The organism is Nocardia sp. CNS-044 (assembly GCF_059570515.1).
Window position 1 is genome coordinate 344,622 of record NZ_JCANSX010000011.1, and the last position, 115,343, is coordinate 459,964.

Consider the following 115,343-nt stretch of genomic DNA (forward strand, 5'->3'; position numbering starts at 1 on the left):
TTCGTCGGCCTGATCGTCCCGCACCTGGTACGCATGATCGTCGGCCCCGGCCATCGCGTGCTGATTCCGCTCAGCGCCATCGTCGGCGCGGTGGTGCTGCTCGCCGCCGACGTCGCCGCCCGATCCCTCGTCGACAACGCCGACCTGCCCCTCGGCATGCTCACCTCCCTCATCGGCGGGCCGTTCTTCTTCTGGCTGCTTCGCCGCACCCGTGCCCGCGCGGGAGGCTGGGGATGAGCGCGGCCCGCACGCACCAGTGTCTCGATCATGCAGTCGATGCAATGCCGCACACCTCGCCAATCCAGGGGGGTCGTCGACCGCGTCCAGCAGTCGTTGCCCAGGAGCGACGGGTCGTCGCCCGGCACGCCGAATCATCTCGCGTGTCGCTCGGTCACACCGCGCGTACGCCCGGTGACGCGCTCGACCCGATGACGGAGGCCGCCGGTCAGTGCGGTGCTGCCGCACGCGGACGCACAAGGAACTCGCAGTACCAAGGCCGGGCGGTGACCACGTGAGCGGAATGCGGCAAGGGCTTGGCGCGATGCTCGGACGGACGCACGAGGAGCCGGTGCGGCCCGAGCGCGGCGCGGTGACCTTGCGAGCGCGCGGGCTGAGCGTGGACCGGCGAGGCGGAGCGAGCGGGCACGCGCGCCGAGTGCTCGAAGCCGTCGATTTCGAGGTCGCCGCTGGCGAGGTCGTCGCGCTGGTGGGACCGAACGGTGCCGGAAAGTCCACGCTGCTGGCCGCGTTGGCCGGTGAACTCACACCGAGCGAGGGCAGCGTCGAACTGGACGGTCGAGCCCTCGACCACTGGACTCCGCTGGACATGGCGCGCAGACGCGCGGTACTGCCGCAGAGCCACACCGTGGGCTTCCCGTTCACCGCGCGCGAGGTCGTCGCCATGGGGCGCGCGCCATGGGTGCGCACCGCACGCGGCGAACGCGACGACGAATTCATCGCCGCCGCGATGACATCGGCCGACGTCGGTCATCTGGCCGCGCGCTCGTTCCCGACGCTGTCCGGTGGCGAACGCGCGCGCGTCGCGCTGGCCCGCGTGCTGGCCCAGGACACCGCCACCTTGCTGCTCGACGAACCCACCGCCGCACTGGATCTCGGCCACCAGGAAGCGGTCCTGCGTTTGGCGGCCGAGCGGGCGACGGCGGGCGCGGCGGTCGTCGTCGTCCTGCACGACCTCGGCATCGCCGCCGCCTACGCCGACCGCGTCGCCGTGTTGGAGTCCGGCCGCATCGCCGCGGACGGCCCGCCGCGCGAGGTTCTCACCACCGAATTGCTGAGCCGCGTCTACCAGCATCCGGTGGAAGTCCTCGACCATCCGGTCACGGGCGCCCAACTGGTCCTGCCGGTCCGTCGCTGACCGCTCGCTCTCGCCGGCCTCCGTCAGACGACGGCCGATGCTGGCGTGCGGCCACGAAGTTGTGCCGGGTGTCGTCCGCCCCTACTCCCCGACCCGCACCTGCAATCCATCCTGCGTGACGAGCCTGACGGTCGCGTTCACACCCCACAGCACGAAGAACCCGATCCCGAGCACCGGCGTCACCGCGACGGCCCAGGCCACCGCTCCCCCGCCGAACCAGATCACCTCCAGCGCCACCCGCCACCACCCGGTGAGCGGGAACCGGGCGTTGGCCGCCGCGCCGAACAACGCCCACATGAGCACGAACAGCGCGGGCGCGAGCACACCGGCGGTCAACCGGGGCACCAGTCCGCCGGACAGCGTGAAACCCCAGAACGCCGCGCCCGCGATCACGCCCAGTTCCAGCAGGAACATCAGGAACAGATTCGCCCCGATCAACCCCCGTCGCATGCCCCTCATCTCCAGATCAGTTTCAGTACCGCGGGCGTGAGCAGCATCCGGATGACGGTCGCGTCGATGATCAACGCCGCGATCATGCCGTAGGCGATGTATTTCATCAGCACCAGATCGGAGAAGCCGAACGCGCCGGTCACCACGATGAGAATCGCGGCGGCCGAGGTGATCACGCCGCCGGTGTGGGCGATGCCGTAGCGGATAGCCTCCGGTGCGTCGGCTCCGGCCTCGCGCGCCTCGGCGACCCTGGACAGCAAGAAGACCTCGTAGTCGGTCGACAACCCGAACACCACCGTCACGATCAACGCCAGCACCGCGAACATCAACGGCCCCGGCGTGAACTGGAAGACCTCCGACCCGTGTCCTTCCACGAAGATCCAGGTGAGGATGCCCAGCGTCGAGACAAGGCTCAGCCCGCTCATCGCGACGGCCTTGAGCGCGAGCACCATCGAACGAAACGCCAGGTAGATGACCAGGAGCGCGGTGCAGATCAGGATCGCCAACAGCGTGGGCAAACCCTCGAGCAATCCGTTGATGCTGTCGCGTTCCAACGCGGGCACCCCGGCCACCATCACCTCGACACCCGGCGGTTCGGGTATGGCGCGCAGCGCGGCGATCACGGCGTCGGCCTCGCGTTTGTCGGTCAGCCCGGCGTTGAGGACGTTGACGCCGTCCTTGGTCGGCGCGGCCGGTTCGAAGCGCCCGGTCAGCCCGGGCACCTGGTTGGCTTCGTGGCGAATGTCGCCGAGCTGTTGCGAATTCGCCCCGACCACCACGAGTTTCAACGGTTCGGTGCGGAAGCTGGGAAACAGCCGGTCGAAGTCTTCTTGGGCGACGCGGGCCGGATTGTCCTCGGCCAGATAGCGTTCGCTGATCCCGCCGAACTCGATGTTGCGCAGCGGGATGCTCAGCGCCAGCAGTGCGAGCACGATCGGCACCGCCACTGCCCACGGCCGCCGCATGGCGAACAGCGCGAGCCGGGAGAAGAATCCGGCGTCGATCTGGGCCTCGGTCTTGGTGCGGGAGAAGCGCTTCCAGCCGAGGAAGTCGATGCGCCGACCGACGATGCTCAACGCGGCGGGCAGCGCCGTCACCGAGAGCAGCGCGGCGAGCAGCACCGAGCTGATGCCGCCGTAGGGCACCGAGCGCAGCACGCCGTTGGGGAAGATGAACAGCGCGGCGAGGCTGATCGCGATGATCGCCGCCGAGAACAGCACCGTGCGTCCCGCGGTGGCCACGGTGCGAGCGGTCGCCTCCTCCACGCTGCGCCCTGCGGCGAGTTCCTCACGGAAGCGGGTGACGGTGAACAGACCGTAGTCGATGGCGAGGCCGAGGCTGACCAGCGTCATCACCGCGTTGGCGAAGACGTTGACCTCGATGTGGTCGGTGAGCACGCGCAACATGCCCTGCGTGCCCATGATCGTCATCCCGCCGATGATCACCGGCAGCACCGCGCCGATCACGCCGCCGAACACGAAGTACAGCATGATCGCCACGATCGGCAGCGCTATCAGCTCCGCGCGCTGGATGTCGTTCTGCATCCCGGTGTTGATGCCCTCGACGATCGGCTGCAACCCGGCCAGTTGCACCGTGGTTCCGCCGGGGCCGCCGCCCGCGTCGCCCGCGCCGAGCGAGTCCTTGATCGCGAGATAGTTCTCGACGGTCGCGGTGCCCTCGCCGCGCAGCCCGACGCTGGCGAAGGCGTGTTTCTTCGTCGGGTCGCTGGCGCTGGCCGTGAACGGGCTGTCCCAATAGCTGTCGATCTTCAGTATCCGGTCCGGATAGCGTTCGAGCAGGCCGCGCAGCTGGGCGGTGACCGCGGCGCGCACCTCCGGTGAGTCGACGGTGCTGCCCTCGGGGACGGTGTAGACCAGGATCAGGTCGCTGTCGGTGTCACGGCCGAAGGTCGCGTCGGCGAGTTCGGAAGCGGCCACCGATTCGCTGCTCTCGTCGAACCACCCCTCCTGGCTGAGCCGGTCGATCAGGTCGCGGCCGTACCAGCCCGACAGCAGGACGGCCAGCGCGAACCCCGCGAGCACGAGATAGCGGTAGCGGTGGACGAACCGGCCCCACCCCAGGAAACCCGAATGCAGCATCGATGGGCCGAGCCGCTACCCGCACGCCGGGGTGCGGTAGTCGGCCGAGCGCAGGATGCCGCACAGGTCGGTGCGCGAGATCTTCCAGCGCCCGTCGAGATAGACGAAGTGCACCACCGTGGTGCGCACGGCGGTGCCGGTGCCGTCCTTGTCCAGGCGCATGGTGGCGGTCAGGGTGCCGTCGCGGTTGTCGAAGACGGGATCGGTGACGCCGTAGATGGCGCGCGGGTTGTCCTGCAGCGCCCGGTACATGTCCGGGATCGCGTCGCGGAAGGCGTCGCCGTCCTCGATCAGCGCGGTGCGCTCGGTGTCGGGCAGCGCAGGGTCGAGTGCCCGCTTGATCTGAGCGTCGAGTTCGGCGGCGGTCGGTATCGGCCGGTTGGCGATCGCGCTGGAGGTGGCGGCGGAGGAGGAGGACAGTTCGGCGATGGCCTTGGAGCGGGCCGCCTCGACCGAGGCCTCGTCCGGGCCCGAATCGCACGCGGCGACCGCGGCGAAAGCGACACCGGCGGCCAAGGTCAGCGCGATACGGGAGATTCGTGTGGAGTGCATCACTACCTACATACCATCGATGACGGAACTGATCCGTCCCAGCAGAGCGCGCACGGTCGTGACGTCCCGATCGGCGGCCGCCTCGACCGGGGCGGCGTCGGGGATCATGTCGCGCACCAGCGCGACCACACTGCGTTCGTCGTCCAGATCGACGTCGGTGACTCGTACTTCGGCGACCGCGACCACATCTTCCGGGCCGGGCACGTCGTTGCCCAGATCGGCGCGGTAGATCTCGAGCGTCAGGATCGAGCGCACCGTGCGGAACGCGTACGGCCTGCCGTCGGCGCTGGTGCCGAACCCGTGAGCAAACGGACCAACGGTTATGTCATCGATGGCAAATCCCGATGCATGGTCGGCTTTCAACCGGATCTCCCTGAGTCGGACACTGTTTGATTACACCGTAACCCCCATCACGGGTAATTCGGTGCTGCCGCCACCCCGGTCGGCGGTGGTGTTGCGCCATCATGGTCAGATGGTGACGTCGCGTTGATTCGTCGGTAGGAGGAGTTCGGTGGTGCGCCCTCGCGGCTCGGTCCCCTCAGCGCTGGTGGGCGTGGCGGTGCTCGCGCTGCTGGCCGGATGCTCCTCCGACAAGGGCGAACGCGACGTCCCGACCCGCGAACCCGCCACCGCGGCCGTCGCTCCCGCGCCGCAAGCCGCACCCGCGGGTGACGTGATCGGCATGAACGCCCCGCTTCGGGCCATGCTCGCCGACCCAGGCACCGGTCAGCTCGCGGCGCTCGACAAGAGCAGCGACGACACCACCGTGCTCTTCCTGATCGATCCGGCGACCGCGGGCCGACGGACCGTCACCCTGCCCGCGCACGGAACCAGCCTGTCCGCGGGCAAACCGGGGGAGGTCCTGGTCACCGCGACCGGCTGGATCTTCCGCGTCGACGTCGCCACCGGCGCGGTCACCGAGACACCCGTCGAGGGCGACCCGCGCTCGGTCCGGCAGCGCGAAGACGGCACGCTCGTCGTCGGCACCGCCGACGGCGCCGTGCGCACCCTCGGCCCCGGCGGCGAAGTTCTCGACACTGTCTCCGGCCTGGTCTCGGCCGACGTCGTCGCTCTCACCGCCGATCGCGTCGCGGTGCTCGACCGCCGCCAGACCTCCGTCACCGAGATCGACCCCGCCGAGGACCACCTCGGGCTCGCGCTGCGCGCGGGCGACGGCGCGACCAACATGATCTCCGACCACTTCGGCAGGGTGATCGTCACCGACACCGCGGGCGAGGAACTGCTCGTCTACACCACCGGACCACTCGTCCTGCGCCAGCGGTTCCCGGTAGGATCGTCGCCTTACGCGCTCGCCTATGATCGACGGTCCGACACCGTGTGGGTGACGTGCACCCAGAGCAACGAAGTCGTCGGCTTCGATCTGTCGACGGGTATACCGAAGGAAGTGGGACGCTATCCGACCGTCCGGCAGCCCGAATCGGTGACCGTGGACGAGCGCACCGGTGACCTTTTCGTCGGATCCGCCACCGGTGACGGTGTCCAGCGGATCCGCGCGGACCAGCTGAAGAGAGGGCAGTGATGGCGCCGAAAAGCTCCCGCGCAGCGTTACCGGCGAACTGGGAGACCAGCAGCGACGACTACGAATACGTCCCGCTGCGCTTACCGAAAGACGTGACCAGGGTGACCGCCTCGATGCGCCTGGCGATTCAGGCCGAATTCGGCGGATGGGAGCTCTCGCGCGTGCGCGCCTACACCGACGGCAGCCGCAAGGTGCTGCTGCGTCGTCGCAAGACCTCGCTACTACCCCAGCCCGAGCCGGGGATGTGAACCGGATGTACGCACTGCTGCTTCGCCTGATGTTCTTCGTTCCGCCGGAACGCATCCATCACCTGGCCTTCGCCGCCATGCGCGTCGCCGCCCGGTTCGCCCCGACCAGGCTGCTGCTGAAGCGGCTCGCCGTCGTCGAGGATCCGATCCTGCGCAACACCGTCTTCGGCGTTCAGTTCCGCGCGCCGCTCGGCTTGGCCGCCGGTTTCGACAAGAACGCCGAGGGCGCCGACATCTGGGGCCCGTTCGGCTGGGGCTTCGCCGAGATCGGCACCGTCACCGCGCAGGCTCAGCCGGGCAACCCCGCGCCGCGGCTGTTCCGGCTGCCCGCCGATCGCGCACTGATCAACCGGATGGGCTTCAACAACCACGGCGCCGCCCGCGCCGCCGACCAGCTGCGCGCCAAGGCCGCCACCGTCCCGATCGGCGCCAACATCGGCAAGACCAAGATCGTCGACCCGGCCGACGCCGCCGCCGACTACGCGACGAGCGCGGCCCTGCTCGGCCCGCTGGCCGACTTCGTCGTCGTCAACGTCAGCTCCCCCAATACGCCCGGTCTGCGCGACCTGCAGGCCGTCGAATCGCTGCGCCCGCTGCTGCGGGCCGTGCTGGACACGGTGCGCGTTCCGGTCCTGGTGAAAATCGCCCCCGACCTGTCCGACGACGACATCGACGCCGTCGCCGACCTCGCGCTCGAACTCGGTCTCGCGGGCATCGTCGCCACCAACACCACCATCCGCCGCGACGGGCTGCGCACCGACGCCGCCGAGGTCGCGGCCATGGGCGCGGGCGGCCTGTCCGGCGCCCCCGTCGCCGAACGCTCGCTCGAAGTGCTGCGCCGCCTGTATCGGCGGGTCGGCGATCGTTTGGTGCTGATCTCCGTCGGCGGCATCGAAACCCCCGATCAGGCCTTCCAGCGCATCCTCGCCGGCGCCAGCCTGCTGCAGGGTTACACCGGTTTCATCTACGGCGGCCCGTTCTGGACCCGCAAGATCCACCGCGGCCTCGCCGCGCGCCTGCGCGAGAACGGCTACACCTCGATCGCCGAGGCCGTCGGCGCGGAGAACGTCGCGCGAACCTGAATCCCGCCGCGTCCCTGCGGCGCGGTCATCCGTACACGCGGGGCGGTCCGCTCGTGCGCTGCGATACGCACCGCGCGCGCGGGCCGCTCGGCGGATCGCATGCGCCGACCGGGCCCGGCGCGGACTCGTCCGGCCGATCTCGCAGCCGGGCCACGATCCGCTTGTGCAGCAGGATGATCGCGTGGTCGAGCAGGATGCCGAGCCGGTCGGCGCGCTCGGCGGCATGGGCGTGCGCGATGCGGTCGTGCACCATGTCCGGGTCGCTGAGCAATTCGTCCAGCTCCATGCCCGCGAACGCCTGCTCGCGGGAGAGAACGCGACCCGGCAACCAGCTCAGCCGCCAGGCGTCGGCGCCGTCGCGGTAGGCCGATTCGGGCGTCAGGTCGCTGATCATGGTCCACTCGGTGGTTTGAATGGTCATGGCTGCCTCCGGTGACTACAGCCCGAGCAGAATCTGCTCCAGGGAAATTCCGAGTTTTCCGGCGTAGTGCACCGCCCGCGAGTGAGCGATCCGATCGTGCCGGTAGGTCTGGGTGCTGACGATCTCGGCGAGATCCATCCCCGCCAGTGCCTGTTCGCGGGTGAGCAGGCGGTCGGGCAGCCTCGGCCGCCAGACGTGGTCCGATGATCGGCGACGCGTCGCGCCGATTCGTTGGTGCGATCGCTGGTCGTCGACCGATCGGTGGTGTAGGCGGCTGCGAATGCCTCGTGTCGGACATCCGGAGGTCGAAGGGGGTCACCGAAGAGTTTCATCACCAAGGCCCTCCCGAGTCCGCTGGTGGGGACGAGCAATCGCCCAAAATCAGTGTGGCATTTGCCTTTTGTCCGGTCAATTGCCGGAGTATCTTGGGGATTGCCGGTCTTATTGCCCGCTAAACACCCATATCGGGGCAATCTCCGCACAAGCACAACGAATTGGCAACGACGCGATGGAGGGCGGACTCGCCGATGGCTCCGCAGAATCCCCGCACGATCGCGATTCGCGACATCCTGACCCGCTTGTGCACCTACTACGGGCTGCGCCCGGAACGCTTGGGCCACACCGAGATCGACGTCACCAGCCTGCTCGAGCTGCCGATCGTCCGTCAGCACGCGCAGCGCACCGGGCGGCCCGCGAGCGAGTCCCTGCTGCCGGTCGTGCGCGACACGGCGCGGCGGTTGCCGCCGACCGATCGTCTGATCGCCGATTCGTCGTTGGCTCTCGGACTTTTTCGTGACAACCCCCCTGCCGGAATCGATCTGGCCCGTCTCTACGCCGACAAGCTCGGCCCGCGCCGCGACTATCTCGTCGAGCACTGGCTGGGCCTGCACCGAGCGCTCGGCGTCGACCGTGTTCCCGAAGCGCCGACGGTCAAACGGCTGCGGACCTCGTCGGAGGGCGACACCTTCACCGCCCTGGCCGAGCTGCTCACCGCCGACACGGGCTACGCCATTCCCAAGGCGATGCCGAGCGGCAAGATCCTTGTCTCGCTCCCTGATTCGGTGCGCCGGCCCAAGTCGGTGACGGTGGTCGGCGACGCCGTCATCGACCATCTCTATCGTGTCGACGGGTTTCCGACCGCCGACCGAACGGCCAACGGCAGCTTCTTCCGGCCCCCCGGTGGCAAGGGCCTCAATCGCGCGGTGGCGGCCGCGCGCCTCGGTTTGGACGTCGCGCTGGTCTCCGCGGTCGGCGACGACGAGGACGGCGCGGAGATCCTGGACTTCCTGACCAAGGAGAACGTTCGCTGCGATCTGGTGAAGACCGTCGAGGGCGGCCGGTCCCCGGTCACGGCCGTGATCATGAACGACAGCGGCGAGACGATTCTGATCGGGTGCAAGGACGACAGGGTCAAGCTCGAGGTGGCGGATCTGCACACCGGAGCCGTGCACGCGGCGATGGCGAGTTCGGAGGTCGTGCTGCTGACCCTCGAGCACCCCAAAGGCATCGCCGAACAGGTGCTCGCGATGGTGCGCGGTATGCGGCCCAGACCGAAGGTGATCCTCTGTCCGTCGCCGAGTCCGGCTGTGCCGCAGGACCTTTACCCGTATCTCGACATCGTGGACTACCTGGTCGGATCGCCTTCGGAATTGAACGCGATGCTACCGGTCGTCACGACCGCGTCCACCGCCAAAAGCGCACAGATCCTGCGCGGGCTCGGAGTTCGCACGGTCTGCGCGATCGAGAAATTCAGCTGTTCGGTGTTTTCGGAGCCCTTGGAACTCGAGGTCGGACACTTCGAAGGGGCGTTGAAGAAATCACCCGGCGCCGCCGCCGCGTTCTCGGCCGCGTTGGCATGCCGTCTGATCGAAACCGACGGTGAGCTGGCCGCGAAAGACTTCGTCTGGGCCACGGCGGCGATGATTCCCACCCAGCAGCTCGGCGCGGTGCCGCGCGCGATGCCGGACCGGGACCGAATCGACGATGTGGTCCGGCAGGGCAGCGGATCGTGACCAGGGCGGCGCGGCCGAAATTAACGCAAAAGACCTGGTAGTAACATGTGTGTTCGCTTCGCGCGGGGTACAGTCTCGAGGTCATCTCGGATGTGCGGCAGCGGCCGCACCTGTTGAGTCGGAGGAGCGGTTGACGACGGTTGCGTCGGATCTTGCCGAAGCCGGTCATCGGTTCACGCGCAAGGGGCGTGACACTCGCGTTCGCGTGATCGAGTTACCCGATCGCGGCGACGGAGGCGGCCACATTCTCGTCTTCGGGGACATCACCGACGGTTGTCTGGTCCGGGTGCATTCGCGATGCCTCTACGGCGAGGCACTGCGGTCGGACGACTGCGACTGCGGCCCGGAACTGGACAAGTCCCTCGACATGATCCAGGACGCCGGGTCCGGGGTCTTGGTCTATCTCGAGCAGGAAGGCCGCGGCGCCGGTCTGCTCGCCAAGGCGCGCGGATACCTGGAGAGCGAACAGTCCGGCGCGGACACCTTCACCAGCTACGAGAAGCTGGGCTATCCGCCGGACGCGCGCTCCTACGAGCAGGCGGCCCGCGCGCTGGTCGACGTGCTGAACCTGCGCAGCGTCCAGCTGCTGACCAACAATCCGGTCAAGATGCACGCGCTGCGCGAAGCCGGTCTCACGGTGCAGGTGGTGCCGCTGGTGACCGAGGCGTTGAGTCAACGCGCCATCGACTACCTCGACGCCAAACGCCGCAGGCGCAGGCACTGGATTCCCAACGGCGAATCGCCGTGGTCGGCCGAGCAGACCATACTGCCCCGGTCGGAGGCCGCCGAGCCCCCACGCGAAAGCGCGCCGCCCGTTCTGGTCTAGCCACTGCTGCGACGCCCGGCCTGCGGCTACCATAGATGGATTGCGCGACTGGGGATTCCGCAGTTCGCCGGCCCGCTGCAGCGTGCATCGGAGGGGCATGGACCAAGCGGCATTCCATCTCCGCGAGACCGGGCATCGTCTGACTCGCAAGGGACGCGAACTCCGCGTTCGAGTCATGGCGATACCCGGCGCCGAGGACGGCGGGCACGCCATGATCTTCGGTCCGATCGCCGATGCCTGCCTGGTGCGCATCCATTCGCGCTGCCTCTACGGCGACGCGCTGCGCTCCGACGATTGCGATTGCGGGCCCGAACTCGATCTGTCGATGGACATGATCCAGAACGCCGGATGCGGGGTGCTCGTCTATCTCGAACAGGAGGGCCGCGGCGCCGGATTGGTCGACAAGGCGCGGGGTTTGCGCACCAGCGAGGTGTTCGGGCTGGACACCTTCGACAGCTACGAACGGTTGGGGCTCTGCGCCGACACCCGCTCCTACGAGAACGCAGCCCGCGCGCTGCTGCACCTCGGTCTGCGTTCGGTGCGGCTGCTGACGAACAACCCGGACAAGGTGCGCGCGCTGACCGATCTCGGCATCGCGGTCACGGTGGTGCCGCTGGTGACTCGGCCGCGCAGCGAGCGCGCCCGCCGGTACCTGGAGGCCAAGCGACGAAGGCGCGGTCACACGATCCCGGACGAGAGCGCGTCGGCGCTCGGGCGAGCGGTGTGGCGGTCGCGATGGCGGTGGTTCATGCCGAGCTGCTGGTGGCGTCGACTTCTCGCGCTGTAAAGGCCGTCACTTTTGTCCAGGTCTGGCTACCATGAGTGAGCCACGCCACTCGTTGACCCCGCATCCGGCGAGAAGATGACCTAGAGTCTGGCGCAATGCGTCAGCGCTTGGCGCCGAGCGCATCGGGTCGGTTCACCGACAGGATCATCGGGAACAGGGAAAATGAGCACTACAGAAATCGGTTACGCGCACGAATCAGGCAAGACGGTCTACACCGTTCCCGAGGCGTTCCAGGAGACCATCAAGCTGCGGCCGGATCAGGTCGCGCTGCGCACCGTCGGCGGCACGACCGAGATCAGCTGGCGGGAGTACGGCAGACGGGTCGAGGCGATCGCGGCCGGACTCGCGGCATTGGGCGTCAGCCGCGGCGACACCGTCGGGATCATGCTCACCAACCGGCCCGAATTCAACCTCGTCGACACCGCCGCACTGCATCTGGGCGCGACGCCGTTCTCCATCTACAACACCAGCTCCGCCGAGCAGATCGCGCACCTGTTCACCAACGCCGAGAACAAGGTGGTGGTCACCGAACGCGTGTTCCTCGACGTGATCACCAGCGCGGGTGTCGAACTCGCGCACACGATCGTCGTGGACGGCCCGGCCACCGGCGCGACCACGCTGGCGGAGGTCGAGGCCAACCCGGCCGCCGACTTCGATTTCGCCGCCGCCTGGCAGGCCGTGGAGCCCGGCGACCTGGCCACCCTGATCTACACCTCGGGCACCACCGGCCCGTCCAAGGGCGTGGAGATCACCCACCGCAACGTTCTCGCCCAGATCATCGCGCTGGTCAACGGCGCGCTGCCGGTCGGCTTCGACGACCGGGCGATCTCCTACCTGCCCGCCGCGCATGTCGCCGACCGCATCTCCGGGCACGCCATCAGCCTGCTCACCGGCATCCTCATCACCTGCGTTCCGGATCCGCGCGAGATCGCCGCGGCGCTGCCCGACGCACGCCCGACCGTCTTCTTCGGCGTGCCGCGGGTGTGGCAGAAGATCAAGGCGGGCATCGACGGCAAGCTGGCCACCGAACCGAGCCCGGTCAAGAAGTCCTTGGCGGCCTGGGCCATCGGCACCGGCGTCGCCGCCGCGCGCGCCGATCTCGCGGGCAAGGGACGCGGTCCGGTGCTCGGGTTGCAGTACAAGATCGCCGACGCGCTCGTGCTCTCGAAGCTGCGCCACGCCCTGGGCTTGGACAACCTGAAGGTCGCCGCGTCCGGTGCGGCCGCCATCCCGCCGGAGACCCTCGAGTACTTCCTCGGTCTGGGTTTCACGGTCACCGAAGTGTGGGGAATGTCCGAGACTTCCGGCGTCGCCACCTTCACCGAGCTGGACAAGCCGCGCCCCGGTTCGGTCGGCCGCGCGGTGGACGGGCTCGAGCTGCGCCTCGGCGAGGACGGCGAGCTGCTGGTGCGCGGCCCGATCGTCACGCCGGGCTACCGCAAGCAGCCCGACAAGACCAAGGAGGCGCTCGACTCCGACGGCTGGCTGTCCACCGGCGACGTGGCGACCATCGACGCCGACGGCTACGTGCGGATCGTGGACCGCAAGAAAGAGCTCATCATCAACGAGGCGGGCAAGAACATCTCGCCCACCAACATCGAGAACGCGGTGAAGGCAGCGTCCTCGCTGGTGGGTCAGGTGGTCGCGATCGGCGAGGCCAAGCCCTACATCTCCGCGCTGATCGTGCTCGACCCCGACACGGCCGCCATCCGCGCCAAGGAAATCGGCGCGCCCGCCGAGGATCTCGCGGCGCTGGCCACCCGCAAGGAGATCGTCGACGAGGTGCTCGCCGCGGTCGAGGCCGGTAACCGCAAGCTCTCGCGCGTCGAGCAGATCAAGCGCTTCACCATCGTCGGCAAGCCGTGGGAGCCGGGCGGCGACGAGCTGACCCCGACCATGAAGCTCAAGCGCAACCCGATCGCGGCGAAGTACGCCGAGGAGATCGTGACGCTGTATGCCACCCCGCTGCCCGAGACGGTGGTCAACGTCTCCTGAGTCGTGCTGGAAGAACTGTGGCCCCGAGCGAAAAGCTCGGGGCCACGGTCGTTTTCGGGCGAGATTACTGCTCGTAGGTACCGATCAGGGTGGCGCGGGCCAGGGTGTGAGAGAACAGGTTGAAGCCGAGGAAGGCGGGCGACGCGTCGGCGGGGATGTCCAAGCTCTCCACGTCCACCGCGTGCACCACGACGAAGTAGCGGTGCGGGCCGTGGCCGGGCGGCGGTGCGGCGCCGACGAATCCGGCGAAGCCGCCGTCGTTGCGCAGGGTCACCGCCCCCGCGGGCAGCGAACCGCCCTCGCTGCCCGCGCCGCTCGCCAGCGAGGTGACCGAGACCGGGATGTCGGCCACGGCCCAGTGCCAGAAGCCCGAAGCAGTCGGGGCGTCGGGGTCGTAGACGGTGACGGCGAAACTCTTGGTCTCGGCCGGGAATCCGGACCAGGACAGCTGCGGGGAGACGTCCTTGCCTCCGGCGCCGAACACGCCGCTGACCTGATCGTTGCCGAGCGGGCTGCCGTCGGTGACGTCTTCGGAGGTGAGGGTGAAATCGGGGACCTGAGGTAATGCGTCGTACGGGTTGTAGGTCATGGTTCCTCTTTCGAAGCCGTGGTGTGCGGATCAGCTGTGCAACAGGAAGTGTTCCAGTACGCGGGTGCCGAACTCGAGAGCGTCCACCGGAACACGTTCGTCCACGCCGTGGAACAGGGCGCTGAAGTCCAGTTCCGGCGGCAGCCGCAGCGGTGCGAAACCGAAACAGCGAATCCCCAGGCGGGCGAACGCCTTCGCGTCGGTGCCGCCGGAGAGCATGTAGGGCACCGTGCGGCCCTGCGGGTCGTTGGCCAGGATCGCGTCGTTCATGGCGTCGACCAGGTGCCCGTCGAAGGTGGTCTCGTAGGAGTCGAGCTTGGTGATCCACTCGCGTTCGACATCGGGGCCGATCAGCTCGTCCACCTCGCGTTCGAAGGCGGCCTGGCGGCCCGGCACCACCCGGCAGTCCACCACCGCCTCCGCGGTCTGCGGAATGACGTTGGCCTTGTAACCGGCCTGCAGCATGGTGGGATTGGCGGTGTCGCGCAGGGTGGCGCCGATGATGCGGGAGATGGTGCCCAGCTTGGCGAGCTGGCCCTCGATGTCCGGGCTCTCCGGGTCGAAGGGGATGCCGGTCTCCTCCGACACCGCGGCGAGGAACTCGGCCACCGAATCCGAAAGCACCAGCGGGAAGGTGTGTTTGCCGAGCCTGGCCACCGCGTCGGCGAGGATGGTGACCGCGTTGTCCTCGTGCAGGAACGAGCCGTGCCCCGCGCGCGCCTTGGCGCGCAAACGCATCCAGCCCAGCCCCTTCTCGGCGGTCTCCACCAGGTAGAGCCTGCGTTCACCGCCGTCGCGGCGCGGCACCGTCAGCGAGAACCCGCCGACCTCCCCCACCGCCTCGGTGACACCGTCGAACAGGTCGGGGCGGTTGTCCACCAACCACTGCGAGCCCCACTTGCCGCCGTTCTCCTCGTCGGCCAGGAACGCGAAGACGATGTCGCGGGGCGGCACGGTGCCTTCGACCTTGAACTGGCGCGCCACCGCCAGCATCATGCCGACCATGTCCTTCATGTCGATGGCGCCGCGACCCCAGACGTAGCCGTCGCGCACCGCGCCGGAGAACGGGTGCACGCTCCAGTCCGACGCCTCGGCAGGCACCACGTCCAGGTGCCCGTGCATCAGCAGCGCGCCCCGGCTGGAATCGGCGCCTTTCAGTCGCGCGAAGACGTTGCCGCGGCAGGGCGCACCGGATTCCACGTATTCGGTGGTGTATCCGACCTGGTGCAATTGATCGGCCACCCACTGGGCGCATTCGCGCTCACCCTTCGTGGTGGCCAGATCACCCGTGTTCGAGGTGTCGAACCTGATCAGTCGACTGACCAGCTCGACGACCTCGTCCACCGCGCGAGATCTGCTGTTCGGACCGGAGCCTTCGCCGTTAACGGACACGTCCCCTTTCCTACCACTCGTCGCCGGTGCGGCGCTCCGCCACCGCGCCGCGAGTCCGCACGCGACGCGCCGTGGCGTGCGCGATCGCGGCGCCGTCCGTTAGCGATCAGCGTGCGGCAAACCCGGGCCCGCGGCCGAAACATGCTGTCGCGGCGGGCGGCACCGCGGCGGACGGCCGACAGGAACTGGTGGATCCGACCCACTACACTGCCGGAGACCTGGTCGACAGACTGTCAAGGTCGTTCGGGGGGCGTGCTCGGAGTTCCGCCGAAATCAGACCCGCGCTCGCCGAGCGTCGACGACAAGTGAGGAATTGATGACGTACCCCCCGCCCCAGCCCGGCTTCGACCCGTACAAGCAGTCCGACCCGTACGCGCAGCAGCAGCCGCAACCGGCGAGCGACCCCTACGCGCAGCAGCCCGGGTACCCGGCCGCGCCGGGGTATCCCGCGGCGCCGGGTTACCCTGCCGCGCCCGGCTACCCCGCGGCGCCGGGTTATCCGGCCGCGGGTGGCTACCCGCCCGCCCCGGGCTACCCGGCCGCTCCCGGTTACGGCCCCGGCTACAACCCGGGAACGCCGCCGGAGAACAACATGGTGTGGGCGATCCTGGCGACGGTGTTCTGCTGTCTTCCGTTCGGCATCGTCGCGATCATGAAGGCGGCCAACGTCAACAGCCTATGGGCGCAGGGGCAGGCCGCCGAGGCCTACCGTGCCGCCGAGGACGCCAAGAAGTGGACGATGATCTCGGCGGTGTGCGGCGTGATCGTGTTCGTGATCGCCCTCGTCGCCAACATCGCGCTCATCGGAGCCTCCGGGGTGTGAGCACGCCCGTCTCCGTCTCGCACCGGCTGGCCGCGCCCGTCGCGGTCGCCGGTGCGGGCGCACTGGTCTGCGCCGCCGTGCTGTGGGCCGAACCCAACACGCCCGGCGGTGTCATCCCGGTCTGCCCGTCCAAGGCGCTGTTCGGCATCAACTGTCCCGGCTGCGGCAGTTCCCGCATGCTGTACTCGCTGCTGCACGGCGATCTGCCCGCGGCGCTGCACTACAACGCTCTCGGCCTGCTCGCGTTGCTCGCGCTGGTCGGCACGTTCGTCTTCTGGACGCGCGACCGTGTCCGTGGCCGCGACTCGGTGCGCTGGTATCAGTACCGCAACGCCCCGCACGTCACCCTCGCTCTGGTACTCGGCTGGCTGGTGCTGCGCAACATCCCGTTCGCGCCCTTCACCGCTCTGCGCGTCTGAACTCAGGCGCGTGGTGTCGCCGTCATCGGGACCGGCCCGTCCGGCCCGCCGGTGAACGACAGCGCGCGCCGAATCGGTTCCTCGGTCGCCAGGTCCATATCCATCCGCTGCGCCAGAACCGCCAGCGACAGCACCATTTCCATCATCGCGAAGTTCTGCGCGATGCAGATGCGTTTGCCCGCGCTGAAGGCCAGCGATCCGTGCCTGCGTTCGGTGGTCAGGTTCTCCGGCAGGTGCCGCGAGGGGTCGAAGCGTTCAGGGTCGGCCCAGACCGACGCGTTGTGGTGCACACCGTGCAGGCTGATCACCACCGTCGTCCCCGGCTCGATCCGGTAGCCGGCCAGCACGTCCGGTCCCTTCGCCACCCGGGTCAGCCCGATGATCGGCGGATACAGTCGCATCGATTCGGCCAGGACGGCTTTGGTCCACACCAGCTCGTCCACGTCGGCGGCGGCGGGGGTGCGCTCGCCGAGTACGTCGCGCAGCTCCTCGTCCATCCTGGCGCGGGCCTCGGGATGCTCGGCGAGCAGCTTCCAGGTCCAGGTCAGCGCGGTCGCCGAGGTCTCCATCCCGGCGCCGATGAAGGTCATCAGCTCGTCGTGGATCTCGGTGTCGCTGTAGGCGTGGCCGGTTTCCGGATCGCGCGCTTCCATCAGCAGGCCGAGCAGATTGTCTTTGCGCGCGATGCGGCCGTCGCGGTGATCGGCGACGAGGGTGTCCACCGCCCGCTCGATGCGGCGCAGCTCGAGCATGATGTGCGGGGCGGTGAGCCAGGTCAGACAGCGCATGGCGCGGATGGGGACGCGTGAACCGGCGCGCCGCTCTTCGGGTGTCGTGCATCGGACGACGAACGTCGACAGCGCGCGCAACGGCCTGCTGATGTTGGTGGCGAAGCCGACGCCGAAGAACTTCAGCAGGTTCGTCAGCCGGATCTGGGAGATGGGGCCGGACAGGTCGGTGCCGAACATGGTGCGCGCCACGATGTCCAGGGTCAACCGGTTCATCTCGGCGCCGATGTCGACCGAGCCGTCCGCGGCGCAGACGCGCAGGATGCGGTCGGCGGCGTCGGTGGCCGCCTCGGTGATCGGTCCGGCGAACTGCTCGATGTTGCCGCGCGCGAAGATGGGCTGCACGAGGCGGCGGTTGCGCTGGTAGCGCCGGTCGTCCATATCGGTGACGAGGCCCTGGCCGAAGGTCACCGCCATCATGTCGTATTCCGCGCTCTTGCAATAGTTTTCCTGATTCGAGACCAGGATGCGGCGGGCCAGTTCGGGGTTGCGCACCACGGCGTAGCGCAGCATCGGCATGCGCGCGACGAGCACGTCGTCGGCGCCGGGCAGCTCCACGGTCAGGTAGTGCACCAGCGTCCGGTCGCGCCAGCGCGGGATCAGCGCGGCGGCGTAGCGCCAGGACTGCGCCCAGCCGACCTCGGTGCGATGCCAGCGCATGGGCGCGGGCTGCCAGCGCGGCGGGTGCAGGGTGGTGTCGCCTCGGTCGTCGGTGGGTTTCTCGGTTGCCGATGTCGTCATGCGGCAGTCCTCATCGTGTGTGAATGCGTATGCGCCGAAGGGTGTTCGGCCCGTGCGGGCTCGGTCGAAGAGTAGACGACGCGTCCGGCGCGCGACGGGTCCTCGCGGCCCGTCGAAAGTACCGGCTTGCGGGAACTTTTTTCCTCGATTACCGGCGGGTAGCTTTCCGTCGCGCGCTGCCGCCGATTGGTGTACGTTGCTGTTTGTAAATAGAAATTCCTGCTCGGGCAGGGGTTTTCACACAACCCGTCACGAAAGTTCCTGGTGCCTCAGACGTTCGACGACGTAGTGGTGCGAACCGCTACGAAACAGGATGTGCCCGAGCTGGTCTCGGTGCTGGATCGAGCCTTCGACGCCGACGATCCGTTCGGCGAGTACATGTTTCCCGACCTCGCGCAGCGTCGCCGCAACCAGCCTCGGCTGACCAGGGCGATGATCCGCCACCAATACCTGCCCGCGGGCGGGGCTCTGGTCGCGACCAGTGCGGGACGCATCGTCGGAGGCGGACTGTGGCAGACCCCGGACTACCGCTTCGGGCCGCTGCGCTACCTCGCCTCGATCCCGGAATTCGTGTGGGCCATGGGTTCCGGCGGCCCGCGCGCCTTGGCGATGGACGCCACGATCAGCAACCTGGCCAAGGGCCTACCGCACTTCTTCGGCGTGACCCTCGGCGTCGATCCCGCGCACCAGCGCGGCGGGGTCGGCCGGGCGGTGCTCGCCTACGCGATCGCGGAGATCGAACGGGTGGGCGCGCCGATGTTCGGGGTCTGCAAGGACGGCAATGTCGCCTACTACCGGGCGCTGGGGGCGCTGCGAGTGGGCCGGGTGCGGATCGGACGCACCGGTCCCCTCGTCAACGTGATGATGTGGCTGCCGAGCAGCCTCGCCGAGTGAAGGAGCACATTTCGTGACCGACATCGCGATCGTCGGCATCGGCTGCCGCTACGCCGGTGGCATCGACTCGCCGGACACGTTCTGGGATTTCGTGGTGGACAAGCGCGACGCGGTCACCGAGATCCCGGCCGACCGCTGGGACTACCGCCGCTACTACGACCCCGACCGCCGCGCGCCCGGCCGGATGTACACCAAGCGCGCCGCGTTCCTGACCACCGATCCGTGGGCGTTCGACCCCGACTTCTTCGGCATCTCCCCGCGCGAGGCCACGGCGATGGACCCGCAGCAGCGGCTGGTGCTCGAGGTCGCGTGGGAAGCGCTCGACGACGCGGGCATCGCGGGCCGCACCGGCGAGGCGCCGGTCGGGGTCTACCTGGGCGCGTTCACCCTCGACCAGCTCGCGGTCGGCTTCACCGGCGAGGCGGTGCCGCACATCGACATGCACTCCTCGGCGGGCGCGTCCTACACGATGCTGTCCAATCGAATCTCCTACACGCTCAACCTGAGTGGGCCGAGCGTCACCGTCGACACCGCGTGCTCCTCGTCGCTGGTCGCGCTGCATCTTGCCTGCCAGGCGCTGCGCGACGGCGACTGCCGCACCGCACTGGCGGGCGGGGTGAACCTGATGCTGCAACCGGGCACGTTCATCTCCATGTGCAAGGGCGGTTTCCTCGCCGAAGACGGACGAAGCAAGTCCTTCGGAGCCACCGCCGACGGATACGGGCGCGGTGAGGGCGCGGGCATGGTCGTGCTCAAGGCACTCGCCGATGCCGAAGCCGACGGCGACCGCGTCTACGCGGTGATCGAGGCGACCGGTTCCAACCAGGACGGCCGCACCACCGCCATCACCGTGCCCAACGCCGAGGCCCAAGAGGCGCTGGCGAAATCGGTGTGCGCGCGGGCGGGCATCGCACCGCACGAGGTGACCTACGTCGAGGCGCACGGCACCGGAACGCCGGTCGGCGACCCGCTGGAACTGCGCGCGATCGGGCGGGCCTACGGCGCCGTCGCGGGGCGCACCGCGCCGTTGGGTGTGGGATCGGTGAAAGCGACCCTCGGGCACACCGAGGCCGCCGCGGGCGTCGCGAGCGTCATCAAGGCGGCGCTGGCCATCTCCCGGCGCACGCTGCCGCCGCAGGGCTGGCTCGACGACGAACTCAATCCAGACCTCGCGCTCGACGAGCTGCGGTTGACGATTCAGACCGAGGCGCAGCCGGTCGGTCCCGAGGAGTGGATGACGGTGGCGGTCAACGGGTTCGGCTATGGCGGTACCAATGCCCATGCCATCTTGCGCGAGTACCGGCCTGCCCATGGGCGAGGGACCGCACCCGCGGCGTCCCTCGCGGCGCACGTGCCGGTCGACCGAGCGTCCACGTCGGTTGATCGAGCGCTCACCTTGGTCGGCCACACTCCGGCAGCGTTCGATACCGCTCCCGCGGCTGCGGCAACCGCCCCGCGCCACCGTGGCGTGCTGCCCATTTCGGCGCGCAACGAACAGGCAGTGCGCGAGCTCGCGGCCGCGTACGCCGAGCTGCTCGCCACCGGCGCTGATCCCGATCACGTGGCCGCAGCGGCCTGGACCAGGCGGCACCACCACCCGTTTCGGGTCGGTGTGCCGTTCGTCGATCCCGCCGAGTTGATCATCGACCTGCGCGGCTTCGCTGCGGGCGAGGGTCGCGCACCGGTGCGTGCCGTCGGAAACCCCTCCGTCGGACCGGTTTTCGTGTTCACCGGTATGGGTCCGCAGTGGTGGGGCATGGCGCGGGATCTGCTCGCCACCGACCCGGTCTTCGTGGCGGCGGCCGAACGTGTCGACACGGCGTTCACCGCCCTGGCCGGTTGGTCGATCCGCGCGGAACTGTCCCGTCCCGAGCACGAGTCCCGGGTGACCGCGACCGAGATCGCTCAGCCCGCGAACTTCCTCGTCCAGGTCGCGCTCTTCGAAACGCTTGCGGCGCTGGGCGCCCGGCCGTCGGCGGTGGTCGGGCACAGCGTCGGCGAGGTGTCGGCCGCCTACGTCACCGGCATGCTCTCGCTCACCGACGCGGTCGCAGTGGCCTATCACCGCGCCCGTCTCCAGGCCACGACCGCGGGCACCGGCGGCATGCTCGCGGTCGGCCTGCCCGCCGAGGAGGCGGCCGACCTGCTCGGCGCGGGCGTCGACATCGCCGCGATCAACAGCCCGACCGCCGTCACGCTCTCCGGCGCGATCGACCGGCTCGACGAGATCGCCGAAACACTCACCGAGCGCGGCATTTTCGCGAAGCGACTACAGGTCGAGGTCCCGTACCACAGCGCGCTGATGGATCCGATCCTCGACTCCCTGCGCGCCGCCCTCGCCGACCTGACCCCGCGACCCCCGTCGATCCCGCTCTACTCCACCGTGACCGGCGACCGGGTGACCGAGGCGGACTGGGACGCCGACTACTGGTGTGCGAACGTCCGTCGGCCGGTGCGCTTCGCCGCGGCGATTCGCGGCCTGATCACCGCGGGCGAACGCGTCTTCCTCGAAGTGGGCCCGCATCCCGTGCTGGCCGCCAACCTGCGCGAGCTGCTGCTGCACGCGGGCGAGAAAGGCGCCACCGTCGCGACGCTGCGGCGCAAGCAGGCCGACGCGGTCAGCGTGCGCGAGATGATCGCCGGGCTCTACACCGCGGGCGCCCTCGACATCCCCGCCTTGGTCGGCACGGCACCCGTCGCGCACCTGCCGCTCCCCCGCTACCCGTGGCAGCGCAAGCGCCTGCGCTCCGACCTGCCGGAATCGTCACAGCAGCGGTACGGCACTCCCGGCCTGTACACCATGCTCGGCGACCCTGGCTTGGACGACGAGCGGCACTGGACCGTCCCGATCGCCGCCGAGGTGCTGCCCTGGATCGATGATCACGTCGTCGACGGCTCCCGAATCCTGCCCGGCGCAGCGTATTTGGACGCGGCGTTGAGTGCGGCCGCCGTCGAGTACGGCGCGAGCGTCGAACACAGCATCGCCGCGGTGGAGCAGGTGCGGTTCATCGCGCCACTGCTCGTCGAACGCGGCGATGTTCCGGTGATGCAGTTGCGCGTGGAGGAGTCGACCCGCCGCTTCACCATCCGCTCCCGGACCGCGGTCGGGACGACGTGGACCGTGCACGCCACCGGCCGGCTGGTCGAGGGCGCGTTCGAACCGGGCAAGATCGCGGTCCCCGACACCGCCGCCATGACGCCCGTCGTGCCCGAGACTCTCTACGACGACCTGACCGCGACCGGCGTCGCCCACGGCCCGGCCTTCCGATTGGTGCGGGAAGCCTGGGTGGACGGCGACACCGTCGTCGCGACGCTGGACGCGAGCATCGCCGCGACCGCCGGGCATCTGGCGCACCCGTGCGTGCTGGACGCGGCCTGGCAGGTCGTCTCCCTCGGCGACGCGGGCGGGCCCGAACTGACGGGTGCGGTCATCCCCGTCGGCGCGGCCGCGGTGCGGATGTTCGCGCCGCTGCCCTCGCGCGCGGTGGTCGTCGCCCGGCTGACCGAACCGCTGCGCGCCGAGGTCGCGGTGCTGGACTCCGAGCACAACCTGGTGTTGCAGATCGTCGGCGCGAAGTTCCAGGCGGTGCCGTTCGGCGGCGGGCTGCGGCGCCGGCTCGAAGACCTCTACTACGAGGAACGCTGGACCCTGCGCGATCCGCTCGACCGCGCGGCGCTGCCGCAGGCCGCCACCGCGTACACCCTCGTCGTCCCGCTGTCCGGCGCCGCCCCCGCCCGCGTCGAACAGATCGCGCGTTCGACCAGCCGAGCCGAAATACTCTTCCCGGCAAACGATTTCGAACAAGCGCTGGCCGAGCGGCTGAGTGCCGCGCACGCCACCGAAGGCGTCGACCGCGTGCACGTCTGCGTGGTGGCCGGGACGAGCGCGGACCCGGTCGCCGACCTGTGGCTGTTGAGCAGGCTGGCGCTGATCGTGGAAGAAGTCGCCGACGAAATGCATCCCGAGCCGCTGCCGTTGACCGGAGACGGCTCCGTGCACGTGACTTTGGTGACCGAACGCGCCTTCACGCATCCAGAGGACACGGCCGTGCCCAATCCCGCCCACGCGGCCCTCGCGGGCGCGCGCCGGGTGTTGCTCAACGAGCAGCCACCGCTGCGTTGGCGTCTGGTCGACATCGAACCGGAGACCTCCGAAGCCGAGCTGCTCGCCGAACTGTCCGTTCCCGGCGCGTTCAGCGCCGACGGGTCCGACGAAGTGTTCCTGCGCAACGGATTACGGTGGCGCACCGTCGTGACGCGCGCGCTGCCCGACCGGCTCACCGCTCTCGACGATCCGGCGCCGCTGACCGATCCCGAGGCCAATTTCGTCCTCGACATCCCGCGCTCGCGCGTGCTGTCCCAGCTCGGCTGGCGCCGCGCCGCGCGCCGGGCCCCCGGTCCCGGTGAAGTCGAGGTGCGGATGGCCGCCATCGGACTGGGCTTCAAGGACCCGCTCAAGATTCTCGGCGTCCTGGGCGCGGACGACTTGGGTGAGACCCACTTCGGTGTCGCGCCGGGCATGGAGGGCGCGGGCACCGTGGTGCGGGTCGGCCCCGACGTGACCCGGTTGCGCGTCGGCGACCGCGTCGGGCTGGCCTCGGCGGGCATGATCGAACGCTTCCACGTCGCCAGTACCGAGGTCGTGGGACCCGCGGCGGAGAGCATTCGGCCGGAACTGTGCACCTCGACGGTCTCCTTCGTCACCGCCGAGTACTCGCTGCTCGATCTGGCGCGGCTGCGCGCCGGGGAGACGGTGCTGGTACACGGGGCGGCGGGCGGCGTCGGGGCTTGCGCGATCCAGGTCGCCAAGCGGCACGGCGCGCGAGTGATCGGCACCGCGAGCACCGACGAACGGCGCGCCTATGCGCTGGAGCAGGGCGCGGACGAGGTGGTGAACTCGCGGTCGCTGAACTTCGTCGACGACGTCCTCGGCCTCACCGACGGCCGCGGCGCCGACATCGTCATCAGCACCGCGCCGGGCGAGATCGTGCACCAGAACTTCAAGGCCGTCGCCGAATTCGGGCGCATCGTGGAGATCGGCAAGGCCGACATCTACTCCGGCGGCGTGCTGGACCTGCGCAACTTCGACAAGAACGTCGCGTACTTCTCCTTCGATCTGGACCGCATGCTGAAATTGCGCCGGGCCGAGGTGGTGGCCAGGGTGCAGGCGGTGAACGAGAGACTCGCCGACGGCACCTACCGTCCGCTGCCGTACCACAGTTTCGGCGTCGACGAGGTCGGGGCCGCGTTCGAGGAGGCCCTGCGCTCGACCCGCCTCGGGCGCATCGCCCTCGACCTCACCGGCGAAACACCGCCGGTACGACCGCAATCCGCCGACGTGCCCATCGATGCGGACGGCCGCTACCTGATCACCGGCGGCTTCGGCGCTTTCGGCCTGGCCACCGGCCGCTGGCTGGTCCGCCGCGGCGCGCGGCGCCTGGTGCTGATCGGCCGCGGCGGTGCGGGCACCGACACCGCCCGCGCGCACCTGGACACCTGGCGCGCCGAAGGGGTCGAGGTGCTCGTCGAGCGCGCCGACGTCACCGACGCCGATGCGATGCGCGAGGTCGTGGCGCGCGTCCACACCGAAGCGCATCCGTTGCGCGGTGTCTTCCACGCGGCGGGCGTTCTCGACGATCAGCGCATCACGACGATGGACCGGGCCAGCCTGACCGCCGTCTTCCGTCCGAAGCTCGACGGAGCGCTGGCGTTGCACACCGCACTGACCGCCGCGAAGGTGCGCCCCGACCTGATCGTGCTGTTCTCCTCCGGCAGCGCCATCATGGGCGGGATCGGCCAATACTCCTACACCGCGGCGAATCTCGCGCTCCAATCGTTCGCCGACCAACTGGCGCGCCGCGGCGAGCGGGTGCTGTGCATCGGCTGGGGCGCGATGTCCGGCGGCGGCATGGTCGACGCCGACGAGAACGTGCAGCGCTACCTGCGCATCGCGGGCTTCGAGGCGATCGATATGGACGACGGCACCGAATACCTCGGCGAGGCATTGCGTCTCGGCGTCCGGCAGGCCGCGATCATCCCGGTCGACTGGAGCAAGGTGGTGCTGGCCGCGCCGCAGCTGGCCTACACCGCGCGCGTCGCCGAGCTGATCGCCGCGGCCTCGGAGGACAATTCGGCCGCGGCGCGGCTGCGCGGCGAGATCGTCGCGCTGGACGAGGCGCAGCGCGCGGCCGTCGTCGGTTATGTTCTCGCCGAACAGCTCGCCGAGGTGATGGGCGTGGCTCCGGATTCCATCGACCTGTCGGTTCCGCTGCCCGAACTCGGCCTGGATTCGCTCATGGCGGTCGAGTTCGGCGCGCTGGTGAGCAAGACCCTCGGTGTGGAGATGAACAGTATGCAGCTGGGTCGTTCGTTCAGCCTGGCGCAGGCCGGCGCCAGGATCGCCGAGATCATCGTGGGATCCGGAAGCGCCCAGGCGGTTCCGGCATGACCGACGAGCGGGACATCGCGCGGCGGCTGCTGGCCGGTGCCCGCGAGCGCGACACCGCCGCGCCGCCGGATCGGCCCAAAGCCGCGCAGGCCACTCCGCGCACCAGCGCGCGGCGCGGACCGGGACGCCAGTTCGCCGACCATCCGGCCGTGGTGGCGGCGCTGGAGAAGCAGGCGGCGATCCAGCGGCTGATCGACGCCACCGGGCTGCCGCATCCGCTGTTCCTCTCGCCGGAAGGACACAACGGCGCGGTGATCCGTTCCGGCGGAAAGGCCTTGGTGAACTACAGCTCCTACAACTACCTGGAGTTGGCCGGACACCCGCGCGTCATCCGCGCCGCCAACGAGGCCGCCGAACGCTACGGCACCTCCGCCTCGGCCACCCGCATCGTCACCGGGGAGATCCCGCTCTACGGCGTGCTCGAACGCCGCCTCGCCGACATCTACCGGGCGGGCGCGGCGCTGGTGACCTCGAGCGGGTTCCTCACCAACGCCGCGGTGATCGGCTTCCTGCTCGGCGAAGGCGATGTCGCCGTGTGCGATTCGCTCGCGCACGCCAGCCTGGTCGCGGGCACCCAGTGGGCGGGGTGCCGACGAGTCACCTTCCGGCACAACGATCCCGAGTCGCTCGCCGCGCTGCTGCGGACCTGCCGCCACCAGTTCGATCGGGCGCTGGTGATCATCGAGGGCCACTACAGCATGGACGGCGACCTCGGCCGGATCGCCGAGATCGCCGCCGTGGCACGGACATACGATTGCGCGGTCCTCGTCGACGAGGCGCACGCCATCGGCGTCCTCGGCGCCACCGGACTCGGCAGCCGGGAACACTTCGATCTGCCCGGCGACCTGGTCGACATCTGGGCGGGCAGCCTGTCGAAGGCGCTCGGCAGCACCGGCGGGTTCATCGCGGGCGACGCCGACCTGGTTCAGGCGATCAAGTACGCCGCGCCCGGCATGGCGCTCTACACCGCGGGACCGTCCCCGGCCAACGTCGCCGCCGTCCTGGCCGGGCTCGACGTGCTCGCCGACGAACCCGACCGGCTGACCCGCCTGTGGTCGAACGCGCGCTTGTTCACCGGCGCGCTGCGCGCGCGAGGCATGAATCTCGCCGACTCCGAATCGACCCCGATCGTGCCGGTCATCGTGCCCGGTGAGATCCGCGCCGGATACGCCGCGGCGGCGCTGCTACAGCGCGGCTACAACGCGGGCGCCATCCTGTCCCCCGTCGTGCCCGCGGGCGCCGAACGGCTGCGGTTCTTCCTGACCAGCGAACACACCGAACGCCAGCTGCTCGACACCGTCGACCAGCTCGGCGAAATCCTCGACATCGTCCACCACATCCCGGACCTCACCATCGGAGCCTTCGAGGCCCCCGACCAACTCGGCCCCCTGCCTGTCCCCGGACGCTGAGATCGGCGCGCGTTCGTTGCTCGAGCCCACCTCACTCCCGTTCCAGTCGGGGGTGAAGCCGAGATCGGTGTGTGTTCGCGGACCGACCCACCCGACCGGACCGCGGGGCGGATGCTGGGACGTAGCCCGGCCTCGTCGCGGTTGCCATCACCGCTTCTTGTCGGGCGATGGCAACCGGACCGCATCCCAGGGCACCCAGTGCCGCAGGGTCGTCTCGGTGAGCTTGTTGCGGGTGCGGTAGTCGACCGCGACCTCGGCATACCAGGCGACGTAGTGCCCCAGGTGCAGCCGGACCCAGCCGTACTGGGTCGCCTGGACCCACGGTTCTTGGAACCTCGGGTCCAGGCTGTTGGACGCGACGCCCAGCGACGGACGCTGCGGTCCCGGCCGGTTCGGCAGCAGCCAGATCCGCTTCGGATCGACCAGCACGGGACGTGGTCGCGGCAGACGCCGGACCGCCGACCAGCCGTCCTCGCTCACCGTCGACCACCCGACCCGGCCGCGCTGTAATTCGAACACATGTTCCCATCATGACATGTCTACGGACCGGTCGGAATGCCCCCCGCTACTGAAGTTGCTGAGCTTGCGCGACGAGCTCGAGAAACGTCCACAACTCGCCGGTGTCGTAGGTCTCGGGCGCCTCGCTGCCGCCCAGGAACGGATAGGGCGTCGCGATGTAGACCTGCTCCGGCGCGAGCGGCCCGAGCAGGTCGCGAATCCGCGCCACATGCTCGGTGCGCAGCACGTAATCGGCGAACCCTTGCTCGCGCAGCACCCGATCCGCGAACTCGGCGGGATCGGCGAACGCGCCGTAACCCTTCGCCGCGGCCCGATAGGGATGCAACACCGCGCACTCCCCCGACTGGCTGTTCACCAGGAACGTGTGCCCGAGATCCGAATACCCGAAAACGAGATCGAACTGCGGAAAGTGCGGCGCCCACGCCGGCATCGCCTCGACCACCGGCCGCTGCCCGATCAACTGAAAACCCTCGACTGTCACGCACCGATCCAATCAGCCGAGACCGCCCGCTGTCTCCACGCCGCGCGGTTCGTCGCGCCTCGGCGAGTCGTGACTCGATGACCACCGATATCGCCGTCGAGGTCGCGGGTTGCTCGACCTGCCGGACGACGCACCGGTCGCGGCATCGATTTCGGCGGGGATCGCACGGCTGACAGACGTTCGGCGCGAACACGATCGCGCGGATGTTTTGCGAATTGATGACGGCGATATGTCGATTGCGATCAAAAATCGCGAATTGTCTGCGGTGGCGGTGCTTGTCGAGTTATCGTCGGCAGGCTCACCGCCATTCCCGCGCAGATCGAAGCGCCCGCGGCGAGCGCCCAGGTCAGTGAACCGGTCAAAATCGCAACGCCGCAGGCCAGGGCCGTGGCGATGAGAGCGCACAGCACGGCCGTACCGCGCTCGATGCCGATTATTCGGCGAGCTCGGTCGTTCCGTGAAGTCATATCGTTGTAGTACCCGAAGGCTCCGTGATTGAAACGTTATTCTTTGTTTCCTTTCTCGGGCCGGTGTTTTCGTCGCGTACCGCGATCACGCGATTGGGAGTGCGCGAAAGAGGTTTCGCCAGTGCGGGCTTGGAGAAATTGATCATGACGGCGTGCCCGGCAAGCCCACATCATTCCCGTGTGACACCGGCAAGCGGTGCGCTTGCCCGAACCTTCGCGACGAAGGCGGCGCCGAGTGCCTTGGCGGAGTAGGGATCCTGCCCGGTCAACAGCTCGCGGTCGTCGACGATCTTGCTGCCCATCGGCAGCCGGGTCTGCTCGACGCGCGCGCCGCACTCGCGCAGCAGCTCGGTCGGATCGACAGCGAGGTGACCGCGGAACCGGCGCGCCACCGGGACGACGCTGAGCATGGTGTCCACGACGGTCTTGAAGCACGTCATCCGGTAGCCGTCGTAGATCCAGCGCCCATCCACCTTCGGGGCCGCGGCGAGCGCGGCAGGTGCGTGGCAGATCAGCGCGGTCGGCCGGTCGTGGTCGTGGAAGTACCGAAGCAGCGCACCGAAGTCCTCGTTGCGCGAATCGTCGGTGAACGCGTCGCGGTACAGCAGGTCGACCAGCGGCGCGTGGCCGCCGGGGACGAACACCGCGTCGAAACCGGCGAGGTCGCGCGGCGAAGCGGCCAGGTCGGCGAGGTCGGCGGGCTCGGCGAGGCCGAGCTCGAGCAGGCGGGTGTAGCTGGTCAGCGCCGCGTCGCGGGCGCGGCGGGACATGCCGAAGTACATCAGGCTGCACGAGGTGCCGTCGATCGTCGGGATCTTGCCGCCCGGTGTCGCGAACGACAGCCGGAAGCCAGCGGCGAGCATGGCATCGGTCGGCTCGACGAGTTCACCGAGATAGGTGCCGGTCGGTTCACTGCCGCCCTCGCGCAAAGGGATGCGATCGGCGGCGGACACCACGACCAACACGGTGCGGAGCGCACCAGCACTCCGGCTGGCGGCAGGCGAATTCGAGGCGGTCACAGCCGTCGCGTACCCGCGCGCCTTCGCACGAAACCGGCGGTGAATTCCGCTCGTTCGCAACTCTTTTGCCACGGCATGCCCGCCGTACCGCAGCCGAACGGGCCATCTGGCTATCTCACAGCTCATTCAGGCCTTCGATCGTTCGATCTCGCACCCGCGTCGAGCTCCGATCACCCGTTGTGCGCGCTCGTGCGTTTCACATATCGGACCGCTCCGGCTTTTCGCAGGAAGAACGCGGTTACAACCGCCTCATATTCGGCGTAGCGTCGAAGACTAGGGGCGTGATGTGATCCGGCCCACCTCTGAACGAGTGAGGCTGCAACCGGGCTCCGTTTCGCACACGCGCTGATATAGAGCGGATGGCAAACCAGGAGTGACCATGAAGGGTGGAGCGAGGCTGGCGGCGGGGGTGGGGATCGGATACGTGCTGGGACGCACGCGCAAAATGCGACTGGCGTTGATGCTCGCGGGCGCGGGATTGAGCAGGCAGGCGGGGGGCCCGCAGGCCCTGCTGCAACGCGGTGCGTCGGTGCTCGGGTCGTCGAAGGAACTGACCAAGATCACCGACACGATTCGCGGTGAGCTGATGGACGCCGCGCGGGCCGCGGCGGTCAGCGCCGCGAGCAACCGTATCGATGCGTTGAACGCCCGCCTCCAGGGCGGCGGCGAGACCTCCGAGGCGGACGAAGACACCGGCCAGGAGGAGCGGCCCGAAGACGCGGACGACTACGCCGAAGAAGACTACGAATCCGACGAAGACCGGGAGGGCGAGGACGAAGACCAGGAGGACGCCGAGCCCGAGAAAGGCAAGAAGTCTTCATCCACCCGCTCACGCACGCCCACCCGCCGTCGGGCCGCGGCGACCAGTTCCAAGCGGACACCGGCCAAATCGTCCGGCTCCGGGGAGCGTAAGCCGACGGGCTCCCGACAGCGTCGAGCCCGAGCCGACACCGCCGACAGCGCGCCGGTGCGACGCACCAGGAGGTGACGGCGATGGCTGCGAAATCTCTCGAAGACGTCACCCGCAAGCTCGGTGAGACCGCGACCGGAGCCGCGAGCCGGGCCAAGAAGACGGCCGGTTCCGCAACACCGCAGCAGCAGCTGCAGGACTCACTGCGGAACCTCACGGGAACCATCGCCGAGCGTGCGCTCACGAGTGTCGCCGGCCGGGTAGCCGGGACAGCTGATCGTCTCACCCAAGTGGCCGAGGGCGGCGGCGGCAACCTGCTGTCGGCGTTGACCGGGGTCGAGAAGCTCGCCGAAGGCAAATCACCGATGTCGGCGGCGATGAGCGCGGGTATGGACAAGCTCAAGAGCTCCGCCACCGAGAAGTTCCAAGACGTGAAGGAATCCCTGACCGGTGGTAAAGGCAAGGGCAGCGGCGGCAAGAAGCTCAAGCTGACCAATATCGTCGAGCACATCGATGTCGGTGTCCCGATCGACCTCGCCTACGACCAGTGGACCCAGTTCGCGGACTTCCCGAAGTTCATGAAGAAGGTCCAGCAAGTCGAGCAGGTCTCCGACGAGAAGCTCGAATGGTCCGGCAAGGTCTTCTGGTCCAAGCGGACCTGGAATTCCACCATCGTCGAACAGGTGCCGTTCGAGCGGATCGTGTGGCGGTCGAAGGGCCACAAAGGCTATATCGACGGCGCGGTGACCTTCCACGAACTCACCCCCGATCTGACGCGGATCATCGTGGTGCTCGAGTACCACCCCGCCGGGCTCTTCGAGAAGACCGCCAACCTCTGGCGTGCGGCCGGACGCCGGGTTCGTTTGGAACTCAAGCACTTCCAGCGTCACGTCATGACCGAGAGCGTGCTGCACCCAGACGACATCGTGGGCTGGCACGGCGAGATCCGTGACAAGAAGGTGGTCAAGGACGACGAGACCGCCCGTCGTGAGGAGGAAGAAGGCGAGGACGAGGAACGCGACGAGGCCGGCGACGGTGAGGAATACGACGAAGCCGAGGAAGAGGAGACGGACGAGGACGAAGAACCCGACGAAGACGAAGAACCTGACGAGGACGAGGACGAGGGCGAACGCGACGAGGCCGAGGAAGAAGAACCCGACGAGGACGAAGACGAAGAACGCGACGAGGCCGACGAAGGCGAGGAGGCCGAGGAAGACGAGCGGCCCGCCCGTCGGCCCGCGGCGCGCCGGCGCGCCACCTCGACGAGTCGTCGCACCACATCAGGGAGCAGGCGCGGCACCACGGAACGCCGAGCGACCGCGCGCAGGAGGCAAGAAGCATGACCATCGAACCCGCGGGTGGCGGAGGTGTCGCTGCCCGCCCGAATTCTTCGGGCTTGGCCGACGTCATCGACACGATTCTGGACAAAGGTCTGGTCATCGACGCGTTCGTGCGCGTGTCGCTGGTCGGTATCGAACTGGTGACCATCGACGCCCGAGTCGTGGTGGCCAGCGTCGACACTTATCTGCGATTCGCCGAGGCCGTCAATCGACTGGAAATCTCCGACACCGAACCGAAGGGTCTGCCGGATCTGGTCGGGGAGGTCGCCAGCGGCGGTGCCAAGCACAAGACCCAGGGCGCGCTCGAGGCCGCCGGCGAGAAAGTCCTGAACTTCATGGACGACGTCGAGGCGAGGCGCGAGAAGCAAAGCCGGTCGACGAAACGTAGGGAGGATTGATGTCCACCGAACAAGCGACCGAAGCGCGAGAGAAGGAAAGCGCTGGGAGTACCGCGGTGTACGTCTACGGAATCGTGCCCGCGGATGTGGAACCGGAAGAGCAGGCCTCGGGAGTCGGCGATCACGGCGTCACCGTGGTGCGACATGGAGACATCGGCGCGCTGGTCAGCGAGATCTCGACCGACCGCCCGCTCGGTACTCCGGCCGACATGACCGCGCACGCGGAGCTGCTGGACGGCTCGGCCGCCGTGACACCGGTGCTGCCGCTGCGGTTCGGCGCCGTCATGTCCACCGCCGAAGCGGTGGAGAAGGAGTTGCTCGAGGCCCATCAGGACGAATTCCGCGCGGCGCTGGAGGAATTGGAAGGTCGCGCGCAGTTCGTGGTCAAAGGTCGCTACGTCGAGAAGACGATCCTGCGGGAACTGCTCGCCGAGAACGCCGAGGCGGCTCGATTGCGCGACGCGATCCGTGACAAGGAAGCGGATGCCACGCGGGACGCCAGGATGGCACTCGGCGAGATCATCAACCAGGGCATCGAAGCGAAACGAGCCCAGGACACCCGTCGAGTGCTCGACGCGCTCGACGAGCTGGACCCCCTCGTCAACGAGCGGCCCCCGACCAACGAGCAGGACGCGGTGCACGTCGCGATCCTTGTGGAGCTGGCCAGGCAGGGCGACTTGGAGGATGCGCTGGCTCGGCTCGCCGACGAGTGGGAGGACCGCGTGACCTTGTCGCTGCTCGGTCCGATGGCGGCCTACGACTTCGTGATGAAGCGCGCACCGGAGGGCTGATCGGTGGGTTTGATTTCGGCGATCGTCACGTTGCCGCTCGCTCCGGTCCGCGGCGTGATCTGGCTCGGTCAGGTCATCCAGGACGAAGTCGAACGGCAGCTGAACGATCCGGCGACCATCCGGCGTGAGCTCGAGGCGATCGACGAGGCCAGGGCGGCCGGTCAACTGTCCGAGGAAGAGCACGCGCAGGCCCAGCAGGCGGTCCTCGACCGGATGATGCGCCCGCGCGGCACCGCCTGACCGGAGGGAGTGATCCGAGTGAGCGCCCGGAGAGCCGACGACGAGACCGAGGACGGCGGCCGATCGGATCGATCGCAGTGCCGGACCGCCGCACAGGCGGCCGCGGCGGCGATCGCGGAGCTGGCCGAGCTGACTTCGAAGCAGGCCGAGGGGGCAACCTCGGCCGAGCCTATCGAGGAGGGCTGGCTGGTCGAGATCGAGGTGCTCGAGGACCGTCGCATCCCCTCGTCGTCGGACATGCTCGCGCTCTACGAGGTGGAACTCGACCTGGACGGGAACCTGGTGGCCTACCGCAGAACCCGGCGTTACAGCCGCGGTAGTACCGACATCGGTGTCCGAGGTTCGTCATGACCGTCGTGAACAGCGGATCATCGATGCCGGAGCCGTACGGCGGCGGCCACCGGTCGACGAACCTCGGCGACATCCTCGAGCGGGTCCTCGACAAAGGCTTGGTCATCGCGGGCGACATTCAGGTCAATCTGCTCGACATCGAGCTCCTCACGATCAAGCTGCGGCTGGTGGTCGCGTCGCTGGAGACCGCGAAGGCGGTGGGCATCGACTGGTGGGAGACCGATCCGTGGCTCAACAGCAAGGCACGGTCCCTCGAGCGGCAGGATCACGATCTCGAACTCGAGAACCAGAAGCTGCGCGATCGGATCGCCGAACTGGAGTCGCGAAAGGATCTCGGCCGCAAGCCCATCGAGCGCGCACGCGAACCGGAGGAAGAGCGAGACCGTGACTGACGCCGACGGAGTCTGGCTGTACGCGGTGACCGCGGACCTCGGGGCAGACCTGGGCGACCTGACCGGCGTGGCCGGGGAGGCGGTGCGCACGGTGGTCTCCGGCGATCTCGCGGCAGTCGTGGGGTCGGTGCCGCTCGCGGTCTTCGGCGACGAGCCGCTGCGCCGGAATCTGGAGGATCTGACGTGGCTGGAGGCGACGGCTCGGGCCCACGACGCCGTGGTCTCCGCACTGGCGCGACGAGGCGCGGCCGTGCCGCTGCGCTTGGCCGTCGTCTTCCTCGACGACGACCGGGTGCGCGGCATGCTCGACGAACGCCGCGCGGCCTTCGAATCGGCGCTTGCCCTGATCCAGGGGCGGACCGAGTGGGGCGTCAAAGCCTACGGCGACCGGGCGGCGCTCACCGCCGCGGTGGCCGAGGCCGATCTGGCCCGGACCGAAAGAGGCGGCGCGGGCACGGCTTATCTGCTGCGGCGGCGCGCGCAGTTGTCCGCGCGGGAGACCGTCGAACGTGACGCGGCCGAGCGCGCCGACCAGATCCACGAGCGCCTCGTCCGGCAGGCCGCGGCGGGTCGGCGTCAGCCGCTGACCGATCCCGTGCTGAACGGCCGCCGGGACTGGATGGTGCTCAACGGCACCTACCTCGTCGACGACGACCGCGCCGACGAATTCGCCGCGGTGGTGGAGGATCTCGGGAAGCAGTTCCCCGGCATCCGGCTCGAGCTCACCGGTCCCTGGCCGCCGTACTCGTTCGCCGGTGCGGAACGGGAGGCGCGATGACGCGCACCGACAGCGAGCGACGCGTCGCGCTCATCGATCTGCTGGATCGGGTGCTCGCGGGCGGCGTCGTCGTCACCGGCGACATCAGGCTCTCCATCGCGGACGTCGACATGGTCCAGATCTCGCTGCGCGCCCTGATCTCCTCGGTCAGCACCATCTCCGCCAACCCGCTCGCGCCGGCGGCGCGCAGCGCACTGGAACCGGCCCCGGATGACTGAATTCGACGGCCTGTCACCGCGTATCGACGCCGATCCCGAATCCGTCGAACGCGGACTCGTCACGCTCGTACTCACCTTGGTGGAGCTGCTGCGACAGCTGATGGAGCGCCAGGCACTGCGCCGCGTGGACGACGGCGACCTCAGCGAGGCGCAGATCGAACGCATCGGCACCACCCTCATGCTGCTCGAGCAGCGCATGGACGAATTGCGCGAGCACTTCGGTCTCACACCCGAGGACCTGAACATCGACCTCGGCCCACTAGGGACGCTTCTGCCCGAAAGGTGACAGTCCGTGCGGACTATGCGGCGAGGAGGTCGGGATCATCGGCCACAGGGGTGCCGCCCGCTCGCTCCAGCAGGCGGGCGAGGGCGTCGGCGACGTGGCGTGGTTGCTCGAGGATCACGGAGTGGCCAGCGCCCTCGACCATCACCAGGTCCGAGTACTCGATGGTGGCGGCCATCGCGACGGAGTGCGAGGGCGGCGTCATCAGGTCGGCCGAGCCGCACAGCACCAGCGTCGGGATCTTCGAGAGGACGGCGAGCGCGTCGGTCTGGTCGTAGACCATGAAGGCGCTCAGGAAGCTCGCCATCGTCACGATCGAAGTCTTGTTGTGCATCGCGTTGGCGAGCGTCAGCACCCGTGAGCTGACCTTGCGATCGCCGAACTCGGCGGTGCGGATGAGGGGGGCGAAGACCTTGCAGGCCAACAGCTTCGCGTGGTGCATCATGCTCGGCGCGCGCCGGACGGCGGCCTGGAACAAGGAAATGACCGGGTTGCGCAGGAGACGGCCGAAGCCCGCGTCGGCGAGCCCGTTCGCGGCGGTCGCGATGAGCGCGACGCCGACGACGCGAGTGCCGATTTCGTGCGGGTACAAGCTGGCATAGGTCAGCGCGGTCATGCCACCCATGGAGTGGCCGACCAGCACGACCGGCCCGATGGGGGCGACGACGTCGAGCACGTCGCGCAGGTCGTGGCCGAGCTGCTCGAGGTTGTAGGTCTGACGGGACGCGACGGCGGAGTCGCCGTGGCCGCGGTGGTCGTAGCAGACGAGCCGACCGCCCGGATACTTGCGCATCAGCGCGTCGCGGACGTAGGCCCAAGACGCGGTGCGCAGGCAGTGTCCGTGCAGGAGTACGACCGTGAGCTCCGCGTCTTGCGGTCCGTATTCACGAAGGGCGAGTTCCACACCGTCTCGGGTCGAGACCGTGGCACGCCGACCCGCCGAGGTGGCGGCTGTGCTGGTGATCGACATCGGAGGCTCCGGTTCGCTGGTGGTTACGTGTCCCACTGTCCGCCGGATCGTCCGCCGTAGTCAGTGCCCCGAGAGCTGAAGTCGCTTCCCCAAGGGGTGAACGGATCACCACCTTGGTGGAACCGGATCTACGCGGCGCAGAACTCGTTGCCTTCGGGGTCTCGCATGACCCACCAGTGCCCGGCGGGTCCGTTGTCGAACTCGCGGACGCGAGTCGCGCCGAGCCCTTCCAGCCGTGCCACGAGACCCTCGAGATCGCCCGGCTCGCTATGCACGTCGATGTGCAGGCGGTTCTTGCCGGACTTGTCCTCGGGTACGTCCTGGAAGAGCAGCCGCCTGCCGCGCCCGACGCCACTGAGCGGATCGAACGGATCGTCGGGATGCCGGATTCCGGCGTAGCCGCGAAAGATCTTGCGGCCTCCGTGCTCCAGAATCGCCTCCTCGCCGAGATGGCCCGCGGCGAGCAGCTGCTCGATGAGAGCGCTGGGGTCTTCCACCTCGTACTCCAGGGCCGCGGCCCAGAAGTCCGCGAGGGCGGGCGCGTTCTTGCTGTCGATGACGAGCTTCCAGTTCAATGCCACGCGCCGGAAACTACACCGCCGGTACGACAGAAACGCGGCGCCAGGCCCTCACCGACACATCGAAGCCGAACCCGACTCCGGTCACGGTCGGTAGCGCCAAGGTGACAGGTCGAGGTCGGGGTAGCGCAACGCCATGCCCGCCAGAGTTTCGTCGGTCCAGAAGGCATGGCCGGGCGGCGGGAATCCGAAGAGCTGTAGCTGACGCGGGCTGGCGCGTTCGACGAACCGATACCAGGCGGGTTCGTGGCTGCGCAGCGCCCATCCGTAGCGCTGGCCCCACTCGTTGTCGGCGCGGCGGTAGCCCAGATGCATCGAGAAACGCGCGCCGCCCGGCCGTGCCATGCCGGTACCGCGGTGAAAGGTGCCCAACTCGAACGCCACCACCGTGCCGGCGGGACCGGCGGCGGAGACCTCACGTTCGTACAGGTCCGGTCGGCCCGGCCCGCGGAACCTCGCGGCCGGGTCTTGTCCGGACTCCCCATCCGGAAACCAGTTCGGTGTGGCGGCGATATCCCTTGTGTGAGTTCGCGATACGAGATGGGGAGGGCCCAGATCCTCGGGGACGTCGTCGAGAAAGACGAACATCTCGACCTGCTTGAAGGCCGGGGCGCTGCTCGGCACCAGCAGGGTGTGGTTGAGGTAGTCGCGGTGTAGATGCTGGTCGTAGTCCGCCGCACCGGTGTACTTCGCCCACGCCTCGGCCGTGTAGAGGCGTAAGTCGTTGCTGCCCAGCAGTTCCTCGGCCAGATCCGCCAATTGATTCCGAGCGGCTGGGGCTGCTCAGCGAGACGGTAAGGCGCGGATGATGTCGAGGGCTTGGCCGAGGTTGTCCAGGCGAGCGGCGAGGGTGTCCCCCGCGGGATAGAGGCGGACGGTGTCGACACCGGCTTCCTGCCAGACCCGCAACCGGTCGCGCACCATGTCGCACGTTCCGATGAGGGTGGTGGCCAGCACCATGTCGTCGCTGATCAGCGCCGCCGCACCGGCGCGGTCGCCCGCGTGCCAGCGCTCGTTCACCTCGGCGGCGATATCCGACCAGCCCTGCCTGCTGTAGGCGTTGTTGTAGAAGTTGGTCGTGCTGGTGCCCATCGCGCTCAGCGAGAACGCCAGCTCCAGCTTGCGACTGGCGAGCACTTCCGGCAGGTCCGCCTCGTCGGCGACGATGTTCACTTCCGCGCCTTGGCAGATGTCCAGATCGGCGCGGGTGCGACCGAAGCGGCTCAGGCCTTTGTCCAGATGGGAGAAGTACGCCTCGTCGGCGCCTTCCGGGACGAAGCTGGTACCCAGCCAGCCGTCGGCGATCTCACCGGTCAGTTCCAGCATCTTCGGCGACAGCGTCGCGAGGTAGATCGGCACCGACACCGGCTCCAGGGAAACCCGCATCGGCTTGCCCTGTCCATCGGGCAGCGGAATCGCGAATTCTCTTCCGCGATAAGCGATCTTGTCGCCGGTGAACACCTGGCGGACGATCTCGACGGTCTCGCGCATGCGCCGCAGCGGGTGGGCGAACGGTACGCCGTGCAGCCCCTCGATGACCTGTGGACCCGAGGCGCCCAAGCCGAGCAGGAACCGGCCACCCGACAGCTGCGCCAAGGTCATCGCGGTCTGGGCGATCGTGACCGGCGATCGGGTTCCGAGCTGAATGACGCCCGAACCCAACAGGATTCGTTCCGTGCGCGCGGCCAGATAACCCAGCGGCGACGGCGCGTCGCTCCCCCACGCCTCGGCCACCCAGCACATGTCGAGCCCGAGCTTCTCGGCTTCGACGACGAACTCGGTGATCGTGCGCCAATCGCCGCCGGTACCTTCCACGGTCGTCGCGGTGCGCATCACTTCTCCTGTTCGGCGAGCCGCTTGATGGCGGCGAGGTTGGTTCGGATACCGCTCTCGAATTCGCGCAGCCGCACGAAAACGATCTTCTGTTCCTTGTCGGGCATCGCCTCGATCGCGAGGCTGAGTCCGGACGGCGCCGGTCCCATCTGCGCTTCCTGGCGCAGTGTCGTCCCCGAACCGGTGGGCTCGAGCGCGAACCGCCACACCGACGACGGATGGGCGGGATCGCCTATCGCCCAAGCGAATCGACGTGGTCCGTCGAACTCCACCACGGTGCTGACCGTCTCCCATTCGCCCAGGGATGGATGGGCATTCCGGCCGACGAACCGGCGCCCGACGCCGGGACCGGTGGCCTCGTCCAGCCAGGACACGTCCTGCACCTCGGCGCTGAGCTGCGGCATCAGGTGAATATCGCTGATCAGCTCCCATACCGCGTTCGCGTCCGCCTCGATGTAGACCTCCGCGGCGACCACCGGCACGTCCGCATAGACCTGTCCGGTCCACTCCATTTCCGAACCCTTCCCGCTAGCCCCTCTGCCTCCATAGTTGCGTAGATAGACCCACTGCGCAAATGCAAAAGAATTGTTCTAGCTGCTGAGTCTCATAAATAGATCCGCTAGCATGGTCGAATGAGGCGTACCTCGTTCGCACACTGGCCCTGCTCGTTCGCGCGCACCATCGACCTGCTCGGCGACTGGTGGACCCCGATGGTCATGCGCGAAGCGTTCTACGGATTCCGTCGATTCGACGAGTTCCAGCAGGAACTCGGCATCGCCAGGAACACGCTGTCCGAGCGGCTGCGCCGACTTGTCGAGGCCGGATTGCTCGACAAGGTCCTGTACGAAACGCAGCCGCCCCGATGCGAGTACGTGCTGACCGAATCCGGGCGCGACTTCTACACCATCGTCGCCGCGATGACCCGATGGGGCGATCGGTGGCTCGCCGACAGCGACGGACCGCCGCTGGTCTTTCACCACGAGCCCTGCGGACACGACAGTACGGCCGAGGTGGTGTGCGGACACTGCCGAGAACCGATCGATGTCGACGACGTCGTCCCGCGCCCGGGCCCCGGCTACCCCGCCAAACTGCTCACCCGCCCGGATGTGCGGCGGAGATTCCACCTCGACGAATCCGGCGACGCCCGGCCGCACGACAACTCCGCGCGAACCGAGAACGCCACGACTCCATAACGCGCTCCGCCGGTCTCGCCTTGGGACGCCTGTCCGCTTCGGCGGACTATCGAGGCGAGCCATGCGCGCTGCGCCCGGAGCTTGCGGGACCGATCGCGTTCGCGATCGCGAAGCCGACGACGATCAACGTCGGAACGAGCAACACCTCGAAGCTCACCACCGGCCCGGCGCTGTGGTGCCCGGCATGCGCCGCCGCGCCGGGGCTCGTGCCCATCGCCGCGGCCATGAACGCGGGATCGGCGATGTACAGATACATCGGATAGCACACGGCGACGGTGACGGACAGACCGGCGGCCGCGATCACGCCCGCGGCGGGCCCGGCCGGAAGATGTCGCGACCCCCGCTGGATGACCAGCCAGGTCAGGACACCGGGAGCGAAACCCCATCCGAGGACGAACCAGGTCGCCATCAGCGTCTTGCGGGCCGGATCCTCGGCCATGGCAAGCAGGTCCGCGTGCCAGGCGAGCAGATCGAAGCACGCGCCGATGACCGTGAGCCGGACGCAGACGCCGAGGGTGTTGGAACTCGATTCCTCCATCGGGCTCAGTGAAACACGGCTTCTATGAATTATGCAATAGTGTATAAAACTGCGGGGCCTACTCGGCCCGCGCGTGACGTCGAAGGAGGGGCCGTGCCCAAGAACACCAGGGCGGCGATGATCCACAGTGCGGTGGAAGTGCTGCGCGAGCGCGGGGTCGGCGGCGTGACGATCGACGCGATCCTGGCCCGCAGCGGCTCGCCGCGTGGCTCGGTGTATCACCACTTCCCCGGCGGCCGAGCGCAATTGATCACCGAGGCCCTGGAATTCGCCGGGGACGCGATCGGCGCCATCGTCGAGGGGGCGGCCGCGGAGGGATCCACCGCGATCCTGCACGAGTTCGTGCGATTCTGGCGGCAGATGCTGCTCGACAGCGATTTCACCGCGGGCTGCCCGGTGGTCGCGGTGGCCGTCGGCTCCAACGACGAGGCGCCCGAACTGTTCGACAGCACGGCCGGAATCTTCCAACGCTGGTGGGACGCACTGCATCGGGCGTTCCTCGGCGAGGGTCTGGCCGAGGACGATGCCGGGCAGCTGGCGACCATGGCGATCGCCTCGGTCGAAGGCGCTGTGGTGCTGTGCCGGTCACGGCGCGGCCCGCAGCCGCTCGACGACGTCGCGCACCAGCTGGAACTCCTGATCGACAGTCAGCGCTTCCTCTCCCGCGCACGCCGCTCGACATCGACCGAGCGGTCTTAGCCGAGGATCTTCCGCTCGCTCCCTCTGGTCTATGCATTATGGTATGTGACATACTCTGCACCAGCCGTCGACCACCGCTCGACCGGCCATCCCAGCGACCCACTCGGCGTCGTCACACCACCGGCCCGCACCGGTGCAGATTCAGGAGTACTCAATGGCCACGATGCCGAATTTCGCCACGACCGCAGGACCGTCGATGTCCGAGGGTGAACGCCGAGCTCTCCGGACGATCAAGGTCTTCATTTCCCTGGGTTTCCAAGGGGAACTGTTGTTCTTGATCATCGGGTTGATCCTCTTTCCCGATAACGGCCCACTCGTATGGCGTTTGGTTTGGACCCTCGGCTTGTGCGGAATCGGCATGGGCGCGGCCGTCGGCGGCATCACTTACCTGATCGGCCACCGATTCCGCCCCGGCACCCGTGCCGCCTACCTCGTCACCGCGTTGTGCGCGGCAGCGGCATACAGCGTGTGCCAGACGCTGTGCTGGAGCCTGGACCACAACGTCGGCCTGAACTACTGGGGTTCGATCGACATGCCCGAACTGTTCTTGATCAAGGGCTACACCGCCGCGCTTCTCGGCGGCGTGACAGGCAGCTTCCTGCTGAATTCCGACCTCGGCACTCGCTTGCTCGATCGAGCGAGGATGTGAGCGGTTCCCTCGGAGGCTTACCCTCAGCTCCCAAAAAGCACTGAAAAACGAACCACCGCGCGGTCTTTCGACTGCGCGGTGGTGGCGTTTGCTTATCGAGGCGCCTGCTGAATGATCTTGCGGCACCGCCGATGCAGGTAGTTCACGGAGAGCCATAGCGTACGGAACGCCGGGTTGCGGGTCTGCTTGTGGTGGCAGCGGTGAGCATGCCGGGCAGGTGGCTTGGCTGGCGACGGGCGCGGACCGCACCGTGTTCATCGCCCATCAGCTGACCTTGGCGACGACGCGCAGCGGCAGAACCCGCATGGCGGCCGCCAGCGGCAAGCCCGGCCAGGCGGGGACTTTGGCCTGGACGCGTTCGGCCTCGATGGCTTTGACCATGGCCCGCACGCCTTTTCTGGTCGACACCATCAGCGGCGTGCGGCCCGCGGCGGCGGTCATCTCCGACTCGATGTACCCCGGGTACAGCGTGGTGACCGCGATCGGAGTGTCGAGCAGTTCGGCGCGGATCCCCTCGGCCAGCGCCGCGACACCGGCCTTGCTCGCGGCATAGGTGGTGAGATTGCGCGGCAGGCCCCGCATCGCGCTGATCGAGGAGATGACGACGAGGTGACCGGACCGCTGACGGCGGAAGATCTCCACTGCGGCCTCGCATTGGGCAAGTGCCGCAACGAAATTCGTCTCGGCGGTCTGCCGGTTCGCGTGGAAGCGGCCGGTGCCGATCGGCTGGCCTTTGCCGAGCCCGGCGTTGACGATCACCCGGTCCAGGCCGTCGAGGTCGTCGCGGAAGGCATGGAACACCTCGAAGACCGCGTCGTGGTCGTTGACGTCGAGTTCGCGCACGCTGACCCGAATGCCGGGGTGCGCGGCGAGCAATTCGTCGCGCAGCTGGTGCAGCCGCTCGACGCGGCGCGCACACAGCGCGAGGTCGCGTCCTTTCGCGGCGAAGCCGCGGGCCATCTCCTCGCCGAGGCCGCTGCTGGCGCCGGTGATCAGAATGCGCTGTCGGGTGGTCATCGACGATCCTCCTGAGGTTCGAATGTGTGCGGCCGGGTCACGCGCGGTACCGATACCGGGCGAGTTCGACACGGGCGACGACGCCGAGGTGCACTTCGTCGGGGCCGTCGGCCAGCCGCAGCGCCCGCGCCGCCGAGAGGAACCCCGCCAGCGGGGTGTCGTCGGACAGTCCCGCCGCGCCGTGCAGCTGGATCGCCATGTCGATCACCGAGTAGGCCATGCTCGGCACCGAGGCCTTCACCTGCGACAGCTCGCTGATCGCCGCCGCGGCTCCCCCGGTGTCCAGCAGCCACGCCGTGTGCAGGACTTGCAGCCGCGCCTGGTTGATCGCGATGCGCGCGTGCGCGATGCGTTCGCGGTTGCCACCGAGATTGATCAACGGTTTGCCGAAACCGTGGCGGCTGCTGGCCCGTTCGCAGGCCAGCTCGAGCGCGCGCTCGGCCATGCCGATCAGGCGCATGCAGTGGTGGATCCGGCCCGGTCCGAGGCGGCCCTGGGCGATCTCGAAGCCGCGGCCCGGTCCGGCGATGATCGCGTCCAGCGGCAGGCGGACGTCGGTGAACGACACTTCGCCGTGGCCGTAGGGCTCGTCGTAGTAACCCATCACCGGCAGCATCCGTTCCACCCGAACGCCCTCGGTGTCCAGCGGCACCAAGACCATCGAATGCCGTGCGTGGCGGTGCGCTTCGGGATCGGTCAGGCCCATGAAGATGACGAATCGGCAGTTCGGATGCCCGATTCCGGTGCTCCACCACTTGCGGCCGTTGAGGACGACGCTGTCGCCGTCCACGATCGCGGTCGCGCTCATGTTCGTCGCGTCCGAGGATGCCGCGTCCGGCTCGGTCATGCAGAACGCCGAACGAATCCGGCCCTCCAGCAGCGGTGTCAACCATTCCGCGCGCTGGGCGTCGCTGCCGTAGTGCACCAGCACCTCGGCGTTGCCGGTGTCGGGGGCGTTGCAGTTGAACACCTCGGGAGCCAGCAGCGAGCGACCCATCAACTCCGCCAGCGGCGCGTACTCCACGACCGACAGGCCCGCCCCGTACTTGTCGTCGGGCAGGAAGAGGTTCCACAGCCCCTGCTCACGCGCCGCGGCCTTGAGTTCCTCGACGACGGGCGAGACGACCCACCGGTCCGAAAGACCGTGCAGCGTGGCGAAATAGTCCGCCTCGCGCGGCGTGATCTCATTGTCGATGAACGTGCGTACCCGGTCGATGTAGTCACGAGCGACGGCTGAATGTGTGAAGTCCACGATGGCTCCTTGTCGATTCCCCCGATACGGCGACATTAGAACATTTCTAAGCAATGCTCAATAAGGCGCGCCTCGAAGGACTCGATGCAGGGTTCAGCGGTGTCAGTCTGCGGGCGAGCCGAACAGGCGGCCGAGGGCGTCGACGAGGTAGTCGACCAGATCCGAGGTGGCCACGTCGTCGTCGGCTTCCACGGCCATCTCCTCGGCCATCGCGAGCCAGCCGCGGACGGCGAGGCGCGTCATCGCGTCGGCCTCCGGACGCCCCATCGCGTGCAGGATCCGGTCGGTCAAGGTCGCGCGAACGTCCTGGAACACTTCCATGACTCGGTCGTCGCCGCCGCTGGCCGCGCGCACCAAGGCCACGTAATTGGCGCGACGACGCCGGATGAAGTTCACGAAGCCATCGGTGACAGCGTGCTCGCGCGTTTGCGACGTTCCGTCTTCGGGCACTTCGGTCTGACCGAGCATCCGGTCCCCCGCCGCCCGGACTACCGCGATGTAGTAGTCGCGCTTGGTCGGAAAGTAGTGGAACAGCAAGCCGCGCGAGATGCCGGCCTCCGCGGCGACCTCGTCGATGGCGAGCTCGTGGATCGGGCGGGTGACGAGCAGGCGCAGCCCGATGCCGATGAGCTGTCGGCGACGATCCTCGCTCCTCAAGCGGATGCGGGCGCTCCCGGACGCGGTCATCTGGCGAAGGTACCACCGTTGTGCAAAGCTCCATCCACTATTGAGCGTTGCTCAACCTGACGCTAGCCTGTAGCCCCGCGACGATGAGTCGACCGCTGACCAGGCAGGAGTCACTATGCCGACCAGTCACATCAATGGCGCCGAACTCGCCTACATCGACACCGGCCTCCCGCCGCGGCGGCCGCACGCGCCGACCATCGTGTTCGGACACGGGCTGTTGTTCGGCGGCTGGATGTTCGAACCGCAAATCGAGTCGCTGCGTTCGCGTTACCGCTGCGTCGCGATCGACTTCCGCGGCCAGGGCTACAGCGCACCGACGCCGTCGGGCTACGACATGGACACTCTCGCCGATGACGTGGTGGCCCTGATCGACCACCTGGATCTCGCACCGGTGCACTACGTCGGCGTGTCCATGGGCGGGTTCGTGGGGCAACGCATCGCCGCGCGCCGCGGCGAATTGCTGCGCTCGCTGACCCTGCTCGACACCAGCGCCGAGGCCGAGAGCGCCGTGCAGTCCGCCAAGTTCAAGCTGCTCGCCTTGGTCTACCGGCTCGCCGGAACCAGCCTGGTGCGCGACCGCGCCGCGAATCTGCTGTTCGGGCCGGTGTTTCGGGCCAGCTCGGCGGGTGAGCCGGTCATTGCCGAATGGGCTCGGCGGCTGAGTCGATCCGAGCGCGCCGGAATCCACCGCGCGATCATCGGTGTCGCCGACCGCCGCGCGATCCTGCCGGAACTGGACCGCATCGATGTGCCCACCCTCGTCGTCGTCGGCGCCGACGACATCGACACCCCGCCGGACAAAGCCAAGCAGATCGCCGACCGCATCAAGGACGCCACGCTCGAGATCGTCCCCAACTGCGGCCACACGAGCACGCTCGAGCAGCCCGAGGTGATCACCGAGCTGATCGCACGATTCGTCAAAACGACCGACGACGTCGCCGCGGCCCGCACCAGGCGCTGAGCCGCGTTCACGAAACCGCTACGCGCCCAGCGTCTCCAACACCCGCCGCGCCTGGTAGTCCGCCCCGAGCTGGTTGGGATGGAAAGGCACGGCGAGACCGGCCGGTGTGCTGGAGAACGGGACGAGCCCCTCTACCCACCGCACCCCGGGAGGTTGGCAGGCGTCGTGGCCGGTGCTGCCGGTGTGGGTGTCGACGAACTCCACACCGGTGGCCGCGGCGACGCGGGCGAGCATGTGGTTGAGCTCGATGAGCTTGTCGCCCAGCCAGATCGCGTCGGCGTCGGAAATGGGAATCTCCGGGAAGCAGCCGCCGGTGGTGCCGACGGCATCGAAGTAGTCCAGCAGCAGGATGCGGGCGTGCGGGGCGCGTTCGCGGATGCCAGCGATCGTCGCGGTCACCCGGGTGGCGGCGACGCCGATGGCCTCGGTCATGCGGTCGGTGTCACCGGTGATCATTCTGTCCAGGCACGGTGTCGCGGCGGGATCGAGCGTCAGGCAGGTGAACACGGACTTCGCCAGGGCGGCGTCGTTGCCGCCGATGCCCAGGGTCACCAGATCCGTGGTGGGAGTAAGACTGTCGAATTGGGGCGGGTTGCTGCCCAGTGCCGTGGCCTGCGGGCTCGTCATGTGCCGGGTCTCGGCGCCGCCGCAGGTGGCGTCGCGAAAGACCGGTATCGACAGCGCGGCGGCCACCTGCTTCGGATAGTTGAAGGCGCTCTGCAGGCAATTCACCGGCGCGAACTGTGTGCTGATCTGACTGCCTGTGACATCGGCCGCCCACGAATCCCCCAGCGCCACATACTCGGAATACCCCGGATCGGCCGCCGCCGGTCCGGCGGGCAGTCCCGCGGCCGCGAGGGGCAGCATCGCCACCGCGGCGGACGCCAGCACTGTACGCGTGGTCCCAAGCACTGTTTCTCCGCTCGAAATACCCGACCCCGTGTATGAATTGGACTAACGTCCAGACGGAATGTAGCACGGTTGTGCGGGCATGCGCCCGCCACCGCGGAGATCGGCTTCGGTAACGGAAAATTCGTCCCCTCGCTCTTAGGGATTGAGCCGGTATCGGCCGCCGCCGAGGGATCGAGAGCGGGAACGGACCTCGTCGGAATACTCGCCCCAGCGTGTCGCTTCCGACCACGTCACGTCTTTCGCCGTCGCGATGCCCGGAATCTCGGCCTCGGAGAAATCCGTTCCCGCCGCGTCGACTCGGGTCAGGTCCGCGCCGGTGAGATCCGCGCCGCGCAGATCGGCGTGGTCGAGCTGGGCGTGCGCGAGTTTGGCGTCGACCAATACCGCCTCGACCAGGTAGGCCTGGCGGAGATCGGCGGAGGTGAGATCGGCTCCGGTGAGATCCGCTCCGGGGAGCTCGACCCCGTGCAGTCTCGCGCGAGCCAGATCGGCGCCCGGCCGGATCGCCACTCCGCCGCAGACGATCAGCACGGTGCGTAGCGATGCCGCGCCGCGCCACAGCGCGGTGGTCGCGTTCTGGAGCAGCGTTCGAGGTGCAGCAGTACTCAATCAAGCCCCCTGCATGCGAGAAGTTAGCCAGCGAGTTCCGGCACGGCACACGGTGTGGCCGCCCGGGTCGTTCGAATTGTTCGATGGACCAATCAAAATCGGCGGGGTTCAGCGCAGATAGCCAGCTTATCGCTACAGTGTGACATGGAGGAAGCTCGACATGGCTTGTTCGACAGGTAATAGCTGTCGCGTCCGAATGTCCGTCGGGAAAGAGGATCCGGCGGTGTCACCGCTGTTTACGCATCCGAGTTTCGTATCCGAGAGGACACTTCGTGAACCCGAAGGACCGAGCCTGGGATCTCGGGTACGCGGCGGGCTGGCGGCTGGTGCGTTCCATGCCGCAGCGGTGGGCTGGCCGGCTGTTCGACATGGCGGCCGAGCGCTCGGCCCGTGACGGCGGACCAGACCAACTGCGGCGCAATCTGGCTCGGGTACTCGGCACCGCCCCGCACGAGGTGCCGGACGATCTCGTGCACGCGAGCCTGCGCTCCTACGCTCGCTACTGGTGTGAAGCGTTCCGGCTGCCGTCGATGGATCCGGTGCGGCTGGCCGAGACCATCGAATCCTCCGCCACCGGGCTCGAACACATCCACGAGGCGGTCGAGCGCGGACGCGGCGCGGTGCTGGCCTTGCCGCACAGCGGGAATTGGGACTTGGCGGGGGTCTGGATCGTGCAGCGGGTGGGTTCACCGACCGTCGTGGCCGAGCGGCTCGCACCGGAATCCCTGTTCCGGCGCTTCGTCCGGTTCCGTGAGAGTTTGGGTTTCGAGATCGTCCCGCTCACCGGTGCCGCGACACCACCGTTCGAGCACCTCACCGCGCGACTCGAGCAGGGGCGGATAGTCGGGCTGCTCGGTGAGCGCGATCTGTCCGGCAGAGGCGTGCCGGTCGCGTTCTTCGGCGAACCGGCCCGCATGCCCGCCGGTCCGGCCCGGCTGGCGATCGACACCGGCGCACCGCTGCTGCCGGTGCACTGCTGGTTCACCCCCGGCGGCTGGGGATTCCACGTCGGCGCGCCGATCGACACAACCGGCGGAGTGCGCCACACGACTCAAGTCCTCGCCGACCGATTCGCCGCCGGTATCGCCGCACACCCGGCAGACTGGCACATGCTGCAACGGGTATGGATCGCCGACTACACCGACGACGAACTCGCGCGCATACAGGCTCGCCGCGATTGACGGTCCGCCGCTGTCCATTCTCCGCCCGCCGCGGCACCGACTTCCGCTGAGTCAGGGTTCGAGATAGAGTCGGGTCGACCAAGGGCGCGGTGTCCGGATTGCTCCGAGCCCGTTTCCCTTGGCCGCCCGCCGAACCGGACGTGCGACTCTCACCGCATCCGGCTCTCCATGGACGTCATGCTCGTGAGAGTGTGTCGAGTTGTTCGGCCAAAGCGCTCCATGGTGTCGGGATCGTGTAACCCCGCCATCGGTATCGTTCGATGACTATTTCCGCGGGGTTATAGAGCACGGTCCCGTTCTCTGCTGGCCGGTAGGCCGGATACCTCGGATCGGAGTACCGGCGTCGGAGTTCCCGCCAGCGAACGCGCCTGTGTTTCATGTTCATCCAGTGCGCTACTTCTCGCCACATGTAGTGACCGAGGTAGCTGAATGTGTCAGAGGAAACACCGTGCCGGAAATACATACACCATCCCCGAACTACGAGGTTCAGGTGTTTGAGCATCTTCTCCAGCGACACATAGGTTGTCGATCTGCTGGTGATGCGTCTGACCTTCCCGACGATCGAAGCCAGCGACTTCTTCGACGGATAGGTGTAGATCACCATCTTCTTCCGGTTCGTGCCTCGCTTCGCCCGGCGCTGGATGCGCCAGCCGAGGAAGTCGAACCCATCATCGATATGCACCACACGAGTCTTCTCCGGCGACAGGGACAGCCCCATTGGCCGTAGAACCTCGGCGACCTCGATCCTGGCCTGTTCGGCATGGTGTTGTCCGCCGTTGACCAAGACCACGAAATCGTCCGCGTAGCGAACGCATCGGTAGGTCGCTCCTCCGGTCCGGCGCAGGTATTTCCGTCGTCCACGCGGGTCTTTATAGCCCGAGACGTCGGCATCCCACTTGTGTTGATAGTGGTCATCCAGCACCGACAGGGCGATATTCGCCAACAGCGGCGAAAGAATCCCGCCCTGCGGAGTTCCTGTGTGAGAATCCCGGCTCACGCCCTCCTCAGTAAGGATTCCCGCTTTGAGGAAGGCTTTGACCAGGGCCATGACACGCTTATCGGCGACTCGGCCACGAACCCGCTCCAGCAGGGCCGAATGGTCGATCCGGTCGAAACACGCCTCGATATCCGCCTCCAGCACCCAGTGATAACCCCGGGAACCGAATTGATGGATCTCAGCGATCGCGTCCTGAGTGCGTCTTCTCGGCCGGAACCCATAGGAACTGGGTTGGAACCCGGCTTCGAAGATCGGCTCGAGCACCAACTTCAGCGCGGCCTGAACGACACGGTCCGCTGTCGTCGGTATCCCCAACTGGCGCTTCTTCGATGGACTACCCGGTTTCGGAATCAGCTTCTCACGCACCAGCTGCGGACGAAACGCCCTCTCCCGCAGCTCGATCCGCAATCTCGATAACAGTTCTGTCGACTCTTTCGGGATCGACCGGGGTGCAACCCCGTCGATCCCGGCACTCCGACCGCCCTTGTTACCGTGAACCCGCTCCCAAGCGTGCACCAGAAACGCCGGATCACATATCAGATTATGCAGATCATCGAACACCCGACCCGGATCCCGGGTCGCCCACAAGTACAGTTTGGCCTGCATCCGCCGTACTCGCGACCAGGCTTCATCGAAACCCGGCCACGATTCACTCGAATTCACGAATGACTCCGTCCATTACAGTCCCACGCTGTTGACATCCACTGGGGTCCTTCGCCATGTACCCGGCTTTCCCGGGCTCGGACTACTACGACCCCTCCGCCCCACCACGTTCCATCAGCCGACGACGAGCCTGCCCATCGAAAATCGTTGGCCACGACCACCAATGGGCGAAACGAGATGGTTCCCACGTTCACTGCTATCCATTCGGGACAGGAGGCGGCCGGCTTTGCTCCAGCGGCCTCGCCACGGCTACGCCGCAGACTTTCACCGTGGCCTTCCCCTCCGACAAGGCCATCTGTCAGGGAAGTTCCCCGATCCGAAAAGGCGATCGGAGACGCACCGCAAGCCAACCCATATCCACCGAGTTGGAGTTGGCACCCGAACTTGAGGAGCTTTACGGCACCGGTTCCTCTCGTCCACCTCTGTCCCACGCTCACCGGACCCGCACCATTCGGCGGTGCTGGCACGTCCCGACTTTGTCAGGGCTGCTTTCCGCCCTCCCCGGCGTCTCCCGGATCAGACTGCCCTCAGCTACAGCAATCGTGCTGCGACACAATCACTTCGGAGTCATTCCACCTCCAACATGGATAACAGCGCCTCGTGGCGCACGCCGCTCGTTCGGCAGCCGCCGGAATCCGTTCACGGCGGCATCGACGGTCACCGCGTCGACGTAGTGCCGGTCGCGGTGCTCGGCGACGAACACCAGCGCGGCGGTCAGGCACGCGACGAAGTCCATGCGCACTCCGTGCAGGAACACCGAAAGGTGCACATCCGGCTCCTCCGGTCGCGGTGAGACGGTGCTCATCGCGAATGCTCGCGGAGCGAGGTCGCGCACCTGTGCGCTCCGGAGAGCACCGCACGGCCGGAAGGGCGGAACGTCGAGTGCGCGGCGGTGATCCACCCGCGATACTCCGAGCCCTGATCGGCAGGTGACGGCAACGCGATTCGATCACCGTTGCCCAGCACCGTGATTCGGCGACTGCGAGACAACGCCGCTTGCGCCGCGACCATGGTTGCCGGGATGTCCGAGCGCACGAGGAATGTCCACGTGCGGGATCGGGGGTGGGTGACGATCGGCCCGCCGCCCTGTTTGGTGGTTTCGAGGTGGAATTCGACCGACTGTCCGAGTTCGGAAGGCATCTCGATCGCCCACACCATGCCCGCGGTGAAACTGATCCGCCCCGTGTCGGGTTCGACGACCGCGGGCAGATCGCACACCGTACGGTAATAGGCGACCCTTGAACGCGGTGTATCGGCGCCGACCCGCGCGAACGGATCGGTGCTCGGCGGGGTGTCGTTCACAACCGCCTCCTGACCACTGCGTCGAACACACCCATTCGGAACCCCCTTGTTCACTCGACATATGAGGAGCGCCCGCCGCCGGGAACTGATGGGGGCACCGCATCGACCCGGCGGCGGGGCCAGGTATCAGCTTGATGGTTGGGATGTGTTCGAAAGGCCAGTGCAGGGACAGGTTTCGAGTAGTGCGGGGCGGTGCGGTGGGGATCGATCTACCCTCGAGGCATGGGCCAGCACGCTGGGGAGCGGATCGCCGCGGAACGGAAAATCGCTGGGCTGAGCCAGCAGCAGTTGGCCGGTCGGGCCAAGTACAGCCTGAGCATGGTCAAGGCGGTCGAGCAGGGGCGTGAGGTGGCTTCTCCGGGGTTCATCGCGGCGGTGTGCGGCGCGCTCGGCATCGAACCCGAGCGGCTTCATGGCAATCCCTATGTCGAAACTCTCGCCGAAGACGGTCCGATCGAAGGGCTCGCCGAGTTGCGCACGGTGCTGGCCGAAGGCGCGTATGTCCGAGCGGTCGAGCCGCCTTCTTTCGAGGAGCTGTCCGCTGGCCTTGCCTCCGTGGAGGTGGCCCTGCGCAACGACCGCACCCGTCGTGCCCTGGTACTGCTCCCCGCTCTGATCCGGCAGTTGTACGGCGCGATCCACGCCGCGCGAAACGACCGGGACCGCGCGAAGGCGTACAAGATGCTGTGCGCGGCGTATATCGCCGCCGAGGGGGCGTGCGGCAGACTGGGCTACTCGTCGTTGACGGCGCTGGTGCTGGACCGGCTGGATTGGGCGGCATCCCACGCCGACGATCCCGCCTATGCCGTCCGCAGTCTGATCAAACGGTCGCGCCTTCTCATGGCACACGGAGCGACCGACGTGGCGATGTCCCTCGTCGATCGTGGCCTGGCTCTGGTTCCCGGTGACAGCGAGGCGGAGAAAGTCCTTCGCGGGTACAGCCACCTGCGCGGGGCGATCGTCGCCGCACGTGCACGACGCCTCGATGACGCGCGGACCCATATCGGTGCGGCACGGCGGATCGCGAGCCCGATGGCCGGGGAAAGTGCGCTTTATACGACGGATTTCGGCCCGGGGAACGTCGAGGTGCACGCTTGTGCGGTCGAGCTCGAGGCGGGCGATCCTGGCAAAGCGGCGCGTGACGGTGCCGCCTTGGCCCTTCCGTCCGATATGGCCGCGCCGAGGGCGGCTCACCACTGGCACGACAACGCCCGCGCCTGGCTGATGACCGGCAAACCCGATCAAGCCCTGGCCGCGCTCAACAAGGCCCGTGCCGCTGCGCCTCAGCAGACGCGCCTGCATCCGTCCGTGCGGGAGACTTTGTTCGGCATCGCCGCAGCGCAGCGCCGCCAGACCGAGAGCCTGGTCGGCTTCGCCTCCTGGCTCGGCGCGAGTCTCTGAGCCGTCAGCGCACCAGGCGATCCAGCGCTACCTCCGACCCCGGAGTGCTGCCGCTGGTGCGGGCAGCTCCCGGGGTTGCTGGTGTGGTTCTCCTGGGCGCGTGCCGGACGGCGGCGCGGTGATCAGTAGTAGTAGTAGTTACCGTAGGCGTCGTAGTTCTCGGACGATGTGCCGGGCGTGAGGTTGGTCTGGCCACCCGGGGTCAGGTCGGTCTGGCCGCCGGGGGTCAGATCCTGCTGGCCGCCACACACCAGGTTGGGCCAGGAACAGGTCGGCAGGCTGGGGTCCTGCTCGGCTTGGGCGACGCCAGCCGTCACCAGGCCGGCACCTAGCAGGGCGGGTGCCGCGGCGATCGCCAGGGCGCGTGCGAAGCGGTGGGTGCGGCGGGTCGAGCGCTGGTCGGTCGTCATAAGGGCTGCTCCTTCGTGTTGTTCTGGCGGGGCGGTCCCGCTGTCGTTGTGACGGTGTCCAGCCTGCTCGACGCTGGCCTGCGCTGATAGGACACCCAGGGTGCGGGACGACGCCCCCTCCTTGTGGTTCGAACCCACCAAGGTGGGCTTCGGTTCGGAGCTCGTGTGGTTGAAAAATCGACTACCCGTGACAGTTGAAAACGCGATCAGACCGGCACCTTGGGGGGCGACCAACGCCCATGTAGCAGCGCCGGCGTCCGGTGCGGAATGGGAGCCGAGACGAGCGGCGGCGGTACCTCGCGCAGGCCCAGTGGTCAGCAGCGCGATCGACGTGTTGGACAGCAATCGAGGGACGCGGCACGGTGGTGGGCGCGTCAGTGATCACCGTGAAGACGATCGGCCCGGTGGATGCCGTTGAATTCGTCGGCGCCGTGCCATCCCGCTGACTCGCGGATGAAAAGTATTGTGCTCGAACATATTTCGTCAGCAATGGAAGAGTGCGGAACACGTCGAGCAGGCACCCCGATGCCGCCGATCGTCCGTAGGCCGGTTCGCATCCGATTCCTCTTCGGACGCTGTCGCGAAGGCCGCGGTGTCAGCGGGGTGACTGAGATTCGTTTATTATCAAGCACTTTGAAGCGAAAGCGCGAAGCTGTCGGACGCGCGTGGGTCAACGGCTCGGATCGCGAGCCGATCAACGAACGATAGCGTTCGCGAACGCGCGCGGCAAGGCTGTCGCGGCGTCACGGCCTACTTCCCACGCCTCGAGAGGGTAGCGGCAGACGCATTGCGGAATACGCTACGAGCACGTAGAAGCAAACAAGTAGCGATCGAATGATGTTGCCCTCGAACGATTTCCGGAGCAGGGCCGTCTGATTCGGGTTCGCGATGGTCCGGTACTGGGGATCGTTCCATGACTACCCTCCGCCAGGCCCGGTGGTCGAGCACTGAACCAGCGTCTGTCTGAGTTGCATTGTCGTGCAATGTGATTCCTCACAGAAGTTTGCCCAAAGAATTCCGGTCGGTTTCAACGCGCGCCTAGATGTGTTGTGCGGTAGCCTCTTTCGCTATGTTCGTGGTTGAAGAACTTGTTGCGCTCGTGGTTGCGCTGGGTGATGGACGGGCTGCGGCGGGCGTAGAGCAAGACCATGTGGAACGACTACTACCGGGTGCGTGACCATCTGCGCGCGTACGCGGACGAGCACCCCGGCGATCCGGACGGTGTGCTGGTTGTGGACGAAACCGGGTCTTTGTACAAGAACGTGAAAACCCTTCGGGCGCAGTGCCTATGCTCGCGTCCAACAGGTGCGGTCGAGATCTGTCGGCTCGACCGTCTCGGCAACGGGCATGTCCCCGCTGTGTCGCGCCGCCGGGCCACCCCGACTAACACGGCCGACCTTCGCTCCGAACATAATGGTGCACAACTCATTTCACGGCACTCGACATCGAAGTCGACCCGGTTACGCGATGGTTCCGTAGCCGGAAAGCTGTGGATTCCCGAACGGGCGACGGTCGCACTGCCATCCGCCCCACGGACCACTCCCCCCGGACTCAGCTGCGGACCCATCGCTCGGCGGATACCATCGCCGACTCCCGCGGGCGACCACGAAATCGCCGCCTAGCTGCGCTCCGCACTCACCGAGACCAGCGACGACCAGCTCACCGAAGTCGCGGTGGCGGCAACGACGCCTGCTACCCGAACGGCCGATTCGTCCGTAACCGCACGCCCTCTTCAGGCCCGTGGTCGCCACCGCATGCCCGACTCCGCTCGCTATGACACCGAAGGAGCTCACCGCCAATGGACAATCCCACGTCACCGTCAGGACTTCAGGAGGACGGGCACCTGGTCGCGGCCATGTCCGGAGGGTCGAGCACCGCGGTCGCGGACGGCCGCGTGCACGTCGCCACCCCGGCGGCGAACGGACATACCCGCGCCGACTCCGCAGAGCAGGTCGCCGCGCCGGTCGACCAAGCGGCGATGGTCACCGAGAGGATGCGCGAAATCCTGGTCACCGGAGGCGATTTCGACGACATATACCGCCACGTCCTGACCGCCCCCGGCAAACGGGTCCGGGCCAGACTGGTACTGGACTGCCATCGCCTGCTGCCGTCGGCCGTCTCGGCGTCCGTCCCCGACGCCGTCGATCTGGCCTGTGCGATGGAGATGCTCCACGAAGCGTCGCTGATCCACGACGACATCTGCGACAGCTCCCTGCTGCGGCGCGATTCCCCCTCGGTGCCCGCCTTGTTCGGCATCCGAACCGCCGCCCGGGTCGGCTTCCACATGGCGGGCACCGCATTACAGGTCTTGGCGCGGGTACTGGAAGACAACCCGGTGGTCTGCGCACACCTCGGTGAGGCTCCCGGCGTCACCTATCTGGACAGCATCTCGGACCTTTCCGCGGGGCAGCTCGTGGAGACCATGACTCCCGACGTCGACGACGCCGCGCTGCGCAGGCACTACGAGGTCGTCGCTGGCGCGAAGACCGGCACACTGTTCCGGCTGGCCTGCTCCTACGGCGGTACGGCGGGCGGTGTCGACCACGACCGGCTGCGCGCCCTGATGCGCTACGCCGAGCAGTTCTCCCTGGCCTTCCAGATCATGGACGACGTGCGCGACGTCGAGGGCGACCCCGCGCTCGGCAAGGAGGCCTGCGGCGACCTGGACCGCAGGGTGCCGACCTGGCCGGTGATCGAATGGCTGGCGATACGCCCAGACGCTCGCGAAATGTGGCTGTCCTCAACGACTTCCAGTGCCGAATTGCAGGCCGACCTGGTACGCAGCGGGGCGACCAAGGCCGCGCACGACGCCGCGATCCGCGCCGCCGAGACGGCCTGCGAGGCGCTGGAGACGTTCCCGCCGACCCCGGCGCGGGACGACCTGCGCAACCTGGCGCTACAGGTGGTGTCCCGATGACCGGAGGAAGACTCGGCATCCTCGCCAACGGGCTGCGCGACCTGCGCCGCGCACCCGATCTCACCGCGCTGCGGGCGGCAGGCTCGCCGGACGAGCTGGCCAGGCTGGCACTGATCCCGGCGGCGCGCAACATGGGCATCGCTATCGGTTTCCTCGGCGCGGATCTGCGGGCCGAGGCCACCGCGGCGCTGCTCGCCTGTCGCGTGCTCGACGCCTACGAGGACCTGATCGACCGTCCGCTGGCGGGCAGCGCCGTGCGGACCGCCGCCGAGTACCTCACCGGCAATACCGACACCCCGCCGCCACCGCCGGAGCGTGTCACGGTCCGCGACAGCGAAGCCGTGGACCTGGTGCTGGCCGAACGCATCGCGGACGTGCGCGCACTGGTGTCGGCGCTGCCCGTCGCGGCACGCGAACGCGTGGGCAGCCTGCTGCTCGATATCGGCGATGTGATGGCCCGCAACCTCGATTCGCCCCTCCCGCGGGTCGCCTACAGCGAGGGAGTGCTCGGCCGCGTGACGCATTACGCGTGCACGATGGCCGCCGAAGAGGCTTGTGCCGAAGCGGATTTGCGCGAGCTCACCGCATGCGTCGGCGTCATCGCCCAGGCGGCCAACGACCTGCGCGACGGCGAACTCGCGCTCTACGGCGTCGCCGACCGCGCCGAACTGACCCGAGCGGTGATGCTGCGACTGCTCGCGCCGGCCCTGGGCGGGTTCGCCCTGCTGGCCCGGCTCGGCCCGCGCACACCGAACCCGGGCGCCCGGGCGGCGATGGCGTACATGGCCATCACGACGACCGGCTTCCTGTGCACCACGGTCGGGGCGCCGGTCCCCTACCGGCGGCCGATCGGTGCGACCGCGCTGGCCATCCTGTCGCCCGCGCGCTGGGCCAAGATGGTCGAGCGGGTGCAGCGATGCGCCGACGCGGCGATCCACCGGGTCCTCGACACCTCGCCGGAGCTCGGCGCCGGTTCCGACGCCGCGGCCCGGCTGCTCGGCGCGGTCGACCCGAGCAGGCTCCCGCCCGCGATGGTGCCGCTGATCGTCGACACCACCTTCGCCCTCGTGCGGGCGCTGCCGGACGAACCGCTGACGGGCAAACTCTCCGCCTCCGACATCCGCACCATGATGATCGCCGATCACCTGGCCTTCGGCGCCCTGGACCGGCTGCCACCCCGCGGAGCCGACGAGATGCGCGCCCTCGCAACAAGATTCCAGTTGGCTGCCCTCGACAGCACAACCCTTGGAGGAGATCGCCCGTGACCAGTCCGTCGACCGGCTTCGGCATCGGAACGCCCGCCACCAACACCCGAGGAGAACACCTATGACCACCGTGCCAACCCGTCCCGGCGACGGAACGCCCCCGGCGTCCTCCGACCAACCGCCGTTCAGCCGGCGGGTGCTGAAGCTCGAGCACCCGGCGAACGTCGGCCCGCTACTGCACATCGTGGCGTGGGTCGTGCTGCTGTCCTTCGGCCTGTTCGTGCCGATCGCCACGAACTGGTACCTGGCTGCCCCACTGATCCTCCTGCTGACCTTGCTGAACTTCTCGCTCACCATCGGCGTGATGCACATGCACACGCACCGGGCGCTGTTCGTCTCGCGGCGGCTGAACCGATTCGTGGACATCATGTGCTGTCTGCCCGCCACGCTGACCTCGGCGGAGATGCGCGAAGTGCACGTGCTCAACCACCATCGGTTCAACGACGGACCGGGCGACGTCACCTCCACCGAGGGCATGGAGCGCGGGCTCGGCGCCGTGTGGTACTGGATCAGGTACGGCACGATCGTCAAGAACCACACCATGCGAATGATCTTCGCCGCCAACCCGTCCGAGGGCCGGCGCAAGCGTCGCCACACCTTCGTCCTCGATCTCACGCTGGCTTTGGCGCTGCCGGTGGGCATCTGGTACTTCGCGGGCTTCGAGCGGTTCGCGCTGTTCTGGGCCCTGCCGTTCCTCATCACGCAGGTGAACTCCGGCTACTTCGCCTGGCTGACCCACGCCCCGGCGCGGGTGTTCGAGGACGATCCGAGCAAATCGCTGAACACCGCGGGCAACTGGCTGAACTTCTTCATCTTCAACCAGGGCTACCACAGCGTGCACCACCGGTACCCGGGCGTGCACTGGTCGCAGATCCCCGACAAGCTCGACTTCATGCGCCAGGTCGACGCGGCCGTCATCGTGCCTTACTGGATGACGATCCAGTCGTCGTGGCGCCTGGTCCGGCCCGGTGGCTTCCTCGACGCGCGCTACGGCGAGCGCTGGAAGGCCAAGCTGGACAAGCGGATGGAGACGGGGACGGTCCGCCTGCGGTTCCTGCCCTGGTTCGCATGGATCTGACCACCACGCAGCAACAGGTTCGGGGCGCGCTGACGGACCGCCGCCGGCTCGTCCCGTTCCTGCTGGCCTTCGGCGTCTACGGCGTCGCCGGAGTGACCGTGCCGCTGCTGCTGTTGTTCGCCGGAGGCTGGTGGCTGCCCAAGACCGTCAACGAGGGACCGCACCTGTCGACCGGTCCGGCCATCGCCATCGACGTGCTGCTGCTGGCGCTGTTCGGCTTGCAGCACTCGGGTATGTCGCGACCCGCGTTCAAGGCGTTCATCACCCGCTGGGTGCCGGAAGCCTTGGAGCGCACCGTCTACATCGTCATGGTCTGCCTGGTCGTGTGGGTGATGTGCCTGGCATGGCAGCCGCTGCCCCAACGAATCTGGTCGGCGGACGGTGTCGTCGGGACCGTGCTCGACGCCGGGTTCTGGCTCGGCTTCGTGCTGGTCTACGCGGCGACGTTGCTGCTCAACCACTTTCACCTGCTCGGCATCAGTCAGGCGTACCGCCATTACGTCATCCAGGTGCCGGACGCGACCATGGACCGCCTACAGGTGCACGGGCCCTACCGTTTGGTGCGTCATCCGTTGATGACCGGCCTGCTGCTGTCGTTCTGGTGCGCCAGCGACATGACGGTCGGGCATCTGCTGTGGGCGGTCGGGTTGACCGGCTACATCCTGCTCGGCACGTTCCTGGAAGAGCGCGATCTGGTCGCCCGCTTCGGCGCGGCCTACCGCGCCTACGCCGAGCAGGTTCCGGCCTTCTTCCCGTCGCCGCTCGGTCCCTCGGCGCGGGCACGTCTGCGCCAAGCTCTTCTCGGCCGTTCGGATCAGCCGCTGTGACGGCCGAGTTGCGTTCTACCTAAACGTTTTCCGCTCTACCGCACGACCGTGGCCCTGGGTCGCCGCACATCGACGTGGCCATCGGCTGTGCACTGTCCGTCACCGGTTCGTCCCCAGTACGGGAACGAGCCGGTGACCCCTGCTCGAGTTGGGAGAGGAAACGACGTGAACAGCGTTCGCGAGGGCAGCGGACCCACCGCGGGACCCGCCGCGGGCACGGGCAGTGGACCCACCGCGGGCACCGGCAGTGGGCACGGCGCCCGCACGTGCAGCGGGCACGGCGCCGGTCGCGCCCACGGCAAGGCGATCCTGCTCGGCGAGCACACGGTGGTGCACGGCACGCCCGCGCTCGCGTTTCCCCTGCCGACGCTCGAGGCGCGCGCGGTCGCTCGCCGGGGTGGACCAGAGGTTCCTTCAGGAATCGATTCCCGTGCAGGACAACAGTTTCGGTTCACCGCTGGTGATGGATCCGCCGGGTCGTCCGGTGCGCACGTCGCGGTCGAGGAGGCGTTGCGGCGGTGGGGTTCGGCGGGTGAGGTGGTCGAGGTCGTGCTCGACTGCGAGATCCCGCCCGCGCGCGGCCTGGGGTCCAGCGCCGCGTGCGCGGCGGCCGCGGTGCGAGCGGTTGCCGACCTCTACGGCCGGACCGTCGGCTCAGAAACGCTCTACGAGTTGGTCCAGTGCGGTGAACAGTTCGCACACGGCCGAGCCAGCGGCGTGGACGCCAGCGCCGCGGTCGCGGCCGGGCCGATCCGGTTCCAGGCCGGGACGGCGCGCGAGCTGGCCGTCGGCTTGGACGCCGCCCTGGTGATCGCCGACACGGGGACGGCGGGCGCCACGCAGCACGCGGTAGCCGCCGTTCGCCGCAAGCTGGACGCCGACCGGAGAGCGGCCGACCGGCTGCTGGAGCGGGCGGCGAACCTGATCGAGTCGGCGGCTGCGGATCTGGCGGCCGGTCACGCCGAGCCGCTCGGCAAGACGCTGCTCGAATTCCAAGGCCTGCTGACCGAACTCGGCGTCAGCACACCCGAGATAGACACCCTCGTCACCGCGGCGTCCGACGCCGGCGCGTACGGCGCGAAACTCACCGGCGGGGGCTTCGGTGGATGCGTCCTGGCCCTCACCGAGACCGGCGACGGCGCCGCGAACGTGCGCGCGGCGCTGCGCCGGGCGGGCGCCGTGCGGACCTGGATCGTTCCGGTCCTAGGCGCACAGCAATGACCGATTCCCGATTCACCTCGATACCGGAGCTCGAGACACGCCAATGACATTCACAGCTGGAGCAGAGCTGGCCGACCCGCTCGCGGATCGACTCGGCGACAACGCGATCGGAGACGCGGCGGTCGCCGTCGCGCACCCGAACATCGCCTTGGTGAAGTACTGGGGCAAGCGCGACGAGACGTACTTCCTTCCCGTCACGGGAAGCCTCTCGATGACCCTCGACATCTACCCGACCACGACCGCGGTGCGGTTGAGCGCGGAACCGGCCGACACCGTCGTGCTCAACGACCACCCGGCGGTCGGCGACGCGCACGCCAAGGTGGCGCGGTTCCTGGATCTGGTCCGCGCGCGGGCAGGCCGCGACGAATACGCCATGGTCGTCTCCACCAACGCCGGACCGACCGGCGCTGGCCTGGCCTCCTCGGCGAGCGGCTTCGCCGCGCTGGCCGTGGCCGCGGCCGCCGCCTACGGACTCGACGCGGATGCTCTGGCGCTCTCGCGGCTGGCTCGACGTGGCTCCGGGTCGGCCTGTCGTTCCATCTTCGGTGGGTTCGCGGTGTGGCACGCCGGGGAGGGCGACGGCGAGGCGGGAGACGCGAGTTCCTACGCGGAACCGATCGACGGCGACGCACTGGATCCGGCGCTGATCGTCGCCGTCGTCGACGACGGGGCCAAGGCGGTGTCGAGCCGGGAGGCGATGCGGCGGACCTGCGACACCTCGCACTTCTACCAGCCGTGGGCCACCGCCTCCCGGCTCGACCTCGCGGAGATGCGCAAGGCGATCGCGCGCCGCGATCTGCCCGCCGTCGGGGAGATCGCCGAGCGCAACGCCCTGGGCATGCACGCCACCATGCTGCTGGCCAGACCGTCGGTCCGATACCTGTCACCACGCTCGGTCGCGATCCTGGACCGGGTGCTGGCGCTGCGCGCGGACGGCGTCGCCGCGTACGCCACCATGGACGCCGGACCGAACGTCAAGGTGCTGTGCGCCCGCGACGACGAGCAGCGGGTGACCGCCGCCCTGCGCGACGGCGGCGCCGTCGCCGACATCCAGGTGGCGCATCTGGGCCCCGGTGCGGCACTCGTCCGAGACGACGAGCGATGATCACCTGTCGCGCCCCGGGAAAGCTGTTCATCGCAGGCGAATACGCCGTCGTCGAACCGGGGCACCACGCCGTTCTCACCGCGGTCGACCGCTATGCCACCGCCACCGTCGGCACGGCCGATGACGAAGCCACGACACTGCATTCGGAACTGGACGGCGGTGTGACGCTGACCTGCGGGCGCATCGGCGACGGACTGGTTCCCTCCGATGGCGTTGTGCCGCCGAACTTCAGCTACGTCTTCGCGGCGGCCGCGATCATCGATCGGCTGCTCGTCGAGCGCGGTCTCGTGGCGCGACCCTACCGGCTGAGCATCAGCACCGACCTCGCCGACGAGGACGGGAGAAAGCTCGGACTCGGTTCCAGCGCAGCCGTCACGGTGGCCACCGTCGCGGCACTGGGCCAGTTCTACCGGCTCGAACTGAGCCTGATGGACCGGTACCGGTTGGCGATGCTGGCCACCGTGTCGATCAACCCGCGTGCTTCCGGCGGCGACGTCGCGGCGAGCACCTGGGGCGGCTGGATCGCCTACAGCTCCCCCGACCGTCGGCGCGCGTCCGAGGTGGTGGCCGAGGGCGGAGTCGACGCCGCGCTGCGTGCGCCATGGCCGGGGCTGTCGGTGCGCCCGCTACCCACGCCGACGGAACTCGCCATGCAGGTCGGCTGGACCGAGAAGCCCGCGTCGACACCGAAATTGGTCGCCGGGCTCCGCGAGCTCGGCACGCCCGCCGACTTCGTGGTCGAGAGCGACCACTGCGTCCAACGACTCGTCGCCGCGCTGGAAGCCGACGACGCACCAGCGATCCGTACTGAAATCGACTGCGCCCGAGTGCTTCTGGTCGATCTCGACACGAGAGCTCGGTTGGGCATCATGACGCCGTCGCTGCGTGCGCTGTGCGCGGCGGGTGAGGCGGTCGGCGCCGCGGCCAAACCCTCCGGTGCGGGCGGCGGCGACTGCGGCATCGCGCTCGTCGACCGCGTCCGCACCGCGGCGATCACCGAGCTCACCGAACGCTGGGTCAGCGCGGGCATCCGGCCGCTCTCGCTGCGAACACATCCATTCGAAGGGGATCGGCGATGATCGCGAGCCGCAAAGACGACCACGTCCGCCACGCCGTGAGCCAGCAGCGCGACGGCGGCCCCAACGACTTCGACTCGGTCACCTTCATCCACCACGCCCTCGCTGGCATCGACGGCGACGACGTGTCGTTGGCCGTCGACGTCGCCGGGAAGCGCTGGGACACACCTCTTTTCGTCAACGGCATGACCGGAGGCAGTCAGCACACCGGAGAGATCAACCGGCAGTTGGCCATCGCCGCCCGCGAGACCGGGATCCCCATCGCGTCCGGATCGATGAGCGCCTTCTTCCGCGACCCCTCCGTCGCCGACACCTTCCGGGTGCTGCGCGAGGAGAATCCGCACGGCTTCGTCATGGCGAACGTCAACGCCACCGCCACGCTGGACGAGGTGGCGCGAGCGATCGATCTGCTGGAAGCCGACGCGCTGCAGATCCACCTCAACGCCGTCCAGGAGATCGTGATGCCCGAGGGTGACCGGTCTTTCGGTTCCTGGCCCCAGCAGATCGAGCGCATCACCGAGCACACGTCGGTGCCGGTGATCGTCAAAGAGGTCGGATTCGGTCTCAGCAGACCCACCGTCACCTGGCTGCGTGACGCGGGCGTGGCCGTCGCCGATGTCGGCGGTCGCGGCGGCACCAATTTCGCGCGCATCGAAAACGACCGGCGCACCACGGCGGACTTCGCCTTCCTGGCGGACTGGGGCCAGTCAACGCCCAACTGCCTGGTGGATTGCGCGGGTGTCACCGGCATCGACCTCTTCGCCTCCGGCGGCATCCGCTCACCTCTCGACATCGCCCGCGCATTGGCGTTGGGCGCCAACGCGACCGGGGTCGCGGGCCGCTTCCTCGAGACGCTCGTCAGTCACGGCACCGACGCGTTGATCGAGACGATTCGCACCTGGCTCGATCAGCTGCGGCGGATTCTCACCGTGCTCGGCGCACCGACGCCCGCCGACCTGGCCGGTAGCGACCTGCTGATCACCGGCGAGGTGGACACGTTTTGCCGGCTGCGCGGTATCGACGCGGCCTCCTATGCCCACCGGAGCCCCCGGTGGAACGAATCGGAAAGAAGGAGCCACGCGTGAACGACGAGTCTTTTGCGGCGGTGCCGCTGCGGTGGGTCGGGCCGGTGCGCATTACGGGCAACACCGTCGACGACAGTGTGGACGTCCCCCTGGCCACCTACGAATCGCCGTTGTGGCCTTCGGTCGGTCGCGGTGCGCGGATCTCCACGCTGACCGACAAGGGCGTGGTGGCCACTCTCGTCGACGACCGCATGACCCGCTCGATCCTGCTCGAGGCCGACGACGCCTACACCGCGCACACCACCGTCGGACAGCTCCGAGACCGATTCCCCGAACTCCAGCAGGTGGCCGCGGGCAGCAGCCGGTTCGCCCGGCTGATCGACCTGCACCACCAGATCACCGGCAACCTGCTGTTCCTGCGCTTCGAATTCACCACCGGCGACGCCTCCGGTCACAACATGGCCACCCTCGCCTGCGACCACCTGATGAACCACATCCTGGCCACGATGCCCGGCCTGCGGTACGTCTCGATCTCCGGGAACTACTGCACGGACAAGAAGGCGACCGCGGTCAACGGGATCCTCGGCCGCGGCAAGAACGTCGTCACCGAACTGCTCATCCCCCGCGAAGTGGTCGAGAAGCGGCTGCACACCACCGCTCGCCAGGTGGCGGAGCTGAACATCCGCAAGAACCTCATCGGCACCTTGCTGGCCGGTGGAATCCGTTCCGCCAACGCGCATTACGCCAACATGTTGCTCGCGTTCTACCTGGCTACCGGGCAGGACGCCGCGAACATCGTGGAAGGGTCCCAGGGCATCACCCACGCCGAGGACCGCGAGGGCGACCTCTACTTCTCGTGCACGCTGCCCAATCTCATAGTCGGGACGGTGGGCAACGGCAAGGACCTGAGTTTCGTCGACGACAACCTGACCCGCCTGGGTTGCCGCGCGGATCGCGATCCCGGCGACAACGCCCGTCGGCTCGCCGTCATCGCCGCGGCCACCGTGCTGTGCGGCGAACTGTCGCTGATGGCGGCGCAGACCAACAGCGGCGAATTGATGCGCGCCCATACCCAATTCGAACGGCCCACCGCAAGCGTCCCCACCGCCAGTATCGGAGCACAGCCATGACCATCACCCCGGTAGGAATTCACGACCTTTCCTTCGCCACCACCCACTACGCGCTCGACCACGCGGTGCTCGCCGAGCGCCTCGGCGTCGATCCCGACAAGTTCTACCTCGGCATCGGCCAGGAGAACATGAGCGTCGCCGCCGCCGACGAGGACATCGTCACCATCGCCGCGGCCGCCGCCAAGCCCATCCTGGACCGCCACGGCGTCGACAACATTCGCACCGTGCTGCTGGCCACCGAAAGCGGTGTCGACCAGTCCAAAGCGGCCGGGCTCTATCTGCATCCGCTGATCGGCCTGCCGAACACGGCCCGCGTCGTCGAGCTCAAGCAGGCCTGCTACGGCGGCACGGCCGGATTGCAATTCGCCGCCGGGCTCATCGCCCGCGACCCGTCGCAGCGCGTGCTGGTCATCGCCACCGACATCGCCAAGTACGAGCTCGACACCCCCGGCGAACCGACCCAGGGCGCCGCCGCGGTCGCGATGCTCGTGAGCGCGAATCCGGCCATCCTGCAACTTGATCCGCAGTCCGGTATCTACAGCGCCGACATCATGGACTTCTGGCGTCCGAATTATCGCACCGCCGCCATGGTCGACGGCAAGACCTCCGTCAACGCCTACCAGAAGGCCACCCAGGAAGCCTGGACCGACTACCGCCGCAACGGTGGGCGCGAGCTCACCGAGTTCGCCGCGTTCTGCTACCACCAGCCGTTCACCAAGATGGCCTTCAAGGCACACCGCCACCTCCTGGAGAGCCAGGGGCACACCGCCGACGCGGCGGAGATCGACGCCGCGATCCACAGCACGACCATCTACAACCGCACGGTCGGCAACAGCTACACCGCCTCGCTCTACCTCGGTTTGGCGTCGCTGCTCGACCACACCGACGACCTGACCGGCAAGCCGCTCGCCTTCATCAGCTACGGATCGGGCAGCGTAGCCGAATTCTTCAGCGGCACAGTGCAACCGGGCTATCGCGAGCACCTGCGCACCGACGCCAACCGGGACGCCATCGCGACCCGCGTCGGGCTCGACTACGACCGTTATCGCGTCCTGCACGAAACCGAATCGCCGTCGGACGGGATGTATCACGCCATCCCCGAAGAGACCGGCCGCCCGTTCCGGCTGGCCGCGATCTCCGGCCACAAGCGCATCTACGAAGCTCGTTGAGGAGCGGTATGAGTGAAAGCAACACCAACGATCCGGCACCGCGGCACACACGTGTCCTCATCATCGGTAGCGGGCTTTCCGGAGTCGGTACGGCCGTTCGGTTGACCCAGGAGGGGCACACCGATTTCCTGGTCGTCGAGCGTGGTGACGATGTGGGCGGCACTTGGCGGGTCAACACGTATCCCGGTGCGGGGTGCGATGTTCCGTCGCAGCTGTACTCGTACTCGTTCGCGCTGAATCCGGAGTGGTCGCGGTCGTTCTCGCCGCAGCCGGAGATCCACCGGTACATCCAGGGCATCGCCGACCGGTACGGGCTGCGCGACAAGCACATCTTCGACTGCGCGATGACGGGCGCCCGGTGGAACGACGCGGACGCCCGGTGGGAGGTCGAGACCACGCGCGGGAAGTTCACGTCCGACATCGTCGTCTCCGCGGCCGGGGTGCTCGCCGAGCCGAATCTCCCCGATATCAAGGGAATTCACTCCTTCGAGGGTGAGATCTTCCATTCGGCGCAGTGGGATCACGACGCCGATCTGGCGGGTAAGCGGGTCGCGGTCATCGGCACGGGCGCTTCGGCGGTGCAGATCGTGCCGTCCATCGCGCCGCAGGTCGCGCAACTCGACGTCTATCAGCGCACCGCGGGATGGGTGTTCCCGCACCTCACCCGCAGGTACCTGGCGCCCGAGCGGTTCGCCTTCAAACATGTTCCGGGGCTTCAGCGTTTGATCCGCGGGCTGATCTACGCCAACCGCGAGCTGTTCGTGATCAGCCAGGCCAAGTACCCGGCCACGGCCGTGTACCTCGAGCTGATCGCGCGCGTGAAGCTGTGGTTGGAGGTGCGCGACCCGGCGCTGCGCAAGCGGCTCACCCCGAACTTCCGGGCGGGCTGCAAGCGCCTGCTCGTCTCGAACCGGTTCTACCCGGCGCTCACTCGGGACAATGTCGAGCTCGTCACCGACGGCATCGAGGAGATTCGCGGACGCTCGATCGTCTCGGAGGACGGCACCGAACGCGAGGTCGACGCCATCGTGCTGTGCACCGGCTTCCACGTCGCCGATTCGCCGACCTACAGCATGTTCACCGGCCGAGACGGACTCACCCTGTCCGAGGAATTCGATACCCACGGGCTACAGGCCTACAAAGGCACGACCGTCGCGGGCTTCCCGAACCTCTTCACCATGCTCGGCGCCAACTCCGGCCTGAACTACACCTCGCTGATCTACATCATCGAATCCCAAATCGCCTATGTCCTCGACGCTCTCGCGACGATGGACAAGCAGGGTCTGCGGACGTTCGAGGTCCGCAAGGACGTGCAGGACGAGTACAACCGCGGCGTGCAGCAGAAGATGGCGCGCAGTGTGTGGTTGACCGGCGGGTGCACCAGCTGGTTCCTGGACCGGCACGGGAACAATCCGACGCTGTGGCCCGACTTCAGCTTCCGGTTCCGCGGGCAGTTGCGCAGGTTCGATGTGGCGAACTACGCGACGACTCCTGTTGCGGCACAGGGCAATCCGACTACGTCGGTAGCGTGAAGATCGGACTGTTCCAGCTGTAGCCAACGGGCAGGCCATCGCGCGTCGACGGCCTGCCCGGACCTCGACGATTCTCCCCTTCCCCTTCTCGAGATATAGCGCACCGGGGGGCTTGCGGCAAGACCCGGGTCATGGCCCATCATTGTCGGCCGGAAGCCATGACCTGCGGAAATGGGGAGATCTAAAGTGCGTGTGTTGTTGACGACGGTGGGATCGCGCGGAGATGTCGAACCCGTGGTCGGGCTCGCGGTGGCGTTGCGGGAGCTCGGCGCGGAGGCGCGGGTGTGCGCGCCGCCGGACGAGGAGTTCGCGGCACTGCTGGCGCGTGTCGACGTGCCGCTGGTGCCGCTCGGCCCGCCCGTGCGCTCGGTGGTCGCCGGTGCGAAGCCGCCGACGGCGGACGACGCGTTCCGGTTCGCTCGCGAGTTGGTCGCGGCGCGGTTCGCCACGCTGACCGAGGCGGCCGAGGGATGTGACGCGCTGCTGGCGACCGGCCTGATGCCCGCCGGTGCGCGAGACGTGGCCGAGAAGCTGGGTATCGGCTACGTCTTCGCGTGCTTCCAGCTCTACGGACTGCCGTCGCGGCACTTCCCTCCCGGCGCGCGGCCGGGCAAACAGTCCCCGCAGAGCGAGACGGACAACCGGGTGCTGTGGGAGCAGGACGCCCAGCGGGTGAACGCGCTGTACCGCGAGGCGCTCAACACCCACCGGGCGGAGATCGGCCTGCCGCCGGTGGACAACGTCCGCGACTACGTCTTCACCGACCAGCCGTGGCTTGCGGCGGACCCGACGCTGTGTCCGCCGAAGGGCATGACGGACCTCGACCTCGTGCAGACCGGGCCGTGGATTCTGCCCGACCATCGCCCGCTTCCGGAAAGACTGGAAGCGTTCCTGGACGCCGGGGAGCCGCCGGTATACGTGGGCTTCGGCAGCATCGCCTCGTATGTCCCGAAGGACATCGCCCAGGTGGCCATCGAGGCGGTCCGCGCGCAGGGCCGCCGCGTCGTCCTCGCGCGCGGCTGGGCCGAGCTGGCTCTGATCGACGACGCCGAGGACTGTTTCGCCGTCGGGGAGGTCAATCAGCAGGCGCTGTTCGGTCGCGTGGCCGCGGTCGTGCACCACGGCGGCGCGGGCACCACGACGACGGCCGCCCGGGCGGGCGCGCCCCAGGTGGTGGTCCCCCAGATCGCGGACCAGCCGTACTGGGCCGACCGGGTGGCCGGGCTCGGCGTCGGCGCGGCACACGACGGCCCCGTACCGACCGTCGAATCCCTCTCGGCCGCACTCGAAGTCGCCTTGACCCCCGAAACGCGCACGCGAGCAGGGGCCATCGCGGACACGATCCGCACCGACGGGGCGACGGTCGCCGCGAAGATGCTCCTCAACTCCACAGTGTCACATGCACTTTCGGCCGGAACCGCGTGACGCCCACGCCGGAGCCGCGGATCATCGCCTGGATGCAGCGCGGGGTGGTGATGAACCGGAGTAGTTCCGACACCGCGGGCTGGCGAGCGTCGGGGGGCAGGGTGGTCGCGCACCACTCGTCGGATATCTGCAGGCCGGGGCCGTTGATGTGGGTCAAGCGACCGGCGGCGAGGTCGGAGGAGACGGCGAAGCCGATTGTCAGGGTGATGCCTCCGACGCGGCGGACCTCTTCGAGGGCGGCGGCGTCGCTCTGGAAGATCCGCTGCTGTGCTTCGGGAATCGCCAACTCGCGCAACATCGTCGCGATATGCCCGTCGACACTGCCCGCGCTCGGACCGAGCATCCACTGCTGCTCACGCAGCAGCGCCGGATGCGGTGTGGCGCCCGCCAGCGGGCTGTCGGGGCGCGCGACGGAGATGATCCGATACTTCAGGAACGGCCGGGCGGTGACGGTCGTGTCGGAGCCCTCCGGCGCGGGCCCGAGCGCGATGTCCACCGCGCGGGTCTCGATCAGCCTGCGGAACTGGCTGGTGGGATGCACGCTCAGCTCGACCGACAGATCCTTCGCCCGCGCCGCGAACAGATCGATGAGGCCGGGCGCGGCATGTTCGGCGAACGCGCTCGACGCCGCGATGTGGAGCAGCCGTCGGCCGTGCGCCGCCTCGCTCACCTCGATGGCGGTCTGGCGCTGCAGTCCGAGGATCTCGATCGCCCGGCTGGCCAGCCGCAGCCCGCCAGGTGTGAAGATCAGCCCCGCCGCCGCGCGGGTGAACAGCGGATCGTCGAGTTCCTTGCGCAGCTGGGCGATGTGCATCGAGACACCGGCGTCGGACATCCCCAGCTCTCTGGCCGCCGCGTGGACGGAGCCGAGCCGCACCACGGTCGAATAGGCCCTGAGCTGGGCGGGCGTCACGATCCGAGTCTAGTTTGGAGATGGACGCGGTGCCTACCGCCGCATTGTGCCCGGAGGACACATCATGCAGGACGTGCTCACGGATCTGATGACAACCTGGAACGCCGGGGGCACGGCCGGGGTCGCGACGGTCGTGCGGACCTTCCGTTCGGCGCCGCGACCGCCGGGTGCGGCCATGGTCGTCGCCTCGGACGGGACGGTCGGCGGTTCGGTCTCCGGTGGTTGCGTCGAAGGCGCGGTCTACGAACTCGCCACCGAGGTCGTCCGGACCGGTCGCCCGGTGCTGCAGCAATACGGCTTCTCCGACGACGACGCGTTCGCCGTCGGTCTCACCTGCGGCGGCATCATCGATATCTTCGTCGAGTCGATCTCGCGGGAGACGTTTCCGGAACTCGGCGAGGTCGCCGCTGACATCGCCGCCGACCGGCCGGTCGCGATCGCGACCGTCATCGAGCACTCCGACGCCGCCTGGGTGGGGCGACGGCTGGTGATCCGGCCGGACAGCGCACACGGCACGCTGGGTTCGGCGCGCGCCGACGACGCGGTGACCGATGACGCCCGCGGGCTGCTCGCGGCGGGCCGCAACAAGGTGCTGACCTACGGTCCGGACGGGCAGCGTCGCGGCGAGGGCATGGCGGTTTTCGTCGCGAGTTACGCGCCACAGCCGCGGATGCTGGTGTTCGGCGCGATCGATTTCGCCGCCGCGGTCGCCAAGCAGGGATCGTTCCTCGGCTACCGGGTGACGGTGTGCGACGCGCGACCGATCTTCGCCACCTCTGCCCGCTTCCCGACCGCCGACGAGGTCGTGGTCGACTGGCCACACCGTTATCTGGCCGCGCAGATCGAGGCGGGCGCGATCGATTCACGGACCGTCGTCTGCGTGCTGACTCACGATCCCAAGTTCGACGTTCCGCTGCTCGAGGTGGCGCTGCGCCAGCCGGAGATCGGCTATGTCGGTGCCATGGGGTCGCGCCGCACGCACGACGAGCGGATGGCCCGGCTGCGCGCGGCCGGTCTCACCGACGAGCAACTCGCCCGGCTCGCCAGCCCGATCGGACTCGATCTGGGCGGGCGGACGCCCGAAGAGACGGCGGTCTCGATCGCGGCCGAGATCATCGCACGACGCTGGGGCGGACATGGCCGCTCGCTGACGGAAACCGGCGGCCGGATTCACCACACACCCGGCGCGAACAGCGAATTAAGTGATTCCTTAAATCGGTCTTGACGGCAGCATGAGCGGGGCAGAGGCTGAGCTTCCCCCATCGATGTGAGGTCGATCACATGCAAGTTCCTGGGCCATTCGAATACGAGCGCGCGACGGGCGTGGATCACGCCATCGGACTACTGGACCGGCTGGGGGAAGAGGCGCGCATCATCGCGGGCGGGCACAGCCTGCTGCCGATGATGAAGCTGCGCTTGGCCAATCCGGAATATCTGGTCGACATCAACGACCTGGCCGCCGAGCTGGGCTACATCGTCACCGATCCGACCCTGGTGCGCATCGGTGCGATGGTCCGGCATCGGAATCTGCTCGAATCGGACCGCCTCGCCGCGGTGTGCCCGATCTTCCGCGACGCCGAGCGTGTGATCGCCGATCCGGTCGTGCGCAACCGCGGCACGATCGGCGGCTCGCTGTGCCAGGCCGATCCCGCCGAAGATCTCACCACGGTCTGTACGGTCCTCGGCGCGACCTGCCTGGTGCGCGGACCGTCCGGCGAACGGGAGATCGCGATGGACGACTTCTTGACCGGTCCGTACGAAACCGCCATGTCGCACAACGAACTTCTGATCGAGATCCGGATTCCCGTGCGGCACCGGACATCCAGCGCCTATATGAAGGTGGAGCGCCGGGTCGGCGACTGGGCGATCGCGGCGGCCGGCGCGACGGTGACCTTGAACGGCGACGCGATAGCGGCCGCGCGGATCGGTCTGACGGCGGTCGATCCCGATCCGGCGGCGCTGACCGCCGCGGCGGAAGCGCTCATCGGCGAGCCGCCCACCGAAGAAGTCTTCGCGGCGGCAGGCCGCCGGGCGAGCGCGGCGTGCTCGCCTGTCTCCGACGCGCGCGGCAGCGCGGACTACAAGCGCCACCTCGCGTCCGAACTGACGATCCGCGCGCTGCGCACGTCGGTCGAGCGCGTCATGAACCATCCTGCGCTGAAAGGGAATTAGCCATGCAGGTAACCATGACCGTCAACGGCGAGCCGGTCACCGCGGAGGTCGAGCCGCGCACCCTGCTCGTGCATTTCCTGCGAGATCAATTGCGGCTCACCGGAACCCACTGGGGCTGCGACACCAGCAACTGCGGCGCCTGTGTGGTGGAGGTCGACGGCGAACCGGTGAAGTCGTGCACGATGCTGGCCGTCATGGCGGGCGGTCATGCGGTGCGCACCGTCGAGGGACTCGAAGTGGACGGCCAGCTCGATCCCGTGCAAGAGGGCTTCATGCAGTGCCACGGGCTACAGTGCGGATTCTGCACGCCGGGAATGATGATCACCGCCCGCGCACTGCTCGACCGCAACCAGAATCCCGACGAGCAGACCATCCGGGAGGCTATCTCGGGCCAGATCTGCCGCTGCACCGGGTACACCACCATCGTGCGGTCGATCCAGTGGGCCGCGTCGAAGCAACGAGGCGAAGCCGCGGAACCCGAACCCGCTTCGACGGCAGCGCCGGCGGGGAGCGCGTCATGACCGCCGTCGAGCCCCGCCCCGAAGACCGCGTCGACAACGACCGCAAGCCATGCGGTCACGGCAGGATGCTCCGCAAGGAGGACCCGCGGTTCATTCGCGGACGCGGCAATTTCGTCGACGACGTGGCGCTGCCCGGCATGCTGCATCTGGCGATCCTGCGGTCCCCGTTCGCGCACGCGAGGATTGTCAGCGTCGATGTCTCAGCGGCACAGGCACACCCGAAGGTCAAAGCGGTCGTCACGGGCGCGGATCTCGCGGCCAAGGGCCTGGCCTGGATGCCGACACTGTCCAACGACGTGCAGGCGGTGCTGGCGACGGACAAGGTGCGGTTCCAGGGCCAGGAGGTGGCCTTCGTCGTCGCCGAGGATCGCTACTCCGCGCGCGACGCGTTGGAGCTGATCAATGTCGAGTACGAGATGCTCGAGCCGGTGATCGACGTCCGGAAGGCGCTCGCGCCCGAGACGCCGGTGATCCGCACCGATCTCGAGGGTAAGCGGGACAACCACTGCTTCGACTGGGAGACCGGTGACGCCGCCGCGACCGAGGCGGTGTTCGCGCGCGCCGATGTCGTGGTGAAGCAGGAGATCGTTTATCCGCGGGTGCATCCCGCGCCGATGGAGACCTGCGGCGCCGTCGCGGATCTCGATCCCGTGACGGGAAAGCTCACGCTGTGGTCGACGAGTCAGGCGCCGCATGCCCACCGCACGCTCTACGCGTTGGTGGCCGGACTGCCCGAGCACAAGATCCGGGTGATCGCACCCGATATCGGCGGCGGGTTCGGCAACAAGGTGCCCATCTATCCGGGATATGTCTGCGCCATCGTCGGATCGCTGCTGCTGGGCAAACCGGTGAAGTGGATGGAGGACCGCAGCGAGAATCTGGTCAGTACCGGGTTCGCCCGCGACTACATCATGGTCGGCGAGATCGCCGCCGACACCGACGGCAAGATTCTCGCCATCCGGTCGACCGTGCTCGCCGATCACGGCGCCTTCAACGGCACGGCCGCGCCGTTGAAGTATCCGGCGGGCTTCTTCGGCGTCTTCACCGGTAGCTACGACATCGAGGCCGCGTACTGCAAGATGACCGCGGTCTACACCAACAAGGCCCCGGGTGGCGTCGCCTACGCGTGCTCGTTCCGGATCACCGAGGCCGTCTACTTCGTCGAGCGGTTGGTCGATTGCCTCGCCCAGGAACTGGAAATGGATCCGGCCGAACTACGGTTGCGGAATCTGCTTCGCCCCGAACAGTTCCCGTACACGAGCAAGACCGGCTGGGTCTACGACTCCGGCGACTACGAGAAGACCATGCGCCTCGCGATGGACATGATCGGCTACGACGCGTTGCGAGAAGAGCAGCGGGAGCGGCGCGCACGCGGCGAGCTGATGGGCATCGGGATGTCGTTCTTCACCGAGGCCGTCGGCGCGGGTCCGCGCAAGGATATGGACATCCTCGGGCTGGGGATGGCCGACGGGTGCGAGCTGCGCGTCCATCCGACCGGCAAAGCCGTTGTGCGCCTGTCGGTTCAGACCCAGGGGCAGGGACACGAGACGACGTTCGCCCAGATCGTCGCCGAGGAACTCGGCATACCGCCGGATGACATCGACGTGGTGCACGGCGACACCGATCAGACGCCGTTCGGCCTCGGCACCTACGGCAGCCGGTCGACACCGGTCTCGGGCGCGGCCGCCGCGCTGGTGGCGCGGAAGGTGCGCGACAAGGCGCGGATCATCGCCTCCGGCATGCTCGAGGTCTCCATCGCCGACCTCGAATGGGAGAAAGGCTCGTTCCACGTCAAAGGCGATCCGTCCGCGGCGGTCACGATTCAGCAGATCGCGATGCGCGCGCACGGCGCCGGTGATCTCCCCGAGGGGATCGAGGGCGGACTCGACGCGCAGATCTGCTACAACCCGGAGAATCTCACCTACCCGTACGGCGCGTACTTCTGCGTCGTCGACGTCGACCCGGGCACGGCTGTGGTGAAGGTCCGGCGCTTCCTCGCCGTCGACGACTGCGGAACCCGGATCAATCCGATGATCATCGAGGGCCAGATCCACGGCGGTGTCGTCGACGGCATCGGCATGGCGCTGATGGAGATCATCGCCTTCGACGAGGACGGCAACTGCCTCGGCGGGTCCCTGATGGACTACCTCATCCCGACGGCGCTCGAGGTCCCGCATCTCGAGACCGGCCACACGGTCACCCCTTCGCCGCTGCATCCGATCGGTGCGAAGGGCATCGGCGAATCGGCCACGGTCGGATCGCCCGCGGCGGTGGTCAACGCGGTGGTGGACGCGTTGGCGCCGTTCGGAGTTCGGCACGCCGACATGCCGCTGACGCCGTCGCGGGTGTGGGAGGCGATGCAGGGCAGGCCGAGACCGCCCATCTGAGTGGATGCGAGCGATGAGATCACCGATGAAGATCAGCGAGCGAGCGCAGCAGCTGGTCCGCACCCGGACTCCGTTCGTGCACGCGACCGTCGTGCGCGCGCAGCAACCGACCTCGGCGCACGCCGGGGACGAGGCGATCCTGTTGCAGGACGGGACGATCGAGGGATTCGTCGGCGGCCAGTGCGCCCAGAACTCGGTCCGCAAGGCCGCGCTGGGCGCCCTGCAGTCGAACGAGAGTGTGCTGCTGCGCGTGCTACCCGACGGCGATCTGCAATTCCCCGAGGCGCCGGGCGCGGCGGTGGTGGTGAATCCCTGCCTGTCCGGCGGAGCGCTGGAGATCTTCCTCGAGCCACAGATCCCGGCGCCGCTCGTGCGCATCTGCGGCGCGACACCCATCGCGGACGCGCTGGCCGAACTGTGCGAACTGGTGGGCTTCGGGGTGCAGCGAAGCGTCGCCGAACCCGACCCGCTGGATTCTCCTGCCGACACGACGGCGATGGTGATCGCCAGCCACGGTGGACCGGAAGCCGAGCTGATCCGCGTCGCGCTCGACGCGGGCGTGGGCTATATCGGTCTGGTGGCCAGCAGCATTCGCGGGGCGTCGATCCTCGACGAGCTCGGCCTGACCGACGCCGAGCGTGCACGGGTGCGCACCCCCGTGGGTTTGCCGATCGGGGCCAAGACGTCCCAAGAGATAGCCGTCTCGATCGTCGCGGAACTGATCCAGGCGATCCGCAAGGGTGGTTTGACGGTGCCGTCGCGCCCGGCGAGCCTCGTGTCCGAGGCTCTCGATCCGGTGTGCGGCATGACCGTGGCGGTCGGGCCGGACACGCCGCGTCTCACTGTCGACGGTGTCGACTACTGGTTCTGTAGCTCCGGCTGCCGCAAGTCCTTCGCAGCGACGAAGACGGACTCATGACGAGCGGGTTCGTCACCGGAATCGTCCTCGCCGCGGGAACCTCGCGGCGTCTCGGCACCGCGAAACAGCTACTGCCGTATCGGAATACGACGGTTCTCGGCGCCACGCTCGACGTGGTGCGATCCTGCGCTTTCGATCAGATGATCGTCACGCTTGGCGGATCGGCGGCAGCGATCCAGCGGCAGGTCGATCTGACCGGGCTGGAGGTGGTCATGGCCGAGGACTTCGGTTCGGGATGCTCGTCGTCGTTGCGTTCGGCCCTGCGCTCGGTGCATCCCCGGGCCGACGGGATGGTGCTCGTGCTCGGTGATCAACCGGGTCTGTCGGCGGCGACGGTCGACCGGCTGATCGCCGAGGGAACGACCGGCGCCATCACGGTCTGCCGCTACCGCGACGGCCTCGGGCATCCATTCTGGCTGAGCCGCAGCATGTTCGGCGAGCTGGCCCGATTGCACGGCGACAAGGCCGTGTGGAAGATCATCGAGTCGGGTCGCGTGCCGGTGTCCCGACTCGAGGTCGACGCACCGGTGCCCCTGGACGTGGACACCTGGGACGACTACGAGCGCCTGCGCGCCGCCTCGCCGCCATGATGTCGCCGTTCGACGACGTCGAGGACGTGGTGCGACGTTTCGACGCCGACGACTACCTGCTCGATACCGGGACCGCCGCGGCGTTCTATCTGGCTACCACGCTGGGGCGGCCGCTGCTGCTGGAAGGCGAACCGGGAGTGGGCAAGACGACGGCGGCGAAGACCTTGGCCACCGTGCTCGGCGCACCGCTGATCCGCCTGCAGTGCTACGAGGGCCTCACGGTCAGCGAAGCGCTGTACGACTGGAACTATCAGCGTCAACTGCTCAGCATCCGGCTCGCCGAGGCACGCGGCGCGGCCCTCACCGAAGCCGATCTGTTCACCGAGGCATTCCTGGTCGACCGCCCGATCCTGCGCTGTGTGCGGTATCGCGGGCCGACGCCGCCGGTGCTGCTCGTCGACGAGATCGACCGTGCCGACGACGAATTCGAGGCGCTGCTGCTGGAATTCCTCGGTGAGGCGGCGGTGACCGTTCCCGAACTCGGGACCTTCGTCGCCGAACAGCCGCCGCTGGCGGTGCTGACCTCGAACCGCAGCCGCGACCTGCACGACGCGCTGCGGCGGCGCTGCCTCTACCACTGGATCGATTACCCGGAACCGGCTCGCGCGGTGGCGATCGTGCGACGCACCGTGCCAGGGGCGACCGACGCGCTGATAGAGCACGCCACCCGATTCGTCGCCCACGCCCGCACTCTCGATCTCGACAAGCCGCCCGGCGTCGCCGAGGCCATCGACTGGATCGCCGCGTTGGCCACGCTCGATGTCGCCGAGCTCACCGCGCCGGAGGCGATCGCCGCGCTCAGCGCACTGGCGAAGACACCCGACGACCGCGCCACCGTGCACGGGGCGTTCGACGAATACACCCAGGGCCTGGCTCCCGGATGAGAGGGATACTCCGATGAAGATCGCCAACGAGTTCACCGTCAACGCACCCGTCGAGCGGGCGTGGGAGGTGCTGACCGACCTCGAACAGGTGGTCCCGCTCATGCCTGGCGCGCAGATGGTGGGCTGGGAGGGAGACGACTTCCTCGGCAAGCTGAAAGTCAAAGTCGGTCCGGTGATCAGTGAATTCAGCGGTAAGGCGAATTTCGTCGAGCGCGACGAAAACGACCATCGAGCGGTGATCAACGGCCGTGGCCGGGATTCCCGCGGATCCGGAAACGCCGCGGCGCTCATCACCACACAATTGCGTGCAGACGGCGACCAGACCCGTGTCACCGTGGACACCGATCTCAAAATCGTCGGCAAGCTCGCTCAATTCGGCAGCGGAATGCTGCAGCAGGTTTCCGAGAAAATGATGGGTCAATTCGTTGCCTCTCTGGAAGCGAAACTCGCGGAAGCCGATTCGGCTTCCGTCGAGCCGGTGGCCGAGGTGGACAGCCGAGCAGTGCGGCCACAACCGGTCGCGCAGCCCGAGCAGGAGCCGCTCGACCTCGGAAATCTCGTCAGGTCGGCGATACTCGAGAAGTACGTGCCCGCGATCGTGTTCGCGCTCGCGGCCTTGATCGGAATCGTTGTGATAGTCAGGCGAATGCGCGGGCAACGATGACCCGAGCGGTCCTGCTGCGCGGCGTCGATCTGGCCGCGTTCGCCGTCGCGGTCGTCGCGCGGTTGCGGCGCGGCGGGGTCGCGGTGGCGCCGAGCGGGCCCGCGCTGTACGTGCAGGCCTTGCGTCGCATGGCGCCGCGATCGCGCACCGAGCTCTACTGGGCCACGCGCCTCACGCTCGTCGATCGCATGCAGGATCTGGCCGCCTTCGACGCGGTCTTCGCGGCGGTGTTCGCCGACGCGGTGCTGGGCACGGACCCGCCGAGCCGAACGCACGGACTGCCGCCCGGACGCGCGTCGGGCACGGGCGGTCGCGGGCGGCCTCGGCAAGGTAGTGACGTGCCTTGGGCGACACTGGGATCGGTAACCGGCTTCGATCAGTCGACCGACCAGAGCGCGACGCTGCCGGACGTGCTGCCGAGCCGCTTCGCGGCGCGAGCACAGGAACCGTTCGCCCGCTTCGATCCGGACGATCTGCGCACCATCGGGACCTGGTTGGAACAGGCGTCGGCGCTCTGGCCCCAGCGCAGCAGCAGGCGCTACGAGAGTCATCCGCACGGCAAGCGCATCGACTTCCGGGCGACGATGAACAACTCCCGCCGCACCGGCTGGGAGTCGGCGGTGCTGGTCCGCACTCGTCCACGGCGTAGACGGCGCCGAATCGTCTTGATCTGCGACGTCAGCCGCTCGATGCAGCCGTACGCGACGATCTACCTGCATCTGATGCGGGCCGCGATGCAGCGCCGCTCCACCGATCGACCCGAGGTCTTCGCCTTCTCCACTTCGCTGACCAGGCTGACCTCGGTGCTGGCGCACCGCTCCCCCGATGTCGCGGTGGCCCGGGCCAACGACAAAGTGGTCGACCGGTATGGCGGCACGCACATCGGCCGATGCCTCGGCGCGCTGCTCGCGACTCCGTCCGGCGCCGCGGTGCGCGGCGCCGTCGTCGTCATCGCATCGGACGGCTGGGACAGCGATACCCCCGATGTCCTCGCCCGTGCGATGGCCCGGATCCGACGCCGTGCGTGGCGCGTCATCTGGCTCAATCCCCGCGCGGGCGATCCTCGATTCGAGCCCACTACCGGTGCGATGGCTGCGGCGCTACCGTTCTGCGACATGATGATGCCCGCGCACACGCTGGCGGGTGTGGAGGCATTGGTGCGGGCGCTGGCCTCGTCGGTTGTCACCTGACGAGCACTCAGGACGTGGCCGAGTCCATGCGAAGGAACTCGTTGATGCGCAGCAGCTTCGGTGGACGCGCCACGTCATCGGCCAAGGCGCGGAACGCCTCCTCTGCCCCGACCAAACGCGGCGCGGCGAGGTCGAACTCCTTCCCGTCGACCCGGAGCCGCGCGGTGCCCGCCGCCAGGATGTTGCGCACCCAGTCCGAACCTGATCCGTACACCGGAATGAACAGATAGCCGCCGTCGACGGGATGGGCGTCGAGCGGCGTGCGGTAGGTCGCGCCGGAGACGCGGCCGACGTGAATAAGTACGGGCCGCTTGCCTCCCGCGATCGCGGGAGGATTGAACACCCGCTTGTTGACGTGGGCCAACCACCTCGGCATAGGCATCGGTGATCTCCTTCTCTCGCACCGGAAGGGCATCACGGATTGGTCGTTCGCCGAAACGGCGGCTGCTTCCAACCCGAGAAACTTACACTCGTAAGGCTGACTTACACCTGTAAGCTTGTCAACACCTTCACACCCTGGAGACGTCATGCCCCCACGCCAACCCCTCAGCAGAGATCGCGTGCTCGATGCCGCGATCCGGGTCGCGGATCGCGGTGGGGCGGAGGCCATTTCGATGCGGCGGGTAGCCCAGGAACTGGGCGTGGAGGCGATGTCGCTCTACAACCACGTACCGAACAAGGAAGCGCTCCTCGACGGCGTGGTCGATGCGGTGTTCGCGGCGATCGAGCTGCCCACCGTCGACTGCGACGAGTGGCGCGATGCGATCCGGGCGCGCGCTCGCTCCGCGCGCGCGGTCTTGTCACGACACAGCTGGGCTCTCGGACTCATCGATTCGCGCCGCAATCCGGGACCGGCGACGTTGCGCCACCACAACGCGGTCCTCGGTGTCCTCCGGGAGGCCGGGTTCTCGCTGCCGATGGCCGCGCACGCCGTCTCGCTCATCGACAGCTATGTCAGCGGGTATGTCCTCCAAGAGGCGAATCTGCCGATGACGACTCCGGCCGATATCGAGGAAGTCGCGGGCAACCTGCTCGAGCACCTACCGACGCGGGAGTTGCCGTACCTCACGGAAATGATCGTCGACCACGCCCTGCGACCGGGCTACGACCACACCAGCGAGTTCGGCTACGGGCTGGAGCTGATACTCGACGCGCTCGAAATGCGCCGGGAAACGCCGACGGTGCACATCCCGGCACCTCCGAGTGTGTAGCCCGAAAACTCGAGCGGGCGCACCCGTCGTCGTCAGATCCGCGCGGGGCGGGCGCCGCGGCGCCGCGGGCGCAGCTGGTACAGGCGGTACCAAGCCAGCGCGAGGAAGACGATTCCGAGTGCGGCGACGACTCCCATGTCGACCAGCCACGTCCCGATGCTGTGCTTCCACAGCGGGTCGGCCGCGCCGTCGTGCGGCGACAGAGTGTCGAGATCGAGGGTGGCGGCCCCGGCGGCGTACCCCCACCGCGACGGCGATATGTACGACAACTGCTCCAGGAAGATGGTGCCGGGCAGCCGCACCAGCCCGCCGGTGAGCACCAGTTGCGCCATCGAGAGCACGATCAGCAGCGGCAGCGTCTTCTCGGAGGTGTTGACCGAGACCGACACCAGCAAGCCCAATGCCAGCGAGGTGATACCGAGCAGCGCCATCGCCAGAATCAGCTCCACCTCGGCCGAGGTGAACAGCCCTTTGGGCGGCATAGCCACGCCGATGGTGCCGATCAGCACCAACACCACCGCCTGGAGGGTGGTGATCACCCCCAGCACCAGCATCTTCGACATCAGATAGACGCCCGCCGACAAGCCCGCCGCGCGTTCTCTGCCGTAGATCGTCTGTTCCTTGACGATCTCGCGAATCGAGTTGCCGGTGCCGACGAAGCAGGCGGCGAACATCAGAATCATGAGCTTGGTCGGCGCGTCGACGTTGGTTCCCGGCGTCCCGGCGAAACCCTGGCCCGGGGGCACCGCGGCGATCAGGCCGCCGAGCAGCACGGGCATCACGCCGAGGAGCGCCAGATAGCTTCGGTCCGAGGCGATGACCGCCAGGTACCGACGGCACAACGTGCTGAGCTGACTGAGCTTGGACTGCGGCGCGGGCGGTGGCTCCGGCGCGTGCACGTCGGCGGGGCCGACCTCGTCGGTCAGTCCGACCGCCACATACTGCTGGAAGTACGGGGAATCCCGGAACTCGCCCGCCCAGTCGCGGTCGGCCTCGCGTTCGAACGCCTGGAACACCTCGGCCCAGGTGCGCTGCCCGAAGTGCCGCAACCCCTCCGCGGGAGGACCGTAGTAGGCCAGCCGACCGCCGGGCACCAGCACCAGCAGGCGGTCGCAGGCATCGAGATTCGCCACGCTGTGCGTCACCACGATGACGGTCCGGCCATCGTGCGCCAGCTCGGACAGCATCTCCATCACCGTCTTGTCCAAGCCGGGGTCGAGGCCGGAAGTCGGTTCGTCGAGGAACAGCAGCGACGGCTTGGTCAGCAACTCCAGCGCCACGTTCACGCGTTTGCGCTGTCCGCCCGAGAGCCGATCGATGCGGGTCTCGGCGTGCTTCGCCAAGCCGAGCTCCCCCAAGACCTCGTCGACCCGCTGCTCGCGCTCCTCGCGGCGGGTGTCGCCGGGGAAGCGCAGTTCGGCCGCATAGAGCAGGGCGCGCCGGGTCTGCAGCTGGTTGTGCAGGATGTCCTCCTGCGGGACCAGGCCGATTCGGTGCCGGAGCTCGTCGTAGTTGGTGTACAGATCGCGTCCGTCGTAGCGGACCGTGCCCTCGGTCGCGGGTCGCAACCCGGTGACCGCGCCGAGCAGCGTCGACTTGCCCGCGCCGCTCGGACCGATGACGCCGACGAGCGAGCGGTGCGGTATGGGGAAGCTCACCCCGTCGAGGAGCACCTTGCCCTCGCCCGTCCGCACGATGAGGTTTTGCACCGAGACCGACACGTCACCCGTGTCGACGAACTCGCGCAGTTCGTCGCCGACCAGCCGGGCAGTGGTATGCCCCATGGCGATCAGGTCGGATTCGGTGAGGTCGGCGGCATCGACCCGGGAACCGTTGACATAGGTGCCGTTGTGGCTGCCGAGGTCGACGATCCGGTACTTGCCGTCGCCGATCACCCGCAGTTCGGCGTGATGGCGGGAGACCATGAGGTCGGAGACGACGATGTCGTTGTCGGCGGCGCGGCCGATCCGAAGCGGGCTCGTGGTGATCCGTACTACCGCGCTGGGGTCGGCGGACGGAGCCAGCGACCGCGCAATCGGCAGGCCGTCACCCGTGCGGAACTTCGTGACAGTCACTTCGTCGTCGAGCTGGTAGCCGGGATCCGGGACGATCATCGTGTCTCCGCCGGGATCGCCATCGGTCTCGCGACCGGGTGGCGCTTCCACCGAACAGGCCAACTGCTCGCCGTCCCTGGCGTGGCCGAGCTGGAACGTCTCGTCTCGGTCGATCACCATGCGTTCGACGCGTCTACCGTCGAAATACGTGCCGTTGCGGCTGCCCGCGTCCTCGATTTCCCACCCGTCGGATCCCCGCTCCAGGACGGCGTGCACTGCGGATACCCGGGGATCGGTGACCACGATATCGGCTGTGGGATCGCGACCGACGTTATATGCGCCACCGGCGCGTAGCCGATAGACGCGTTCCCTCGTCTGCACCACTAGAACCGGCGCCTCGGGAAATTCCGTGGAGGACGGTTCATCCGCCATAACGGGAGTATACGACCGTGCCGCACGCCCCCCGCAATAGTTGGTCGTCGGTGCCGGATTCGAATCCGCTGCGCCACCGGCCACAATGGAACATCGGAAATCTCGGCGTGAGTACGCAATTCGATCTCGATACGAAACCGATGCAGTCAGCGGAGCGCTTCGCCTATCGATGGGAATGCGCCGACGAGCGCGTCGGGGTTATCGTTGAAGTCCTGCTGGAGGCCATGGTGGCCTCGAGGGGACACGACATGCACGGAGCGAATGGCGCCTTTCCGCTTTCGGCGGCGCAGCGCGGAATCTGGTTCGCCCAGCACATCGCGGGCGACGTTCCGATCTCCCTTGCCCAATATGTCGACCTGGCCGGACCGATCGACCTCGATCGGCTGGCGCCGGCAGCGCGTCAGGCCGGACGCGAATTCGGCACCGGCTATCTGCGCCTGATCGAAAACGACGGTTATCCACTCCAGTGTGTCGATACCACCTTGGACGACAGCGCGCGCGTCTTCGACTTTCGGCACGAGCGTGATCCGGAGGGCGCGGCCCAAGCCTGGATGCGCGACGAATACTCGGCGCCGCTCGATCTGCTGAACGATCGGTTGGCCTGTGCCGTCATGCTGCGGATCGCCGACGACCGCTGGTTCTGCTACTGGCGTATGCATCACATCGCGCTCGACGGCATGGGCGTCTCGGCCATGGTGCGGCGCACCGGTGAGCTCTACACGGCGGCGATCGAGGGCAGGCCGCCGCCGCGGGCACAAGCCGAGGACCTCAGAAAGATCGTCGACGCCGATCTGGCGTATCGCAGCTCCGAGCGCTTCGCGGCCGACCGGGAGTACTGGCTTCGGCACCTCGACGGGATGGCCGATCCGGTGAATCTCGCGGGCCGCAGCGCCGACGTCGACGCGCATCCGAGGCGCGTCGAGGGCGTGTTGGCGCCGGAGACCGCGCGGTTGCTGGAGACGGTCGCGAAGGCGGCGTCGTCCGGTGTGGCGCCCACGGTGGTCGCCGCCTTCGGCGCCTATCTCGCCGCGACGACCGGTGCTCCGGAGGTGGTGTTGAGTCTGCCGGTCTCCGCGCGTACGACGGCGGCGATGCGGCGCTCCGGCGGCATGATCGCCAACGTCGTTCCGGTGCGACTGCGGCCGACTCCGACCATGACCATCGGCGAGATGATTCGAGCCGCGCAGAACGAGCTGACCGGTGCGCTGCGGCGGCAGCGCTACCGCCAGGAGGACATCTTCCGCGACCTAGGCTGGCCGATGGACGAGGTCGCGACATTCGGCCCCTCCGTGAACCTGATGATGTTGGACACCAAGGTCCAGCTCGGCCCGGTCACCGGACGAGCGCACGTGCTGACCCCCGGGCTGATCGAAGACCTGTACCTCAACCTGTATCCCGGCGTGGGCGGCGAGAGCACCCACATCGATTTCCAGGGCAACGCCAACCTGTACAGCGACACCGAGTTGGGCGCACACCACCGCCGATTCCTGCGATTCCTGCGGCGGTTTCTCCTCGCCGGACCGGACGCCAAGCTGTCCTCGGTGTCCATCGTCTCCGACGACGAGTTGGCCGAGCTGGCGCCGGCACGTGGACCGGCGAGCGTCGCGCCGCGTACGCTCCCCGAAATACTGTCCGCTGGTGCGCAAATCGACCCCGACGCGATCGCTGTACGCAGTGGCGCCACCGGTCTGACCTACCGTCGGGTGGGCGAATACGCCAATCGGCTCGCGCGTGTGTTGATCGCTGCCGGTGCGGGGCCGGAATCGCCTGTGGCGATCGCGATTCCGCGCTCGATCGATTCCGTGCTCGGGATGCTCGCGGTGGCCGAGACGGGCGCCGCCTTCGTGCCGATCGATCCGTCCTACCCGGTCGACCGGATCGCGCACATGGTCGACGACAGCGGAGTCGTCCTCGGTGTCACCGTGGCGACCGCGCGAACGTTGTTGCCTGACACTGTGAATTGGCTGGTTCTCGACGACGAGGCGACCCGCTGGTGTATCGCAGAGCAGAGCGCGGAAGCGATCGATGACAGCGTGCGCCGTGCCGCGGTACGCCTGGATCAGGTCGCCTACATCATCTACACCTCCGGATCGACCGGATCGCCCAAAGGCGTGCTGGTCACCCACCGGGGTTTGGCGAACATGGTCACGAGTCTGGCACACGACCTCGATGTCGGCGCCGATTCCGTGATGGCGCACGCGGTTTCGTCGAGCTTCGACCTTTCGGTCGAGGAGATCCTGGTGACCTTCGCCGCCGGAGCGACACTCGCCGTTGTCCCACCCTCGGCGTATGCGGGCGAGGAGATGGCGGACAACCTTCGCGCGCAGGGTGTTTCCCATCTGGATGCCACCTCGGCGGTGGTGGGATCCCTCGACCCGGCGACACTGCCCGGCGTGCGTACCGTCGTCGTCGGTGGCGACGCCTGCCCTCCGGAACTTGCGGCCAAGTGGTCCGGCCATACTGTTCGCAACGGGTACGGCCCCACCGAAACGACCGTCACGGCGACCTTGAGCGACGCCTTGGCCCCGGCCGCGCCGGTCACGATCGGTGGCCCTGTTCGCGGCGTCTCCGCGGTCCTGCTCGATCCGTGGTTGCGGCCGGTGGCTCCCGGCGCGATCGGTGAGCTGTACCTCGCGGGTGCGGGTGTGGCGCGCGGCTACCACCGGCGCACGGGCCTCACCGCGGGACGATTCGTCGCGAACCCGTACGCCGACGGCGAACGGATGTACCGCACCGGCGACCTGGCGCGCTGGACCAAGAACTCCGGGCGGTTGGAGCTGGAGTATCAGGGCCGCAACGACTTCCAAGTCAAGGTGCGGGGCTTCCGCGTCGAGCTCGGTGAGATCGACGCAGTCCTGCAGCGCCACCCGGGCATCGACTTCGCGATCACCGTCGGGGCCGAGACCAATTCGGGCGCCACCGTCCTGGTGTCCTACGTACTGCCCGAGCCGGGCGCGGAGGTGACTGCGGAGGAGCTGAAAGCAGCTGCCGCCCAATCGCTTCCGTCGTACATGGTGCCCGCCGCGGTTGTTCTCCTGGACAGCGTACCGCTGACACCGCTCGGCAAGATCGATCGTGCGGCGCTGCCCGAACCAGACTTCGCTTCCCACGCGCTCCTGGACCGACGACCCTCGACTCCGCGCGAGGAGACGCTGGCCGCGTTGTTCGCCGAGGTCCTCGGCCTGGAATCGGTGGGCGTCGAGGACAGCTTCTTCGCGCTCGGCGGCGACAGCATCTCGTCCATTCAGCTGGTCTCCCGGGCGAAAACCGCCGGGATCGCCTTCAGCGCGCGGGATGTGTTCGAACGCAAGACCGTCGCCGGGCTGGCGGCGGTGGCTACCGAGGCGTGCGCCAAGGCGGTGCACGAGCTGCCCGGCGGCGGAGTCGGCGCTGTCGAACTCACGCCGATCGTGCGCGCGATGCTGGACCAGGGCGATACCTGGCGCCGGTTCGGCCAGGCCGTCTTGATCGGTCTGCCCGCCGACGTCGACGGTGCTCGGCTGGTCGCGGCTGTGCGAACGCTCCTCGACCACCACGACCTGCTGCGCTGCTCGTTGCGAAAGACCGATCGCGGAGGGGAATGGAACGTCGCCCCGTCCGGTTCGGTCGCGGCAGACACCGTGGTGGAGGTGGTTCCCGCAGGTTCCGATGTCGACAAGACCTGCGAAGACGAATTGCAGTGCGCCGCAGACCAACTCGATCCGGAGGCGGGGATCGTCGCCCGCTTCGTGCTGATCGAACGCGCGGCCGCCGCTCCGCTGTGCTGGATCGTGCTGCACCACCTCGTGACCGACGCCGTCTCATGGCGGATCCTGCTGACGGATCTGGCGACCGCCGCCGCGGGCGGCGCTCTGGCTCCGGTCGGCACTTCGTTCCGGCGTTGGGCGCGTGGCCAATTCGAGCACGCGGCCGATCGCGATGCCGAACTGCCGGTCTGGCAACGCATCCTCGCCACGCCCGATCCGCCGATCGGCACGGGCACCTTGGATCCGGCCGTCGATGTCGCGGCCACCATGGCGACCTGTCGGATCACCGTCGCCTCCGACGTCGCGAATCCAGCGCTCACCACGGTCCCAGACCGATTCCATTGTGGTGCGGACGATGTGCTTCTGACAGCGCTCGCGATGGCGGTTGGCCGCTGGCGTGGCCGAAGGACATCGCTTCTCACGCTGGAAGGCCATGGTCGCGAGGAGACGATCCTGCCGGGCGCCGATGTCGCGCGGACGGTGGGCTGGTTCACCACGGTCCATCCGGTGGCCATCGATCTGACGGCCATCGACCTCGATGACGCGTTCGACGGCGGACCGGCGGCGGGAGCCGCGATCAAGACCACGAAGCAGCAGCTGCGCGCGGTGCCAGACAAGGGAATCGGTTTCGGCATGCTTCGCTATCCGAACGCCGACAGCGCGCTCGCGGACGCGCCGCTCCCCCAGCTGAGCTTCAACTATCTCGGCCGGGCGCCGACCGGTGGCGAAGCCGAACCGTGGCTGCCGCGACGCTTCGCGGCGACGCGCGACGACCGAGCGCCGTTGGCAGCGGTCGTCGATGTCAACGCCGTGCTGACCGACATCGGCTTGGAAGTCACCTGGGACTACGCTTCGCGGCTGCTCGACGCGGCCGAGGTCGAAGAACTCGCCGACCTCTGGGCGCAAGCACTGCGGGCCCTGGTCGATCACGCCGCTACCGCGGGAGCGGGCGGGCGCGCACCGTGCGACTTCGACCTCGTCACGGTCACCCAGCCGCAGATCGATGCCTGGGAGCAGGACTACCCGAAGCTGACCGACATCTGGCCGCTTTCGCCATTGCAGTCCGGCCTGTTCTTCCACGCGACATACGATCCCGACACCGCCGACGACTACACGGTGCAGTCGATATTCACGCTGGCGGGCACTATCGATGCCGCACGGCTGCGCACCGCCGCGCAGGCGGTGGTGGCCCGGCACGACATCCTGCGCGTCGCTTTCGTGGAGACCGGCGAGGGGCCCCGCCAACTCGTCTCGGCGGACGCCGACATCGGTTGGCGGGAAATCGATTTGAGCGAAGTCGCCGATGCCGACGAACGACAGCGAGAACTCGACCGGCTGATCGCCTTGGACGCCAGTACCCGATTCGACCTGTCCCGCCCACCGCTGGTGCGTTGCACGCTCGTACGCGGCGCCCCCGACCGGTACCGGTTCGTGCTGACCAATCATCACCTCGTGCTGGACGGGTGGTCCACCGCGTTGCTCGTGCGCGAGCTTCTGACGCTGTACGCCACCGCGGGCGACGCATCCGTGCTGCCGCCCGCGCACTCGTACCGCGAGTTTCTCTTGTGGCTGCGCGAGCAGGACCATGCCACGTCGACGGCGGCATGGAAGCGATCCCTCGCGGGCATCGATACGCCGACACGGGCCGTCCCGACCCTCGCCGGGGACAAGGCGATAGAGGCCGGGATGGTCTCCATCGACCTGTTCGGGGACACGGTCGACCGGCTGGAAACGGTCGCACGCGATTCCGGCGCCACGGTGAACACGGCGGTGCAGGCGGGCTGGGCGATGTTGCTGGCCACGCTGACCGGCCGCACCGACGTGGTGTTCGGCGCGACGGTGTCCGGCAGGCCGCCGGAACTGACCGGTGTCGAGGACATGGTCGGGCTGTTCATCAACACGCTGCCGGTACGAGTGCGGCTCGATCCCGCGGAGCGGGTGGACGACCTGCTGACTCGCCTGCAGAGCGAGCAGGCGCGGCTGATGGACCACCAGCACGTCGGGCTCGCCGCGATCCACAAGGCGGTGGGCTTGGCCGAATTGTTCGACACCCTGACGGTTTTCGAGTCCTACCCGATCGACCGGGAAGCTCTGTCGGCAGCACCCGACATCGCGGGCATGCGTGTGCTGGACATCGAGGGCGCCGACGCGACGCCGTATCCGTTGAACCTCATGGTCCTTCCGCTCCGCGGTGGCGCTGGGCACACTACGCTGCGCGTCACCCTGAAATTCGCGGCCGACCAGATCGCGCCGGAGGCGGCGCGGCCGCTGTTGGATCGCTTGGTCCGGCTGCTGACCCAGCTCGCGAACAACCCGCATGCTCTGGTGTCCCGCCTGCAGTGCTGCGACGACGCGGAACGAGCCGAGCTGCTGCCGGTTCGTGGCGCGGAGTCGGCGCAGCCGCGAACTCTGCCCGAGGTACTGCACGCCGGAGCGCGGATCGATCCCGGTGCCATAGCGGTGCGCGCGGGCGAGCGCACGATGTCCTACGGGGAGCTCGACGCCCGGTCCAACCGCCTCGCCCGGGCACTGCTGCGCCGTGGTGTCCGGCGGGAGATGTGCGTCGCGCTGGCCCTCGGGCGATCGCTGGAATCGGTGCTGGCGGTGTGCGCGGTGGCCAAGACCGGCGCGGCCTTCCTGCCGCTGGATCCCCGCAGTCCGATCGCGCGGACAGAGCACATGCTCGCCGACTCCAAGGCGCCGATCGGCCTGACGGTGACCCCGGTTCGCGAGACGTTGCCGAGCACCATCGACTGGATGCTGCTCGACGAGCCCGAGTCGATCCGCGAGCTCGAGCAGATCGCCGACGCGCCGATCACCGACGCCGAGCGCGGCGGGCGCATCGACATCGACCAGGTGGCCTACCTGATCTACACCTCGGGATCGACCGGCACACCGAAGGCTGTGCTGGTCGGCCACGGCGGTATGGCGAATATCGTTGCGGGCCTGCGGGATTACCTGGATCTCGGTCCGTCCGACAGCGTGTTGCAAATAGCCGCACCGAGTTTCGACGGGTCGGTGTTCGATCTGCTCGCCGCGCTGAGCGTGGGCGGCAGGCTCGTGATCTCGCCACCCGATGTCGGCGGTGGCGCCGACCTTGTCGATCTAGTACGCACCGAACGGGTCACGCACATGGCGATCACACCGTCGGCGCTGGCCACCATGGATTCCGCGGGCCTCGATTGCCTGCGGGTGCTCGCTGTCGCGGGCGAGGCCGCGACACCGGAGCTGATCGAGCAGTGGTCGACCGGGCGGCGGATGCTGAACTTGTACGGCCCGACGGAGTTCAGCATCTGGGCGACTGGTCGCGACGAACTCGCACCGGACGAGCCGCTCACCATCGGCGGACCGATCCGTGGCGCCGCGACAGTCGTGCTCGACACCTGGCTGCGCCCGGTGCCGGTCGGCGTCGCCGGTGAACTGTATCTGGCCGGTCCCGCGCTCGCCCGCGGCTATCTCGACCGGTGCGGGATCACCGCGGGACGATTCGTCGCCAACCCCTGGGGCGAGCCGGGTGCTCGGATGTACCGCACCGGTGACATGGTGCGCTGGGTCGTCGGGCGCGACCATGCCTACGAGCTGGAGTACTTGGGCCGCAGCGACTTCCAGGTCGAGATTCACGGCGTGCGGATCGAGCTCGGTGAGATAGACACCGTGCTGTCGCGCGACGAGTTGGTCGATCACGCGGTGACGATCGGCCGGGTCGGACCGACAGGATCGACCGTGCTGGTGTCGTACGTAGTGCCCGTCGAGGGCGTCGAGGTCGAGATCGAGCACCTGCGCGCGGTAGCGGCCGCCGCCCTGTCCGCGTACATGGTCCCTTCGGCTTTCGTCGTGCTGGACGCGCTCCCGCTCACCGCGGTCGGCAAGCTCGACCGGGCGGCCTTGCCCGCGCCGAATTTCGCGGACTGCCGGGCCGAGTACCGAGCACCCTCGACGCCGACCGAACGAACTCTCGTCGACATCTACGCGGAGTTGCTCGGTCTCGCCGAGGTCGGTGTCGACGAGTCCTTCTTCGCCCTCGGTGGCGACAGCATCGCCGCCATTCAGCTCGTGACCAGAGCAAGGCAGCGGGGTGTCCACTGCACGCCGCTGCAGGTGTTCGAGCACCGCACCGTAGCCGCGCTGGCCGCGGCCGCCGACACCGCATCCGCGACGCAGCCACCCGAGGAGCTGTCCGTGGGACCCGCGCTCGACGTCGTCTTGCCGATCCGGCTCGGCGGCGCCGAACCCGCGCTGTTCTGCGTCCACCCGTCGTCCGGAGTGTCTTGGAGCTACCTGGGATTCGCGGACGCACTGGCGCCCGGCAGGCCGATCTATGGACTGCAAGCGCCGGACCTGGGCGGTTCCGAAGCTCCGGCGCGCTCGATCGAGGAGTTGGCCGATCGGTACATCCGCGAGATCCGCGCCGTCCAACCCGAGGGGCCCTACCACCTGCTCGGCTGGTCGTTCGGCGGACTCGTCGCGCATGCGATGGCGGCGAAGCTCGAGAACGCCGGCGCCACGGTCGGCGTCCTCGCGTTGCTCGACGCCGATTGCGCCGACATCGACGCTGACGGCATCGAGCAGCTGTCCGTTGGCGCTTTCGTCCACACCTACGGCCCGATCTTCGGTATCCACGACGTGCCCGCCGATGCGTCGGCTCGGGAGGCCGCCGATCTGATCCGTGTCCGGCTCGGTGGCGCGTCGCCGATCGACGCGGACGTCATCGAGCGGATGGCCCGGACCTACAACGCGGCGGCGCGGATCCGAACGGGTTACCGGCGTCCCGTATTCGACGGTGACATGGTGTATTTCCGCGCCAGGATCGCTACGTCCGACATCTTCGGTCCGGTCGGCTGGAAGCCTTTTGTCACCGGCGAAGTCGTCAACCACGACATCGAAGCGACTCATGAGCAGATGACCGCGCGACACGTGCTGCCGATCATCGCTCGCGTACTCGACGAGCATTTGGCAGGTCGGAGATGATCATCGCGGTGTTCGGATCGGGTCAGGTCTGGTCGCCGGGCGCGCGAAGCAGCCGAGTTTGCAGCGCCAGATAGAGCAGCGCCGCGTCGGCGGGCGCCGCGAAGGCCGCGCCGGTGAGTCGCTCGATTCGCTTGAGACGGTGCAGGACCGTGTTGCGGTGCAGGTGCAGGCGCTCCCCCACCGCCGATGTGGAGCCGCCGAGTTCGTACCAGGCCAGGGCGGTTCGCAGGAGAGCATCGGCGTCGTCGGGGTGGAGTCGATCGAACGCGGCGAGCGCATCCGCGAGGACGTCCGCGGCGAGTCCGGGGTTCGCCGCGATCAACGCGCGCGCCGGGGACGAGGCATAGGTGTGGATTCCGGTGTCCGCCTCGCTCAGGCATCGGAACGCGAGGCGCGCTTGGTCGAGTGCGGTGGGCGTGGCCGCGAGGTCGGTGAACGGCTTGCTCGCACCGGCTCGCGCGCGCACGGCGTGCAGCGCGCGGTCGAGCGTGACCGGCGAGACCGCGGCGGCAAGGGTGACTCGGTCTTCGGCGAGACGGGTGCGGACGGTGGCGACTCCGGTCGCGACGAGGCGAATGTCGCCGACCAGGACGACGTACGTGGCTCGGGCGGGCAGGCGCATCCTTCGGCCCAGGTCCGCACGCTGCGTCGGCGGGAAGCCTGGATCGAGCAGCGCCCGCAGCAACCGTTGATCGGGTTGTTCGGCCCCGGAGACGACTACACGCCGGTAGGCGTCGGCCGCGGCGACGGAATACTCGTCGACGGTGGCCCACATCCGCGTGGACAGCTGAGGTAGCGCGGGACGGTCGTCGTCATCGGCGCGTTCGACGATGATCTCCCAGAACGCCAGGCCCGCGAGACGGAAGGCGTGCAGCAAACTGTCCAGCGGAATGCCTCGCTCGGCCTTGAGGCGTCCAGCGCCTCGGGCGGGTTCGAGCGAATACGGCTCTCCGCCAAGCGCGTCCAGCAACGCCGCGAGGCTTTCGGACACGATGGCGGCCAATTCGTGCTGATCGAGCGCGGCGTCGCCGTAGTCCCCGTCGTCGTTTTCGATTCTGGCGGTGACCATTTCGGAGATCGCGGCCAGATCCGCGCGCAGCTCGCGAAGGAGGCGCGGGTGCTCGGCGGGTATGTCCTGGGTCACTGTCGTGAACCTAGCGCTCGTTGTGCGCGCGCACAACGGAGGTGCCCGAAGTGGAGGCGTGCGCCCGTCGCCACGACGGACGGCTCCCCGCGACACTGAAGTCCCTGATCGGTCACAGCGTCCAGAGTGGCCCTCGCGGAACACCTTTCAGGTCATATCGACGAAAACTACTGCTACAGCGATCGGAGTTGGCCCTCATGACCACTGCCACACACGAATTGTTCGAGCGCTACCACGCGTGCTGGGCGGACCGCGACCCGGACCGAATCATCGAACTCCACACCCCCGACTCGGTGTTCCACTTGCACTCGGGCCAGGAACCCGCCCGAGGCCGCGCGGCCATCCGCCAGGCCGCGGCAGGGACCTTCGCCTTGGTTCCCGACCTGACCTTCCACCTGATCTCGTTGCGCGTCGGAGACGATTTCTGGGTGGTGCAGTGGCAGTTGACCGGGACCTCGGCGACCGGCAATCGCGTGCAGGTCGACCTCGCGGACTACGTCCTGGTCGAGGACGGCGCCGTCAAGGAGAAGCATTCCTACGTCGACGGGGTGGCCATGCAGGCGGCGCTCGGCTGACAGCGCGCTCACACCGCCGAGTTGCTAGTCACGCCAGACAGGTGGGCGCTTCTCCAGGAAGGCCGCCATCCCTTCGCGGGCGCCGGGAACTTGCGCGGCGGCGGCCATGACCTCCAGGGCGAGGGCGTAGGCGTCCGCTTCGGGGCGGTCGAGTTGGCTGTAGAGGGTGCGTTTGCCGAGTGCCTTGCTGGCCCGACTGCCCCGGGTGGCGCGGGCGAGCAACTCGTCCACGGCGGCGTCCAGCTCGGCGTCCGGCACCGCCCGGTTGATCAAGCCCCACTGTTCGGCCGTACGGGCATCTATCGGGTCGCCGGTGAGGGCCAGCTCCATCAGCCGCTTGCGGCCGACGGCGCGGGCCACCGGCACCGCGGGAGTGTGACAGAACCAGCCGCCCTTGCCGCCAGGGAGCGCGAAACCGGCGGATTCGGCGGCGACGGCCAGATCGCAGGAGGCCACCAGCTGGCAGCCCGCGGCCGTGGCCAGTCCGTGTACCCGGGCGATCACCACCTGCGGCACCGACTGAATCGTCGACATGAGTTCGGTGCACAGCGTGAGCAGTTCCCGCACGCCGAGCAGGTCGCGGGCGGCGACGTCGGCGAAATCGTGTCCCGCGGAGAAGACCGGACCGTGCGCTCCGAGCACTATCCCCGTGGCGTCGGTTTCGCCCGCGGCGCGGAACGAGGCGAGCAGTTCGGCCAGATGCTCACCCGACAGCGCATTGCGCCGTTCCGGCCGGTTCATGGTGATGCGCACGGTGTCGCCGTCCCGCGCGACCAGCACATGCCGATACTCCAAGGCGGTCATATCTCCACCGTAGAGCGCCACGGGCAACCGCACGACAACTGCGGGGCGGCACTGTCTTTTGCGTTCTCTCAGCCGCGGTACGGCCCGGGATCATGCGGCCGGGGCTCCGTCGCGGGAGTGGACCACGGTGCGGTTTCGCCGGGCCTCGGTGTGTCGGCTGGGCGGCGCTGCCTGTCCGCTTCGGCAGCGGCTCTGGTATCGACCTCACGTTGCGCGAAGGCGATGTCGCGTGCGCTACGCACCGACAATCGGCCCAGCGAGGTCGCGGCGAAGAAGAGGATCAGCGCACCGAGACCGTAGAAGTAGGTCAGTTGCAGCACGGCACGTTTCCAGTCGGACGTGGCGACCGGGTCACCGACATCCCCGATTCCCAACGGGCCCGCCAGCACCGGCCCGATGACGAACCAGAAGCCCGCCGCCACCCCCAGCCACGCGCCGAAGCTCGCCACCAGACGGTTGCGGCTCACCAACATGAGCAGTCCGCCGATGACCGCGGCGGCGCCGGGCAGTACTTCGAGCCACCCACGCGCCGCGGTCCACACCCACGGCTCGTCCGGAGTGAACGCGAAGTCGAAGGACGGCCCGAGGAACGGGATCAGCGCACCCCAGGCGCCCAGCAGTAGCACCGCGAGCCCGCCGAGGGCTCCCCGGCTACGCGGAATTCGCAGCCGCCGGCCGCGGTCGGCGGGAACAGTGTCATCGACGTCCCTCATGACGCCTCCATTCGTGGGGGTAGGTGCTTACACCGCGCCTACCCCTTGCCCACCGCGGTACGCACGATCACCGCAGGTGGGTCCACAGCCGCTGCGCGACCGGCGGCTATCCGCCGAATCCCACCAGCGCGTCGGCGAGGTCCGGAACCTCGAGCACCTCCAGTGCTTGCTGCCGGACGTCGGGGCAGGTCTGCGTGGTGACCGTGTCGACGATCGTCTTGTCCTGAACGACGTCGTCGGTCAGCTCGTTGCGGGCCGCCCAGTTCTGCACGGTTCCGTTGAAACTGGTCTTGGCGATAGTCGAACCCTGGTCGCGCCAGTTGTCGAGTTCGGGCTGGATCATGTCGCACAACTGCTGGCTGGCTTCGGAGCTGATTTCGGCACCCGTCGTCGGCGATGTCGCAGGGGAGGTGGTCGGCTGTGTCGTGGTGACGGGCAGTGTGGTGATGATCGTGGTGTCGTCTGCGGTGTCGTTGCCGTTGTCATTGCAGCCGGTGAGCATGATGCTCGCGGCCACCGTCCCGGCGACGAGAGCGGAGCGGGTAATTCGACGTCGGTTGGCGATCACGTCATCTCCTTCTGGTCGAGTCGTCGATTCGCGTTCGGAGCCCAGGTGAGCACCGTTCATCGTTGGGCGGGCAAAGCGCTGACCATCTCTGACAACTTGAATTCGCTGTGACACGACTGCGATGTCGTCTACCGGCCCGGGACTCGGCGCGCTCGCGACATGTGGATTGTGGATTCGCAGCCGAGCCGTTCGACCTGATACGGGGCAGTCCATCGAAATTGTGCCGGGCAATCGAGCGGCTCGTGGCGCATTCCGGAGATTCAGCGCCTCGGCGATGCCCCGGCAACGGTGGTGTGGACGCCGGATCGCTGCGCGCACCGATCGTCGAAAACCCGCCACGACCGCGGCAGCGGAGTACCTTTTACTCAGGTGAGCCGGGAAGTCTGGTCGGCGTGTCGTATCCGCCGACCTCGAAAGGGCTTCCATGTCCACAGCGGCGTTGCCCGCACGCGTCGATACGCGCGCGGCCATTTCGATCGAGCATCTGTCCAAGCGCTTCGGCCGCACCATCGCGGTCGATGATCTGACCCTGACCGTCGGGCCAGGTGAGGTGTTCGGCTTCCTCGGACCCAACGGAGCGGGCAAGTCGACCACTATCCGGCTGATTCTCGGCCTCATCCGACCCACCGCGGGCACCGTACGAGTGTTCGGTGCGGAGGCCGGTGATGTGCGGCGCGCGCACCGCCACCTCGCCTACGTGCCCGCCGATGTGGCGTTGTGGCCGTCTCTGACCGGTGCCGAGGCGCTCGAGCTACTCGCCCGCGTCGGCCCTGGCATCGACCTGTCCTACCGCGCCGAGCTGATCGACCGCCTCGACCTCGATGTCGACAAGCCCGGCAAGGCCTACTCCACCGGCAACAGGCAGAAGGTCGCTCTGGTCGCCGCTTTCGCCTCCCGAGCTTCGCTGCTCGTTCTCGACGAGCCGACGAGCGGGCTGGACCCGCTGATGGAGCGCGAGTTCCGTCGGTGTGTCGCCGAAGCACGCGAGCGCGGGCAGACGGTTTTCCTGAGTTCGCACCAGCTCGGCGAGGTCGAGGCGCTGTGCGACAGGGTCGCGATCCTGCGCGCCGGGCGACTGGTGGAGATCGCGACACTGGCCGAGCTGCGCCGACTGCACCGCACCATCGTCGAGGTCGCCTACCAGGGCGCGGCGCCGGCGCTGGACCAGGTGGACGGTGTCGAGGCCGTCGAGGTGCTCGATGATGGCCGCATGCGGTTCACCCTGTCCGGGCCGCCCGCGCCCGCGCTGCGCACGCTCGCCGCAGCGCAAGTGACGGCGCTGTCGTCTCGGGAGCCCACCCTCGAGGAGATCTTCCTCGACTACTACGGGCAGGCGCGGCGATGACCGCCACGACGGTCCGGCCACAGCCGGTGCGGCTTTCCGCGCCCGGTCGGGCGGCGGCCCGGCTCACCCGCCGTCAGGCGCGGCGCGCAGCGGCGATCGTGGCGCTCACAGCCACCGGCCTGTCGGCTCTCGTCGCGGCTCAGTACCGCACGACCTTCGCCGACAGCATCGACGCCGGCGCGCTGCGCGCACTGGCCGAAAACCCCGCTGTGCGAATCTTGTTCGGAGCCCCGCTCGCCCTCGACGATCCCGGCGGGTTCACCGTCTGGCGCACCGGTACCCCGGTGCTGGTGCTGTGCGGTATGTGGGCCCTGTTGGCCGCCACACGCCTGACTCGCGGCGAGGAGGACGCCGGGCACTGGGACCTGCTGCTCGGCGGCAGGCTACGCCCGATGGACCTGGTCGTGCGCTGCGCAAGCACATTGTGTCTGGCCGCCGCGGTGATCGCGACGGGAGTCGGAGCCGGTCTGGTCGTGACCGGTACGGACCCCACCGGAGCGCTGCTGCACGCACTGTGCGTATTCGGATCGACGGTGACCTTCGCCGGCGTCGGGCTGCTGGCCGCGCAACTGCTGCCGACGCGGGCGGCGGCTTCAGGGCTCGCCTCGGCAGTCCTCGGGGCGAGCCTGCTGCTGCGGATGCTCGCCGACGGTGTCCCCGCGCTCGCGTGGACCGCCTGGCTCACCCCCTTCGGGCTCGCCGCCCGCGTTGCCCCGTACGCCCACAACCGAATCGAACCGCTGTATGTCCTGGCGGTACTCGCCATCGCGCCCGCTACGGCGGCGATCGTCGCCGCCCGGTGGCGCGATCTCGGCGGCGCCCTGGTCACCCTGTCCGACACCAGGCCCGCCCGCACCCGACTGCTCGGCTCGGTGCTCAGCTTCGCCGTTCGGCGCGCCCTCGCACCCACCACAGGTTGGGGCGTGGGGATCGCCGCCTATTTCCTGCTCATCGGCGCATTGATCTCCTCGATCCTCGAATTCTTCGCCGAGAACCCGCGTTTCGCCGAACTCGCCGCGACGGCCGGGTTCGGTGGCCTCGATTCGGCCACCGGGTTCGCCGCCGCGATGTTCGCCCTGCTCTCCATCCCGGCCGGGCTCTACGCCGCCACCCGCATCACCACCATGGCTGCCGACGAGAAGGCGCGCCGCTGGACCGCCCTACACGCCCTTCCGCTGCCCCGCTACCGGTCGGCGGGAACCGAAATCATCGTCACCGCAGGCGGTCTCGCAGTACTGTTGCTCACCGCGGCGGTCGCGATGTGGGTCGGTGCGGTACTGACCGGTGCGCCGCTGAGCCTGCCCGAGGCCATCGCAGGCGCCGCGAACGCCGCCCCGGTCGCTGTGCTCGCGCTCGGCGCCGCGGCACTGGCACTGGGCTGGTTCCCCGAGGCCGTCGGTCCGATCGGCGCCGTGCCCGTCGTCGGCGGGTTCCTCCTCGACGTCGTCGCCCAGAGCATCGGTGCGCCCGGCTGGGTCCGCGAAATCTCCCCCTTCGCGCACCTCGCCGCCGTACCGGACACCGCACCCGACTGGACAGCGAGCCTCACCCTCGCCGCCATCTCGGTCGTGGCCGTGACGATCGGACTGTACGGCTACACCCGCCGCGACCTGAGAGGTTGAACTCCTCTGTCACCGCTTGCCGCCATTCGTGACGGGCGGCGAAAGGAGCCTTCCGCCCCGAGCCGTGGGTGCCGGTCTCGACGTCATTCGATCCGGGTTTCGTGCACGGGCGGTGACTGCGGTAGCGGAGATCGCGTGGTGATAACAATCGTTGGTGACCCGGTGCAAAGCTGCTAAATTTGCGAAGATTCGCCGTCGCATGCCGTTTCTACAACCTAAGCGTTAGGGAGAGGCAGGACGATGAAGGCGTTCGTCATGAAGCAGATCGGGTCGGTGGGGTTCGCCGAGAAACCCGTCCCCGAGCCCGGCCCATTCGACGCGGTCGTGCGGACGACCACAGCCCTCATTTGCACCTCCGACTCGCATACCGTCCAGGGTGGTATCGGTCCACGGGAGAACCTGACCTTGGGTCACGAGGCCGTGGGAGTCGTGCACGCAGTCGGCAGCGAGGTGCGGCGCATCCGCGCCAACGACCGCGTCCTGTCAGGTGCGATCACCCCGGATTGGGGTGATGCGGCCGCGCAGAACGGGTTTCCGTCGCAATCGGGTGGACCGCTCGGCGGTTTCAAGTTCGCCAACTCCAAAGATGGCGTTTTCGCCGAGTACTTTCACGTCAACGATGCCGATGCGAACCTCGCCGTCATCCCGGACGGTATTCCGGACGAATGGGCGGTGTATTGCGCCGACATGCTGTCGACCGGATTCATGGGCGCCGAGAAGGGCAACATTCCGATCGGCGGCACCGTGGCAGTCTTGGCTCAGGGTCCGGTGGGCCTGATGGCAACGGCGGGAGCGAAATTGCGGGGTGCCGGTCTGGTCATCGGTGTGGAGTCGGTACCGGCACGTCAAGCGTTGGCACGCCGATACGGCGCCGGTGAGATCATCGACTTCACGAGCGAGGATGTTGTCGAGCGCGTCCTCGAACTGACCGGCGGCGAGGGCGTCGACACCGCGATCGAAGCGCTCGGCGCGGATACCACGTTTCAGACAGCGGTGAAGATCACCAAGCCGGGCGGAACGATATCCAACGTCGGATATTTCGGCGACGGAGAATTCGTCCGAATCCCCCGGGTGGAGTGGGGGGTCGGCATGGCGGACAAGACGATCGCGACCGGACTGTGTCCGGGCGGGCGGCTCCGTATGGAGCGTCTGCTGCGCATCCTGGAGTCTCGCCAGGTCGATCCGACGCCGATGACGACACACGAGTTCGCTTTCGACGACATGGAGCAGGCGTTCGAGGTTTCGGACAAGAAGCTCGACGATGTCGTGAAGGTGCTGATTCGTTTCGGCTGAGGACCGCCGCCACTTCGCTTGCCTTCTTCCGGGAAAGAGCCGAGATGCACGATCCCGATCCACCATTCAGACCGATTCGTCATCGAGACGGCTATCTCCCGCTCGAGGACTACGGACTGATCGGAGACGGCGCGACCGCCGCCCTCGCCGGTGTGGACGGCACGATCCCCTGGCTGTGCATTCCCCGGTTCGACGCCGAACCGCTGTTCTGCGGACTGCTCGATCACGCACGTGGCGGCTCGTTCACCGTCGCACCGGCGAACTTGCTCGAAGGCCGACAGCGGTATCAACCCGACACCGGCGTACTGGAAACCGAGATGCGCTGTGCGACCGGGGTCGTCCGGTTGACCGATGCGATGGTGCTGCGCTCCGGCGCCGACCTGCGCGACGACGCTCCGGCCAACCGCGCCGAACTCGTGCGCTCCGCGGTGGTCATCGACGGACACGTCCGTTTGAACGTGGACGTCTCACCCCGCGGCGGTGGCGAGGTAAGACCGGTGTTCAGCGGTCTCGAGATCCGCGCGAAGTCACAACCGGGCCTACGGCTGCATCTGCGCGGCAACCTGCCGCTGACCGGCCTGCACGGCAGCTACGACCTGGAACAGGGAGAACGGCTGGACCTGGTGTTGTCCTGGGGACGATTCCACCGCCACCACCGTCTCGACGCCTCGTCGATGCTGCACGACACCGCAAGCGCCTGGCGATACTGGTTGACGGGGTGCAGCTACGACGGCCCGCGCGAACCTCTGGTCCGGCGTGCCGCGATCACCCTCAAACTGTGCGACCACTGGGTCAACGGGTCCGTCGTCGCCGCACCCACCTCCTCGCTCCCCGCACCGATCGGTGGCATCCGCAACTGGGACTACCGTTATGTGTGGATTCGCGACGCGTCCTATGCCGTGTATGCCTTGCGCCGCATCGGTTTCGACGGCGAGGCCGACGCGTTCCTCGGATGGGTTCTCGACGCGTTCGAACGCAGCAACGGGCCGCGCATCATGTACGACATCGACGGCGACCCCGTGCCCGACGAGACCGAGGCCGCGGATCTGGAAGGCTACCGGCGCTCGGCTCCCGTCCGCTGGGGCAACGGCGCAGCCGACCAACGCCAGCACGACGTCTACGGCGAGATTCTCGACTGCGCCGACCAGTGGCTGCGCTCCGGCGGGGAGATACAGCAAGTCCTGTGGGCCAGCCTGGCGCGACTGGCGGATGCGGCCGGTCGTTCATGGGAGGAACCGGATCAAGGCATCTGGGAAGTGCGCAGCCCAGGCCGCGCGTTCACCTACAGCGCCGCACTGTGCGAGGTCGCGCTGGACCGAGCCGCCTCGATCGGCGAACGCTTCTTTCTGCCCGGGCCCGTCGGCACGTGGCGCGCCACCGCCGCTCAGATCCGCGAATCCATCCTGAAACGCTCGTGGGACGATCGCGCGCAAACGCTCAGCGCACATCTCGACGGAGGCGGCGCCCTCGATGCCAGCCTGCTGGCGCTGCCACTACGGCATGTCGTCCCCGCCGATCATCCCCGCATGGTGGCGACAACCGCGGCCGTGGCCGATCGCCTCGGCGCCGGAAACGGATTGCTGTATCGATACCGGCACGACGAAGCACCCGACGGCCTGCCGGGCGACGAGGGCGCCTTCGTCTTGTGCAGCTTCTGGCTGGTCGACAACCTGACCATGCAAGGCCGTATCGAGGAAGCCGAGCAGCTCTACGACTCACTGTGCGACCGCGCCAGCACACTGGGTCTGTTCTCCGAACAGATCGACCCAACGACCGGTGCGTTCATGGGCAACTTCCCTCAGGCGTTCAGCCACATCGGCGTCATCGCCAGTGGCGTGAATCTCGCACGCGCGAAGGCGGACCGACGATGATCCAACGACTTGTCATCTTCGGCGGCACAGGCGATCTGACCGGACGCTATCTCCTGCCGGGACTGGCCGCACTGCACGAGACCGGAAAGCTCGACACGAGTTGCCAACTCGTCTGCGTCGATCTGAAAGATTGGGACGACAAGCAATTCCGGGCATGGGCTGCCGACCAACTCGACCAGCACGCCGCGAAGACGGCAGGCGATGCCAGACGAGCGGTCACAGCCGCCGCGCGATACCGGCGAGCCGACATCCAGAACCCGCTCGAGGTGGCCGAAGCGATCGCCGGTGACGGTCCGGTGGCTGTCTACCTGGCGCTGGCTCCCGGACTGTTCCCCACGGCGATTCGGACGTTGCACGACACGAACCTGCCCGACGGCAGCCGGATCGTGCTCGAGAAGCCGTTCGGCGTCGACCTCGCCAGTGCCGAGACACTGAACCAGCTGCTGTCGGACCTGGTGCCGGAACAGGCTGTGTTCCGGGTGGACCACTTCCTCGCCATGACGACCGTGCAGAACCTGCTCGGCAGCAGGCTGGCCAATCGCGTGCTCGAATCCCTGTGGAACAGCGCCCATATCGCCAAAGTCGAGATCACCTGGGATGAGACGCTCACCGTCGAGGGCAGGGCCGGGTACTACGACAACGTCGGGGCGCTCGAGGACATGGTGCAGAACCATCTCCTGCAATTGCTGTGCCTGGTGGCCATGGAACCACCGATCACGCTGTCCGAGCGTGATCTGCGCGACCGCAAGGTCGACGTGCTGCGGTCGATACGTCCCCTCACCGACGACGACATACCGCACCGCACGCGGCGAGCCCGCTACAGCGCAGGCACGATCGGCGATCGCAGCGTCCCCTCCTACACCGACGAGCCCGGCGTCGACCCGCGACGGGGCACCGAGACTTTCGCCGAAATCGAACTGGCACTCGACAATTGGCGATGGTCGGGAACGACCTTCGTACTGCGCACCGGCAAAGCTCTCGGCGCGGACCGCAAGGAAGTCGCGGTCCACTTTCGTCCCGTACCCCACGTGCCCTTCGGTCACGATGAATCGACATCGCCGAACATCCTGCGTTTCACGCTCGACCCCGAAAGCCTCACCCTCGCTCTCACGGTCGTGGGAGCCACCGTGGGCACCCTGGTCCCGCTCACCATGACGGCGCCGATTCAACCACCGGAACTTCCCGCCTACGGACGGCTCCTGTTGGACGTCCTGACCGGAAACCCGGTCCTGTCCATCCGCGGTGACGAAGCCGAACAGGCATGGCGGGTGGTCACTCCGATCATTTCCGCCTGGTCGCGCGACCTCGTGCCACTCGACCACTACCCCGCGGGTTCGATCGTCCCGAGTGGGGTCGGCAATGGCCGATGACCACATCAGAAGGCGGAAAGCTCTTGTCAGAGAATCACTCTCTCGTCCAGCGATGACAGCGTTGGGTCGACTGGGCGGCGGGGAGGCCGGGTCTCAGCGGTCCCTTCCGCTGGAGTCGTCGCAGCAGTCGCAGGCGTGCTCGCTCGTCCCCGCGGTGCCGAGCAGTGCGGTCGGTGTGGCGCAACAGGTGTCGCCCTTCCAGGCGTTGCGGCCTTCCTTCACCGCGATCGCGGCGATGACGAGCGCGGCGATCGGGTCGGCCCAGGACCAGCCGAAGAGGCTGTTGAGCAGCAGTCCGATCAGCAGGACCGCCGAGAGGTATGTGCACAGCAGGGTTTGCTTGGAATCGGCTACCGCGGAGGCGGATCCGAGTTCGCGCCCGGCCCGGCGCTGCGCCCACGACAGCACCGGCATGACGACCAGGCTGACCGCGGCCAGGGTGATCCCGATCGGCGAGTGCCGCGCGTCGCCGATACCGAGCAGGCCGCGGACCGACTCGACGGTGACGTAGGCGGCGAGGGCGAAGAAGGAGAACGCGATGATCCGCAGCGCGAGCTTCTCTCGTCTCTCCGGGTCTCGGCCGGCGAACTGCCAGGCCACCGCCGCGGCCGAGGACACTTCGATCACCGAATCGAGGCCGAACCCGATCAGTGCGGTCGAGGACACCCGCGCGCCCTCGGTGAGCGCGATGACCGCCTCGATGACGTTGTAGGAAATGGTCGCGGCGACGAACCACCGGATCCGCCGCGCCAGCACCGCCTTGCGATCCGGGCTCGGACCGACCGAGACCTCGAACGAGGGCATCCCGAGGGAGGCCATCAGCAGCAACCTTCGGTGACGGCGTCCGGGCAGCAGGCCGGGTCGACGGCCAGCACCAGGCCGAGCAGGTCGTCGAGGGCGGCCGCGATGCGGGTGTCGGCCAGTTCGTAGCGGCTGCGGCGGCCTTCGGGGACCGCGACCACCAGCCCGCACCCGCGCAGGCACGCGAGATGGTTGGACAGGATCTGGCGGGTGACACCGATCCGCTCGGCCAGCTCCGACGGATATCCCGGCTCGAGGCGCAGGTTCAGCAGGATCTGGGTGCGGGTCGGATCCGACAGCGCATGCCCGAACCGGGCGAGAGCGTCGGTGTGCAGCGCCGGCAGAGTCTCCATAGCGCAACAGTACATCAGAATCTGTATTCAGAAAATATTGGATCGTGATTCGGGGTTGCATCCTGTACCGGGGTCCAGGCTTACCGTCGGAACATGACGATTTCTCCTGGAAGCGAGGGCTGGGTGCCGGACGCATGCACCCTTCCCACCGCGGAACAGCCGATCCGGATCGCCGAATTCGACCGTTTCTTCGCCGAATCCGTGCACACCGCCCGCCGACCGAGCCCGGCCCGGCTCGAACTAGTGCTGGATCCGGCCGCCGAACCGGCCGCCCGTGATCTGGCGGCGCGGGAGTCGAGTTGCTGCTCGTTCTTCACCTTCGACTTCGACACCACCGAAGCCGGTCTCGTGATGGGCGTCGGCGTTCCCGACACCTACCTCGACGTGCTCGACGCCTTCGCCGCCCGCGCGGTCACCGCGATCGGCGGAGCGCGGTGACCGCGTTGCGCACCAGCGAACTCGCCGCCGCGGCCGGGGTGAACACCGAGACGCTGCGCTACTACGAACGCCGCGGCCTGCTCGCCGAGCCCGAGCGCACCCTCGGCGGGCACCGCCTGTATCCGGAGCAGTCCGTCACGGTGCTGCGAGTGATCAAGGCGGCCCAGCGGCTCGGCTTCACGCTCGACGAGGTCGCGGTCCTGCTCGACGCGACCCAGTTCGGGCGCGGCCGAGCCGATGCCGGGCTACAGGCCCGGGCCGCGGCGAAGCTGGCCGAGGTCGACGCCAAGCTCGCCGAACTCACCGCCGTGCGCGACACCCTGCGCGCGGCGCTGGCCGCCGGATGCGACGATCTGCTCGCGTGCAGCGAATCACCGTGCTGCCCGGTGCCTTTCGATACGAAAGTCGGTCATCGCACGACCCGCGTGGGAGGCCGCTGTGGTTGCTGAGACAACGAAGCGTCGTCGCTGGTGGGCACCGATCGGCGCGGGCGCCCTGCTGTGCCTGGGCTGCTGCGTGGTCCCGCTGCTCATCGCGGCCGGTGTCGTCGGCAGCGGCACATTGTTGGTCAGCCTGTCGTGGCTGCAACCGCTCGGCTTCGCGCTCATCGGTATGGGTGTCGCCGGATTGCTCTGGTCGCGGCTGCGCAGCCGCCGCACCGGCTGCGGCAGAACAGGCGATGCGAGATCAGGCTGCGGCTGCACCACGACCACGGCCGCCTGAATTCGGGCATTTAGGCTCTGCCCATGACCGTGCTGCGCTCGATACTGCTGTTCGCCCTGGCCGCCGTCGCCGAGATCGGCGGCGCATGGCTGGTCTGGCAAGGCGTACGCGAGCACCGCGGATGGGCCTGGATCGGCGCGGGCGTCATCGCCTTGGGCGTCTACGGCTTCGTCGCCACCCTGCAACCCGACGCCAACTTCGGGCGCATCCTCGCCGCGTACGGCGGGGTGTTCGTCGCAGGATCCCTGCTGTGGGGCATGGCGCTGGACGGGTTCCGCCCCGACCGCTGGGACGTGATCGGCGCCGCCATCTGCCTGATCGGAGTCGCCGTCATCATGTACGCGCCTCGCGTCGTCTGACCCCACTTCTTCCCGAAACCCAGCTCTTGCCGCGATGACGCCAGCCCCTCCTCCTCGGCCACCGCTCGTGTCGACGCCGCGCGGATCGTGGTGTGGGGTCGCACCTCTACGTCAACCAGATGAGCACGAGCACTACCGCGATGACCAGCAAGATCGTGATGGCGAGGTGGGGTGCGGGCACCCTCCGCGTGGTCGGCGCGTCGGAGGGTGAGACGTCGTCTCGACCGTGGTCGGCAGGCATCGATTGATCATCGAATCGTTCGGACATGCCCCTGCGATACCCGGGCGCCGGAGCGAAAAACTCGCTGAGTGCTCCCCCATCCCGCCGCTTATGCCGTTGCACTTGGCGGCGGCCTCCCCCGGCGGTGCCGTGGTTGGCCTTCAGACGCACGGCTCGGTTGGCCGATGCCGTCACGCTGGCGATCTTCTGCCTTGCGCAGCAGACGCAGCGGAAGCGGTCGCTCAGCGTGCGGCCCGGCCTCTGCGAACGGAGGTCAGTGCCGAGCTGTGGCTCGCAGGACGAGTTCGGCCACGTCCGCCGGACGCGAGACCGCGACGGCATGTGAGGCGGTGACCTCGACCGTGATCGCGTTCGCCCGTTCGGCCATGTTCCGCTGCGCCTCGATCGGGATGTTCTTGTCCTCGGTTGTGAGCAACGCGTAGCTCGGCAGTTCGCGCCACGCGGTGGCCGACGCGCCTTCCTGCAGAGCGGCGAGCGCGACGGGGCGCTGGGTGATGCCCATCAGTTCGCCGGTGGCGGCGGGCGTGTCGGCGGCGAACTGGGTGTGGAAGGCATCCTGGCGGATGTAGAGCTCGGTGCCGGTCGAGCCGTCGGGCAGTGGGTAGGTAGCCGAGCGGGTGGTCGGACCGAGAGTGGAGCCGGGGAACTTGTCGGTGAGTTCCAGGGCGCTCTCGCCGATGTCGGGGATGAAGGCCGCGATGTAGACCAGGGCGGTGACGTTCGGTTTGCCCGCGGCGGCCACGGTGATGACGCTGCCTCCGTAGGAATGGCCTACCACAACACAGTCGCCTTCGATCGAGTCGAGGACGGAGGCGATGTACGCCGCGTCGCTGTCGAGGCCACGCAAGGGGTTTGCGGCCGCGATCACCGATGTGCCTGCGGCGCGCAGTCTTTCGGCGACTCCGTTCCAGCTCGACGAGTCGGCGAAGGCGCCGTGGACGAGAACGATGGTCGGTGTGGGCAAGGCGAGTCCTCTCTGATGCGACGTGTTGCTGTGCCGCATTCAGTTTCGGCCGCCCACGCCCACGGCGCCCCTCTCCTCCGGCCGTAAATGCCTCCGATCAGGACAAGCCTTCCGGTCCCGCGGCTCGTCTACCGTGTCGCGCGGAGATCCCCGAATACCCCGACGCAATCACCTCCGCTGATATCGGTCACTTGCAGACGCAGCCGCAATGGCTTGTCGAATTCGAGATGGATCGGAACCGTGGCGCCGAGTTTCACAGTGACGTCGGTGAGGAGCGTCCCGTCGGCGTAGATCTGGAACTGCATGGCGATATCACTGGGTGTCGAGTCGTCGCGCACGCCTATCACTCCGTCGAGCCGAGTGAACTTGCGGCCGAGGTCGTATTCGACGAAAGCCAGCTCCTTGTAATAGGGATCGAGCATGACCGACCGACTGTAGGAAGTTCCCGACACCTTGCTCGGCCCGGTATCCAGATCCGAATACTTGCCGCCGGACAATGTCTTGAAGTCCATCAAATACTGCACAGCGTCGGTGCTCACATCCGACAGGGCGCCGGATGTGGGAGTGGTCGCCGTCTTCGAAACCGAGGTGGCCGTGCCGGATTGGGGTGCACTCGGCAGGCCGGCGGCCGAGGTCGCGACACTCGGGCTCGGTGCGACCGCGGTAGCGGGCGCCGCCGCTCGTCCCGCCGGGGTAGGCGACTGCTGCGTGACCAGCACCACGACCGCGCCGATCAGCACGACGCAGACAATCCCCAGCGCGGCAGCCGCAAGCAACCAGGGGTTGCGTCGAGCACTCGCAGGCGCGGGTAGATCCGCGAAAACGATATCCAGATCCGCTTGGGTGACCGCACTGGCGATCTTCTGCGACCTCAGATCGAATTCTCGGTAATCAATACGACCAGCCGCCTGATGTTCGTTGAGAAGCGCCAGGGCGCGATCCCTTTCGACCGTGCCTATCCGTGGAGCCATATTCTCTTCCATTGTCGGCAGTGTAGTGCATCCGCACACTTGTGTTGGAAATTTGCTGCAACAGTGCGGCTTTCGAACCAATTGGGACACAAGGAATTCCGTGAACCCGACTCGGCCCATTTAGTTGTTCGAACGAAGTTATGACCTGAATCGCCTTTTTCGTATGCGGAGAAGGTGCGCCTGGATCAGGCGGAGCTGATGCGCTCGAACGGGATTCGGTCGATGTGATGCCGCCGATGCGGGCAGGCTCTCCGCCCCCTCACCGTCTACGTCCGGGCGGCGCCGTGCAGTGCACCCGGGGTCGTCCCCACGCATTCTTGGCGTCCTGAGATTTTCTCGTGTCGAACAACGTCAGCCGCACCACACCGGAGAGATCGATGTCGACCTCCCGGGCGGCATCCGTCATGGACATCTCGTCGGCGAAGACCTCGCGATCGTCAGCCTTGACCACGAAGCGACCCACACCGGCGGAAGACGCGGACTCGGCATCCTTGCCGATCCACACCGAGAAGCGATCACATTTGCCGCCGACCATCCAGGTCGCGCGGTTCATGGGGTCGGACGAACTGGATGGGTAGTAACCGACGATACTGCTCGGGAAGCTCGCCGAACCGATGCGAACCGGATCGACCGGGTCGAATCCGTTGTTCCAGGCCACGGACTGGTACGCGGTGAGCTCGTACCAGCCGTCCGAGGGCGTCGGGCCATCGGAGTTCGTCGCGCCCGCACTGGGCACACCCGCCGAACTCGGCACCGATGTCTTCGGCGCCGAAGAAGTGGCACTCGTCGAAGGTGCGACGGAAGTGGTGGTTGCGGGCGAAGTTCCGGGGAGCAGCGCCTCCTTGTCCGCCGGAGTCGCCGATGGTGACGCCGAGGCATCCGATGCGAGCCGTTCCAGGAACGACAGCGCGCCGTCGGCATTCGACAGAGCGACGACCGCCAAGGCCAGCACCGTTGTTGCGGCCAGCCACCGCGATCGCTTCTCTTTGGTGAAATCCAAGGCAGGCTCCAGTCCTGATCGAATGGCGGTAGTGGTCCCCAGTCGCGGCAGTAGTGCCGACGTCGCAGTTTCGGGCTCAATCGATACGCGAGTATTCGTCGATTCGCAACCGAAAGGCGAATTGTCCGGGACGTCGGACCTCACGTCCGAATGCCGCTCGTGCAATGAGAATCCGAGCGGTCGGCTTTGTTTCACTGCATGCTCGAAGTATCCACGGCAAGCGGGATGCGCTACGGTCGCTGGACCGCGGACCGATTATTGGTCCAACGTCCAACCCAACTTCTGTTGTTCGGCTTTGAGCCGTCCGAAAGTGTCGCGCACATACTGCACGTATGCCGCGCCGGGATGCGGCACCAGGGGATGCACGTACACGCTGTCGGATTCGGCCGCCAGTTGCACCTCGACGGCCGCGACGTGCGAACAGAAATTGAGCAGCGGTTCGGGCACTTCGTATTCCGGTACGAGATCGGCGTGTTCGACGATCAGATCGCGCATCGCCCTGTTCACCGGCATCAAGGCGTGGTCACGCCACCGCCGCCAACTGTCGGTGGCGAGATCCGGACGGCGGCGGGCCGAGGCTGGTAGATGTGATTCGCGCAATTTCTCCCATATTTGCTCGTTGATATCGACCATCACGTGCAGCGGCCCGTAGAGCTCACGAATCTGCCTGCTCACCCTGCGTAGTCGCGCCTGCCTGCGCTCTTGCGCGATCTGGCCGCGCTGGTTCAGCAAGTAGGCGAGGCCGGCGACCGCGACGGTCGTCACGGCCGTGATGAGCGCGGCAACCGTGCTCACACGACCCCGCGGGTTCGGCGAACTGGGCTCTGCCCGTCACTTCGAACGAACGAGACTACCGGCATGCGCTGACTCTCCCTGTCGTACAGCAATACTCGAGGCTCCACGGGCGCCGACACCGATGTGGTGGAGCGAGGCGAGCTCGACCCGGGTTGCGCCGTCGCGAAGAACGGATCCAGGATATTTCTGCTGTGGCCGTTTTCGGATGCCGCTGTCGTTCAGACGATTACAGACAATTCCAGCGCGTGCCGCCGATGAGATCGCCGAATTCCCTACCCTCGATCGAACGAGCCTTGCGGATGCGCGGTAGCCGTCGGCGTGGCATCGCATCCGCGATCGTCGCGAGACTCGACGGCGTCTGCTCGAGCCGCGATCTCCGTCACGCGGGCGGTGTCGCGCACCTGGGTGAACATGACGATCGCGGTACGCCAGTGTTGTTGTGCGACTGTCCATTCCCCCGGGCGGCAGCAACCTTCCCGAGCCCATCGTGGCCACGAGCCTGCTCGACGAGACTGCCCGCCGCGTGCCCGAGGACGGTGGCGCGGTCGAAGGCTTCGCGCGCGTCTACGAGATCGTCCAGGACCAGATAGGCGTCGCCGAGCACGTTCAAGGTCATGGCCTCGTCGACGAAGAGATTGAATGTCCTGAACATCTCCAACGCCTCCAGGAGTCGCGGCACGGCGTCGAGGCACTTGCCGAGACTCACCTCGATGAGCGCGGTGTCGCGCAGCAGGATGGCCTTGTTGCGGGGAGCGCCGTGTATGTCGACGAATTCGAGTGCGCGGATACTAAGTCTCAGCGCCTCTTCGAACTTCCGCCGGTGCACGTGCACCCACGCCTGGTGGGCGAGCGCGGTGTGTTCGCCGTGTCGGTCACCGAGACGCACGAACAATGCCCGGGCCCGCTCGTACAGCACCGCGGCCGCCGTGTGGTCACCGGTGGTCATGAGGGCGAGACCGAGATTGTTGCAGGTGACGGCCTCCGCATACTGGTTGTCCGTCCGCACCGCGGCCGCCGCGGCCAGGCGATGGGTCTCGGTCCACAGCTCGATGTCGTTGATGATGAACGCGAATCCCCGCACCGCGAAGGCGATCTGCCAGCATTGTTCGTCGAGGCCGTGCTCGAAGGCTACGCGCGCCGCGGCGGCCAGATTGTCACGCTCGGTGGTCATCGCCCGCACGGCCTCCGGGTAAGTCGATGCCGTTTCGGGGATGCGAGGCGAGCGCGGCGCCATCTTCAAGCGGTGCCGATACGGTGTCAGGACCCGGTCCGCGGCATCGGCGAACACGGTGTAGTGGTCGACGAGGCGGGTGATGGCCTCGGTCGAGGTCACCGCGTCGCAGCGGGCGGCGGCGCGGCGTTGCGCGAAGGCGCGCAACAGGTCGTGGAATCGGTACCGTCCCGGCGCGGATGCTTCGAGCAGACTCACCTCGACCAGCGTGCGCAGGTGTCGCCACATGGCCGGGGGTTCGATGCCCACGAGTGCCGCCGCGCTCTCGATGTCGAAACTCGGTCCCGGGTGCAGGCCGAGCAGCGTGAATGCCTGCGCGGAATCGGGTGGCAGGCGGCCCACGGAGTATTCGAACAGCGTCTCGACATCACGATCGCCGTCGTGCAGCATCTCCAGATCGACTCTGGTCTCGCCGCTTCCGGCCGGAGCCGTTGGCCACATCTCGCTGCGCAGGATCGCCGAGGCGATCCTGACGGCGACGGGCAGACCATGGCACTGCCTCGCGATCGCCGCGCGCTGTTCGGGATTCGGTGCACGCTCGACCGGAAGCCCGCTCGTCAGGCGATCCAGCAGAGCCTCCGAATCCGAATCCGCCAGTCGCGCGATCTGTACTCGGTCGACATCGTCGAGGCCGTTGAGCGTGCTGCGACTCGTGACGAGTATCGCGGACGCACCCGCGGCGGGCAGCAGCGGCGCGACATGGGCGGAATCCAGGACATTGTCGAGCACCACGAGATAGCTTCCCGCACAGAGCTTGTCACGCAACAGTGCCAGCCGTGAATCCGGCGGGGCGGGAACGGACTCGGGAGCGACGCCCATCTGCCGCAGGAGCGCGCCCGCGGCTACCTCGGGCGCCACGACCGGCGCGGCGGCGTAACCGTGCAGGTCCACGAACAGGCAGCCGTCGGGGAACCGGGGAAGCAGAACACGGGCCGCGCGAACCGCGAGAGCGGTCTTACCGACACCGCCGAGACCCGACAGTACACAGACCGCACCGCCGTCTCGATCACCCGATATCGCGATCACCCGGTCGAGTTCGCGCTCTCGGCCGTGCAGGACCGCGATGTCGCGCGGCAGGTCGGGATGCTGCGGCACTTCCCGCATCGGCGCCTCGGCACGCACGTGCTCGCCTCGACGCGCGATGTCGATCGCGTCACGCAGGTCGATCAGCCGCTTGGCATCGCTGCCGGAAATATGCAACTTCTGGAGCAACCTGTCGAATATCTCGGTCTGCGGCAGTGTCGTGCCGTTCAGGTAGGCGTAGACACTGCCGGGAGATAGATTGAGCTGCTCCGCCATTCGCGCGCGACTCACGCGCCCGTGCTTCTTTTCAGCGCGTAGGGCGGCAGCGCTCAACTCGTCGATGAACGGCTTCATCTCCGGGTGCGCTCTCCGTTTGCCGCCCACTGTCACCCTCCTGCTCGGACCACACAGCACCTTCAGGGTGTTCGAGCACTTTTCAGGGCCCCGGGCGCCACACGCGTCGATTGTGCTGGAGTGAGGCCTTCGTAGTCCACCGAAGGAATGAACATGTCCGATGCGATGAATCAGCCGAGATCCACGGAACACTCGCCCTTCGACGGCACGACGTCGAGGCAGGCTCCCGATCCGACCGGTCCGCACGAACCGGCGGGCACCCGAAACCACCGCCGCCCGTACGGCCTGGTAATCGATATCGACGGACGAATTCTCTTGGCGGACAACGCAGAGGAGATTCGCGACCGCCGGTTCTCACAGGTCACCGCCGAGATGTTCCGCGCGCCTGTCCCGATCCGTGCCGCCGCCGAGACAGGCAGACTTCGGCTACCTCGCACGGCCGCGTGAGCGGAATGTTTCGCCACATCTCCATCGTCGACTCCGTCCTCGCCTCGATCGACCAGCATGTCGCCGCCCACCCACCGGAACGCGGCGGCGGACTGCTCGGACCGTTGGGACTTCCGCTGATCGCGTCGTTCCTTCCGGACTCGAACGCGATATCGACGGCTACGACCTTCCGCGCCTCACCCCTATTTCAGCGGATGCTCAGCCGCATCGAGGAGGCCGAGCCCAACCTCGAACTGAAGGGGATCGTCCACTCGCATGCCGAAGGCGTGGACCATCCCTCGCGGGGTGACGCCGCGGCCTTCGCCGACAGTCTCCGCTTGACTCCGTGGCTCGGACGGTTCGTCAACCCCATTGTCACGAACCAGAATCGGCGAACAGAAGACCACCAGGTGCTACTGCCCAACGGCCTCATGTCGGTCTTCGTCTCGGAGCTGACGCCGCAGGGTTCGGTCGACGTCCGTCCCGCCCGAGTACAGATCCTGCCGGTGGGTCGCGATTGCGCGAAACTCGCGACGGCACTCGGCGCGCAGGCTTTCACGCCGAGCACCGTCGATGTCGAGGGGGTCGGGTATGTCTCGGTTGTCTTGCGCACGGTCGGACTGGAGCTGAAGCTGTTGTTTCCGTTGCTGTATCCGATCCAGGCCCCGATCGTACTGGCCGAACGGACCGACGAATTCGACAGCAGGACATCGACATTGCTGCACCGCTTCGGCGTCGAACACCGGAACGACCGCATCCTTCCGCTGCCCCTCACCTGGGATCTGAACGTTCCCGCGGAATCCCGGTTGGCGCGAGCACTGCACGCCGCGCCGAATCCGGTGCGGTGATTTCGTGGCGCAATGCGGTCCGGAAGACCGATGTGGTCGCCTACCATACTGGGCCATCACCGAATTCGGGCCGCGCACAGGTCGGCGATGCGGAAGCGGCAGTGCACTCGTAACCCTGCCCGATGAAACACATTCGGGGCATCGATCGGAAAGGACGATATGAGAGGCGGGAAACCCATGACACCGACAAGGGCTGTTGAGCAGCCCACGACGCTCCAGTGAGCACGGAGCAGGATGCATCCGCGCGGGCGGCTTCGGACAACGAAGCCCCTCGGGTGTTTGTCTCCTATTCTCACGACTCCCCCGAGCACAAAGAACTCGTTCGCCAGTTCTGTACGTTCCTGCGCAGCGAGGCAGGCGTCGATGTCCGGCTCGACGCTTGGGACGACTACGAGCGCCGCGACTGGTCGCTGTGGGCGATCGACCAACTCTCCGCGGCCGATTTCGTCGTGGTCATCGCCTCCCCCGCCTACAAACGCCGCGCGGACGGCACCGCCGCGGCAGACGAGGGTCGAGGCGCGCAGTTCGAGGCGGCGATCATCCGTGACGGTCTCACCAGAAACTTGCGCGGGGAAACCCGACGCATCCTCCCGGTCGTGCTCCCAGGCCGCTCGGTCGACGAGATTCCAGTGTTCCTGGCCGCGCATTCCACAACCCATTACGAGATCAGCGAATTCACGACAGAAGGCATCAACGATCTGCTCGCGGCATTCAGCGGAGTCTCCGAACACGCCGCGCCGCCCCGCGGCAAATACGTCGGCCCGCAGTTCGGCGCCCGGCCGACCGAATCGCCGGATTCGAGCAGTACACCGCGTAAACGCAAGGCACGACTGCTCACCGACGCGCTCGAACCCCTCACGCGCGGCGCGGATCTACGGATCACCGGAGCCGATCTGAACGGCATCCACTACGGCAACAGCATCGTGCACCGCTGCGCGAACTTCTGCAGCGATGCGCGCAGTCCGATCGAGTACAACCTGCGCCGATCGTTTCGCGAGTTCGAAACAGTGGTCGGAATCCTGGACGACGCCGCGGATCCACGGCAGACCGGCTACTTCCAGGTCTTCCTCGACGGCGAAGCACAAAAACAGGTCGAGGTCGCCTACGGCGAGCCGGCGAAGATCCGCTACGACGTGAGCGATGTCCTGCGATTGCGCCTGGTCGCCTATCGACCGGACACGCTCGACAATCCGATGCTGGCCGGAGCGATGGCGGCTGTCGGACGTTCCGGCAGACTGCCTGCCCTCGCGTGGGGAAACCCGACCCTGTTCACCTAAGGCCGATCGGCCGTCCTGTAGATCCCGAAACACACCGCCTTTCAGAGGGAGTCGACCATCGCGGCGACTCCCTCTGCGGCTTTGCCCGACCGATCTCGCGATCCGCGAGGCGGCGTGGCCACCGGTGATCGGCGCAGCTCTCGCCGCGTCTTCCAGCAACGTTCAATACGCTCCAGCATTTCTTGGCTACGGACCGGCACACAGCCGAGGCCGTGCATGCTCGATCCGACGACGCCGTGGCGCCGTCACGAGAAGGTCCGGCCGATTCGGGTGCGGGCGGGGTGTACCCGAATCGGTGCCCGCCACCCATCGGAATCAGCTCCGGGACAGCTGATCTCAGGACCTGATGCCGCCCGCGGCCGGGTGCCGAGACGTCGAGACGAGCCGAAGTGCCGGCGCGACGACGCGCGCACCCACTCCGCACAGGGACTCACACAGGTCGATGCGGTGTCGAAAGCGATTTCGGATATGAGAGAGGTTGTCGGATGCGAGTTGTCAACGCGTTGTTCGTAGCGGTTTTCGGAATCATGATCTGTATAGCCGGATTCAACTACTACGGTTTCGGCGCGATCGTCCTGGTTGTTCTGGGACTGTTGTCCATCGGGTACGGAGGCTATATCGCGTTCTCGCGTGGCACATATTTCATGACGGATTGGTTCTATGCGCTCCCCATCGTCGGCGGGCTCATTCTCTTCGCCGGCCTCGACCACTGACAGGGAGTGGACAACACCATGAGATTCCGATCCGTTCTGCCGGTAGCGGCAGGCGTCCTGCTGGTCCTGGCACCCGTCTCGTGCGGGCAGGATCCCAAGGATGTGACCTGTTCGGACTTCGCCGCGATGAGTTACGAGGATCAGAACGACACCCTCGACGACCTGCTGTCC

At 67.9% G+C, this 115,343-nt stretch carries 110 protein-coding genes and 1 pseudogene (2 of these 111 cut by a window edge); 70 read left to right on the forward strand and 41 right to left on the reverse strand.

Annotation, left to right across the window (positions count from 1 at the left end; all coding sequences use genetic code 11):
• Both T333_RS29775 and T333_RS29780 read left to right on the forward strand, forming a co-directional pair.
• A protein-coding gene (locus tag T333_RS29775) for a FecCD family ABC transporter permease (protein WP_496426574.1) crosses the window boundary here: on the forward strand, positions 1-237 show its end. Its footprint begins 990 nt before the window's first position; only the last 237 of its 1,227 coding nucleotides appear in the window; the start codon falls outside the window, past its left edge; it ends in the stop codon at positions 235-237.
• Positions 238-520: 283 nt separating this feature from the next.
• Positions 521-1,375 (forward strand): heme ABC transporter ATP-binding protein, encoded by an 855-nt coding sequence (locus T333_RS29780; protein ID WP_355001707.1) that lies wholly within the window; start codon positions 521-523, stop codon positions 1,373-1,375.
• Positions 1,376-1,456: 81 nt separating this feature from the next.
• Here T333_RS29780 and T333_RS29785 read toward each other — a convergent pair whose 3' ends face one another.
• From T333_RS29785 to T333_RS29800, 4 genes are read right to left on the reverse strand one after another with little or no spacing between them, the layout of a single operon-like run.
• Entirely contained in the window at positions 1,457-1,825 is a 369-nt protein-coding gene (locus T333_RS29785) for a YrdB family protein (protein WP_357247724.1), read from the reverse strand.
• Between the two features lie 5 nt (positions 1,826-1,830).
• Positions 1,831-3,924, reverse strand: coding sequence for an MMPL family transporter (locus T333_RS29790; protein ID WP_355001365.1), 2,094 nt, complete (start codon positions 3,922-3,924; stop codon positions 1,831-1,833).
• A 15-nt stretch (positions 3,925-3,939) separates the two neighbouring features.
• Complete coding sequence (locus tag T333_RS29795; RefSeq protein WP_496426575.1) at positions 3,940-4,476, reverse strand: WKL family lipoprotein; 537 nt, start codon at positions 4,474-4,476, stop codon at positions 3,940-3,942.
• Positions 4,477-4,482: 6 nt separating this feature from the next.
• Positions 4,483-4,839: a hypothetical protein gene (locus tag T333_RS29800; RefSeq protein ID WP_496426576.1), complete on the reverse strand. Its 357-nt coding sequence runs from the start codon at positions 4,837-4,839 to the stop codon at positions 4,483-4,485.
• A 148-nt stretch (positions 4,840-4,987) separates the two neighbouring features.
• On the opposite strand from T333_RS29800, the gene T333_RS29805 reads away from it, so the two are divergent.
• The 3 genes from T333_RS29805 to T333_RS29815 are packed head-to-tail and all read left to right on the forward strand — an operon-like array spanning position 4,988 to position 7,346.
• The gene (locus T333_RS29805; RefSeq protein WP_355001368.1) at positions 4,988-6,016 is read left to right on the forward strand and encodes a YncE family protein; all 1,029 of its coding nucleotides are present in this window, start codon (positions 4,988-4,990) and stop codon (positions 6,014-6,016) included.
• On the forward strand, positions 6,016-6,264 hold the full coding sequence (locus T333_RS29810; RefSeq protein WP_067783446.1) for a DUF5703 family protein: 249 nt from the start codon (positions 6,016-6,018) through the stop codon (positions 6,262-6,264). Before T333_RS29805 ends, T333_RS29810 begins: the two co-directional genes overlap by 1 nt.
• A 5-nt stretch (positions 6,265-6,269) precedes the next feature.
• Positions 6,270-7,346: a quinone-dependent dihydroorotate dehydrogenase gene (locus T333_RS29815; protein ID WP_355001369.1), complete on the forward strand. Its 1,077-nt coding sequence runs from the start codon at positions 6,270-6,272 to the stop codon at positions 7,344-7,346.
• 25 nt (positions 7,347-7,371) lie between these two features.
• On the opposite strand, the gene T333_RS29820 is transcribed toward T333_RS29815, so the two are convergent.
• Both T333_RS29820 and T333_RS29825 read right to left on the reverse strand, forming a co-directional pair.
• On the reverse strand, positions 7,372-7,767 hold the full coding sequence (locus T333_RS29820; protein WP_496426577.1) for a hypothetical protein: 396 nt from the start codon (positions 7,765-7,767) through the stop codon (positions 7,372-7,374).
• Positions 7,768-7,782: 15 nt separating this feature from the next.
• The gene (locus T333_RS29825) at positions 7,783-7,905 is read right to left on the reverse strand and encodes a hypothetical protein (RefSeq protein WP_496426578.1); all 123 of its coding nucleotides are present in this window, start codon (positions 7,903-7,905) and stop codon (positions 7,783-7,785) included.
• A gap of 389 nt (positions 7,906-8,294) precedes the next feature.
• Between T333_RS29825 and T333_RS29830 the strand changes: the two genes are divergently transcribed.
• The 4 genes from T333_RS29830 (at position 8,295) to T333_RS29845 (ending at position 13,387) form a co-directional block, all read left to right on the forward strand.
• On the forward strand, positions 8,295-9,779 hold the full coding sequence (locus tag T333_RS29830) for a PfkB family carbohydrate kinase (RefSeq protein ID WP_496426579.1): 1,485 nt from the start codon (positions 8,295-8,297) through the stop codon (positions 9,777-9,779).
• Between the two features lie 205 nt (positions 9,780-9,984).
• Positions 9,985-10,605 (forward strand): GTP cyclohydrolase II, encoded by a 621-nt coding sequence (locus T333_RS29835; protein WP_355001373.1) that lies wholly within the window; start codon positions 9,985-9,987, stop codon positions 10,603-10,605.
• 97 nt (positions 10,606-10,702) lie between these two features.
• Entirely contained in the window at positions 10,703-11,392 is a 690-nt protein-coding gene (locus tag T333_RS29840; protein WP_496426580.1) for a GTP cyclohydrolase II, read from the forward strand.
• Between the two features lie 162 nt (positions 11,393-11,554).
• Complete coding sequence (locus T333_RS29845) at positions 11,555-13,387, forward strand: AMP-dependent synthetase/ligase (protein WP_496426581.1); 1,833 nt, start codon at positions 11,555-11,557, stop codon at positions 13,385-13,387.
• A gap of 64 nt (positions 13,388-13,451) precedes the next feature.
• On the opposite strand, the gene T333_RS29850 is transcribed toward T333_RS29845, so the two are convergent.
• Both T333_RS29850 and T333_RS29855 read right to left on the reverse strand, forming a co-directional pair.
• Positions 13,452-13,976, reverse strand: coding sequence for a YbhB/YbcL family Raf kinase inhibitor-like protein (locus T333_RS29850; RefSeq protein WP_357247694.1), 525 nt, complete (start codon positions 13,974-13,976; stop codon positions 13,452-13,454).
• Positions 13,977-14,006: 30 nt separating this feature from the next.
• On the reverse strand, positions 14,007-15,368 hold the full coding sequence (locus T333_RS29855) for a M20/M25/M40 family metallo-hydrolase (RefSeq protein WP_355001377.1): 1,362 nt from the start codon (positions 15,366-15,368) through the stop codon (positions 14,007-14,009).
• Positions 15,369-15,684: 316 nt separating this feature from the next.
• Here T333_RS29855 and T333_RS29860 point away from each other — a divergent pair, with 316 nt between their 5' ends.
• Entirely contained in the window at positions 15,685-16,191 is a 507-nt protein-coding gene (locus T333_RS29860; protein ID WP_141810689.1) for a CD225/dispanin family protein, read from the forward strand.
• Complete coding sequence (locus tag T333_RS29865) at positions 16,188-16,610, forward strand: DUF2752 domain-containing protein (protein WP_496426582.1); 423 nt, start codon at positions 16,188-16,190, stop codon at positions 16,608-16,610. The genes T333_RS29860 and T333_RS29865 overlap by 4 nt, the downstream gene beginning before the upstream one ends.
• Before the next feature lie 2 nt (positions 16,611-16,612).
• Here T333_RS29865 and T333_RS29870 read toward each other — a convergent pair whose 3' ends face one another.
• On the reverse strand, positions 16,613-18,139 hold the full coding sequence (locus T333_RS29870; protein ID WP_496426583.1) for a cytochrome P450: 1,527 nt from the start codon (positions 18,137-18,139) through the stop codon (positions 16,613-16,615).
• 264 nt (positions 18,140-18,403) lie between these two features.
• Between T333_RS29870 and T333_RS29875 the strand changes: the two genes are divergently transcribed.
• The 3 genes from T333_RS29875 to T333_RS29885 are packed head-to-tail and all read left to right on the forward strand — an operon-like array spanning position 18,404 to position 26,890.
• Positions 18,404-19,033 carry a GNAT family N-acetyltransferase gene (locus T333_RS29875; RefSeq protein ID WP_355001380.1) on the forward strand — a complete coding sequence of 210 codons (630 nt, stop codon included), beginning with the start codon at positions 18,404-18,406 and terminating at the stop codon, positions 19,031-19,033.
• Positions 19,034-19,046: 13 nt separating this feature from the next.
• Positions 19,047-25,481 (forward strand): SDR family NAD(P)-dependent oxidoreductase, encoded by a 6,435-nt coding sequence (locus T333_RS29880; RefSeq protein WP_496426584.1) that lies wholly within the window; start codon positions 19,047-19,049, stop codon positions 25,479-25,481.
• Positions 25,478-26,890 (forward strand): aminotransferase class I/II-fold pyridoxal phosphate-dependent enzyme, encoded by a 1,413-nt coding sequence (locus tag T333_RS29885; RefSeq protein WP_355001382.1) that lies wholly within the window; start codon positions 25,478-25,480, stop codon positions 26,888-26,890. Before T333_RS29880 ends, T333_RS29885 begins: the two co-directional genes overlap by 4 nt.
• A gap of 147 nt (positions 26,891-27,037) precedes the next feature.
• Here T333_RS29885 and T333_RS29890 read toward each other — a convergent pair whose 3' ends face one another.
• From T333_RS29890 to T333_RS29900, 3 genes are all read right to left on the reverse strand, one after another.
• Positions 27,038-27,409: a hypothetical protein gene (locus T333_RS29890; protein WP_355001383.1), complete on the reverse strand. Its 372-nt coding sequence runs from the start codon at positions 27,407-27,409 to the stop codon at positions 27,038-27,040.
• Between the two features lie 46 nt (positions 27,410-27,455).
• Positions 27,456-27,890: a T6SS immunity protein Tdi1 domain-containing protein gene (locus T333_RS29895; protein ID WP_355001384.1), complete on the reverse strand. Its 435-nt coding sequence runs from the start codon at positions 27,888-27,890 to the stop codon at positions 27,456-27,458.
• A gap of 637 nt (positions 27,891-28,527) precedes the next feature.
• Complete coding sequence (locus T333_RS29900) at positions 28,528-29,322, reverse strand: DJ-1/PfpI family protein (protein WP_357247676.1); 795 nt, start codon at positions 29,320-29,322, stop codon at positions 28,528-28,530.
• Positions 29,323-29,755: 433 nt separating this feature from the next.
• Between T333_RS29900 and T333_RS29905 the strand changes: the two genes are divergently transcribed.
• Genes T333_RS29905 through T333_RS29950 form a run of 10 tightly spaced genes read left to right on the forward strand, consistent with a single transcriptional unit; the run spans position 29,756 to position 35,080 of the window.
• Positions 29,756-30,364 carry a hypothetical protein gene (locus T333_RS29905; protein ID WP_496426585.1) on the forward strand — a complete coding sequence of 203 codons (609 nt, stop codon included), beginning with the start codon at positions 29,756-29,758 and terminating at the stop codon, positions 30,362-30,364.
• A 5-nt stretch (positions 30,365-30,369) separates the two neighbouring features.
• Positions 30,370-31,629 carry an SRPBCC family protein gene (locus T333_RS29910; protein ID WP_496426586.1) on the forward strand — a complete coding sequence of 420 codons (1,260 nt, stop codon included), beginning with the start codon at positions 30,370-30,372 and terminating at the stop codon, positions 31,627-31,629.
• Entirely contained in the window at positions 31,626-32,024 is a 399-nt protein-coding gene (gvpJ, locus tag T333_RS29915; protein WP_097244002.1) for a gas vesicle protein GvpJ, read from the forward strand. Before T333_RS29910 ends, gvpJ (T333_RS29915) begins: the two co-directional genes overlap by 4 nt.
• A complete protein-coding gene (locus T333_RS29920; protein WP_355001388.1) occupies positions 32,024-32,815 on the forward strand; it encodes a GvpL/GvpF family gas vesicle protein in 792 nt (263 codons plus the stop codon). Before gvpJ (T333_RS29915) ends, T333_RS29920 begins: the two co-directional genes overlap by 1 nt.
• 3 nt (positions 32,816-32,818) lie before the next feature.
• Complete coding sequence (locus tag T333_RS29925) at positions 32,819-33,055, forward strand: gas vesicle protein GvpG (protein ID WP_355001389.1); 237 nt, start codon at positions 32,819-32,821, stop codon at positions 33,053-33,055.
• 18 nt (positions 33,056-33,073) lie between these two features.
• Positions 33,074-33,406 carry a gas vesicle protein GvpO gene (gvpO, locus tag T333_RS29930; RefSeq protein WP_355001390.1) on the forward strand — a complete coding sequence of 111 codons (333 nt, stop codon included), beginning with the start codon at positions 33,074-33,076 and terminating at the stop codon, positions 33,404-33,406.
• A complete protein-coding gene (gvpJ, locus tag T333_RS29935) occupies positions 33,403-33,798 on the forward strand; it encodes a gas vesicle protein GvpJ (protein WP_355001391.1) in 396 nt (131 codons plus the stop codon). Before gvpO ends, gvpJ (T333_RS29935) begins: the two co-directional genes overlap by 4 nt.
• Positions 33,791-34,576, forward strand: coding sequence for a GvpL/GvpF family gas vesicle protein (locus tag T333_RS29940; protein WP_355001392.1), 786 nt, complete (start codon positions 33,791-33,793; stop codon positions 34,574-34,576). Before gvpJ (T333_RS29935) ends, T333_RS29940 begins: the two co-directional genes overlap by 8 nt.
• On the forward strand, positions 34,573-34,794 hold the full coding sequence (locus T333_RS29945) for a gas vesicle protein (protein WP_355001393.1): 222 nt from the start codon (positions 34,573-34,575) through the stop codon (positions 34,792-34,794). Before T333_RS29940 ends, T333_RS29945 begins: the two co-directional genes overlap by 4 nt.
• Positions 34,787-35,080 (forward strand): gas vesicle protein K, encoded by a 294-nt coding sequence (locus T333_RS29950; protein WP_355001394.1) that lies wholly within the window; start codon positions 34,787-34,789, stop codon positions 35,078-35,080. Before T333_RS29945 ends, T333_RS29950 begins: the two co-directional genes overlap by 8 nt.
• Before the next feature lie 13 nt (positions 35,081-35,093).
• Here T333_RS29950 and T333_RS29955 read toward each other — a convergent pair whose 3' ends face one another.
• The 5 genes from T333_RS29955 to T333_RS29975 all read right to left on the reverse strand — a co-directional run bounded on the left by T333_RS29955 (position 35,094) and on the right by T333_RS29975 (position 38,970).
• A complete protein-coding gene (locus T333_RS29955) occupies positions 35,094-36,047 on the reverse strand; it encodes an alpha/beta fold hydrolase (protein WP_355001395.1) in 954 nt (317 codons plus the stop codon).
• A 128-nt stretch (positions 36,048-36,175) separates the two neighbouring features.
• The gene (locus tag T333_RS29960; protein ID WP_355001396.1) at positions 36,176-36,628 is read right to left on the reverse strand and encodes a VOC family protein; all 453 of its coding nucleotides are present in this window, start codon (positions 36,626-36,628) and stop codon (positions 36,176-36,178) included.
• 81 nt (positions 36,629-36,709) lie between these two features.
• Positions 36,710-37,384: a phytanoyl-CoA dioxygenase family protein gene (locus T333_RS29965; RefSeq protein ID WP_355001397.1), complete on the reverse strand. Its 675-nt coding sequence runs from the start codon at positions 37,382-37,384 to the stop codon at positions 36,710-36,712.
• Between the two features lie 24 nt (positions 37,385-37,408).
• Positions 37,409-38,458, reverse strand: a complete 1,050-nt coding sequence (locus tag T333_RS29970) for an LLM class flavin-dependent oxidoreductase (protein ID WP_355001398.1) — start codon at positions 38,456-38,458, stop codon at positions 37,409-37,411.
• Positions 38,458-38,970 (reverse strand): SRPBCC family protein, encoded by a 513-nt coding sequence (locus T333_RS29975; RefSeq protein ID WP_355001399.1) that lies wholly within the window; start codon positions 38,968-38,970, stop codon positions 38,458-38,460. Before T333_RS29975 ends, T333_RS29970 begins: the two co-directional genes overlap by 1 nt.
• A gap of 120 nt (positions 38,971-39,090) precedes the next feature.
• On the opposite strand from T333_RS29975, the gene T333_RS29980 reads away from it, so the two are divergent.
• Positions 39,091-39,651, forward strand: coding sequence for a winged helix-turn-helix transcriptional regulator (locus T333_RS29980; RefSeq protein WP_355001400.1), 561 nt, complete (start codon positions 39,091-39,093; stop codon positions 39,649-39,651).
• Between the two features lie 46 nt (positions 39,652-39,697).
• Here T333_RS29980 and T333_RS29985 read toward each other — a convergent pair whose 3' ends face one another.
• A complete protein-coding gene (locus tag T333_RS29985; RefSeq protein WP_355001401.1) occupies positions 39,698-40,189 on the reverse strand; it encodes a hypothetical protein in 492 nt (163 codons plus the stop codon).
• Between the two features lie 93 nt (positions 40,190-40,282).
• Here T333_RS29985 and T333_RS29990 point away from each other — a divergent pair, with 93 nt between their 5' ends.
• Both T333_RS29990 and T333_RS29995 read left to right on the forward strand, forming a co-directional pair.
• Positions 40,283-40,888, forward strand: coding sequence for a TetR/AcrR family transcriptional regulator (locus T333_RS29990; protein ID WP_496426587.1), 606 nt, complete (start codon positions 40,283-40,285; stop codon positions 40,886-40,888).
• Positions 40,889-41,021: 133 nt separating this feature from the next.
• Entirely contained in the window at positions 41,022-41,537 is a 516-nt protein-coding gene (locus tag T333_RS29995) for a hypothetical protein (protein WP_496426588.1), read from the forward strand.
• A gap of 264 nt (positions 41,538-41,801) precedes the next feature.
• On the opposite strand, the gene T333_RS30000 is transcribed toward T333_RS29995, so the two are convergent.
• The 3 genes from T333_RS30000 to T333_RS30010 all read right to left on the reverse strand — a co-directional run bounded on the left by T333_RS30000 (position 41,802) and on the right by T333_RS30010 (position 44,493).
• Complete coding sequence (locus T333_RS30000; RefSeq protein ID WP_355001404.1) at positions 41,802-42,554, reverse strand: SDR family oxidoreductase; 753 nt, start codon at positions 42,552-42,554, stop codon at positions 41,802-41,804.
• A 37-nt stretch (positions 42,555-42,591) separates the two neighbouring features.
• Entirely contained in the window at positions 42,592-43,806 is a 1,215-nt protein-coding gene (locus tag T333_RS30005) for an acyl-CoA dehydrogenase family protein (RefSeq protein WP_496426589.1), read from the reverse strand.
• A gap of 102 nt (positions 43,807-43,908) precedes the next feature.
• The gene (locus tag T333_RS30010; RefSeq protein WP_355001406.1) at positions 43,909-44,493 is read right to left on the reverse strand and encodes a TetR/AcrR family transcriptional regulator; all 585 of its coding nucleotides are present in this window, start codon (positions 44,491-44,493) and stop codon (positions 43,909-43,911) included.
• A gap of 115 nt (positions 44,494-44,608) precedes the next feature.
• Here T333_RS30010 and T333_RS30015 point away from each other — a divergent pair, with 115 nt between their 5' ends.
• On the forward strand, positions 44,609-45,454 hold the full coding sequence (locus tag T333_RS30015; RefSeq protein WP_355001407.1) for an alpha/beta fold hydrolase: 846 nt from the start codon (positions 44,609-44,611) through the stop codon (positions 45,452-45,454).
• Positions 45,455-45,472: 18 nt separating this feature from the next.
• Here T333_RS30015 and T333_RS30020 read toward each other — a convergent pair whose 3' ends face one another.
• Positions 45,473-46,366, reverse strand: a complete 894-nt coding sequence (locus T333_RS30020) for an SGNH/GDSL hydrolase family protein (RefSeq protein ID WP_496426590.1) — start codon at positions 46,364-46,366, stop codon at positions 45,473-45,475.
• 135 nt (positions 46,367-46,501) lie between these two features.
• The gene (locus T333_RS30025) at positions 46,502-46,975 is read right to left on the reverse strand and encodes a pentapeptide repeat-containing protein (protein ID WP_496426591.1); all 474 of its coding nucleotides are present in this window, start codon (positions 46,973-46,975) and stop codon (positions 46,502-46,504) included.
• Between the two features lie 272 nt (positions 46,976-47,247).
• Between T333_RS30025 and T333_RS30030 the strand changes: the two genes are divergently transcribed.
• Both T333_RS30030 and T333_RS30035 read left to right on the forward strand, forming a co-directional pair.
• A complete protein-coding gene (locus T333_RS30030; RefSeq protein WP_357247624.1) occupies positions 47,248-48,156 on the forward strand; it encodes a phosphatidylinositol mannoside acyltransferase in 909 nt (302 codons plus the stop codon).
• Positions 48,157-48,224: 68 nt separating this feature from the next.
• Positions 48,225-48,329 (forward strand): annotated as a pseudogene (locus T333_RS30035) (hypothetical protein); the annotation flags it as partial.
• A gap of 2 nt (positions 48,330-48,331) precedes the next feature.
• On the opposite strand, the gene ltrA reads toward T333_RS30035, so the two are convergent.
• The 3 genes from ltrA to T333_RS30050 all read right to left on the reverse strand — a co-directional run bounded on the left by ltrA (position 48,332) and on the right by T333_RS30050 (position 51,118).
• Positions 48,332-49,816, reverse strand: a complete 1,485-nt coding sequence (gene ltrA, locus T333_RS30040; protein ID WP_496426592.1) for a group II intron reverse transcriptase/maturase — start codon at positions 49,814-49,816, stop codon at positions 48,332-48,334.
• A 556-nt stretch (positions 49,817-50,372) separates the two neighbouring features.
• Positions 50,373-50,621, reverse strand: coding sequence for a hypothetical protein (locus tag T333_RS30045; RefSeq protein WP_496426593.1), 249 nt, complete (start codon positions 50,619-50,621; stop codon positions 50,373-50,375).
• Positions 50,618-51,118, reverse strand: a complete 501-nt coding sequence (locus tag T333_RS30050) for a DNA-directed RNA polymerase subunit beta (RefSeq protein ID WP_357247621.1) — start codon at positions 51,116-51,118, stop codon at positions 50,618-50,620. The genes T333_RS30045 and T333_RS30050 overlap by 4 nt, the downstream gene beginning before the upstream one ends.
• Before the next feature lie 222 nt (positions 51,119-51,340).
• Between T333_RS30050 and T333_RS30055 the strand changes: the two genes are divergently transcribed.
• Positions 51,341-52,519 carry a helix-turn-helix domain-containing protein gene (locus tag T333_RS30055; protein WP_357247618.1) on the forward strand — a complete coding sequence of 393 codons (1,179 nt, stop codon included), beginning with the start codon at positions 51,341-51,343 and terminating at the stop codon, positions 52,517-52,519.
• 122 nt (positions 52,520-52,641) lie between these two features.
• Here T333_RS30055 and T333_RS30060 read toward each other — a convergent pair whose 3' ends face one another.
• Positions 52,642-52,929: a hypothetical protein gene (locus T333_RS30060; RefSeq protein WP_355001414.1), complete on the reverse strand. Its 288-nt coding sequence runs from the start codon at positions 52,927-52,929 to the stop codon at positions 52,642-52,644.
• Between the two features lie 1,798 nt (positions 52,930-54,727).
• Between T333_RS30060 and T333_RS30065 the strand changes: the two genes are divergently transcribed.
• From T333_RS30065 to T333_RS30120, 12 genes are all read left to right on the forward strand, one after another.
• Positions 54,728-55,846 (forward strand): polyprenyl synthetase family protein, encoded by a 1,119-nt coding sequence (locus T333_RS30065; protein WP_496426594.1) that lies wholly within the window; start codon positions 54,728-54,730, stop codon positions 55,844-55,846.
• The gene (locus tag T333_RS30070) at positions 55,843-57,111 is read left to right on the forward strand and encodes a hypothetical protein (protein ID WP_357247612.1); all 1,269 of its coding nucleotides are present in this window, start codon (positions 55,843-55,845) and stop codon (positions 57,109-57,111) included. The genes T333_RS30065 and T333_RS30070 overlap by 4 nt, the downstream gene beginning before the upstream one ends.
• Before the next feature lie 61 nt (positions 57,112-57,172).
• Positions 57,173-58,189, forward strand: a complete 1,017-nt coding sequence (locus tag T333_RS30075) for a fatty acid desaturase (RefSeq protein ID WP_496426595.1) — start codon at positions 57,173-57,175, stop codon at positions 58,187-58,189.
• A complete protein-coding gene (locus tag T333_RS30080) occupies positions 58,180-59,016 on the forward strand; it encodes a methyltransferase family protein (RefSeq protein WP_496426596.1) in 837 nt (278 codons plus the stop codon). Before T333_RS30075 ends, T333_RS30080 begins: the two co-directional genes overlap by 10 nt.
• A gap of 165 nt (positions 59,017-59,181) precedes the next feature.
• Positions 59,182-60,237, forward strand: coding sequence for a mevalonate kinase (gene mvk / locus T333_RS30085; protein ID WP_496426597.1), 1,056 nt, complete (start codon positions 59,182-59,184; stop codon positions 60,235-60,237).
• Between the two features lie 43 nt (positions 60,238-60,280).
• Complete coding sequence (mvaD, locus tag T333_RS30090; RefSeq protein ID WP_496426598.1) at positions 60,281-61,342, forward strand: diphosphomevalonate decarboxylase; 1,062 nt, start codon at positions 60,281-60,283, stop codon at positions 61,340-61,342.
• Positions 61,339-62,421, forward strand: coding sequence for a phosphomevalonate kinase (locus T333_RS30095; protein WP_496426599.1), 1,083 nt, complete (start codon positions 61,339-61,341; stop codon positions 62,419-62,421). Before mvaD ends, T333_RS30095 begins: the two co-directional genes overlap by 4 nt.
• On the forward strand, positions 62,418-63,503 hold the full coding sequence (fni, locus tag T333_RS30100) for a type 2 isopentenyl-diphosphate Delta-isomerase (RefSeq protein WP_357247599.1): 1,086 nt from the start codon (positions 62,418-62,420) through the stop codon (positions 63,501-63,503). The genes T333_RS30095 and fni overlap by 4 nt, the downstream gene beginning before the upstream one ends.
• Complete coding sequence (locus T333_RS30105) at positions 63,500-64,573, forward strand: hydroxymethylglutaryl-coenzyme A reductase family protein (RefSeq protein WP_357247596.1); 1,074 nt, start codon at positions 63,500-63,502, stop codon at positions 64,571-64,573. Before fni ends, T333_RS30105 begins: the two co-directional genes overlap by 4 nt.
• Positions 64,570-65,742: a hydroxymethylglutaryl-CoA synthase gene (locus tag T333_RS30110; RefSeq protein WP_355001425.1), complete on the forward strand. Its 1,173-nt coding sequence runs from the start codon at positions 64,570-64,572 to the stop codon at positions 65,740-65,742. The genes T333_RS30105 and T333_RS30110 overlap by 4 nt, the downstream gene beginning before the upstream one ends.
• 8 nt (positions 65,743-65,750) lie before the next feature.
• Entirely contained in the window at positions 65,751-67,274 is a 1,524-nt protein-coding gene (locus T333_RS30115) for a flavin-containing monooxygenase (protein WP_496426600.1), read from the forward strand.
• 186 nt (positions 67,275-67,460) lie between these two features.
• Positions 67,461-68,699: a glycosyltransferase gene (locus T333_RS30120; RefSeq protein ID WP_496426601.1), complete on the forward strand. Its 1,239-nt coding sequence runs from the start codon at positions 67,461-67,463 to the stop codon at positions 68,697-68,699.
• Here the strand turns inward: T333_RS30120 and T333_RS30125 are convergent.
• On the reverse strand, positions 68,656-69,612 hold the full coding sequence (locus tag T333_RS30125) for a LysR family transcriptional regulator (protein ID WP_357247585.1): 957 nt from the start codon (positions 69,610-69,612) through the stop codon (positions 68,656-68,658). The two genes, T333_RS30120 and T333_RS30125, sit on opposite strands and share 44 nt — an antisense overlap.
• 64 nt (positions 69,613-69,676) lie before the next feature.
• Between T333_RS30125 and T333_RS30130 the strand changes: the two genes are divergently transcribed.
• The 9 genes from T333_RS30130 to T333_RS30170 are packed head-to-tail and all read left to right on the forward strand — an operon-like array spanning position 69,677 to position 78,939.
• On the forward strand, positions 69,677-70,837 hold the full coding sequence (locus T333_RS30130) for an XdhC family protein (RefSeq protein ID WP_357247582.1): 1,161 nt from the start codon (positions 69,677-69,679) through the stop codon (positions 70,835-70,837).
• 56 nt (positions 70,838-70,893) lie between these two features.
• Positions 70,894-71,784 carry an FAD binding domain-containing protein gene (locus tag T333_RS30135; protein WP_496426602.1) on the forward strand — a complete coding sequence of 297 codons (891 nt, stop codon included), beginning with the start codon at positions 70,894-70,896 and terminating at the stop codon, positions 71,782-71,784.
• Positions 71,785-71,786: 2 nt separating this feature from the next.
• Complete coding sequence (locus T333_RS30140; protein WP_355001431.1) at positions 71,787-72,305, forward strand: (2Fe-2S)-binding protein; 519 nt, start codon at positions 71,787-71,789, stop codon at positions 72,303-72,305.
• Positions 72,302-74,692, forward strand: a complete 2,391-nt coding sequence (locus tag T333_RS30145) for an aerobic carbon-monoxide dehydrogenase large subunit (protein ID WP_496426603.1) — start codon at positions 72,302-72,304, stop codon at positions 74,690-74,692. Before T333_RS30140 ends, T333_RS30145 begins: the two co-directional genes overlap by 4 nt.
• A 25-nt stretch (positions 74,693-74,717) precedes the next feature.
• Entirely contained in the window at positions 74,718-75,611 is an 894-nt protein-coding gene (locus T333_RS30150) for an XdhC family protein (RefSeq protein ID WP_355001708.1), read from the forward strand.
• Complete coding sequence (locus T333_RS30155; protein WP_496426604.1) at positions 75,608-76,201, forward strand: nucleotidyltransferase family protein; 594 nt, start codon at positions 75,608-75,610, stop codon at positions 76,199-76,201. Before T333_RS30150 ends, T333_RS30155 begins: the two co-directional genes overlap by 4 nt.
• Positions 76,198-77,085, forward strand: coding sequence for an AAA family ATPase (locus T333_RS30160; RefSeq protein ID WP_496426605.1), 888 nt, complete (start codon positions 76,198-76,200; stop codon positions 77,083-77,085). Before T333_RS30155 ends, T333_RS30160 begins: the two co-directional genes overlap by 4 nt.
• A gap of 13 nt (positions 77,086-77,098) precedes the next feature.
• Positions 77,099-77,749, forward strand: a complete 651-nt coding sequence (locus T333_RS30165) for an SRPBCC family protein (RefSeq protein WP_496426606.1) — start codon at positions 77,099-77,101, stop codon at positions 77,747-77,749.
• Positions 77,746-78,939: a vWA domain-containing protein gene (locus tag T333_RS30170; RefSeq protein WP_496426607.1), complete on the forward strand. Its 1,194-nt coding sequence runs from the start codon at positions 77,746-77,748 to the stop codon at positions 78,937-78,939. The genes T333_RS30165 and T333_RS30170 overlap by 4 nt, the downstream gene beginning before the upstream one ends.
• A 7-nt stretch (positions 78,940-78,946) precedes the next feature.
• On the opposite strand, the gene T333_RS30175 is transcribed toward T333_RS30170, so the two are convergent.
• On the reverse strand, positions 78,947-79,321 hold the full coding sequence (locus T333_RS30175) for a nitroreductase family deazaflavin-dependent oxidoreductase (protein WP_496426608.1): 375 nt from the start codon (positions 79,319-79,321) through the stop codon (positions 78,947-78,949).
• Positions 79,322-79,466: 145 nt separating this feature from the next.
• Between T333_RS30175 and T333_RS30180 the strand changes: the two genes are divergently transcribed.
• Entirely contained in the window at positions 79,467-80,150 is a 684-nt protein-coding gene (locus T333_RS30180; protein ID WP_496426609.1) for a TetR/AcrR family transcriptional regulator, read from the forward strand.
• A gap of 32 nt (positions 80,151-80,182) precedes the next feature.
• Here the strand turns inward: T333_RS30180 and T333_RS30185 are convergent, their stop codons facing one another.
• On the reverse strand, positions 80,183-82,636 hold the full coding sequence (locus tag T333_RS30185) for an FHA domain-containing protein (protein WP_357247560.1): 2,454 nt from the start codon (positions 82,634-82,636) through the stop codon (positions 80,183-80,185).
• Positions 82,637-82,860: 224 nt separating this feature from the next.
• Here T333_RS30185 and T333_RS30190 point away from each other — a divergent pair, with 224 nt between their 5' ends.
• The gene (locus T333_RS30190) at positions 82,861-91,350 is read left to right on the forward strand and encodes an amino acid adenylation domain-containing protein (protein ID WP_496426642.1); all 8,490 of its coding nucleotides are present in this window, start codon (positions 82,861-82,863) and stop codon (positions 91,348-91,350) included.
• 22 nt (positions 91,351-91,372) lie between these two features.
• Here the strand turns inward: T333_RS30190 and T333_RS30195 are convergent, their stop codons facing one another.
• Positions 91,373-92,494: an RsbRD N-terminal domain-containing protein gene (locus T333_RS30195; RefSeq protein WP_496426610.1), complete on the reverse strand. Its 1,122-nt coding sequence runs from the start codon at positions 92,492-92,494 to the stop codon at positions 91,373-91,375.
• A gap of 197 nt (positions 92,495-92,691) precedes the next feature.
• On the opposite strand from T333_RS30195, the gene T333_RS30200 reads away from it, so the two are divergent.
• On the forward strand, positions 92,692-93,069 hold the full coding sequence (locus T333_RS30200) for a nuclear transport factor 2 family protein (protein ID WP_357247552.1): 378 nt from the start codon (positions 92,692-92,694) through the stop codon (positions 93,067-93,069).
• 24 nt (positions 93,070-93,093) lie between these two features.
• On the opposite strand, the gene T333_RS30205 is transcribed toward T333_RS30200, so the two are convergent.
• The 3 genes from T333_RS30205 to T333_RS30215 all read right to left on the reverse strand — a co-directional run bounded on the left by T333_RS30205 (position 93,094) and on the right by T333_RS30215 (position 95,154).
• Complete coding sequence (locus tag T333_RS30205) at positions 93,094-93,873, reverse strand: enoyl-CoA hydratase-related protein (RefSeq protein ID WP_496426611.1); 780 nt, start codon at positions 93,871-93,873, stop codon at positions 93,094-93,096.
• 68 nt (positions 93,874-93,941) lie between these two features.
• Positions 93,942-94,586: a hypothetical protein gene (locus T333_RS30210; protein WP_357247547.1), complete on the reverse strand. Its 645-nt coding sequence runs from the start codon at positions 94,584-94,586 to the stop codon at positions 93,942-93,944.
• A 106-nt stretch (positions 94,587-94,692) separates the two neighbouring features.
• Positions 94,693-95,154 carry a hypothetical protein gene (locus T333_RS30215; RefSeq protein WP_355001444.1) on the reverse strand — a complete coding sequence of 154 codons (462 nt, stop codon included), beginning with the start codon at positions 95,152-95,154 and terminating at the stop codon, positions 94,693-94,695.
• A gap of 424 nt (positions 95,155-95,578) precedes the next feature.
• Between T333_RS30215 and T333_RS30220 the strand changes: the two genes are divergently transcribed.
• The 5 genes from T333_RS30220 (at position 95,579) to T333_RS30240 (ending at position 102,655) form a co-directional block, all read left to right on the forward strand.
• Positions 95,579-96,499 (forward strand): ABC transporter ATP-binding protein, encoded by a 921-nt coding sequence (locus T333_RS30220; protein ID WP_496426612.1) that lies wholly within the window; start codon positions 95,579-95,581, stop codon positions 96,497-96,499.
• Positions 96,496-98,121 (forward strand): ABC transporter permease, encoded by a 1,626-nt coding sequence (locus T333_RS30225; protein WP_496426613.1) that lies wholly within the window; start codon positions 96,496-96,498, stop codon positions 98,119-98,121. Before T333_RS30220 ends, T333_RS30225 begins: the two co-directional genes overlap by 4 nt.
• A 255-nt stretch (positions 98,122-98,376) precedes the next feature.
• Positions 98,377-99,414: an NAD(P)-dependent alcohol dehydrogenase gene (locus T333_RS30230; protein ID WP_355001447.1), complete on the forward strand. Its 1,038-nt coding sequence runs from the start codon at positions 98,377-98,379 to the stop codon at positions 99,412-99,414.
• Between the two features lie 44 nt (positions 99,415-99,458).
• Positions 99,459-101,285 carry a glycoside hydrolase family 15 protein gene (locus tag T333_RS30235; protein ID WP_496426614.1) on the forward strand — a complete coding sequence of 609 codons (1,827 nt, stop codon included), beginning with the start codon at positions 99,459-99,461 and terminating at the stop codon, positions 101,283-101,285.
• A complete protein-coding gene (locus tag T333_RS30240) occupies positions 101,282-102,655 on the forward strand; it encodes a glucose-6-phosphate dehydrogenase (RefSeq protein WP_355001449.1) in 1,374 nt (457 codons plus the stop codon). Before T333_RS30235 ends, T333_RS30240 begins: the two co-directional genes overlap by 4 nt.
• A 93-nt stretch (positions 102,656-102,748) precedes the next feature.
• Here the strand turns inward: T333_RS30240 and T333_RS30245 are convergent, their stop codons facing one another.
• On the reverse strand, positions 102,749-103,477 hold the full coding sequence (locus tag T333_RS30245; protein ID WP_496426643.1) for a cation efflux transmembrane domain-containing protein: 729 nt from the start codon (positions 103,475-103,477) through the stop codon (positions 102,749-102,751).
• The gene (locus T333_RS30250; RefSeq protein WP_355001451.1) at positions 103,474-103,809 is read right to left on the reverse strand and encodes an ArsR/SmtB family transcription factor; all 336 of its coding nucleotides are present in this window, start codon (positions 103,807-103,809) and stop codon (positions 103,474-103,476) included. Before T333_RS30250 ends, T333_RS30245 begins: the two co-directional genes overlap by 4 nt.
• A 93-nt stretch (positions 103,810-103,902) precedes the next feature.
• Between T333_RS30250 and T333_RS30255 the strand changes: the two genes are divergently transcribed.
• The 5 genes from T333_RS30255 (at position 103,903) to T333_RS30275 (ending at position 105,577) form a co-directional block, all read left to right on the forward strand.
• Positions 103,903-104,247, forward strand: coding sequence for a hypothetical protein (locus T333_RS30255; protein ID WP_355001452.1), 345 nt, complete (start codon positions 103,903-103,905; stop codon positions 104,245-104,247).
• On the forward strand, positions 104,244-104,696 hold the full coding sequence (locus tag T333_RS30260; RefSeq protein WP_496426615.1) for a MerR family transcriptional regulator: 453 nt from the start codon (positions 104,244-104,246) through the stop codon (positions 104,694-104,696). Before T333_RS30255 ends, T333_RS30260 begins: the two co-directional genes overlap by 4 nt.
• Positions 104,686-104,970 carry a hypothetical protein gene (locus T333_RS30265; protein WP_357247521.1) on the forward strand — a complete coding sequence of 95 codons (285 nt, stop codon included), beginning with the start codon at positions 104,686-104,688 and terminating at the stop codon, positions 104,968-104,970. Before T333_RS30260 ends, T333_RS30265 begins: the two co-directional genes overlap by 11 nt.
• 23 nt (positions 104,971-104,993) lie before the next feature.
• Positions 104,994-105,329, forward strand: coding sequence for a YnfA family protein (locus T333_RS30270; protein ID WP_355001455.1), 336 nt, complete (start codon positions 104,994-104,996; stop codon positions 105,327-105,329).
• 119 nt (positions 105,330-105,448) lie between these two features.
• Positions 105,449-105,577 carry a hypothetical protein gene (locus T333_RS30275; RefSeq protein WP_496426616.1) on the forward strand — a complete coding sequence of 43 codons (129 nt, stop codon included), beginning with the start codon at positions 105,449-105,451 and terminating at the stop codon, positions 105,575-105,577.
• A 246-nt stretch (positions 105,578-105,823) separates the two neighbouring features.
• Here T333_RS30275 and T333_RS30280 read toward each other — a convergent pair whose 3' ends face one another.
• The 5 genes from T333_RS30280 to T333_RS30300 all read right to left on the reverse strand — a co-directional run bounded on the left by T333_RS30280 (position 105,824) and on the right by T333_RS30300 (position 111,845).
• Positions 105,824-106,534 carry an alpha/beta fold hydrolase gene (locus tag T333_RS30280; protein ID WP_496426617.1) on the reverse strand — a complete coding sequence of 237 codons (711 nt, stop codon included), beginning with the start codon at positions 106,532-106,534 and terminating at the stop codon, positions 105,824-105,826.
• Positions 106,535-106,662: 128 nt separating this feature from the next.
• Positions 106,663-107,517, reverse strand: coding sequence for a DUF1707 domain-containing protein (locus T333_RS30285; RefSeq protein WP_496426618.1), 855 nt, complete (start codon positions 107,515-107,517; stop codon positions 106,663-106,665).
• Positions 107,518-107,764: 247 nt separating this feature from the next.
• Positions 107,765-108,505 (reverse strand): NPCBM/NEW2 domain-containing protein, encoded by a 741-nt coding sequence (locus tag T333_RS30290; RefSeq protein WP_496426619.1) that lies wholly within the window; start codon positions 108,503-108,505, stop codon positions 107,765-107,767.
• A gap of 255 nt (positions 108,506-108,760) precedes the next feature.
• Positions 108,761-109,300 (reverse strand): hypothetical protein, encoded by a 540-nt coding sequence (locus tag T333_RS30295; protein WP_355001458.1) that lies wholly within the window; start codon positions 109,298-109,300, stop codon positions 108,761-108,763.
• Positions 109,301-109,679: 379 nt separating this feature from the next.
• A complete protein-coding gene (locus T333_RS30300; RefSeq protein WP_496426620.1) occupies positions 109,680-111,845 on the reverse strand; it encodes a hypothetical protein in 2,166 nt (721 codons plus the stop codon).
• Positions 111,846-112,061: 216 nt separating this feature from the next.
• On the opposite strand from T333_RS30300, the gene T333_RS30305 reads away from it, so the two are divergent.
• The 5 genes from T333_RS30305 to T333_RS30325 all read left to right on the forward strand — a co-directional run.
• A complete protein-coding gene (locus T333_RS30305; protein WP_496426621.1) occupies positions 112,062-112,355 on the forward strand; it encodes a hypothetical protein in 294 nt (97 codons plus the stop codon).
• A 5-nt stretch (positions 112,356-112,360) separates the two neighbouring features.
• Positions 112,361-113,182 carry a Mov34/MPN/PAD-1 family protein gene (locus T333_RS30310; RefSeq protein ID WP_496426644.1) on the forward strand — a complete coding sequence of 274 codons (822 nt, stop codon included), beginning with the start codon at positions 112,361-112,363 and terminating at the stop codon, positions 113,180-113,182.
• Between the two features lie 275 nt (positions 113,183-113,457).
• Positions 113,458-114,459: an SEFIR domain-containing protein gene (locus T333_RS30315; protein WP_496426622.1), complete on the forward strand. Its 1,002-nt coding sequence runs from the start codon at positions 113,458-113,460 to the stop codon at positions 114,457-114,459.
• Between the two features lie 485 nt (positions 114,460-114,944).
• Positions 114,945-115,172, forward strand: coding sequence for a hypothetical protein (locus tag T333_RS30320; protein ID WP_355001461.1), 228 nt, complete (start codon positions 114,945-114,947; stop codon positions 115,170-115,172).
• 18 nt (positions 115,173-115,190) lie between these two features.
• Positions 115,191-115,343, forward strand: partial view of a hypothetical protein gene (locus T333_RS30325; RefSeq protein ID WP_355001462.1) — the 5' end (the start) only. 171 nt of this gene lie beyond the right edge of the window; only the first 153 of its 324 coding nucleotides appear in the window; the start codon lies at positions 115,191-115,193; the stop codon falls past the right edge of the window.

Excerpts from the sequence above, each read along its gene's own strand:
- T333_RS29780 (WP_355001707.1), top strand. The coding sequence starts at position 521 with ATGCGGCAAGGGCTTGGCGCGATGCTCGGACGGACGCACGAGGAGCCG.
- T333_RS29785 (WP_357247724.1), bottom strand. The coding sequence starts at position 1,825 with ATGCGACGGGGGTTGATCGGGGCGAATCTGTTCCTGATGTTCCTGCTG.
- T333_RS29790 (WP_355001365.1), bottom strand. The coding sequence starts at position 3,924 with ATGCTGCATTCGGGTTTCCTGGGGTGGGGCCGGTTCGTCCACCGCTAC.
- T333_RS29795 (WP_496426575.1), bottom strand. The coding sequence starts at position 4,476 with ATGCACTCCACACGAATCTCCCGTATCGCGCTGACCTTGGCCGCCGGT.
- T333_RS29810 (WP_067783446.1), top strand. The coding sequence starts at position 6,016 with ATGGCGCCGAAAAGCTCCCGCGCAGCGTTACCGGCGAACTGGGAGACC.
- T333_RS29815 (WP_355001369.1), top strand. The coding sequence starts at position 6,270 with ATGTACGCACTGCTGCTTCGCCTGATGTTCTTCGTTCCGCCGGAACGC.
- T333_RS29820 (WP_496426577.1), bottom strand. The coding sequence starts at position 7,767 with ATGACCATTCAAACCACCGAGTGGACCATGATCAGCGACCTGACGCCC.
- T333_RS29825 (WP_496426578.1), bottom strand. The coding sequence starts at position 7,905 with ATGGATCTCGCCGAGATCGTCAGCACCCAGACCTACCGGCACGATCGG.
- T333_RS29830 (WP_496426579.1), top strand. The coding sequence starts at position 8,295 with ATGGCTCCGCAGAATCCCCGCACGATCGCGATTCGCGACATCCTGACC.
- T333_RS29840 (WP_496426580.1), top strand. The coding sequence starts at position 10,703 with ATGGACCAAGCGGCATTCCATCTCCGCGAGACCGGGCATCGTCTGACT.
- T333_RS29845 (WP_496426581.1), top strand. The coding sequence starts at position 11,555 with ATGAGCACTACAGAAATCGGTTACGCGCACGAATCAGGCAAGACGGTC.
- T333_RS29850 (WP_357247694.1), bottom strand. The coding sequence starts at position 13,976 with ATGACCTACAACCCGTACGACGCATTACCTCAGGTCCCCGATTTCACC.
- T333_RS29860 (WP_141810689.1), top strand. The coding sequence starts at position 15,685 with ATGACGTACCCCCCGCCCCAGCCCGGCTTCGACCCGTACAAGCAGTCC.
- T333_RS29870 (WP_496426583.1), bottom strand. The coding sequence starts at position 18,139 with ATGACGACATCGGCAACCGAGAAACCCACCGACGACCGAGGCGACACC.
- T333_RS29885 (WP_355001382.1), top strand. The coding sequence starts at position 25,478 with ATGACCGACGAGCGGGACATCGCGCGGCGGCTGCTGGCCGGTGCCCGC.
- T333_RS29905 (WP_496426585.1), top strand. The coding sequence starts at position 29,756 with ATGAAGGGTGGAGCGAGGCTGGCGGCGGGGGTGGGGATCGGATACGTG.
- T333_RS29910 (WP_496426586.1), top strand. The coding sequence starts at position 30,370 with ATGGCTGCGAAATCTCTCGAAGACGTCACCCGCAAGCTCGGTGAGACC.
- gvpJ (WP_097244002.1), top strand. The coding sequence starts at position 31,626 with ATGACCATCGAACCCGCGGGTGGCGGAGGTGTCGCTGCCCGCCCGAAT.
- T333_RS29920 (WP_355001388.1), top strand. The coding sequence starts at position 32,024 with ATGTCCACCGAACAAGCGACCGAAGCGCGAGAGAAGGAAAGCGCTGGG.
- gvpJ (WP_355001391.1), top strand. The coding sequence starts at position 33,403 with ATGACCGTCGTGAACAGCGGATCATCGATGCCGGAGCCGTACGGCGGC.
- T333_RS29945 (WP_355001393.1), top strand. The coding sequence starts at position 34,573 with ATGACGCGCACCGACAGCGAGCGACGCGTCGCGCTCATCGATCTGCTG.
- T333_RS29950 (WP_355001394.1), top strand. The coding sequence starts at position 34,787 with ATGACTGAATTCGACGGCCTGTCACCGCGTATCGACGCCGATCCCGAA.
- T333_RS29955 (WP_355001395.1), bottom strand. The coding sequence starts at position 36,047 with ATGTCGATCACCAGCACAGCCGCCACCTCGGCGGGTCGGCGTGCCACG.
- T333_RS29970 (WP_355001398.1), bottom strand. The coding sequence starts at position 38,458 with ATGCGCACCGCGACGACCGTGGAAGGTACCGGCGGCGATTGGCGCACG.
- T333_RS29975 (WP_355001399.1), bottom strand. The coding sequence starts at position 38,970 with ATGGAGTGGACCGGACAGGTCTATGCGGACGTGCCGGTGGTCGCCGCG.
- T333_RS29980 (WP_355001400.1), top strand. The coding sequence starts at position 39,091 with ATGAGGCGTACCTCGTTCGCACACTGGCCCTGCTCGTTCGCGCGCACC.
- T333_RS29985 (WP_355001401.1), bottom strand. The coding sequence starts at position 40,189 with ATGGAGGAATCGAGTTCCAACACCCTCGGCGTCTGCGTCCGGCTCACG.
- T333_RS30000 (WP_355001404.1), bottom strand. The coding sequence starts at position 42,554 with ATGACCACCCGACAGCGCATTCTGATCACCGGCGCCAGCAGCGGCCTC.
- T333_RS30010 (WP_355001406.1), bottom strand. The coding sequence starts at position 44,493 with ATGACCGCGTCCGGGAGCGCCCGCATCCGCTTGAGGAGCGAGGATCGT.
- T333_RS30015 (WP_355001407.1), top strand. The coding sequence starts at position 44,609 with ATGCCGACCAGTCACATCAATGGCGCCGAACTCGCCTACATCGACACC.
- T333_RS30045 (WP_496426593.1), bottom strand. The coding sequence starts at position 50,621 with ATGAGCACCGTCTCACCGCGACCGGAGGAGCCGGATGTGCACCTTTCG.
- T333_RS30055 (WP_357247618.1), top strand. The coding sequence starts at position 51,341 with ATGGGCCAGCACGCTGGGGAGCGGATCGCCGCGGAACGGAAAATCGCT.
- T333_RS30060 (WP_355001414.1), bottom strand. The coding sequence starts at position 52,929 with ATGACGACCGACCAGCGCTCGACCCGCCGCACCCACCGCTTCGCACGC.
- T333_RS30065 (WP_496426594.1), top strand. The coding sequence starts at position 54,728 with ATGGACAATCCCACGTCACCGTCAGGACTTCAGGAGGACGGGCACCTG.
- T333_RS30070 (WP_357247612.1), top strand. The coding sequence starts at position 55,843 with ATGACCGGAGGAAGACTCGGCATCCTCGCCAACGGGCTGCGCGACCTG.
- T333_RS30075 (WP_496426595.1), top strand. The coding sequence starts at position 57,173 with ATGACCACCGTGCCAACCCGTCCCGGCGACGGAACGCCCCCGGCGTCC.
- T333_RS30080 (WP_496426596.1), top strand. The coding sequence starts at position 58,180 with ATGGATCTGACCACCACGCAGCAACAGGTTCGGGGCGCGCTGACGGAC.
- mvaD (WP_496426598.1), top strand. The coding sequence starts at position 60,281 with ATGACATTCACAGCTGGAGCAGAGCTGGCCGACCCGCTCGCGGATCGA.
- T333_RS30095 (WP_496426599.1), top strand. The coding sequence starts at position 61,339 with ATGATCACCTGTCGCGCCCCGGGAAAGCTGTTCATCGCAGGCGAATAC.
- fni (WP_357247599.1), top strand. The coding sequence starts at position 62,418 with ATGATCGCGAGCCGCAAAGACGACCACGTCCGCCACGCCGTGAGCCAG.
- T333_RS30110 (WP_355001425.1), top strand. The coding sequence starts at position 64,570 with ATGACCATCACCCCGGTAGGAATTCACGACCTTTCCTTCGCCACCACC.
- T333_RS30115 (WP_496426600.1), top strand. The coding sequence starts at position 65,751 with ATGAGTGAAAGCAACACCAACGATCCGGCACCGCGGCACACACGTGTC.
- T333_RS30130 (WP_357247582.1), top strand. The coding sequence starts at position 69,677 with ATGCAGGACGTGCTCACGGATCTGATGACAACCTGGAACGCCGGGGGC.
- T333_RS30135 (WP_496426602.1), top strand. The coding sequence starts at position 70,894 with ATGCAAGTTCCTGGGCCATTCGAATACGAGCGCGCGACGGGCGTGGAT.
- T333_RS30140 (WP_355001431.1), top strand. The coding sequence starts at position 71,787 with ATGCAGGTAACCATGACCGTCAACGGCGAGCCGGTCACCGCGGAGGTC.
- T333_RS30145 (WP_496426603.1), top strand. The coding sequence starts at position 72,302 with ATGACCGCCGTCGAGCCCCGCCCCGAAGACCGCGTCGACAACGACCGC.
- T333_RS30150 (WP_355001708.1), top strand. The coding sequence starts at position 74,718 with ATGAAGATCAGCGAGCGAGCGCAGCAGCTGGTCCGCACCCGGACTCCG.
- T333_RS30155 (WP_496426604.1), top strand. The coding sequence starts at position 75,608 with ATGACGAGCGGGTTCGTCACCGGAATCGTCCTCGCCGCGGGAACCTCG.
- T333_RS30160 (WP_496426605.1), top strand. The coding sequence starts at position 76,198 with ATGATGTCGCCGTTCGACGACGTCGAGGACGTGGTGCGACGTTTCGAC.
- T333_RS30165 (WP_496426606.1), top strand. The coding sequence starts at position 77,099 with ATGAAGATCGCCAACGAGTTCACCGTCAACGCACCCGTCGAGCGGGCG.
- T333_RS30170 (WP_496426607.1), top strand. The coding sequence starts at position 77,746 with ATGACCCGAGCGGTCCTGCTGCGCGGCGTCGATCTGGCCGCGTTCGCC.
- T333_RS30175 (WP_496426608.1), bottom strand. The coding sequence starts at position 79,321 with ATGCCTATGCCGAGGTGGTTGGCCCACGTCAACAAGCGGGTGTTCAAT.
- T333_RS30180 (WP_496426609.1), top strand. The coding sequence starts at position 79,467 with ATGCCCCCACGCCAACCCCTCAGCAGAGATCGCGTGCTCGATGCCGCG.
- T333_RS30185 (WP_357247560.1), bottom strand. The coding sequence starts at position 82,636 with ATGGCGGATGAACCGTCCTCCACGGAATTTCCCGAGGCGCCGGTTCTA.
- T333_RS30190 (WP_496426642.1), top strand. The coding sequence starts at position 82,861 with ATGGTGGCCTCGAGGGGACACGACATGCACGGAGCGAATGGCGCCTTT.
- T333_RS30200 (WP_357247552.1), top strand. The coding sequence starts at position 92,692 with ATGACCACTGCCACACACGAATTGTTCGAGCGCTACCACGCGTGCTGG.
- T333_RS30205 (WP_496426611.1), bottom strand. The coding sequence starts at position 93,873 with ATGACCGCCTTGGAGTATCGGCATGTGCTGGTCGCGCGGGACGGCGAC.
- T333_RS30210 (WP_357247547.1), bottom strand. The coding sequence starts at position 94,586 with ATGAGGGACGTCGATGACACTGTTCCCGCCGACCGCGGCCGGCGGCTG.
- T333_RS30220 (WP_496426612.1), top strand. The coding sequence starts at position 95,579 with ATGTCCACAGCGGCGTTGCCCGCACGCGTCGATACGCGCGCGGCCATT.
- T333_RS30225 (WP_496426613.1), top strand. The coding sequence starts at position 96,496 with ATGACCGCCACGACGGTCCGGCCACAGCCGGTGCGGCTTTCCGCGCCC.
- T333_RS30230 (WP_355001447.1), top strand. The coding sequence starts at position 98,377 with ATGAAGCAGATCGGGTCGGTGGGGTTCGCCGAGAAACCCGTCCCCGAG.
- T333_RS30235 (WP_496426614.1), top strand. The coding sequence starts at position 99,459 with ATGCACGATCCCGATCCACCATTCAGACCGATTCGTCATCGAGACGGC.
- T333_RS30240 (WP_355001449.1), top strand. The coding sequence starts at position 101,282 with ATGATCCAACGACTTGTCATCTTCGGCGGCACAGGCGATCTGACCGGA.
- T333_RS30250 (WP_355001451.1), bottom strand. The coding sequence starts at position 103,809 with ATGGAGACTCTGCCGGCGCTGCACACCGACGCTCTCGCCCGGTTCGGG.
- T333_RS30255 (WP_355001452.1), top strand. The coding sequence starts at position 103,903 with ATGACGATTTCTCCTGGAAGCGAGGGCTGGGTGCCGGACGCATGCACC.
- T333_RS30270 (WP_355001455.1), top strand. The coding sequence starts at position 104,994 with ATGACCGTGCTGCGCTCGATACTGCTGTTCGCCCTGGCCGCCGTCGCC.
- T333_RS30275 (WP_496426616.1), top strand. The coding sequence starts at position 105,449 with ATGAGCACGAGCACTACCGCGATGACCAGCAAGATCGTGATGGCGAGG.
- T333_RS30285 (WP_496426618.1), bottom strand. The coding sequence starts at position 107,517 with ATGGAAGAGAATATGGCTCCACGGATAGGCACGGTCGAAAGGGATCGC.
- T333_RS30305 (WP_496426621.1), top strand. The coding sequence starts at position 112,062 with ATGTCCGATGCGATGAATCAGCCGAGATCCACGGAACACTCGCCCTTC.
- T333_RS30310 (WP_496426644.1), top strand. The coding sequence starts at position 112,361 with ATGTTTCGCCACATCTCCATCGTCGACTCCGTCCTCGCCTCGATCGAC.
- T333_RS30320 (WP_355001461.1), top strand. The coding sequence starts at position 114,945 with ATGCGAGTTGTCAACGCGTTGTTCGTAGCGGTTTTCGGAATCATGATC.